The 115,343-nt window shown below is 49.2% G+C and carries 114 protein-coding genes, 3 tRNA genes and 2 pseudogenes (1 of these 119 cut by a window edge); 35 read left to right on the forward strand and 84 right to left on the reverse strand.

Translation table 11 applies throughout. The features are described 5' to 3' along the window. The first annotated feature begins 190 nt into the window (after window positions 1-190). The 3 genes from yecR (at window position 191) to tyrP (ending at window position 2,636) form a co-directional block, all read left to right on the forward strand. Window positions 191-529, forward strand: coding sequence for a YecR family lipoprotein (gene yecR / locus FY206_RS14955; protein WP_032641373.1), 339 nt, complete (start codon window positions 191-193; stop codon window positions 527-529). A 204-nt stretch (window positions 530-733) separates the two neighbouring features. Next, the gene (gene ftnA, locus FY206_RS14960) at window positions 734-1,231 is read left to right on the forward strand and encodes a non-heme ferritin (protein WP_014884366.1); all 498 of its coding nucleotides are present in this window, start codon (window positions 734-736) and stop codon (window positions 1,229-1,231) included. A gap of 193 nt (window positions 1,232-1,424) precedes the next feature. Further along, window positions 1,425-2,636, forward strand: a complete 1,212-nt coding sequence (tyrP, locus tag FY206_RS14965; RefSeq protein WP_032641376.1) for a tyrosine transporter TyrP — start codon at window positions 1,425-1,427, stop codon at window positions 2,634-2,636. 32 nt (window positions 2,637-2,668) lie between these two features. Here tyrP and FY206_RS14970 read toward each other — a convergent pair whose 3' ends face one another. Continuing rightward, window positions 2,669-3,337, reverse strand: a complete 669-nt coding sequence (locus tag FY206_RS14970; protein ID WP_032641378.1) for a YecA/YgfB family protein — start codon at window positions 3,335-3,337, stop codon at window positions 2,669-2,671. Between the two features lie 413 nt (window positions 3,338-3,750). On the opposite strand from FY206_RS14970, the gene FY206_RS14975 reads away from it, so the two are divergent. The 5 genes from FY206_RS14975 (at window position 3,751) to FY206_RS14995 (ending at window position 8,757) form a co-directional block, all read left to right on the forward strand. Further along, on the forward strand, window positions 3,751-4,872 hold the full coding sequence (locus tag FY206_RS14975; protein ID WP_032641380.1) for a branched-chain amino acid ABC transporter substrate-binding protein: 1,122 nt from the start codon (window positions 3,751-3,753) through the stop codon (window positions 4,870-4,872). 99 nt (window positions 4,873-4,971) lie between these two features. Continuing rightward, a complete protein-coding gene (locus FY206_RS14980) occupies window positions 4,972-5,886 on the forward strand; it encodes an ABC transporter permease subunit (RefSeq protein ID WP_032641382.1) in 915 nt (304 codons plus the stop codon). Window positions 5,887-5,897: 11 nt separating this feature from the next. Then, the gene (livM, locus tag FY206_RS14985; RefSeq protein WP_032641384.1) at window positions 5,898-7,172 is read left to right on the forward strand and encodes a high-affinity branched-chain amino acid ABC transporter permease LivM; all 1,275 of its coding nucleotides are present in this window, start codon (window positions 5,898-5,900) and stop codon (window positions 7,170-7,172) included. Beyond that, window positions 7,169-8,044 carry an ATP-binding cassette domain-containing protein gene (locus FY206_RS14990; RefSeq protein ID WP_032641386.1) on the forward strand — a complete coding sequence of 292 codons (876 nt, stop codon included), beginning with the start codon at window positions 7,169-7,171 and terminating at the stop codon, window positions 8,042-8,044. Before livM ends, FY206_RS14990 begins: the two co-directional genes overlap by 4 nt. Further along, on the forward strand, window positions 8,041-8,757 hold the full coding sequence (locus tag FY206_RS14995; RefSeq protein ID WP_032641388.1) for an ABC transporter ATP-binding protein: 717 nt from the start codon (window positions 8,041-8,043) through the stop codon (window positions 8,755-8,757). The genes FY206_RS14990 and FY206_RS14995 overlap by 4 nt, the downstream gene beginning before the upstream one ends. A 343-nt stretch (window positions 8,758-9,100) precedes the next feature. Here the strand turns inward: FY206_RS14995 and FY206_RS15000 are convergent, their stop codons facing one another. Continuing rightward, on the reverse strand, window positions 9,101-9,403 hold the full coding sequence (locus FY206_RS15000; protein WP_125371976.1) for a hypothetical protein: 303 nt from the start codon (window positions 9,401-9,403) through the stop codon (window positions 9,101-9,103). 336 nt (window positions 9,404-9,739) lie between these two features. Here FY206_RS15000 and FY206_RS15005 point away from each other — a divergent pair, with 336 nt between their 5' ends. Further along, the gene (locus FY206_RS15005) at window positions 9,740-10,846 is read left to right on the forward strand and encodes a glycosyltransferase family 4 protein (protein WP_050488827.1); all 1,107 of its coding nucleotides are present in this window, start codon (window positions 9,740-9,742) and stop codon (window positions 10,844-10,846) included. 2,113 nt (window positions 10,847-12,959) lie between these two features. Here the strand turns inward: FY206_RS15005 and FY206_RS15015 are convergent. From FY206_RS15015 to FY206_RS15155, 27 genes are all read right to left on the reverse strand, one after another. Next, entirely contained in the window at window positions 12,960-13,280 is a 321-nt protein-coding gene (locus FY206_RS15015) for a hypothetical protein (protein WP_077064177.1), read from the reverse strand. Continuing rightward, a complete protein-coding gene (locus FY206_RS15020; RefSeq protein ID WP_077064196.1) occupies window positions 13,280-13,519 on the reverse strand; it encodes a hypothetical protein in 240 nt (79 codons plus the stop codon). The genes FY206_RS15015 and FY206_RS15020 overlap by 1 nt, the downstream gene beginning before the upstream one ends. Window positions 13,520-13,843: 324 nt before the next feature. After that, complete coding sequence (locus FY206_RS15030; protein WP_077064176.1) at window positions 13,844-14,440, reverse strand: tail fiber assembly protein; 597 nt, start codon at window positions 14,438-14,440, stop codon at window positions 13,844-13,846. Next, window positions 14,440-15,432, reverse strand: a complete 993-nt coding sequence (locus tag FY206_RS15035; protein ID WP_077064175.1) for a tail fiber protein — start codon at window positions 15,430-15,432, stop codon at window positions 14,440-14,442. Before FY206_RS15035 ends, FY206_RS15030 begins: the two co-directional genes overlap by 1 nt. Window positions 15,433-15,490: 58 nt before the next feature. Continuing rightward, a complete protein-coding gene (gene cor, locus FY206_RS15040; RefSeq protein ID WP_077064174.1) occupies window positions 15,491-15,724 on the reverse strand; it encodes a phage exclusion lipoprotein Cor in 234 nt (77 codons plus the stop codon). A 111-nt stretch (window positions 15,725-15,835) separates the two neighbouring features. Then, window positions 15,836-16,510, reverse strand: a complete 675-nt coding sequence (locus tag FY206_RS15045) for a hypothetical protein (RefSeq protein ID WP_077064173.1) — start codon at window positions 16,508-16,510, stop codon at window positions 15,836-15,838. Beyond that, window positions 16,510-16,812, reverse strand: a complete 303-nt coding sequence (locus FY206_RS15050; protein WP_077064172.1) for a hypothetical protein — start codon at window positions 16,810-16,812, stop codon at window positions 16,510-16,512. Before FY206_RS15050 ends, FY206_RS15045 begins: the two co-directional genes overlap by 1 nt. Continuing rightward, a complete protein-coding gene (locus tag FY206_RS15055; protein ID WP_077064171.1) occupies window positions 16,812-20,609 on the reverse strand; it encodes a TipJ family phage tail tip protein in 3,798 nt (1,265 codons plus the stop codon). The genes FY206_RS15050 and FY206_RS15055 overlap by 1 nt, the downstream gene beginning before the upstream one ends. Before the next feature lie 53 nt (window positions 20,610-20,662). After that, entirely contained in the window at window positions 20,663-21,253 is a 591-nt protein-coding gene (locus FY206_RS15060) for a tail assembly protein (RefSeq protein WP_080500333.1), read from the reverse strand. Between the two features lie 58 nt (window positions 21,254-21,311). Beyond that, window positions 21,312-21,725 (reverse strand): lipoprotein, encoded by a 414-nt coding sequence (locus FY206_RS15065; protein WP_047174732.1) that lies wholly within the window; start codon window positions 21,723-21,725, stop codon window positions 21,312-21,314. Window positions 21,726-21,754: 29 nt separating this feature from the next. Beyond that, window positions 21,755-22,465: a C40 family peptidase gene (locus FY206_RS15070; RefSeq protein WP_077064170.1), complete on the reverse strand. Its 711-nt coding sequence runs from the start codon at window positions 22,463-22,465 to the stop codon at window positions 21,755-21,757. A 1-nt stretch (window position 22,466) separates the two neighbouring features. Next, the gene (locus FY206_RS15075; RefSeq protein WP_077064169.1) at window positions 22,467-23,225 is read right to left on the reverse strand and encodes a phage minor tail protein L; all 759 of its coding nucleotides are present in this window, start codon (window positions 23,223-23,225) and stop codon (window positions 22,467-22,469) included. After that, window positions 23,222-23,560: a phage tail protein gene (locus tag FY206_RS15080; RefSeq protein WP_048959837.1), complete on the reverse strand. Its 339-nt coding sequence runs from the start codon at window positions 23,558-23,560 to the stop codon at window positions 23,222-23,224. The genes FY206_RS15075 and FY206_RS15080 overlap by 4 nt, the downstream gene beginning before the upstream one ends. Continuing rightward, window positions 23,560-26,886, reverse strand: a complete 3,327-nt coding sequence (locus FY206_RS15085; RefSeq protein WP_077064168.1) for a phage tail tape measure protein — start codon at window positions 26,884-26,886, stop codon at window positions 23,560-23,562. Before FY206_RS15085 ends, FY206_RS15080 begins: the two co-directional genes overlap by 1 nt. Window positions 26,887-27,124: 238 nt before the next feature. Then, window positions 27,125-27,487: a phage tail protein gene (locus FY206_RS15095; RefSeq protein ID WP_048959839.1), complete on the reverse strand. Its 363-nt coding sequence runs from the start codon at window positions 27,485-27,487 to the stop codon at window positions 27,125-27,127. A gap of 64 nt (window positions 27,488-27,551) precedes the next feature. Further along, the gene (locus FY206_RS15100; protein ID WP_048959840.1) at window positions 27,552-28,004 is read right to left on the reverse strand and encodes a major tail shaft subunit; all 453 of its coding nucleotides are present in this window, start codon (window positions 28,002-28,004) and stop codon (window positions 27,552-27,554) included. 32 nt (window positions 28,005-28,036) lie between these two features. Then, the gene (locus FY206_RS15105) at window positions 28,037-28,441 is read right to left on the reverse strand and encodes an HK97-gp10 family putative phage morphogenesis protein (protein ID WP_063923370.1); all 405 of its coding nucleotides are present in this window, start codon (window positions 28,439-28,441) and stop codon (window positions 28,037-28,039) included. Beyond that, window positions 28,438-28,827, reverse strand: a complete 390-nt coding sequence (locus FY206_RS15110) for a hypothetical protein (protein WP_063666303.1) — start codon at window positions 28,825-28,827, stop codon at window positions 28,438-28,440. The genes FY206_RS15105 and FY206_RS15110 overlap by 4 nt, the downstream gene beginning before the upstream one ends. Next, a complete protein-coding gene (locus FY206_RS15115; RefSeq protein ID WP_077064167.1) occupies window positions 28,808-29,152 on the reverse strand; it encodes a phage head closure protein in 345 nt (114 codons plus the stop codon). Before FY206_RS15115 ends, FY206_RS15110 begins: the two co-directional genes overlap by 20 nt. Further along, a complete protein-coding gene (locus FY206_RS15120; protein WP_077064166.1) occupies window positions 29,149-29,475 on the reverse strand; it encodes a head-tail connector protein in 327 nt (108 codons plus the stop codon). The genes FY206_RS15115 and FY206_RS15120 overlap by 4 nt, the downstream gene beginning before the upstream one ends. Then, a complete protein-coding gene (locus FY206_RS25325) occupies window positions 29,475-29,744 on the reverse strand; it encodes a DUF7210 family protein (protein WP_167513839.1) in 270 nt (89 codons plus the stop codon). The genes FY206_RS15120 and FY206_RS25325 overlap by 1 nt, the downstream gene beginning before the upstream one ends. A 41-nt stretch (window positions 29,745-29,785) precedes the next feature. After that, on the reverse strand, window positions 29,786-30,997 hold the full coding sequence (locus FY206_RS15130) for a phage major capsid protein (RefSeq protein ID WP_077064165.1): 1,212 nt from the start codon (window positions 30,995-30,997) through the stop codon (window positions 29,786-29,788). 9 nt (window positions 30,998-31,006) lie between these two features. Continuing rightward, window positions 31,007-31,855 carry a head maturation protease, ClpP-related gene (locus FY206_RS15135; protein ID WP_077064164.1) on the reverse strand — a complete coding sequence of 283 codons (849 nt, stop codon included), beginning with the start codon at window positions 31,853-31,855 and terminating at the stop codon, window positions 31,007-31,009. Window positions 31,856-31,868: 13 nt separating this feature from the next. Further along, window positions 31,869-33,173, reverse strand: a complete 1,305-nt coding sequence (locus FY206_RS15140) for a phage portal protein (protein WP_077064163.1) — start codon at window positions 33,171-33,173, stop codon at window positions 31,869-31,871. Beyond that, a complete protein-coding gene (locus FY206_RS15145; protein WP_077064162.1) occupies window positions 33,173-34,909 on the reverse strand; it encodes a terminase large subunit in 1,737 nt (578 codons plus the stop codon). Before FY206_RS15145 ends, FY206_RS15140 begins: the two co-directional genes overlap by 1 nt. Then, complete coding sequence (locus FY206_RS15150) at window positions 34,909-35,382, reverse strand: phage terminase small subunit P27 family (RefSeq protein WP_077064161.1); 474 nt, start codon at window positions 35,380-35,382, stop codon at window positions 34,909-34,911. Before FY206_RS15150 ends, FY206_RS15145 begins: the two co-directional genes overlap by 1 nt. A gap of 156 nt (window positions 35,383-35,538) precedes the next feature. Beyond that, on the reverse strand, window positions 35,539-35,889 hold the full coding sequence (locus tag FY206_RS15155) for an HNH endonuclease (protein WP_077064160.1): 351 nt from the start codon (window positions 35,887-35,889) through the stop codon (window positions 35,539-35,541). A gap of 101 nt (window positions 35,890-35,990) precedes the next feature. Here FY206_RS15155 and FY206_RS25595 point away from each other — a divergent pair, with 101 nt between their 5' ends. Then, on the forward strand, window positions 35,991-36,170 hold the full coding sequence (locus FY206_RS25595) for a hypothetical protein (RefSeq protein ID WP_077064159.1): 180 nt from the start codon (window positions 35,991-35,993) through the stop codon (window positions 36,168-36,170). A 31-nt stretch (window positions 36,171-36,201) separates the two neighbouring features. Here the strand turns inward: FY206_RS25595 and FY206_RS15165 are convergent, their stop codons facing one another. Further along, a complete protein-coding gene (locus tag FY206_RS15165) occupies window positions 36,202-36,792 on the reverse strand; it encodes a hypothetical protein (RefSeq protein WP_077064158.1) in 591 nt (196 codons plus the stop codon). Between the two features lie 81 nt (window positions 36,793-36,873). Next, a protein-coding gene (locus FY206_RS15170; RefSeq protein ID WP_085950818.1) for an IS3-like element ISSen4 family transposase occupies window positions 36,874-37,994 on the reverse strand; the annotation gives its coding sequence in 2 pieces (ribosomal slippage) (window positions 36,874-37,736 and window positions 37,736-37,994; 1,122 coding nt in all). A 188-nt stretch (window positions 37,995-38,182) separates the two neighbouring features. Here FY206_RS15170 and FY206_RS15175 point away from each other — a divergent pair. Then, entirely contained in the window at window positions 38,183-38,401 is a 219-nt protein-coding gene (locus FY206_RS15175) for a hypothetical protein (protein ID WP_131825688.1), read from the forward strand. On the opposite strand, the gene FY206_RS25330 is transcribed toward FY206_RS15175, so the two are convergent. Both FY206_RS25330 and FY206_RS15180 read right to left on the reverse strand, forming a co-directional pair. Continuing rightward, the gene (locus FY206_RS25330; RefSeq protein ID WP_167513850.1) at window positions 38,378-38,536 is read right to left on the reverse strand and encodes a hypothetical protein; all 159 of its coding nucleotides are present in this window, start codon (window positions 38,534-38,536) and stop codon (window positions 38,378-38,380) included. The two genes, FY206_RS15175 and FY206_RS25330, sit on opposite strands and share 24 nt — an antisense overlap. Window positions 38,537-38,548: 12 nt before the next feature. Then, window positions 38,549-40,006, reverse strand: coding sequence for a glycosyltransferase family 2 protein (locus FY206_RS15180; protein ID WP_077064566.1), 1,458 nt, complete (start codon window positions 40,004-40,006; stop codon window positions 38,549-38,551). 132 nt (window positions 40,007-40,138) lie between these two features. On the opposite strand from FY206_RS15180, the gene FY206_RS15185 reads away from it, so the two are divergent. The 3 genes from FY206_RS15185 (at window position 40,139) to FY206_RS25600 (ending at window position 41,545) form a co-directional block, all read left to right on the forward strand. Then, window positions 40,139-40,489: a hypothetical protein gene (locus FY206_RS15185; protein ID WP_077064565.1), complete on the forward strand. Its 351-nt coding sequence runs from the start codon at window positions 40,139-40,141 to the stop codon at window positions 40,487-40,489. A gap of 481 nt (window positions 40,490-40,970) precedes the next feature. After that, complete coding sequence (locus FY206_RS25725) at window positions 40,971-41,105, forward strand: hypothetical protein (protein WP_279238154.1); 135 nt, start codon at window positions 40,971-40,973, stop codon at window positions 41,103-41,105. 125 nt (window positions 41,106-41,230) lie between these two features. Further along, window positions 41,231-41,545, forward strand: a complete 315-nt coding sequence (locus FY206_RS25600) for a hypothetical protein (protein ID WP_243144138.1) — start codon at window positions 41,231-41,233, stop codon at window positions 41,543-41,545. A 27-nt stretch (window positions 41,546-41,572) separates the two neighbouring features. Here FY206_RS25600 and FY206_RS25850 read toward each other — a convergent pair whose 3' ends face one another. The 13 genes from FY206_RS25850 to FY206_RS15260 form a co-directional block, all read right to left on the reverse strand. Next, the gene (locus FY206_RS25850; protein WP_077064562.1) at window positions 41,573-42,043 is read right to left on the reverse strand and encodes a lysis protein; all 471 of its coding nucleotides are present in this window, start codon (window positions 42,041-42,043) and stop codon (window positions 41,573-41,575) included. Then, window positions 42,040-42,480 (reverse strand): lysozyme, encoded by a 441-nt coding sequence (locus FY206_RS15200; protein WP_077064561.1) that lies wholly within the window; start codon window positions 42,478-42,480, stop codon window positions 42,040-42,042. Before FY206_RS15200 ends, FY206_RS25850 begins: the two co-directional genes overlap by 4 nt. A gap of 96 nt (window positions 42,481-42,576) precedes the next feature. Continuing rightward, window positions 42,577-42,858, reverse strand: a complete 282-nt coding sequence (locus FY206_RS15210; RefSeq protein WP_077064560.1) for a phage holin family protein — start codon at window positions 42,856-42,858, stop codon at window positions 42,577-42,579. Then, window positions 42,845-43,240 carry a phage holin family protein gene (locus FY206_RS15215; protein WP_077064559.1) on the reverse strand — a complete coding sequence of 132 codons (396 nt, stop codon included), beginning with the start codon at window positions 43,238-43,240 and terminating at the stop codon, window positions 42,845-42,847. The genes FY206_RS15210 and FY206_RS15215 overlap by 14 nt, the downstream gene beginning before the upstream one ends. Window positions 43,241-43,753: 513 nt before the next feature. Next, window positions 43,754-44,533 carry a hypothetical protein gene (locus FY206_RS15220; protein WP_077064558.1) on the reverse strand — a complete coding sequence of 260 codons (780 nt, stop codon included), beginning with the start codon at window positions 44,531-44,533 and terminating at the stop codon, window positions 43,754-43,756. A 151-nt stretch (window positions 44,534-44,684) separates the two neighbouring features. Further along, window positions 44,685-45,263, reverse strand: coding sequence for a DUF1133 family protein (locus tag FY206_RS15225; RefSeq protein ID WP_077064557.1), 579 nt, complete (start codon window positions 45,261-45,263; stop codon window positions 44,685-44,687). A gap of 13 nt (window positions 45,264-45,276) precedes the next feature. Continuing rightward, window positions 45,277-46,266, reverse strand: a complete 990-nt coding sequence (locus FY206_RS15230) for a DUF968 domain-containing protein (RefSeq protein WP_077064556.1) — start codon at window positions 46,264-46,266, stop codon at window positions 45,277-45,279. Further along, window positions 46,263-46,652 (reverse strand): RusA family crossover junction endodeoxyribonuclease, encoded by a 390-nt coding sequence (locus tag FY206_RS15235; RefSeq protein WP_077064555.1) that lies wholly within the window; start codon window positions 46,650-46,652, stop codon window positions 46,263-46,265. Before FY206_RS15235 ends, FY206_RS15230 begins: the two co-directional genes overlap by 4 nt. Then, entirely contained in the window at window positions 46,649-46,969 is a 321-nt protein-coding gene (locus FY206_RS15240) for a LexA family protein (protein ID WP_077064554.1), read from the reverse strand. The genes FY206_RS15235 and FY206_RS15240 overlap by 4 nt, the downstream gene beginning before the upstream one ends. After that, window positions 46,966-47,892, reverse strand: a complete 927-nt coding sequence (locus tag FY206_RS15245) for a conserved phage C-terminal domain-containing protein (protein WP_077064553.1) — start codon at window positions 47,890-47,892, stop codon at window positions 46,966-46,968. The genes FY206_RS15240 and FY206_RS15245 overlap by 4 nt, the downstream gene beginning before the upstream one ends. Further along, window positions 47,849-48,061: a DUF4222 domain-containing protein gene (locus FY206_RS15250; protein WP_077064552.1), complete on the reverse strand. Its 213-nt coding sequence runs from the start codon at window positions 48,059-48,061 to the stop codon at window positions 47,849-47,851. Before FY206_RS15250 ends, FY206_RS15245 begins: the two co-directional genes overlap by 44 nt. Window positions 48,062-48,301: 240 nt before the next feature. Then, on the reverse strand, window positions 48,302-48,772 hold the full coding sequence (locus FY206_RS15255) for a YmfL family putative regulatory protein (RefSeq protein ID WP_077064551.1): 471 nt from the start codon (window positions 48,770-48,772) through the stop codon (window positions 48,302-48,304). A gap of 25 nt (window positions 48,773-48,797) precedes the next feature. Next, window positions 48,798-49,022 carry a helix-turn-helix transcriptional regulator gene (locus tag FY206_RS15260; RefSeq protein WP_074169863.1) on the reverse strand — a complete coding sequence of 75 codons (225 nt, stop codon included), beginning with the start codon at window positions 49,020-49,022 and terminating at the stop codon, window positions 48,798-48,800. Between the two features lie 107 nt (window positions 49,023-49,129). On the opposite strand from FY206_RS15260, the gene FY206_RS15265 reads away from it, so the two are divergent. Continuing rightward, complete coding sequence (locus FY206_RS15265; RefSeq protein ID WP_077064550.1) at window positions 49,130-49,789, forward strand: LexA family protein; 660 nt, start codon at window positions 49,130-49,132, stop codon at window positions 49,787-49,789. A gap of 387 nt (window positions 49,790-50,176) precedes the next feature. Here FY206_RS15265 and FY206_RS15275 read toward each other — a convergent pair whose 3' ends face one another. Continuing rightward, entirely contained in the window at window positions 50,177-50,410 is a 234-nt protein-coding gene (locus tag FY206_RS15275) for a hypothetical protein (RefSeq protein ID WP_131825687.1), read from the reverse strand. Window positions 50,411-50,812: 402 nt separating this feature from the next. Here FY206_RS15275 and FY206_RS15280 point away from each other — a divergent pair, with 402 nt between their 5' ends. The 10 genes and pseudogenes from FY206_RS15280 to FY206_RS15335 all read left to right on the forward strand — a co-directional run bounded on the left by FY206_RS15280 (window position 50,813) and on the right by FY206_RS15335 (window position 57,917). Beyond that, window positions 50,813-51,133, forward strand: coding sequence for a hypothetical protein (locus FY206_RS15280; RefSeq protein ID WP_207708322.1), 321 nt, complete (start codon window positions 50,813-50,815; stop codon window positions 51,131-51,133). Window positions 51,134-51,235: 102 nt separating this feature from the next. Beyond that, the gene (locus FY206_RS15285; RefSeq protein ID WP_243144139.1) at window positions 51,236-51,595 is read left to right on the forward strand and encodes a hypothetical protein; all 360 of its coding nucleotides are present in this window, start codon (window positions 51,236-51,238) and stop codon (window positions 51,593-51,595) included. Further along, entirely contained in the window at window positions 51,595-52,629 is a 1,035-nt protein-coding gene (locus tag FY206_RS15290; RefSeq protein WP_077064547.1) for a chromosome partitioning protein ParB, read from the forward strand. The genes FY206_RS15285 and FY206_RS15290 overlap by 1 nt, the downstream gene beginning before the upstream one ends. Next, the gene (locus tag FY206_RS15295) at window positions 52,616-53,164 is read left to right on the forward strand and encodes a hypothetical protein (protein WP_077064546.1); all 549 of its coding nucleotides are present in this window, start codon (window positions 52,616-52,618) and stop codon (window positions 53,162-53,164) included. The genes FY206_RS15290 and FY206_RS15295 overlap by 14 nt, the downstream gene beginning before the upstream one ends. Further along, window positions 53,151-53,525 (forward strand): annotated as a pseudogene (locus tag FY206_RS15300) (ead/Ea22-like family protein); the annotation flags it as partial. The gene FY206_RS15295 and the pseudogene FY206_RS15300, both read left to right, overlap by 14 nt. Continuing rightward, window positions 53,522-54,415, forward strand: coding sequence for a Lar family restriction alleviation protein (locus FY206_RS15305; protein ID WP_080500351.1), 894 nt, complete (start codon window positions 53,522-53,524; stop codon window positions 54,413-54,415). The pseudogene FY206_RS15300 and the gene FY206_RS15305, both read left to right, overlap by 4 nt. Continuing rightward, entirely contained in the window at window positions 54,408-54,710 is a 303-nt protein-coding gene (locus FY206_RS15310; protein ID WP_077064545.1) for an RNA-binding protein, read from the forward strand. Before FY206_RS15305 ends, FY206_RS15310 begins: the two co-directional genes overlap by 8 nt. Window positions 54,711-55,079: 369 nt before the next feature. Further along, on the forward strand, window positions 55,080-55,307 hold the full coding sequence (locus FY206_RS15320; protein WP_016063584.1) for a DUF4224 domain-containing protein: 228 nt from the start codon (window positions 55,080-55,082) through the stop codon (window positions 55,305-55,307). Then, the gene (locus FY206_RS15325) at window positions 55,307-56,317 is read left to right on the forward strand and encodes a tyrosine-type recombinase/integrase (RefSeq protein WP_077064543.1); all 1,011 of its coding nucleotides are present in this window, start codon (window positions 55,307-55,309) and stop codon (window positions 56,315-56,317) included. The genes FY206_RS15320 and FY206_RS15325 overlap by 1 nt, the downstream gene beginning before the upstream one ends. Before the next feature lie 464 nt (window positions 56,318-56,781). Next, window positions 56,782-57,917 (forward strand): IS3 family transposase gene (locus tag FY206_RS15335; protein WP_207708323.1). Its coding sequence is split into 2 segments (ribosomal slippage): window positions 56,782-57,028 and window positions 57,028-57,917, totalling 1,137 coding nucleotides; the frame shifts between segments, so codons are not numbered across the junction. Window positions 57,918-58,137: 220 nt separating this feature from the next. On the opposite strand, the gene hhe is transcribed toward FY206_RS15335, so the two are convergent. From hhe to FY206_RS15410, 14 genes and pseudogenes are all read right to left on the reverse strand, one after another. Further along, window positions 58,138-63,873 carry a DUF4011 domain-containing anti-phage protein Hhe gene (hhe, locus tag FY206_RS15340; protein WP_077064541.1) on the reverse strand — a complete coding sequence of 1,912 codons (5,736 nt, stop codon included), beginning with the start codon at window positions 63,871-63,873 and terminating at the stop codon, window positions 58,138-58,140. 186 nt (window positions 63,874-64,059) lie between these two features. After that, window positions 64,060-66,102 carry a DUF262 domain-containing protein gene (locus FY206_RS15345; RefSeq protein ID WP_047653977.1) on the reverse strand — a complete coding sequence of 681 codons (2,043 nt, stop codon included), beginning with the start codon at window positions 66,100-66,102 and terminating at the stop codon, window positions 64,060-64,062. After that, the gene (locus FY206_RS15350) at window positions 66,095-67,546 is read right to left on the reverse strand and encodes a DUF262 domain-containing protein (protein ID WP_080316470.1); all 1,452 of its coding nucleotides are present in this window, start codon (window positions 67,544-67,546) and stop codon (window positions 66,095-66,097) included. The genes FY206_RS15345 and FY206_RS15350 overlap by 8 nt, the downstream gene beginning before the upstream one ends. A 24-nt stretch (window positions 67,547-67,570) precedes the next feature. Further along, window positions 67,571-68,739 (reverse strand): IS3-like element ISEc52 family transposase gene (locus tag FY206_RS15355; protein ID WP_120783684.1). Its coding sequence is split into 2 segments (ribosomal slippage): window positions 67,571-68,490 and window positions 68,490-68,739, totalling 1,170 coding nucleotides; the frame shifts between segments, so codons are not numbered across the junction. A gap of 65 nt (window positions 68,740-68,804) precedes the next feature. Then, window positions 68,805-68,993: pseudogene (locus FY206_RS15360) on the reverse strand (transposase); the annotation flags it as partial. 60 nt (window positions 68,994-69,053) lie between these two features. Then, window positions 69,054-69,539: a hypothetical protein gene (locus tag FY206_RS15365; protein WP_047653993.1), complete on the reverse strand. Its 486-nt coding sequence runs from the start codon at window positions 69,537-69,539 to the stop codon at window positions 69,054-69,056. Beyond that, complete coding sequence (locus FY206_RS15370) at window positions 69,536-74,212, reverse strand: RecQ family ATP-dependent DNA helicase (RefSeq protein WP_077064594.1); 4,677 nt, start codon at window positions 74,210-74,212, stop codon at window positions 69,536-69,538. The genes FY206_RS15365 and FY206_RS15370 overlap by 4 nt, the downstream gene beginning before the upstream one ends. Next, on the reverse strand, window positions 74,209-75,138 hold the full coding sequence (locus tag FY206_RS15375) for a DNA-processing protein DprA (RefSeq protein WP_045896958.1): 930 nt from the start codon (window positions 75,136-75,138) through the stop codon (window positions 74,209-74,211). The genes FY206_RS15370 and FY206_RS15375 overlap by 4 nt, the downstream gene beginning before the upstream one ends. A gap of 243 nt (window positions 75,139-75,381) precedes the next feature. Then, a protein-coding gene (locus FY206_RS15385) for an IS1 family transposase (RefSeq protein WP_223861942.1) occupies window positions 75,382-76,079 on the reverse strand; the annotation gives its coding sequence in 2 pieces (ribosomal slippage) (window positions 75,382-75,830 and window positions 75,830-76,079; 699 coding nt in all). An 86-nt stretch (window positions 76,080-76,165) separates the two neighbouring features. Then, window positions 76,166-76,921: a M48 family metallopeptidase gene (locus FY206_RS15390; RefSeq protein ID WP_047653990.1), complete on the reverse strand. Its 756-nt coding sequence runs from the start codon at window positions 76,919-76,921 to the stop codon at window positions 76,166-76,168. Further along, complete coding sequence (locus FY206_RS15395; protein ID WP_047653989.1) at window positions 76,918-80,202, reverse strand: type I restriction endonuclease subunit R; 3,285 nt, start codon at window positions 80,200-80,202, stop codon at window positions 76,918-76,920. The genes FY206_RS15390 and FY206_RS15395 overlap by 4 nt, the downstream gene beginning before the upstream one ends. 52 nt (window positions 80,203-80,254) lie before the next feature. After that, on the reverse strand, window positions 80,255-80,938 hold the full coding sequence (locus FY206_RS15400) for a YecA/YgfB family protein (RefSeq protein WP_047653988.1): 684 nt from the start codon (window positions 80,936-80,938) through the stop codon (window positions 80,255-80,257). Then, entirely contained in the window at window positions 80,935-82,194 is a 1,260-nt protein-coding gene (locus FY206_RS15405; protein WP_077064139.1) for a restriction endonuclease subunit S, read from the reverse strand. Before FY206_RS15405 ends, FY206_RS15400 begins: the two co-directional genes overlap by 4 nt. After that, the gene (locus FY206_RS15410; protein ID WP_047653986.1) at window positions 82,184-83,707 is read right to left on the reverse strand and encodes a type I restriction-modification system subunit M; all 1,524 of its coding nucleotides are present in this window, start codon (window positions 83,705-83,707) and stop codon (window positions 82,184-82,186) included. Before FY206_RS15410 ends, FY206_RS15405 begins: the two co-directional genes overlap by 11 nt. Window positions 83,708-84,013: 306 nt before the next feature. Between FY206_RS15410 and FY206_RS15415 the strand changes: the two genes are divergently transcribed. The 6 genes from FY206_RS15415 to FY206_RS15440 all read left to right on the forward strand — a co-directional run bounded on the left by FY206_RS15415 (window position 84,014) and on the right by FY206_RS15440 (window position 91,781). Further along, entirely contained in the window at window positions 84,014-85,246 is a 1,233-nt protein-coding gene (locus tag FY206_RS15415; RefSeq protein ID WP_077064138.1) for a hypothetical protein, read from the forward strand. Between the two features lie 506 nt (window positions 85,247-85,752). Beyond that, window positions 85,753-86,883 carry a hypothetical protein gene (locus tag FY206_RS15420; RefSeq protein WP_077064137.1) on the forward strand — a complete coding sequence of 377 codons (1,131 nt, stop codon included), beginning with the start codon at window positions 85,753-85,755 and terminating at the stop codon, window positions 86,881-86,883. A 143-nt stretch (window positions 86,884-87,026) separates the two neighbouring features. Further along, window positions 87,027-88,163, forward strand: a complete 1,137-nt coding sequence (locus tag FY206_RS15425) for a tyrosine-type recombinase/integrase (protein ID WP_077064136.1) — start codon at window positions 87,027-87,029, stop codon at window positions 88,161-88,163. Window positions 88,164-88,305: 142 nt separating this feature from the next. Beyond that, complete coding sequence (locus FY206_RS15430) at window positions 88,306-88,506, forward strand: helix-turn-helix transcriptional regulator (RefSeq protein WP_000281555.1); 201 nt, start codon at window positions 88,306-88,308, stop codon at window positions 88,504-88,506. Beyond that, complete coding sequence (locus FY206_RS15435) at window positions 88,496-89,134, forward strand: hypothetical protein (RefSeq protein WP_077064135.1); 639 nt, start codon at window positions 88,496-88,498, stop codon at window positions 89,132-89,134. Before FY206_RS15430 ends, FY206_RS15435 begins: the two co-directional genes overlap by 11 nt. A gap of 46 nt (window positions 89,135-89,180) precedes the next feature. After that, window positions 89,181-91,781: a DNA polymerase type-B family protein gene (locus FY206_RS15440; RefSeq protein ID WP_047653982.1), complete on the forward strand. Its 2,601-nt coding sequence runs from the start codon at window positions 89,181-89,183 to the stop codon at window positions 91,779-91,781. A 48-nt stretch (window positions 91,782-91,829) separates the two neighbouring features. Here FY206_RS15440 and FY206_RS25335 read toward each other — a convergent pair whose 3' ends face one another. Then, window positions 91,830-92,156: a hypothetical protein gene (locus FY206_RS25335; RefSeq protein WP_000280683.1), complete on the reverse strand. Its 327-nt coding sequence runs from the start codon at window positions 92,154-92,156 to the stop codon at window positions 91,830-91,832. A 379-nt stretch (window positions 92,157-92,535) separates the two neighbouring features. On the opposite strand from FY206_RS25335, the gene FY206_RS15445 reads away from it, so the two are divergent. Beyond that, on the forward strand, window positions 92,536-93,438 hold the full coding sequence (locus tag FY206_RS15445; RefSeq protein WP_000515818.1) for a helix-turn-helix transcriptional regulator: 903 nt from the start codon (window positions 92,536-92,538) through the stop codon (window positions 93,436-93,438). Between the two features lie 61 nt (window positions 93,439-93,499). Beyond that, a complete protein-coding gene (locus FY206_RS15450; protein ID WP_073528419.1) occupies window positions 93,500-94,318 on the forward strand; it encodes a DUF726 domain-containing protein in 819 nt (272 codons plus the stop codon). A gap of 737 nt (window positions 94,319-95,055) precedes the next feature. On the opposite strand, the gene FY206_RS15460 is transcribed toward FY206_RS15450, so the two are convergent. The 4 genes from FY206_RS15460 to FY206_RS15480 all read right to left on the reverse strand — a co-directional run bounded on the left by FY206_RS15460 (window position 95,056) and on the right by FY206_RS15480 (window position 98,069). Beyond that, window positions 95,056-95,490, reverse strand: a complete 435-nt coding sequence (locus FY206_RS15460; protein ID WP_077064134.1) for a DUF2787 family protein — start codon at window positions 95,488-95,490, stop codon at window positions 95,056-95,058. 93 nt (window positions 95,491-95,583) lie between these two features. After that, window positions 95,584-96,093, reverse strand: coding sequence for a hypothetical protein (locus tag FY206_RS15465; protein ID WP_047653980.1), 510 nt, complete (start codon window positions 96,091-96,093; stop codon window positions 95,584-95,586). Between the two features lie 25 nt (window positions 96,094-96,118). Further along, window positions 96,119-96,490 carry a hypothetical protein gene (locus FY206_RS15470; RefSeq protein WP_232967238.1) on the reverse strand — a complete coding sequence of 124 codons (372 nt, stop codon included), beginning with the start codon at window positions 96,488-96,490 and terminating at the stop codon, window positions 96,119-96,121. A gap of 376 nt (window positions 96,491-96,866) precedes the next feature. After that, complete coding sequence (locus tag FY206_RS15480) at window positions 96,867-98,069, reverse strand: site-specific integrase (protein ID WP_077064133.1); 1,203 nt, start codon at window positions 98,067-98,069, stop codon at window positions 96,867-96,869. Between the two features lie 80 nt (window positions 98,070-98,149). Between FY206_RS15480 and FY206_RS15485 the strand changes: the two genes are divergently transcribed. After that, entirely contained in the window at window positions 98,150-98,890 is a 741-nt protein-coding gene (locus FY206_RS15485) for a hypothetical protein (protein ID WP_047653979.1), read from the forward strand. A gap of 240 nt (window positions 98,891-99,130) precedes the next feature. On the opposite strand, the gene FY206_RS15490 is transcribed toward FY206_RS15485, so the two are convergent. From FY206_RS15490 to uvrY, 6 genes are all read right to left on the reverse strand, one after another. Further along, window positions 99,131-99,217: transfer RNA gene (locus FY206_RS15490), tRNA-Leu, on the reverse strand. A gap of 11 nt (window positions 99,218-99,228) precedes the next feature. Continuing rightward, window positions 99,229-99,302, reverse strand: a tRNA-Cys gene (locus FY206_RS15495). Window positions 99,303-99,348: 46 nt separating this feature from the next. Beyond that, a tRNA-Gly gene (locus tag FY206_RS15500) sits at window positions 99,349-99,424 on the reverse strand. A 152-nt stretch (window positions 99,425-99,576) separates the two neighbouring features. Next, complete coding sequence (gene pgsA, locus FY206_RS15505) at window positions 99,577-100,125, reverse strand: CDP-diacylglycerol--glycerol-3-phosphate 3-phosphatidyltransferase (RefSeq protein ID WP_032641392.1); 549 nt, start codon at window positions 100,123-100,125, stop codon at window positions 99,577-99,579. A 56-nt stretch (window positions 100,126-100,181) separates the two neighbouring features. Continuing rightward, a complete protein-coding gene (gene uvrC / locus FY206_RS15510) occupies window positions 100,182-102,014 on the reverse strand; it encodes an excinuclease ABC subunit UvrC (RefSeq protein ID WP_077064132.1) in 1,833 nt (610 codons plus the stop codon). Beyond that, on the reverse strand, window positions 102,011-102,667 hold the full coding sequence (uvrY, locus tag FY206_RS15515; protein ID WP_013096026.1) for a UvrY/SirA/GacA family response regulator transcription factor: 657 nt from the start codon (window positions 102,665-102,667) through the stop codon (window positions 102,011-102,013). The genes uvrC and uvrY overlap by 4 nt, the downstream gene beginning before the upstream one ends. A gap of 467 nt (window positions 102,668-103,134) precedes the next feature. Here uvrY and FY206_RS15520 point away from each other — a divergent pair, with 467 nt between their 5' ends. Further along, window positions 103,135-103,359 carry a DUF2594 family protein gene (locus tag FY206_RS15520; protein WP_008500345.1) on the forward strand — a complete coding sequence of 75 codons (225 nt, stop codon included), beginning with the start codon at window positions 103,135-103,137 and terminating at the stop codon, window positions 103,357-103,359. A gap of 66 nt (window positions 103,360-103,425) precedes the next feature. Here the strand turns inward: FY206_RS15520 and sdiA are convergent, their stop codons facing one another. From sdiA to FY206_RS15580, 12 genes are all read right to left on the reverse strand, one after another. Continuing rightward, window positions 103,426-104,148 carry a quorum-sensing transcriptional regulator SdiA gene (gene sdiA / locus FY206_RS15525; protein WP_032641394.1) on the reverse strand — a complete coding sequence of 241 codons (723 nt, stop codon included), beginning with the start codon at window positions 104,146-104,148 and terminating at the stop codon, window positions 103,426-103,428. A gap of 221 nt (window positions 104,149-104,369) precedes the next feature. After that, complete coding sequence (gene tcyN / locus FY206_RS15530) at window positions 104,370-105,122, reverse strand: L-cystine ABC transporter ATP-binding protein TcyN (protein WP_023336161.1); 753 nt, start codon at window positions 105,120-105,122, stop codon at window positions 104,370-104,372. After that, on the reverse strand, window positions 105,119-105,787 hold the full coding sequence (gene tcyL, locus FY206_RS15535) for a cystine ABC transporter permease (protein ID WP_014884380.1): 669 nt from the start codon (window positions 105,785-105,787) through the stop codon (window positions 105,119-105,121). Before tcyL ends, tcyN begins: the two co-directional genes overlap by 4 nt. 21 nt (window positions 105,788-105,808) lie before the next feature. After that, the gene (gene dcyD, locus FY206_RS15540) at window positions 105,809-106,795 is read right to left on the reverse strand and encodes a D-cysteine desulfhydrase (RefSeq protein ID WP_032641396.1); all 987 of its coding nucleotides are present in this window, start codon (window positions 106,793-106,795) and stop codon (window positions 105,809-105,811) included. Window positions 106,796-106,902: 107 nt separating this feature from the next. After that, window positions 106,903-107,703, reverse strand: coding sequence for a cystine ABC transporter substrate-binding protein (tcyJ, locus tag FY206_RS15545; protein ID WP_032641397.1), 801 nt, complete (start codon window positions 107,701-107,703; stop codon window positions 106,903-106,905). A gap of 86 nt (window positions 107,704-107,789) precedes the next feature. Beyond that, entirely contained in the window at window positions 107,790-108,341 is a 552-nt protein-coding gene (gene fliZ, locus FY206_RS15550) for a flagella biosynthesis regulatory protein FliZ (RefSeq protein ID WP_032641400.1), read from the reverse strand. Window positions 108,342-108,395: 54 nt separating this feature from the next. Then, the gene (locus tag FY206_RS15555; protein WP_014170714.1) at window positions 108,396-109,115 is read right to left on the reverse strand and encodes an RNA polymerase sigma factor FliA; all 720 of its coding nucleotides are present in this window, start codon (window positions 109,113-109,115) and stop codon (window positions 108,396-108,398) included. 131 nt (window positions 109,116-109,246) lie between these two features. Continuing rightward, window positions 109,247-109,696: a GNAT family N-acetyltransferase gene (locus tag FY206_RS15560; RefSeq protein ID WP_032641402.1), complete on the reverse strand. Its 450-nt coding sequence runs from the start codon at window positions 109,694-109,696 to the stop codon at window positions 109,247-109,249. Between the two features lie 10 nt (window positions 109,697-109,706). After that, the gene (locus FY206_RS15565; RefSeq protein ID WP_032641404.1) at window positions 109,707-110,408 is read right to left on the reverse strand and encodes a WbqC family protein; all 702 of its coding nucleotides are present in this window, start codon (window positions 110,406-110,408) and stop codon (window positions 109,707-109,709) included. Window positions 110,409-110,424: 16 nt separating this feature from the next. Then, a complete protein-coding gene (locus FY206_RS15570; protein ID WP_032641405.1) occupies window positions 110,425-111,579 on the reverse strand; it encodes a DegT/DnrJ/EryC1/StrS family aminotransferase in 1,155 nt (384 codons plus the stop codon). A gap of 143 nt (window positions 111,580-111,722) precedes the next feature. Then, window positions 111,723-115,121, reverse strand: a complete 3,399-nt coding sequence (locus FY206_RS15575) for a glycosyltransferase family 2 protein (protein ID WP_120286688.1) — start codon at window positions 115,119-115,121, stop codon at window positions 111,723-111,725. Beyond that, window positions 115,118-115,343, reverse strand: the 3' end of a protein-coding gene (locus tag FY206_RS15580) for a glycosyltransferase (RefSeq protein WP_032641408.1). The gene runs 3,413 nt beyond the window's last position; only the last 226 of its 3,639 coding nucleotides appear in the window; its start codon lies off the right edge, out of view — the gene reads right to left on this strand; the stop codon is at window positions 115,118-115,120. The genes FY206_RS15575 and FY206_RS15580 overlap by 4 nt, the downstream gene beginning before the upstream one ends.

The following is a 115,343-nucleotide window of genomic DNA, read 5'->3' on the forward strand; positions in this document are numbered from 1 at the left end:
TACAACTTTATAATCAACGTGCTTATAATATGACCATCATCACAAAAATCAATCCTTTTGTGATATGCATCACAAATTTTCCCGGACGTGACCCGTTGCAAAGAGTGAGGGCAGATTGTCCGGCTATTCCAGCCATTGCGGCGGGCATCTGCGGGTACGATAGCGTATTTCCATCCACTCAGAGCGAACCATGAAAAGAGTCATTGTAGCCGGCACACTCCTGCTGCTCGCGGGGTGCAGCATTAACCGCCAGGCTGAAATCAGCAGTCTCGATGCGCCGAACGGCATCGTCCGCCTCGACTACGGCCAGGCAGCGCTGCAAAATGCGCATTCCGATGAGTATGTGAATAACGGCACGGCGGCAAAAGCGTGTCAGAGCATGGGGTATGCCACTGCCTCAGCCTATGGCCAGCCCATTAAAACCTGCACCCTGACGAGCGGCTCGCTGTGCCTGAACGAGAGCGTAACTATCCAGTATAAATGTATGGGTTACGCCGTTAATCCTAAGTCAAATAATCCGTGGTATTAATTCATTCTGCCGGCATGGGCTGGCAGTTTATTTGATTACGAACAGAAACAATTCTCATTAGTAATTTATAAAAATCGCCAATGCGTTTTATTCCCATTCGTATTTTAAATTAATAAAATAAAAATTTTACGTTTTGCAAATAATTAAATAACAAATTATAGTGTCGCTCATTGTGAATCAGAAATAATAACCCGGAGCGTCACCATGCTGAAAACCGAAATGATCGACAAGCTCAACGCGCAAATGAATCTTGAGCTTTTTTCATCCCTGCTCTACCAGCAGATGAGCGCCTGGTGCAGCTACCACAGCTTTGAAGGTGCGGCCGCGTTCCTGCGTCGCCATGCGCAGGAAGAGATGACCCACATGCAGCGCCTGTTTGACTATCTGACGGATACCGGCAGCCTGCCGCGCATTGAAACCGTTGCCTCGCCTTTTGCCGAGTATAATTCTCTCGATGAGCTGTTCCGCGCGACCTACGAGCACGAGCAGCTAATCACCCAGAAAATTAACGAACTGGTTCATGCAGCAATGACCAGCCAGGATTATCCAACCTTTAATTTCCTGCAGTGGTACGTGGCAGAACAGCACGAAGAAGAGAAGCTGTTTAAATCCGTGCTGGATAAATTATCTCTGGTGGGTAAATCCGGCGAGGGCCTCTACTTTATTGATAAAGAACTTTCCACTCTGGATACGCAGAATTAATATTAACGCGGTGCCGGATTCCGGCACCGCGTTTATTTACCTATATCCCCTCATCAACTCCCCCCGCTTTTTAACAGCGTGACACGTAAACTTTTCATTACACCACTTGTAACGGTGATTTGACGAGTTACGGCTTTTCCCTTACTCTGCGCCGCAGATTTTGTCGCGGTTAAGCATTGTTGTAGAGGAAAGCGTGAAAAACAGAACCCTGGGAAGTATTTTTATCGTTGCCGGAACGACGATTGGCGCAGGAATGCTGGCCATGCCTCTGGCCGCCGCGGGCGTAGGATTTGGGACGACCCTGCTGCTGCTGGGCACGCTCTGGGCGCTGATGTGTTACACCGCCCTGCTGTTGCTTGAGGTTTACCAGCACGTGCCCGCCGACACCGGTCTGGGTTCCCTTGCGGCGCGCTACCTCGGACGCTACGGCCAGTGGATAACCGGCTTCAGCATGATGTTCCTGATGTACGCCCTGACCGCCGCCTATATCAGCGGCGCCGGGGAGCTCATCGCCTCCAGCGTCAACGACTGGTTTGGATCTGACATTACCCCGGCGACGGGGGCTATCTTCTTTGCGCTCATCGGCGGCGGCGTGGTCTGCGCGGGGACATCGCTGGTCGATCTGTTCAATCGTTTTCTCTTTAGCGCCAAAATCCTCTTCCTGATTGTCATGCTGGTCCTGCTGGCGCCGCACGTGCACAAGGTGAACCTGCTGACGCTGCCGCTGGAACAAGGGCTGGCGCTTTCCGCGATCCCGGTTATTTTCACCTCGTTTGGCTTTCACGGCAGCGTGCCGAGCATCGTTAGCTATATGAACGGCGATATTCGCAAGTTGCGCCGCGTCTTTGTTATCGGCAGCGCGATCCCGCTGATCGCCTATATTTTCTGGCAGCTGGTGACGCTGGGCAGCATAGATTCATCAACCTTTATGGGACTGATGGCGCAGCACGCTGGCCTGAACGGTTTTCTGCTGGCACTGCGCGAGGTTGTCACCTCGCCGCACGTGGAGCTGGCGGTGCACCTGTTTGCCGACCTGGCGCTGGCGACCTCGTTCCTGGGCGTGGCGCTTGGCCTGTTTGATTACCTAGCTGACCTGTTCCAGCGTCGCAATACCGCGGCTGGCCGCCTGCAGACGGGCGCGCTCACTTTCCTGCCGCCGCTGGCCTTTGCGCTGTTTTACCCACGCGGGTTTGTGATGGCGCTGGGCTATGCGGGTGTGGCGCTGTCGATCCTTGCCCTCCTCCTCCCTTCCCTGCTGGCATGGAAGAGCCGCCAGCAGCACCCCCAGCAGGGATACCGCGTAGCGGGCGGAAAACCGCTGCTGTGCGTTGTGTTTGCCTGTGGCGTCGTGATTATTCTGGTGCAGGTGCTGATTGCAGCCGGAATGCTGCCGGAAGTGGGTTAACAAAAAAGGGGCTGTCATCAGCCCCTATTTTATCAGTGCAAACAGCAGCTCTTAAACTTCTTCCCGCTGCCGCAAGGACACGGATCGTTACGCCCGACCTTCGTGCCGTTCACAATCGGCTTCTTCGCTTCCGGCTGCTGCGGATTATTAACCCAGTATTGATAGAGACGCAGCGCCGCTGGCTGGATGCTCTCGATGCTGGCGATATACTCTTCTTCGGACAGTTCATCCAGCTTTTCGCTGTTCTCCTCCGTCCCGTGCAGCGCAATCACCTCAAGATCGCCCTGCAGCGCTTCAGGCAACGTTGACCAGTCCGTCAGCGCCACGCCGCGCATATAGCCATAGCACCACTCTTCGACCACGGTATAGCTCTCACCGTCAACGTCGTTATAACCGAACATCGGTTCAAACTGATCCGGGTACTCGCTCAGGCGCTCGGCAATATCATTCATGTGCTTAAAGCAGAGATCGATAAAACGGTTCATCTCGCGATCGTTCTTCCAGCGCGGAATGTACTTCTCGCCACCCCACACCGCCACCAGCCAGGCATCTGGCTCAACGACAACAGGACCGGAAAGCACTGCGGTAAGCATGCCGTCCAGTTCGGACACGTCAATCACGGACGCGTCATCATGACCGTAAGACATTAACGTCTCTTCAAGCCACGCCATTTCGCTTTCATTCAATGGGCCTTCAGTCATCGCTGACACTCCTGCAAAAAAGGAAAAGATCCTATCACATATCTGACGCCTCTCCGGGCTGAAGTTTAGGTCTTTATTGCTGCAAAAGTGTGCAAATCGTGAGTCTTGCACAACTTGTGGGCTTTGTTGTTAACGATATGTGATCTCCGCTGTAATTTCTTCTCCTGCCGCAGGGCGGTATAGCGCGGCGCTCTATACTCAAACATGTCATAACCCCGTCAAGGGGTTACCGTTCTGGCAACGTTTTTGCTTGCTGTTCTTCGCGCGACGCTGCGCATGGAAACCTCGCCGTATCATGCAGGATGCCGTTCGTTTAGTGCATTTTGTTCTTGCTCGTGTTTCGGATTGGCTGCGCCGTCGGGCGTTCGGGTTTACGCCGTGGTGCAAAAACCTCTTTGCTAAGGAACATAATAATGTCGCTGAAATTTATCAGAACTCCTCTTTCTCTTGTGTTGGCCGGTTGCCTGGTGACGGCGTTTTCCGCCCGGGCAGATATCGTGATTGGCGTGGCCGGGCCGTTCACCGGCCCGAATGCCACCTATGGCGATCAGTACTGGCACGGCGCAACGCAGGCTGCTGATGACATCAATGCCGCTGGCGGCATTAACGGTGAGAAAATCAAGCTGGTTCAGGGGGATGACGCCTGCGAGCCTAAGCAGGCCGTCGCCGTCGCCAACCGTTTAGTTGACCAGGATAAAGTTAACGCCGTGGTCGGCCATTTCTGCTCCTCTTCCACCATGCCCGCCTCCGAGGTGTATAGCGACGCGGGCATCATTGCGATCACCCCCGGATCAACTAACCCGCAGATCACCGAACGCGGCATGAGCGATATGTTCCGCATGTGCGGACGCGACGACCAGCAGGGGCAGGTTGCCAGCGACTTCATCATCGACAAGCTGAAAGCCAAACGCGTGGTCATCATTCACGATAAAGACACCTATGGGCAGGGGCTGGCAGACGCCACCAAAGCGGCGCTGGCGAAGCGCGGGGTTCAGGATGTGATGTATGAGGGGTTATCCCGTGGTGAAAAAGACTTTAACGCGCTGGTGACGAAAATCGGCGCGCAAAAACCGGACGTCGTGTTCTTCGGCGGCTGTCATCCGGAAGCCGGTCCGCTGGTACGCCAGATGCGTGAACAGGGCGTTCAGGCCAAATTCTTCTCCGGCGACTGTATCGTTAACGAGGAGATGGTGACCGCCGCGGGCGGTCCGCAATACACCAACGGCATTTACATGACCTTCGGTAAAGATCCGCGCCTGATCCCGGACGGAAAAGCGGTTATCGAGAAATTCCGCGCCGGTAAATTCGAGCCGGAAGGCTACACCCTCTACTCCTATGCCTCCGTACAGGCGATTGCTGCGGCCTTCAAGGCCACCGGCGGCAAGGATTCAGCCAAGGCCAGCGAGTGGCTGAAAGCCAATTCCGTCGACACCGTGATGGGCAAAAAAGCCTGGGACAACAAGGGCGACCTGAAGGTGTCTGATTACGTGGTGTACCAGTGGGACGACAAAGGAAAATATAAGGAAGTACAGTAACGGGACGGAGTCACGCTCAACGTCGGCGGGCCTGCCCGTCGTCGCGTAATAAACATCAGGCTGCGCGGGCCGCGCAGCCTATAAAACGAGCGCGCTAAAATGAGTACATTTTTCCTGCAACAGTTAATCAACGGCTTAACGCTGGGCTCCGTCTACGGCCTCATCGCCATCGGCTACACCATGGTGTACGGCATTATCGGGATGATTAATTTCGCCCACGGCGAAGTGTATATGATTTCCGCCTATCTCTGCGCCATCGGCCTGGCGCTGCTCTCTTTCTTCGGCCTGCAGTCGTTCCCGCTGCTGATCCTCGGGACGCTGGCGTTCACCATTGTGGTTACCGGAGTGTACGGCTGGACCATCGAGCGGATCGCCTACAGGCCGCTGCGCAACTCCACGCGCCTGGCGCCGCTGATCTCCGCCATCGGGATGTCGCTTATCCTTCAAAACTACGCCCAGCTGAGCCAGGGTCCGCGTCAGCAGGGGGTGCCGACCATGCTGGACGGCGTGCTGCGCCTGCACCTGGGCGATGGGTTCGTGCAGATAACCTTTACCAAAGTGTTTATCCTGGTCGCCTCGTTTGCCGGCATGCTGGTGCTCACCTGGATAATCAACCGCACCCGGCTGGGGCGGATGTGCCGCGCGGTCCAGCAGGATCGTAAGATGGCCTCCATTCTGGGCATTAACACCGACCGGATTATTTCGCTGGTCTTTGTCATCGGCGCGGCGATGGCCGGGCTGGCGGGTGTGCTCATCACCATGAACTATGGCACCTTTGATTTCTACGTCGGGTTTGTGATCGGCATTAAAGCCTTTACGGCGGCGGTGCTCGGCGGCATCGGCTCCCTGCCCGGCGCCATGCTCGGTGGCCTTATTCTGGGCGTGGCCGAAGCCCAGTTCTCGGGCATGGTGAACTCGGACTATAAAGACGTCTTCTCGTTCGGCCTGCTGGTCATGATCCTGATTTTCCGCCCCCAGGGACTGCTCGGGCGCCCGACTGTGGCCAAGGTGTGAGGGAGAGAATGATGACATCACACGGTTTTTCGCTGAAGCGCTGCATGCTGGACGCCATCTTCTCCGGCCTGATTGCGCTGATTATCTTCGGCCCGATTGCGGGCGTGGTGCTGGACGGATACAGCTTTACCTTCGCCGGACGGCGCCTCGCCTGGATCGTCGGCATCGTCATGCTCGGCCGTTTTCTGCTGAGCGCCTTTTTAGGTACCGCCGCGGGCGCCCGTTTCCAGGCACGCTTCGAAGCCGATAGCGCAGGCGTCTACGTCCGGCCAGCGGATTACAAAAGCCGCATGCGCTGGATTATTCCTCTGGTGATTGCTCTTGCGATTTGCTTCCCGTTTGTCGCCACTAAGTATGTGCTGACCGTCGCCATTCTCGGGCTGATCTACGTGCTTCTCGGTCTGGGGCTAAATATCGTCGTGGGGCTGGCCGGTCTGCTGGACCTGGGGTATGTCGCGTTCTATGCGATCGGGGCATACGGTCTGGCGCTGGGATACCAGTATCTCGGCTTAGGCTTCTGGAGCATGCTGCCGCTGGCGGCAATCATGGCCGCCGCAGCTGGCGCCCTGCTGGGCTTTCCGGTGCTGCGCATGCACGGCGACTATCTGGCCATCGTCACCCTCGGATTCGGGGAGATTATTCGTCTGATACTGAACAACTGGCTGACCTTCACCGGCGGCCCCAACGGCGTGTCGGCCCCTCCCCCCACCTTTTTCGGGCTGGAATTTGGGCGACGGGCAAAAGAAGGCGGCGTGCCCTTCCACGAATTTTTCCACCTGACCTACAACCCGAACATGAAGTTTATCTTCATCTACGCAGTGCTGTTCCTGGTGGTGATGCTGGTGCTCTACATCAAGCACCGCCTTACGCGAATGCCGATTGGCCGGGCGTGGGAAGCCCTGCGTGAAGACGAAATTGCCTGCCGCTCGATGGGGTTGAACCACGTGCTGGTTAAGCTTTCCGCCTTTACGCTGGGCGCCTCGACCGCGGGCATTGCGGGAGTGTTCTTCGCCACCTATCAGGGGTTCGTGAATCCAACCTCCTTTACCTTCTTTGAATCGGCCCTGATCCTGGCCATTGTGGTGCTGGGCGGTATGGGTTCGACGCTGGGCGTGGTGCTGGCAGCCTTTGTGCTGACGGTCACGCCGGAACTGCTGCGCAGTTTTGCCGAATATCGCGTCCTGCTGTTTGGCGTGCTGATGGTGGTGATGATGATCTGGCGTCCACGCGGTTTGATCCGCATTAACCGCAGCGGGTTTGCCGTGCGTAAGGGCGTCGCGCCATGAACGGAACCATATTACGCGTTGAACATCTGATGATGCACTTCGGCGGGATTAAGGCGCTAAACGACGTCAACCTGGACGTGCTGCGCGGCTCCATTACCGCCCTGATTGGGCCAAACGGCGCGGGAAAAACCACCGTGTTTAACTGCCTGACGGGCTTCTACAGAGCCTCCGGCGGCAATATTTTATTTAATACCCGCCATAAAACGACCAACGTTATTCAGGTCCTCGGGCAAAAATTTCAGCCGGGCGACTGGATTAACCCCGCGCAGTTCGGGCAGCGTCTGTTCTACAAAATGTTTGGTGGAACGCATCTGGTGAACCGCGCCGGGCTGGCGCGCACGTTTCAGAATATCCGTCTTTTTCGCGAGATGTCGGTGGTGGAAAACCTGCTGGTCGCGCAGCATATGCGCGTTAACCGCAATCTGCTCGCCGGGATACTGAATACGCCATCCTACCGGCGAGCGGAAAGTGACGCCCTGGACAGAGCCTTCTACTGGCTGGAAGTGGTGGATCTGGTGGAGTGCGCCAATCGCCTGGCGGGCGAGATGTCGTACGGCCAGCAGCGGCGTCTGGAAATTGCGCGAGCAATGTGCACCGGGCCAGAAATGATCTGTCTGGATGAACCCGCCGCCGGGCTAAACCCGGTTGAAACGCATAAGTTGAGCGGCATCATTCGTTTTCTGCGGGACCATCATGACATCACGGTATTACTGATTGAGCATGACATGGGGATGGTGATGGAGATTTCGGACGACATTATCGTGCTCGACCACGGCGATGTGATTGCCAGAGGAAAACCCGAAGAGATCCAGCATGATGAAAAGGTCATTGCCGCCTACCTGGGCACGGATGAAAGCGAGGTCACCCTATGAACGAACCGCTGCTGGCATTTCGCGAGGTGGATGTGTTTTACGGCGTGATTCAGGCGCTGAAGCAGGTTTCCCTCGAGGTCAATAAGGGTGAAACCGTAGCGCTGATTGGCGCAAACGGCGCGGGTAAATCGACGTTGCTGATGTCCATCTTTGGCCAGCCGCGGATTCGCAACGGGCAGATCCTTTTCGGTGGTGAAGACATCAGCCATCGGTCCACCCATTACGTCGCGTCCGGCGGCATTGCGCAGGCCCCGGAAGGCAGACGCATCTTCCCGGATATGACCGTTGAAGAGAACCTGCTGATGGGGACCATCCCGATTGGCAATCAGTTTGCGACCGAAGATATGCAAACGATGTTCGACCTGTTCCCTCGCCTCAAGGAGCGACGCAAGCAGCGCGCCATGACCCTGTCCGGCGGAGAACAGCAGATGCTGGCGATAGCCCGGGCGCTGATGAGCCGTCCGAAGCTGCTCCTGCTGGATGAACCGAGTCTGGGCTTAGCGCCGATAGTGGTGAAGCAGATCTTCCAGACGCTGCGCGAGCTGGCCCGCAACGGCATGACTATCTTTCTGGTGGAGCAGAATGCGCATCACGCGCTGAAGCTTTCCGATCGCGGTTACGTGATGGTGAACGGGCAGATCCGACTGAGCGGCAGCGGCGAGGAGCTGCTGGGGAATCAGGAGGTGAGGAAGGCGTATTTGGGCGGGGTGTGACTGGCGAAGTTTCAGGCACAAAAAACTATTCGGCGAAAATTGATTTTCACCCATCTATTCCTCAGCACCACTGAGTTTTATTGCGTTCAATTGCGTTGACCCGATCGCATTTCGCTTGCGTCAACTTCATGCCCTACACCACCGACTAACATCAACCGTTGTGGCCCCACGGCAAAACATCCAGATTCCAACACCATCTTTCTTCGCCGTCGTTTGGTTCCCTTCCTTCTTGTCCAGGTGCTGGCCAAAGATCACAGAGACAGACGCACTAGCCAATATTAGTCCCAAAACAGCAGAATTTGATTTCGCTCTGTTATTCACGATTGGATGTCCGTTTCCTCCATCACACGCAGCCCCCTGCAACAACCTCGTCGGCCCGAACGATGTTATAGGTCTCTGAACGGCTGAGATTTTCAATCGCTGCCCGTGTTCGTTGGCGATCTAACACCAAATGCTCTGCAGAAGCATGGCGATCTGCCTTAACCTTCGCCCAACGGTCTAGCCAACCTAAAACCGCTAACAGAAATCCTAATTTGGCAGGAACCAGGCAGGTTAAATTCAACGTTGTATTTCCGAGATAATCAGCAATTGCTGTGATGGCGATACAAAACCATGACAACCAGATGGTTTGTGGATTTAGCCTCACGCCTTACCCCTGTGGAGCCTACTGTAGATAACAGTGAGGGTACTGCCGTCATACGGTCGGAATCCTAATCCTATAGAGAGGGTCGCTTCAAAAACTTACAAATGTTAAACTCTTGCGAATCTGAAACAACCCAACTACTCATATGCTTAAGCTGACAACGACTCTCTCTCTCTGCTGTTTGACCTTCTGGTGGCGTGGTAGTACGCAACAATGTGGTAAGTGCACGTTACGGCGCTCTTTCACATGTTGCAGTTGATTAATTAATATTCGAACAACTGGATGAGCTATGTTACAAACCACCATTTTCTGCCAATGTACGATATAGGAAAAGGCATCATGAAGACGGAAGGCAAAATTAAAATTGCACATGTCGTTGTAGCATCGGAACTTGCTGGAGCGCAACAGATAATACTGGATATACTAAGTAATATAAACAATGATAACATAGAGAAATATGTTATTTGTGGTGAACTTCACGATGGTAGCAAAGATTTTATTATGTCTTTTGAAAATGCAAACGTTTCAATAATATCAGTTCCAGAACTGAAAAGAAATATAGGAAGATCTGATATAAATGCATTTTCAAAATTGTATAAAATATTTAAAGAGCATAAATTTGACATAGTTCATACTAACTCAACAAAGCCTGCGATAGTAGCAAGAACAGCTGCTAAATTAGCGGGTGTAAAAAATGTTATACATACTGTCCATGGTATTGCCTTCCACAAAAAGGTCCCATTCCCGTTGCGTGTAATATATTGGGCTATCGAGTATTTTTCAGCTTTTTTCGGAAATTACAACGTTTCAGTCAATAAATTTTACAAGCGTTTCTACCCTTTTATTAACACACCTGTAATTCATAATGGAATTAACTTTAACAAGTTCAATTTCAATAAAAATCAACATGACTTCATAAATCTAGCTTTTATGGCAAGGTTAGATGAACAAAAAAACCCATTAGAATTTTTGAATGCTGCCAAGTTAGTAAAACAAAAATATGGTGGAAGCAGAAAAATTAAGTTTACGTTAGCTGGTGATGGTCCTTTAATGAAGGATTGCGTTCAATTTATAAATTCAAATGATATGAAAGACTACGTTTATGTCAAGGGATGGGTAAGAGACAAGAGTGATTTTTATAATAGTGTCGATATCCTTTGCCAGCCATCTAATTGGGAAGCATTTGGCCTTGTTTTTGTAGAGGCTGCGTACTTTGAAATACCATCTATAGGTAAGGCTGTTGAGGGTGTTCCTGAGGTTATAGAGTCATCGATAACTGGTTATACTTATAACGGAGGCGCTGAAGAGCTGAGCAACATAATGATTAAATACATTGAATCTCCTCAACTCATTAAAGATCATGGGGTTGCGGCAAGGAAGAACGCATTAAAAAAGTTTTCTCTAGACATTATGGTTGATAAATACAAAAAACTTTATGGCCTCTAGTTTATATACTTGAATTTATGAAGCGCCCATTCATAGTAGAGTGGGCGTTGAATTACACAGTCAATGTTCTAAACGATACTGCTCAGATCCTAATGGACCGGATGTTCTCTTAATCATTCTGTTATCTCCCTACTCTCCAGCATTTATGTGATTACCGCCCAAAGCAGGATTTGCAACAATTGCAACGGTCGACTCAGATAGCAATTGCCTATGAGTCAACACAGTCTTTATTGAATTTGATCCCCCGGGAATTGTGAGTATGCCCTCTAGCCCCTCTGCGAGAGTCGGACTGTTGATATTTAATTTTTTCCCCGGAAGCAATAAACGCACCACCAGTAATTGAGCAACCTTCAAGAGATGCAGAACTACTCCCTGACAGATTGTTTAGACACACTCGTGATGGTCTTAACTCGCAGCTCAGGATCTGTCAATTGATTTCCCCTTCAACGATCTGAAAGCAAAAGGCATTTCAGATCTTGAAGGTAAACAGGCAATTTCCGGCCATAAGAATTTGCGACAAACGGCAATTTATTGCCGGAAAGTAAAAATGGTACCCGTTGTGTGAGGACAGAAAAACTGATTGGATAGGGGCTCGCGTGAAATCCTCTTAGAATGCATCTTCGTAAAGGAAAATTGCAGGTAATGAAAAACCACCTTCGATGGTTTATACGACGCTGCTTATCATTTATTTTTACTCTACTTTTCCCATAGTAGCAGGAGTGAGACTTGTGCCCACACAGCGCAAAAGCCGGAGGCTCTCTTACAGGGTAATCACTGATAAAGGTTTCACTCCTGCCGTGACTATTCAGTCTTTTTAAGAACAATGCCAGCCATCTTAGAGACTGGCATTAACCGCAAGACCACTTACTATATCCAGCGTTAACGTCGTTAAATAAAACTGTCGTCATCATTGCTGTAATCGTCATCAACATCATCGCTCAGCCAGCCGTCATTATTATTACCGAGCGGATCGTTCTGGTTGAGAAAACGGGTGTCGGAGACATGATTTACGTCACCGTATTTATTACCGACAAATGGCTCACCACCGACGGGCATTGTCGGTTCTTCGATGATATTCACGATCTCTTCCGGCCGCGACTGATGGAACATATTGGTCAGCATCTCGGCTAGCGCGATGCCACCGGCCACGCCAGCGGCGGTCTGGAGCGCGCCAGCCATAAAACCGCCGCCGCGAGGAGCCGGCGCTGGCGCCCGCGAGTAATCCGGCGCCGGAGGCTGTTGCGGCTGGGCATTCCAGCTGCTGTTTGGCTGCGGGTTGCTTTTCCCGCCACCAAACAGGCCGCCGAGGAAACTGCCGCCCGTAGAGGGTTTGCTTTTTTCCGCGGCTAATTCGCTTTCAAGCTCCTGAACCCGGGCCTGCAGGCGTTTCAGCGCCGCTTCCTGAATCAAGATCGATTGCGCCATATAGTAGGGGGCCGCAGGCTGCTGTCTGACAAATTCAGCGATCTGACGCTCTGCATCTGCATCCCGCTGGCTGTTTTGTTGTCCGGCCTGTTTCAGACGTTCAAAAAGGCCGTTGATAAGCTGCTGTTCTTCATATTGCACGACAATAACCTTCCGATCTTCAGGGTGGATATCATCTAGTTTATCAGCGGCGATAACCTGTGTCTGGCGAGTGAAATGTTTGTTTAAGAATGGTTGCAAGTTAGCGGAAACTCGCTCTGCTTTCGGGGCGAAAAAACTCAAATTGAAGGCACAAAAAAACCACCTTTCGGTGGTTTCACGACACTGCTTATTGCTTTGATTATTCTTTGTTTCCCATGGTAGCCGGAGTGGGACTTGAACCCACACAGCGCGAACGCCGAGGGATTTTAAATCACGCGTGTTATCTATTATAATCATGCACATACGTTTATTTTTCGCCATTAATTCATAATTTTTAAATCAGATGAATCAACGGCTTACCGTTATCAAAAAGTCACAATGGCGAAACTTTTTTCTGGCCGCGCACCGACATGGGGTGTCGGGGGGCGGAGGTTAAAATCCTCTCGTCCCGACCAAAAATACATTGAAAACCAGCCTCTTACGGCTGGTTTTTTATATCTTCAATTACGCATGGCGAAAGTCTGGTGAAATGGTGGTGAAATACAGCCTAAATTGCCGGGCAATCATCATCTTCTGCTCTGTTGATAAAGAACGTTACTCTACCCAGAACTTCCACTTCTTCGAGGGCATTACCTTCTATCGCCTCGCCATCATCTGTAATGAGTGAAATTCCCATCAGCTTGGCAAACTGCGTGCGCCCGTCGCATAGGATAAGCAATACATCACCTTGTATTTTTTTCGTGGCAGGTTCAATGACCGCGAATCCAACATCAGTTTCAAGTACCCGGCTATCTACAGAAATATTGCAAAGAACGACTGGAGAAAGCTGGCGCTCAACGTAATCCATTGCCGGTGAAGGAAAGCCCATTAGAATACCCTCCCCATGTTACGCAGGATCCAGTAACGGTTGTCGCTGCCGTCGGTGGTCTTATCTACAAATCCAGTCTGGTTACGTTCTATCCATGAGTTTGCATCCGCATAGCTGAAATGCCAGTTCCTCTCCCTCAGTTCAGCGATGAATTTGTCTGTATGCAAGCAAAGATAGCCCTTCGGGTTTTGTTGTATGGCCGCTATAAAAGCAGCACGTACATCCGATAAACGAGGCATGAACGCCCCCTCCATTCCAAATTTACTGTATGCATATACAGTAGTATTTTTGCTTTCATAGATCAAGTTCGCAAGGAGGTATAGTGATGTTAGTTGAACTGGTTTATGACAAGCGCAATGTTCAGGGGGTTCAGGGGGTTCAGGGGGTTCAGGGGGTTCAGGGGGTTCAGGGGGTTCAGGGGGTTCAGGGGGTTCAGGGGGTTCAGGGGGTTCAGGGGGTTCAGGGGCCAGACAGATCATCCTGGCTGAGATGACGAAGCGGGTGCACCAGGTTGGTTTGTGTGTGCATAAGGCTGCCGGAATATTCCCGACAGCCTTTTTGGCTTATGCGTCACCTGCAGGTGGTATCGGCCAGGTGATATCCGGCGCTTTCGGCGTGTCTATAGCTTGAACTGCTTTTATGTAGTTCATCCAGGCGATCAGGCTCGCTTTATCTTCATCGCTGATGATGCCTAACTGTAACTCCGTCTGCCAGAGACTGATCATTGCTTTCGCCTCAAGAAGCAGCGCAGCTTTCTGTTGCTCCGCCGATTCAACATCAGCAGCGTGCTGAGCTGCAGTATCCGTTACCCATTTTTTACCATTCCATTTCTGATAAGGTCCAGAAGGTGAAATGCCGGTAAAACCTGCATGGATAGGGCCGATGTAATCGACAGTAGAAGATTTGGCGTCAGTGATTGAATAAACAGTCTCACCCCGATGATCTTCCTCCTGAGTCCACTCTCCATCTGTAAATACAGCAACCCTGCCGCTCACTTCATCACCCGGATCTTTGTCAGTCGAATATCCTGGCATACTTACGCCGAGATTAATGTATTCATCAGACCAGCCCGAATATTCCCCCGTCTCGGGGTTGTAATAAAAACAACGAATGTTGCCCGGTTCTGTTGCCAGGCCGTCTTTATCAAAAACAGGTTTCATCATTTAGCCCTTACGAGTAAATTAAATGCGATGTTGCGTGGACGGTTTTCTGCGGCAGTTCTGACCACTTTTGATGTATCGAAATAAACATTTTTCTGGTTAAAACTACCTGATTGCCCAGTGCTAAGACCCGACTGGGCCAGTTGTGTCATTTGAAATACCCCTGCTGCAGATGCGTTAGCGCCCATTGTTGCATCAAGAAACTGACCTGTTATTGCCTGCTGAGCATCGCTCTGAGCGCTTAACAGTGCTCTACCACTGTCAATACCACGTCCGTCATCCCAGACTCGAATAAATTCGCCACGCACATCGGGGAGTATCAGGCTGGGGTTTACCAGAGCAAGTTTGGGATAAGTTGATGCAGAGAAAGATGAGCCATTATATTTGAGGAACACCATATCGGACCATTCAGGCATGACGGTGTTAGGCATCGCCGATGAAGGCCAGAAGAAAGGCATACCGATCGCCGGTGCTCCGGCTCCAAGACCAAGATTATTCACAGCCCCAGCAGCAGTCTTATCACCAGTCCCCCCCTGTGAAATACTTAGCGGCTTTGTAAGGGCATTAAGACCTGTGATGTCGTTATTATCACCTTTTTTCGCCAGTGACTTCTGACCCGGAACTTTTAGAGACGTACCATTAATCACGATGACGACATCGCTGGTCCCGTTCATCACATCAGCGAACCCGCTCATGTAACGTTGGTACATGGTAAAGGTTTCAGCGATATCTTGCGCAAGGCCATCTACGCTCAGACTGTCGCTCAGCAAAATTGAATACTTCGTTCCCACAGGGATTGCAGGATTTGCCGCTGGTGTCACGGTGAGGCTAGTTGCTCCGCCGATGGCGGTAATCTGGAATACCTGCGGCGGGCTGGTCAGTGCTATGACGGTACACCCGTTACGAATTAACGAGCCAGCTGCAGTAAAGTTTGTTCCCGTACCTGTTAGGGTATTTCCGCTGATGGCAATAGTGCCAGTGGTATAAATCATATTTTCTCCAGGCAATAAAAAACCCCGCCGGAGCGAGGTTTTATTCGAATGAGATGGGTTATTTACAGGTAGTGCCAGTGAATGTATTTGCACTTACCCAACGCCAGTTAAAGGGATAACCGGCTCGATACTGCGTCTGGTTATTTTGTTTACGAACACCGTAAATCTGAACGGTATTTGTTTGACCGCCTACAATGGCCGTGCCGCTGCAAATTGGTTCCTGCTTCTCCAGTACGCCTGCGCACCCAGACAGCATCAACCCGCCCGCCATGCATATAATTAGCTTGTTCATTTTGATAGTTTCCAGAGATATTCAGTAGCTTAGACGATAACAATACAAACTTGGCGGGTATAATTGATTTGATAGATCAATTTTTAGTTATTGATCGCTAAAAACGATCTGTTAATCATATGCTGCAGTATTAATAGCCGTGAGCGCTATTCCTGTTGTTGTTCCGCCAGCAGGTGTGCCACCAGCAATCTGGTTTCCAACAGGCCAGATCCTTGTCGTGCTTCCGTTGAAATAGCACCCCGTGTATGCCGTTACAGTGATAATCACAGGCTGCCCACCCTGTGACGTTTGCCATAACGACGAGCCGAGGATTCCAGGGGCCACGGCATAGGAACCGTTCAGAGTAACGTCGAGATTAATGCCTCCTGCACCTGGTGTTCCCACGGTAATCAAGTCCGTCAATACCCGACTTTCATTAGTGAGAACCACGCGCCCACTTGCGTCCCAGATTGCCATTCCCCATTGTGGAAGAGACTGAGGAAACACAGCGAAAACATACACAGTCAAGATGAATGATTTTGAACCTGTGTAGCCTGTGGGAGTTGATGCTGAGGCGCTAATTACGTTTCCGTTTCTGCGAACCGCAACATATACAGCCTGAGACGCCCCTGACACGCGACAAAAAGCTATAGCCGGATATGATGGGTCGACAGGAATCTCAACTGACGCACTGCCGTTTGTGTTGGAGGCAACTTCCGACCGTTTGTAGAGGCAAAAAGGAGTTGAGTATGGCGTCACAAAAGGGTTGCCATTGTCCATTAAGAGATAAGCACCATAATCAGCCATTATGCTGGCTCCATAAAAACGACGAGTTCACAGGCGGAAGAAGGGTAATTACCAATGCCAGATGAATTAGCTGGAGTCACGTTAATAGTATTGCCGGTTGCCTCTATATGTCGACCAACAGAGGTAGTGCCCTGGTCGAGCGAAACAACAAAGCCAACTTTGTAGCCAGGCGGAACAGTAAAACTCCAGGAACCTGTATTTTGTGTATAAGCGAGCTGAATTCGCCCGACAACAGATACAGGCTTAATCCCGTAGTTATTGGGTCTACCTAAACCGTCCCAAGTCTGAACTCCATAAGCCATCAGAATACCCCCGTTAATCTACCTATCTGCACGCGCAGGACGTTGCTTGCGTCCTTGACACTGATCGTCTGGTTGGTAACTTTCATAGACCCTTCCCCCGCAGTAGAGCCGTAATTTTCGAACGTACCGGCTTTATCAAGCTTCCAGCCTGCAGTGCCAGCAACATAATTGTTGGACTGGATGTAATCGCCGATCATCGCGTTCTGAATCCACCCCGTACCGATGAATGCCTGGTTGATAAAGGTCTGCCCATTCTGGATCACAAAAGGCAGCGTAACTGTACCACCAGCCTGAGTAGTGACGGCAAAACGGTCGGCCAGGAAGATTACCTGAGACTGCATCCCTGATGGCGTATTCTCCACCCCGATCCCCATACCTGCGGCGTAATACTGCCCATTACTCGTTACCCCGACCTTGATGTTGTACATCGCGCTGAGCTGGCCGTTTACGTTCGCAATTGCCTCAGCATTCGTGGTTATCGCAGACGTATGCCCGTTTACGGTCGCCGTGATGGCATTTATCTGCGTGGCCGTGGCCTGCTGATAATTCGAAACCGCCTGGCTCAGGCTATTGATGGATGCCCTGTTATTGTTGACGTCAGTTTTGACATTCAACAGGGCTTGCGCCGTTGCCTCCCTGTCGTTTGCCATGACGTTATCAATACGACCTATAGCGGCCTTGTTATCTCCGTACTGCGCGCTGAGTGTGATTTGCTGATTAACCTGCGCGAGCGTACTGGTGATCAGCGCAATAGCATTGTTCTGAATACCGCCGCTGGCCGTATCAGTTTGTGCACCCAGTTCTTCCAGACGTGATGCCATTGAGGAATCGAGGTCTGTGACAACCTGGCTAAGGTCAGTGATTGATGCTGTATTCTGAGCACCTACTGCAGCAGCTGAATCAGCTTTATCAGAGGCGCTCTGCGTGGCAGCAGTCAATTGGCTTACCGCAGAAGCGTGCGCTTCAGTTTCCGTCGCTAATGCCTGACGAACATCAGTAATACCGGCTTCATTCTGCGCAGTTTTTGCCTCAAGACGGGTAACATCAGTAACCCGTGCCTCCGTCTCAGTGGCAATCACCTCCCGAAGCTGTTCGAATGTGGCAGTGTTGGCTCCCTGCTGTGCCGTCTGACGGACAACGACATCAGCAATGGCCAGCGCGTTGCCGATAATGGCTTCCGCTGTCTGCTTATTCGAGCCAACCGCAGCCGCCAGACCATCAGCATTCTCCTTAATCGCATCAGACAGTTCAGCCAGTTTGTCACTGCTGGCCACGGCATTCTCAATCAAATCCTTAAATACGTCGGAATCTTTAATCTCCTCCAGAATCACGTCTGTGATGTCGGAAACATCGATGCTGGCCTGTCCCCGCACCCATTCTGTGTAACCTGATTCGTTGCCGCTGCGGTCCACCAGCTGCGCGCGGTACCAGAAAATCTGCCCAGCCTTAAGGCCCATCTGCTGATATTTGCGCTGCGGGTAAGGCACATCGGCCAGCAGAATCGCATCGTCTTCGGTCCCGGTGAGGCTGTACTGAATTTCAGTCTTCAGCGTGTCGTCGGTATTCGCCGGGAATCCCCAATTCAGCTCAATACCGAATACCACGTTTTCAGAAGCGATGAAGCCAACCGGCTTCGGTGGATTACCCACTTTACCCGTCAGCGTTTTCTCTTCTGAATAGCCCCATCCAGATGAAATTTCTGCGGCATTGATTGCGCGCACGCGCACCAGGTAGCGACCCGCATAAATCCCCGGGACGTCGAATGATGTGGTGGAGCTGCGCGGCACGTTAACCCAGTTCCCGTCGTTGCGGCGCCACTGCGCTTCATAAGCGATAGCGTTCTGCGCCTGGTCCCAGCTCACACGCATCGTTTCGACGCTGATATTTTGCTGCACCACGGAAAACGAGCTGATCACGATGTTAGCAGGCGGCGACTGGTTACCCGGAGGGATCACACTCACTGGCCGCTGGTCGATGATGGCTCCGGTATCGATGCGGGCATATTTATCCGGGTCATGCCATGCGCCAGTAATCGAGAAAGTGCCATCATCTTTTTCGGAAACGCTGACAACACGATACTGCTGCGCGTAGAGCTCGTCAGATTCAACCACCCAAACAGCTTCGACCTGTGGCGTCTCACTGTATGCCGTGGTGACTGTTACTGATTCCCCGTTTACGGCCTGAATGGTCCTGCTCTGCGACACTCCGGATGGTAAGTTGAGAATAAGGCGATCACCTGCTGCTGCATCTGCCACGCGGTCAAGTTTGATAACCCGACCGTTAACGGCGCTGATGCGGCCGCCCATAACCTTTCCGGAAAGCAGCTCGTCTGCCACGGCTATGATGTACCCCGGCTGCGGAATGTTTCCGTCCAGCCCGACATCAAACGAAACAACGCGATCCTTGTTGTTGGTGAGGATACCCCAGCGCCCCTTTCGGTTCGCCTCTGACTGCCTAGTGCAGCCGATGGCTGTCATTTCCAGCTGATTGAAGCCGTACCGCGCCACCAACGCCTGCTCAAATACCGGCTCCATCGCGTCGGCATAGGCGTTACCGGGATCTGACCATGAAACCAACGCCGTGGTGTAGCGGCTTTTCGTGGTGCTGCTCGAATAGGTGAAGCGACCGCCAATAACGTTAGCGCGCGTGTAGCTGTAATCAACATCGCGCGGCATGTCAGCCAGGGCCACAATCTGATCCCCGCCCCAGTAGGTCATGCCACGGAAGATAGCAGCAAAATCACGCAGGACTGTGTAGGCGTCGTTCCGGTCCTGAATATACACGTTGCAGGTATAACGTGGTTCGGTACCGTTGCCCCCTTTGCCGTCTGGTACCAGCTGATCACAATACTGGGCCACTGGGTAAAGAGTCCATTTATCGATATTAGCCGCCGTCAGGCGATCACCTAGGCCGAAGCGGTCGGACACCACCAGGTCGTAGAAAATCCACGCAGGGTTGTCCGTCCATGCCCATTTAAAGGCCCCAAGCCAAGTACCGCTGTAAGTGCGGGTTTCAGGGTCGTAGGTATCAGGCACGCGGATAACGCGGCCGCGGGGCTCGCATGAGATCTGCGGGATAGAGCCGTTAAACTGGCTGGAATCGAATTCGATATAAAGCAGCGCTGTGTTCGGGTAACGTAGTTTGGCGTCAATTACCTCGGTGAAGCTCTGCAGCGTCATCGTGTCGCCGATCTTCGCGCTGTTGGCATCAGAGGTAATCTTACGCAGTCGTATTGTCCAGGTACTGCCAGCCTGCGGTAAATCGATACGGTGGCTGCGCTCATATCCTGATGTCGTTTTCCCGGTCACGCTGGTATTGAGTACCGTCTGCCATGTGCCGCCGTCCGTCTGCAGGTCAATCGCATAATTGACCGAGTAACCCACCAGATCGCCGTCGTCCTCCTGTTTGAAAAGCGAGGGCCATTTCAGACGCAGGCGAACCGCTGAAAGCTGCGTATTGGTAAAGGTGCGCGTCCATGCTGTAGCGCTTGATACCTCAGTTCCTACGCTGATTTCGTTTTCGGTACCGGGAATACCCTGAATATATTTTTGCGCCTGCGTTCCCGCGCGAAACTCCCACGTTACACCGCTGAAGTTTTGGGAGCCGTCAGCATTCTCCAGGGCCGTTCCGTCCAGATAGATATCTTTTCCGGTTAGCTGCCCTGCAAATTCCCCTTCCCCAAGCGCAACGAGGATTTTGGCCTTCGCTACAGATTGCAGATCATCAGGCTGTTCGGTAGGGGTTCGGGAACTGGAACTGCCGCCCTTGCGGCCCTTCAACACTTTTTCTGTAGCCATATTGCGCCCATAAAAAAAGCCACCCCAAGGTGGCCTGAAAAAAGGATTGTTATCTACTGCTGATCTTCGACATAAATTCCGGCTGAGATAATTGCTCCTCCGATTCTCCGGCGACCATAAAGAAGCGGTACCGGGTAGCCCTGAGCAGCGGTGTTTGTCACGCTACCGAATGCGTAGGATGCGCGGTTATCTGCACTTTGTTTGCTGGCTAATCCGGTTGGCTGAGGAGATAGCATCTGGACAACACCACCCGCAATCATAGCTCCACCAGCCATCATTACATTTACACCCCAAGCCTGGGCAAAACCAAATGTAGCAATGGCACCTACTGCAACAATAACAGCACCCAATAATGTCTGAAGTACACCAGCCTTTTTGCTTCCGATGATAACCGGTACAATCCTTACCACTTCACCAGTTACCGGAAACCCTAGGTCATCAACTCCTATGTTTTTCTTTCCTTTAAAAATGGCAAAGGTTAGCCCGCGACGCTTGCTGTTTACCATATAACTTTCAAACCCGGAGATTGTTTTTGCGAGTGCTACACCTGCTTCAGAAACTTTACTGATAAGTCGCCAATGAGTTTTACCAAATATTTTCCCGGGTTCGCCGCCGAGTTCAATTCGAGTCATTATTTCAGACATATAAACCTCTTAAAAATAAAAAACCCCGCCTGAGCGAGGTTATATATAATTGTTGTATTCAAAATGCTGTAGGGTAGATACCAAAATCACCGTTGGTTCCGTAACCAACTCTAAACATCAATACTCCAGTATCTGTCACCTTACCCGACTGTTCGCTCATGCCTCCGCCACACATACCTTTGGGCCAAGCGCTAAAGATATGATCTCCAATTTTGGGATAGACCGTTACCTTTTGAGCTGTGTCTAAGTCTGCGATCTCCTTGCCATCAACATAAACTCGGGTCATGCAGGCGCTGCCCATAAAACCAGAGTCGCGTTTGATTATTACCTTGCCAGTCCCTTCTTTTTTAACTAACAGTGTATTGTTGATAACCTGTTTTGCAGGAACATCCTGTGCTTGTTCATTTGTCACCGGCTTAGTTGCACAACCAGCAACCATTAAGATGGAGGTAAAAACTAAAATTCTTTTCATATCCCTATCCCCTTTGGTTTTGCAAAAGGTTAGCACAGAGATTTGTAACGTAGAATCTTCATCGTCCTTTCTTGCCAGTAGCCACCATACGGCACGCGCTGGCTCAGATGTCCGTACAGGTGGTGCAGCAGCATATTACCCTCCAGCAGGATTCCCGCATGGTTCCACTTATCAGCCTGGACCTGCATGATCACCATATCGCCGGGTTTCGGTGGCCCGTCAAATTCACGGAAACCGCACTCGTACCAGCAATCCTGATAGAAGTTGTCCGGATAGTCGTTTTCCCACCAAGGATAATCCACACGGTAATCGTTGAGCTCGATACCATGCGTTTGCCGGAAATAGCTCATTACCAGCCCCCAGCAGTCGAAGTGGCCAAGCACAAACGGACGCTCCAGCAGCGGCAATTCTCCGCGAGGCTGAATGGTGCGTAAATCTCCCTCCGGCCAGCTTACGATGTGCCAGGTTAAAAGCGTTGCATCGCATTGCGCTTTATCCAGTTCGCTCGGTTGCGTCGTGGCATCAGGGTGACTGTGAGCGATGGCGATTACCGTTCCCCAGTCCTCAGCGGTTGCATAGTCCTCGGGGCAAAGGACAAAATTTTCCTCCGGCGCCGCGGCAAGATTCCGGCACGGGAAGTAACGTTCAACTCGGCTTTTCTGCGCCACCACGCCGCAACACTCACGAGGATATTCTGCTGCAGCATGCGCCATAATCGCATCGATGGTTTTCTGACGCATATCAGCTCCTGATCAAAGATGTTCCGGGGAAACCACCATGCGAAAGCTCATTATCTTCGCCGAAACGCAGTTTGCAGGCCGTCAGCGTGCCGTTGCATTCATCAAGTGATGGATCGCTAACCGGGTTGTTGTTTTTATCGAAATATCGGGTTCCGGCATAATCGCAGCCGTCGCCGGTGCGATATTTATTCCGGATGCACCAGGTACACAGGGAATGAAGCTGGCGCGTCGGGATCATTTGCCCCTGCAGGTCCATCGGGCTGGACAGAACAAACTCAACGGTTTCACCAGCAAGCTCGCCCGTTTTCCCGTCGATATACCAGACCTGCAACTTTTCCTGAGTTGGGTCTGCTGTAGGGTTACCGGCTGTGAAATTTCTGGCATCGAGATATTTTTCTTTTGTGTCGTGAATAGTGACTTTAGCCTGCAGCAGATCGTCATACGCAAGACACAGGGCAGAAATGGAGCTTTCGATGTTCGCAACCGTCAGGGAAGGCGTTGCATTGCTCCCACTGGTTGATTTCTCCAGACCTTCCAGCTGATACGGCCAGGCGGCGTATTCATTTCCCTGCCACCAGATTGGTTTCGCCGGAAGCTTGGACTCATCACCACCAGCGGCGATGATTTCCGCTTCTGTGTGGGGAATGTTGTAATTGTGAAAGCGGAGAACGTCCGTTAGCCCAAAGGAAGAACCGTCCACTTCAATCAGACGAACATCGTTTCCGGATTCCAGCTTCTGATAATCTGCGTTTAAGCTCATGGTTTAAATGCCTGGATGAATGTAGCAGTCAGTGACCAGTTGCCTCCCCCCATTGGGGAGGGCTTGTACTGTTTGCATCGATAAAGCCCCAAATCCTCAAGCGGCGGCTTCCATGCAAACGCCCTTGTTCCCTCATGGCGATCAAGAAAGTCTTTAATAGACTTGATATAGGGTTCCAGACCTACGAAGGTCAGATCCCAACTTTGCGAGCGTGGGTTAAGTCCGTCGCCGGATGTCTGGGTATAACCATCTCCGAACTGCGCCTCACGCGTACGCATGGTGACATCCTGAGAGGGATTTACCCGAGGGCTCCAGTTGAAAGTTTCCAGCGCCATTACCGCCTCCCGTTTGTACTGTTCCAGATTGCCCCTCCGGGACGAAGATCAGCCTGTATCAGCTTTCGGTATTCATCTCTGACAAAATTGCCTACGCTTTTGCCGAATTTCTCCAGCCCACCAGATGATTGCGATGCCGTACTGCCATCGCTATTGATAGTGATGAATACCTGAGGAGCAGCACCTTCAGAGCTACCCCCTGACACTGCGCGAACCCCAAGTGAACCATCAGCTGCCCGAGTCAATGGCATGATCGCTTCTGGTCCCGCCTCCCCCATTACTCCCGCCCCTTTCGCGAATGCGAAAAAAGTAGGGTTATCGACAACCTGACCGCTGTAGGCACTTAAGTCTGAGGAGGAATAAACGCCGCCTTTAGCATTGAACTGAAAATTGCTTCCGTAATCGGCAATTGCTGTCCCTGAGCTGCCTGCCGTACTTCCACTTACACCGCCAAGCACACTCGAACCAACACCCATAATCGAACTCAGGATTGTATTAGTTACCAGCGCCTGCGATGCCATATCGACGAGGTTTTGAATTATCGACTGGGTAAGCGTGGAGAAGAGGTTGATCATGCCCTCTTTAAAGGTCTGCGTGTTAGTCAGCAGCCCCGTCATGACATTAGTGGTACGCTCGCGGGTAGCCTCAACCAAGCCGATCGCCAGATTATTGAAGTCACTCTGTGAGCGATATAATTCCAGCGCGGTCTGATACTGTGCATCAGCAGAATCTTTACTGCTCTTCTGCATAAGCATTTCGTATTGCTGCTTGCTTACAGCGCCATTGCGATAGTAGGTCTCGATCAGGCTTTGCTGCTGTACGAGTTGATTCCTTTGCTGGGCAAGTGGATCAACGTCCCCGGCAAGCTCAAGACGTGGTGCTGAAATAGCATTAGCCTGTGCCTGTAGGATTTGTCGCGATGTCTCCTGTGAAAGGGTGACACGCGCAGCCATATACTCCTTTTCAGTAAGCAGACGGGCATCAAGAAGCGACTTCAGCTCCTGACTTGCTTCCTTTTCCTGATTGATTGCCGAGCGCGCGGGTGAGTACTGCTCGACAAGTTCTGTGCGTTGCTTCTGGTAGTTCTCGGTATTCATCAGCAGCGCGCGCTGCAGGTCCTGCTCACTTGCCCCATTTTTTCGAGCTGCGGCAATAAGTTTTTCCCGGCTGGCCCTTTCCTGCAGGTCGATTCTGCCAAGGCTGGTTGCGTGAGCTTCTTCGATTTCCCTGCGCAACTGAAGGTACTGATTAACCGTTTCCTTTTTGGCTTTCTCAGTATCTTCTCCAGTCCACGGCGTGGTAACACCTTCACCGGCTTTCGCTGTCTGAGCCGTAATGGTTTTGATGTCATTAGCGAGCGATTTAGCTTGATCTGCAATCCCTGTCTGGACTAAAAATCGCGCCTTGCTGACGTTCTCAAGATTAGACTGTGTTGTTTCTAACCCCTTATTCACAGATTCGAGATCAGCTTCAGCGCGTTTTTTGCTGTCCTCTACGCCTTTTTTCTGTCGGAATGGGTCAAAACCACCGAGGCTATCAAGCCTGCTGTCTGCGTCCTGAATCTCCTTGATCAGCTGGTTACGCTGGGTGATCTGATTTTCATACTGGTCCTGCAGGTCAATCTGCTTAACTGCCAGCTGTTTATCAGACATCTGCATCAGTGCAGCAGTAGTCTCAATTACAGCATCCTTGAGGTTAATTGCTGACTGCCGGGCATCCTTCGCCTGCTGATGAAAATACAGGAGCGCCGAACCTGCCAGCATTGCAGCGCCGAACGGTCCACCAACCAGTGCTAATGCCCCGCGGGCAAGCCCAACTGCAACCGAGGCAGCCCGCGCAGATACTGAGACCTGGCGATTTGCTGCAGCCAGTTGCATTTTCGCCCGGGTTGCCAGATTCGTTTGCTCGGTCTCTTCTCGAATTAACCGGTTAAACTCGCCCTGGTAATTAACGTTCAGGCCTTGTTGCCTGGCGGTCTTTTCCATCTGGCGGTAGTACCCAAACTCGGCATCATTTCGCTTAAGTGTGGCGGCAGTTGCTTCAAGCGTTTTGCGTGCACCGTCAGCCTGGGCAGCAGCCGCAGCTTTTACGGCTGCCTGATTTTGTTGCCAGGCGCTTACGTTTTCGCGAAGACCTGCAGTTAGTTTTGTCGAGAGAACGGGGATCAATGTGTACAAGGCTACGCTTGCAACAGCATTGAAATTATCGGTGAGCAGGTTTATTCCATCGGTTACTGACTGAATACCTGAACGCAGTGGGCCGGTACTGCTTTGGCCTATCTTAATGATCATGCCTTCAAACGCACTGGTCAGCCCCATGATGTCGCCATTCAGGTTATTCACGCGAATAGCGGCCTGTTCATGAGCAGTCTGGGTTCCGGTGAGGGCCTGTGTTAATGCATCAAGTTTGCTGCGATTGTCCACCAGCACGGAGGCCGCATTGATATTCTCAACACCGAAAAGTTTTACAGCCTGTGCGGTAGAAAGATTTTTCTTCGACAAGTTCTCCAGTGCGCCACTGAGACCTACGACTGAAGGTTTCAGTGTTTTGTCAGTGCCTTTCTCAAGGGACAGGATCACGTTTCTCAACGCAGTACCTGCCTCACCTCCTTTAATTTCACGCTCTGCAAGAACCTGAATCGCTGCGTTCAGCGTTTCAAAACCGACTCCTGCCTGTGCAGCGGCCACACCGCCATTTTTGATGGCTGCGGCTGTATCTGCAATTTCAGATGCCCCGAACTTGGCACCAGCTGCCAGCACGTTGATATAACGGTCAGCTTCCTGAGCACCTGCTCCGAACTGATTAAGTGAAAGAGCCAGAGTACGGGTTGCATCAGGCAATGTTGAACCTGCAGCCTGAGCAAGTGTAAGCGCGCTTTTTGTCGCAGCCGTAAGCCCATCTGCTGTCTGAAGAAGTTCAGGCTTAGCTGATGCCATCAACTTCAGGGCTTCAACCGCCTGGCTCGCACTATATTCTGTGCTTCGCCCCATTTCCTGAGCTGCTTCATCAAGCGTCTTTAACTGGGCTCCCGTCGCACCAGTGATGGCAGAAAGATCGGACAGGGCCTGCCCGTATTCACGCGTGGTAGTAATGATGGCACCAAGTGATAAACCGGCACCGGCAAATCCTGCCAGGCGGCCAGCAACACCTGCAATGGTTTTACCCATCCGGGAATAAGCTTCATCTGTCTTTTTAGCATCTTCCTGTGCGTTACGGTTGAAGCGCTTTGATGAGTTCTCAGCATCACCGTAGGCACCCATCAACTGAGATTTAAAATTGGCTGCGTTGAGATGCAGCCCGACGGCAAGGGAGGCAACGTCAGCCATTACATTAACGCTCTCATTACGGCCGCACACTGATCGTCAACTTTACTGACAACAGCGGGAGGCGGGGTTTCAGGAAGTGGCCCACTCTCCTCGCCAGGACGGCTGATAGCACCGGAACGAAGGAAATACGCGCGCCAGTGGTAGAGAGTGTCTACCGGGAGTGAAGCTATCTTTGACGGATCGGGCTCGCCCCAGCGGTCGGCCAGCCAGAAAATAAGCTCAAGCCAGGGCGAGCTGGTTAGTTTTTTTCCGCATCCTCAAGCTTGCCCAGGGCATGTTTTTTGACGGTTGCAATAGCGTCCAGCAGGGCCACGTTGTCATGCGCCTGCAGCAGTTCTGCTGCGGTGGGCTTGTCTTCCGTTGCGATTGAGCTGCCGTCAGGCTGAACCAGGCAGTCGACAATCAGCTGCACGCTAAGCTCTGAGGCTTTACGGGCATCTTCGGCAATCTGGCTGTCACGCAGCGCTTCTTCATGATCAATGAGTTCGCCTGCAGTCATGCGGCGAAGATAAACGGTTGTTCCAAAAATTTCGGCAGTAACAATTGCGTTTTTAGGTTTCAGCAGAGCTGATTTCAGAGCAGAGACGTCGATGGTAGACATAATTTTTCCTGAATATGAAAAAGTTAAAGGCCGCCAGAAAGCGGCCAATGAAGAATGTTATGGATCAGCTGCCTGCAGCCGTACCCCAGACGATGTTGTTCTGTTTACCCTGAACGGTGATCTGAATGACTTCACTTGCCGGAGCGGTGATTTCATTCATCTGCCAGCCAGACAGGGCCAGGATCATGTTTGCCGTTCGCCCGTTCGGCAGCTCAACGTAAAACTGTACGGTTTCACGGTTCTCTGCGGCGTTGAGGAAATCGGCAAAGTCCTGGTTGGCCGGATCGTCGATGAAGCCCAGTGATTTTTCCGGGCCTTCAGGCAGGTCGGAAATAAACTGTTTGCTGGTATCAATCAGGGTGGTGCAGTCCACAAAACTGCCAGTCTGACCTGTAGCGCCCAGCGCTTTACAGTTGATGAGCGGTTTCATTGTTGCTACGTCGCTGCCCGCAGCACCCCACATAACAACGGTGCCAGCAGGCAGCATCGCGTACTCTGGCGAAGTTTTATCAGCCATAATCTCTCTCTCTTTGAAGGTGGCAGCGAGCGCTACCGGTGGTTTTCAATGCGGTCGCGTATTTCTATCGCAAGGATGCGCAGAACTTTTGCTTTCTGATAATCGAGCGCCGGACGAATGAAGGGACTGGCGACCTGCTTCACGGTGCCCATCTCCTGTGCCAGCGCTTTGATGAAGTGTTTTTTGCTCGGGCCAACGCGGAGATAAACAACCGCATTTCCTTTAGCTTTCGAAGAAGAGGAGCGGATTTTTATAGAATCGCGCATGTGCTCATCTTTTGCCGATTCGTCATATCCAGCATGCGCTTTCATATCCTCCAGAACAGGCTCAAGAGCAGCTTTCCCGGCATCCCGCAAAACCTGAGTACCAACCTTTTCACCTAGGGCGAGCAGCTGACGTTCAAGTTCCTGAAGTCCTTTTACTTCCATGCGGATCATGATGATTCCTCATAAAAATAAAGCACGAAGTCTCTGGTAAGCCTGTACTGGACCTTATTGCTGGTAAGAGTTGTTTTGTCCTGAAGTATATTTCCACGCTGAATGTACTGAACCGGATAACCTTCAAGCTCTCCGTGGACAATACCTTTCCAGTGAGACCAGATAGCCTTATCCAGTTTTACCAGCCCGGTATAGTCATCCACTTTGTACAGAGATATTTGAAAACGGCCAGCAATAAGTCCTGTTCGCACCATTCCGGTTTCAATTTCCGGGTCTGATATCCGTTGGAAAGTAATACCGCTTTGCTCGCTGTCTGGCAGCAGAAGAGGATAAACAGCCATCCCGGTAAGACGCTCAAGCGAAATTTTAATTGCCTGTTCTATCATGTCGTATATCCCGTTCAGCCGTTATTACACATCGATCCGACTTGCTACGGTCAACGGCGCGAACGGTATAGACATCCTCATTCCACGCTATTTTCCAGTCAGTCTGGACGTCTGAACGCACCCTGATAGTGAACAACCAGGTTTCAACAACCTGTTGTTGATCCAATGTGCGGATTTTTCTGTTAGAAACATTCTCAGCCTTGGCCCAAACAGTAGCAACCACAGCTGGCTCCCCGGGAAGCGGCTCACCCAGTTGCCCTCGCTGACTTTCGAGTTTTTGAAGTACAATGCGTTTATCAAGCTCGCCAGCACGCAATGAACTCATAGGCCATATATCCTGTAAGGCTGAAGAAGAGATTCCACAGCTAAAGGAACCTGAGCCACAGTCTCACCGATAACGACAGATTCACGATTCGCGTACCAGTGTCCGATCAGCAGTAACATGGCCGCCTTCACATCGTCATTAAGAAGAATCGGGTCCGGGTCGTCTGCGTAGCCAGGGGAACTTTGATTTTCATAGAGCGTTCGCCTTGTCCATGTCTGGACGTAACGCGCCGCCGCACCGGTGTATAAAGTCAGCAGGGCATCGTCTCCGGAAAAATCGGTATCAATGCGGCAGTGCTGTTTCACCACATCAAGATCGAGCATTATTTTTTCGCCTTTTTATCTACTTTTGGCTCAGGCTGCTCAGGCTGCTCAGGCTGCTCAGGCTGCTCAGGCTGCTCAGGCTGCTCAGGCTGCTCAGGCTGCTCAGGCTGCTCAGGCTGCTCAGGCTGCTCAGGATTATCGGTTTCGTCGATCTTCGCGTAACCTTTTTTAATGAGTTCGCGACCATGTTGTTCCTGCGTTTCCAGTCGATTACCTTCAATTAATACAGTACCAGCGAAGTAAATCGGTTTTAGGGCGATTAATTTCATAATTCCACCTGTAAAAAGCGGCCCGGAGGCCGCAGTGTTTGTCAGCTGCCTGCGCCAGTGCTGAACGAACCATACACGAACGCTTCAGGACGTTTGACGGCAAGCGCCAGACGCTCTTCACAACGAATGGTGATCATGTTTTTCTCGAAGTCATCGGCGTTCTCTGTCGAAATAACGACATTCGTTTCTTCGCGGTCGAAGATTTGCGCGCCAGCACTGAAAGCACCGGTCAGGAATTTACCCTGGAAGGCTGCCGCTTCTGTGGCAACTACCGGTAGCCCCCACAGTGTCGGTCCAGTCAGCCCCGCCGGGTTAGCCAGGATGTAACGACCCAGACTGTCCTTTGTCAGCTCAATCCGCGCCCAATCGATGAAGTGAAGCACGTGACCGGATGCTGGGAAACGCGCCAGCTGCGCCTGCAACATTGCCAGACGCAGATCGTCAATCCCGTTCTGCTGTTCAACGGTGAATGCAGGGCTGAACGCTGAAGCCTGAGGAATGATGCCTTCAAGATGCGCGCCAGTGCCATCGCCAAACAAAATCTCCTGCTCTTCTACATATTTCAGGCCGAAGCGCATCTCTGCATCTACCTGCGACTGCAACTGAGCAAAATCATCAAGAATCTGTTTAGATGCTTTAAACAGGTGTGCGATTGTGCGTACTGGTGTGATTTTTTCTGCAAACTCAATATCGCTGTACGGTTTGGTAGTGTTTTCCGCCACCGCTTTGGCATTGTTTGTGAAGCCTGTCTGCTGGACCCAGTAGATGGTGTTTGATGCAGTAGTGCCTGGCGCAATCAAATCACGAATGAAAAGGCGCTGTTTTGGTGAAACATCAATGCCAGGCAAACGGTCTGGTGCGACGATATTGCCTGGAACATCTGTGGAAATCATTGCGGCTTTTACCGGAACGCTGACACGTTTATTTCCTTCAACACTTGCAGCGAATGTTTTCAGTGCTTCAGCGGAGATCACCTGCTGACCGATGGATTCAACAACCTGCTTCGCGTTTGCCAGCGGCATCTGGGCGACATGTTGCTCCAGTTCGCCCATTGCTGCCTTCAGCGTTTTTTCTGCTTCGCGAAGGGCGTTGAACTCAGAAGCCATTTTATCAACGGCTGCCTTTGTTTCTTCTGACAGCTTGCCGGATTTCTGCGCCTCCTGAAGCGCGTCTTCTGCTTTCGCGTTGAACTTGCCGGTTGCCTCTTCAATGCTGGCAGTGACTTTTTTCAGAATATCGTTTACTTCAGACATAAAGGGTCCTTATTTGACTAGCGCCGCCAGGGCGTTTTCAAGTGAATTGATGGTTTCGGGTTTGATGTCTTCGGCAGCGCCCGGCGTACCGTCGTGAGTGGTGACAGCGCCAGGCATGCCACCGGATAAGGCTTTAATGAGTTTTCTGCGCTCAGAGCGCGGTGTGTTGGTCTTGGCCAGCAATGCATCAAGTTTGCGAAGCGCGGCAGCAGGCGATTCGTCGCCGTCGCTGACCGCATCAGCAGAAAGCAGGCTGTCTGCCAGTCCCTTCGCCACAGCATCACTGCCACCGATATAGCTTTCCGCGTCCATCAGCTTCTGTACAGCGGCCATATCAAGGCCGGAGCGTGCCGCGTAGATATCAGCCATTGCGGTATCGAATGGCTCCAGTGACTGTGCCAGTTCAGCAAAGTCATGGCGGTTTCCCATCGCGTATACCCAGCAGTTGTGGATCATCAAAAAGGCACCGCGGCCAATCTGAATATCATCCCCGGCCATCGCAATTATCGAGGCTGCGCTGGCGGCAATGCCCAGCACCTTCACCGTTACACGGCCTTCGTATTCGCGGAGCAGGTTATAAATAGCCAGACCTTCGAACATGTCTCCGCCCGGTGAGTTGATGTTCACCGTGACGTCGGCGCCGTTCATCGCCCTAAGCGCACCGGCAATACGTTTAGCTGTTACCCCTTCGCCCCAGTAGTCCTGCCCGATAACATCAAAAACAGAAATGCTGTTATCGTCGGTGCCTGCCGCTTTGATCCCACCGTCCCAGCGGTCCAGTGCAGACGGTAATGTTTCACAGGTAACGCGCGCGCAGGGGCGACCCGCCGGTGCTACCGGAAGTTGTTTTTTGCTCATCAGGAAAGTGCTCCTAAGCGGCCTGTTTCAGCGGAGATTGTTCAAAGGAAATGTCGGGGAATACGTGGTTATGCAGCTCTCGCAGGGCAAGGGCCTGAACTGCAGGGTTGCTGCTTTCGAGATTTTTCAGTTGCGTCAGGTTGAGCTGAACGGTGTAAATGTCGCCCCCTTCAATCGGCGGCATGTTCTCAAGACGACGAACGTCATTACGGGACATCCAGCCATTTTGAAGCGCGCTGGTATAGTATGCCGCGCGACCGGCACTATCCGCTCGCAGTAGACCTTCAACAGAGAATTCTGCAAACACTTCATCGTCACTGTCGAGTAAGCACCGGCCAATTTCCTGCTCAATATTCACCAGCAGTGGTCGAAGTGTATGAGTCAGGAACTGCAGGTTCATGCCTTCCAGGCTTGATGCCCAACTGCTTTGTTTTGTGGTGTGTCCAACCATGAAAGGCGGCACGCGAAACCAGCGACAGATTTCTTCAATACTGAAAGAGCGGCTTTCCAGCATCTGGGCGTCTTCAGGATTCATGGTAACGCCCTGGTACTTTAGCCCTCCCTCCAGCACCATTATTTTTCCGGCGTTCTTTGAACCGGTGAACTTTGCCATGTACTCCCGGAGCCTTTCCCTCTGCTCATCATTTAATGCTTGTTCCGCTGTCAGGAAGCCAGAGCTTTGTAACCCTTGCTCGAATATTTTTGCCGCAGACTCTTCTACCGCCATTGCAGACCCGATCACATCGCGGCCTGTTTTCATTGGCATCATGCCGCAAACACCATCCAGACCGAATCCACGAATGTGCATGATATTTTTGACGGAAATGACGCGTTCGCTACCGTTTTCGGTGTATTTGTATTCCAGCGACCCGGTAGTGAGACGTTTAACCACCATGTTCTGCGGCAGCAAAGGCACCAGCGATACAAGGCGATTTGCGATGAATTTCTTCTCAATGAAGGCGTTCCCGCGCAGACAAATACTGGCGACCACCATCAACATAAAGCGTGATGGTGTCATTTCTGAATTGGGTCGGCGACAAAGTATCGAATAGGCCGGATGATTGGTTGCCACTTTACGCGAACCGTCAGGCTGTCGAACGTATATTTTCAGCGGAAGGGTTGAAATGGACTCGCTTAACAGTCTTACGCATGCCCACACGGCCGATAGCTGGATGGCTTTATCGGCCGTTACCACCTTTCCGCTGCTGCTGGTACCAAACCATTCCTCCCAGAACGTGCCGGTAGTCAGGCTGATAGGCACACCGAGCCAGTTAAGCAGGGCACTTTTCACCCTGCCTGGCTGTTTGTTTTTTTTCATCAGAAACCTACCATGATTGGATTATTGAAGAATCCGGAGAGATCCTGCTGGTCGTTGCCACCGTTAACCAGAACGCGGCTCATTGCAGTAAACAATGCCGCTGGGCCATCAATCTTGGCCTCTGGTGTGGACTTGTTCGGAAAAATGTTTTCGTTCCTGTCGGGTTTGACGGTTACGTTAGACATCATCCAGTTCATTACCGGGTGATCGCTGTGATGGAAACGGCCACCGTATACCAGCGCCTCGACCTCTTTCATGGCCTCAGAGAAATTGCGAACCGTCTGCGGTACTTCCACCAGCGGCAGCCCTTCCTCTGCGAGAGCGAGGCTGAACTGCGTCGCACTCCACGGATCGAAGCCAATTTCTTTCAGACTCTCGCCAGCAACCCACACCTGTAGCTCTTCCTTAATCTGAGCATGGTCGATTACATCCCCATCGGTAAGGATCAGCTTATCCATCTCGGCCCATTTACGATAAAGCTCTGCCATCTGGCGTGAACATTTCTCAAGGCGTCCTTCCGGTAGCCAGAATTTAAAATCCGCATGAACATGTCCATCCGGTGCGCGCCAGACTTTAGCGGCCGCACAGATATCAATTTTGTTTGACAGGTCAACGCCCACCCAGGAGGGATAGGTTTTAAGCTCGTGCAGCGGGGCGATAAACTCGCATTTATCCCATTTCATCATGTCCATCCAGGCCGACTCAGCGGTAACCCAGATATTCATGTGCTTGGTGAAAAAGTTAATCCTGGCCGAAACCTGCTCTTTCGCTTTTTTAGCCAGGCGGCGCAGGTCATCCCAGCGCTTACAGATACCCAGCCCCGGATTCGCCTTCTGCCAGACTTTTTCATCAAAGGGATCGTCACCTTCATCTAAGGTGTAGATGATGGCAAAAAACGTATCGTCTTTTACCAGACCACGCAGCACCTTGATGGCGTAATCACGCAATTCGTAGCAGATGCCCTCTTTGTTGAAACCGGCGGTGGTGATACCGAAAAGCAGCGATTGCAGACGCGCGCCGGTTGCCGTCTCCAGAACGTCCCAGACGTCACGGGTTTTGTGAGCATGCAGCTCGTCGACGATGGCGCAGTGGATGTTCAGACCATCGAGGTTGTTCGCATCTGATGATAATGGCTCGAACTTGGAGGCAGTTTGCTCCTGGTAGATAGCGAGCTTGTTGAATTCGAAGATCCGCCCAAGAGTGGCTTTCGCCTTCTTGACCATATTCTTCGCGTCTTCAAAAACAATTCGCGCCTGGTCACGGGTAGTTGCAGCGGAATAAACCTCCGCACCGCCCTCGCCGTCGGCACCAGCCATATAAAGCCCCACGCCGGAGCAAAGAGTTGATTTGGCATTTTTACGGGCCACCTCAACATCTGCTGTACGGAAGCGACGAACCATTACTGGACGACCGCTGCCGTCGTTACGCAGGACGGTTTCTCCCGTTTCTTCGTTAACCAGCGGGATAACGAAACCAAAAATATTAATCAGGATGAAAACGTGCCAGTCCATCAGCTCAATAGGCTGCCCTGCCAGCGCGCCTTTTACGTGAGGCACAAAATTATAGAAATTCAGAATGTGCTGCGCGCGCGGCTCACTGAAGAAAATACCGCGCTCTTCGCCGTTTGCCAGATCGTCAAGAAAACGCTGACAGGCAAGGCGCACATACTCACAGGCAATAATTTCCCCCGCCACCACCCTTTCGGCGTAGCGGATGCCTTCTGCAACCTTAGCCATTAATCCCTCGCTTTCATAAACTCGGTCAGCGGATCAACCGCATCAGGACCGTTGGCATTCACCTTAGAACGGCTGGCTGGCGTCATGCCAAACTCACCGAGCATGGCGCGCAGACGTTTCCAGGCATCAGCTTTCATGATGGCGGCGGGGTGAGCCTTGATCAGCACATCCCCGCTCTGCGTTTCGGTCCGGTAGGTGTAGCCCTCAACTTCAAGCGTGTCGCAGTGATGCCTGTATTCGGTATAAGCCTCAACCAGCAGCTCAAGGGCTCTGGCGTCCAGCTGAGACATCACACCGATAGCATCAAGCTCGTCGGCCATCCGTTTAAACCAGTATTTCCCCTGCTTGTCGAAATGCTTCGGCGTTGGGGGTACCCCTGAAGGGGGTTTTGGTTCGTTCTCATTGATAGGGCGTTTAGATGGGTTACCCCTCACCAAACGTAGATGGGTCGGGGTTTTCGGTGGTCCAGACATAATCGAAAACTCCTATTAATCATCGAATGGGGGACCCCATAAAAAGATTTCTAACCTGCGGCGATGTGAAAAGAGGTTAGGCGGCGGTCCTTTGGCGCGTCGTTCCTGAACTTTCAACCCGCCCTCCCCCTCGGTCGATTCAAATGATAATGGATGTCATTTGAGTCTTTCGACCGCTGTTTTCGCCCTGTGGCAGGGCTTGCAGAGGCTTTCGAGGTTGGACAGGTCATCGGTCCCCCCATTTGCTTTGGCGGTGATGTGGTCCACCGCCTCAGCGGGTGTATACTTTCCATTTCGCAGGCATTCCTGACAAAGGTATTTATCTCTGTCGAGAACGATTGGGCGCAGCCTGTCCCACTTGCAGCCATAACCTCGCTGATGCCTGCTCTGTCCTCGCTGATGCTGCTGCCAGCCTTCGTTAAGGTGTCTGGGACAATAGCCTGAGCGGTCTGTGGTTGTGCCAGGGCAGCCACGCTTGCGGCATGCTCGCGGTATTTGTGATGGCATTAACACTCCTAAAAAATTGAGTCATCGCCACGTTGAAAACGTAAATTCTTACTGCAAAGTGTATTTGCCACGCTTTTGTGGTTAATTTCGTGGAGGTATTTATGGGTTTGAAACCTGGCCAGTCTAGTGGACGTGATGGCGGTGTATATCGTGAACGCGGTCCGCGTGGCGGCCAAACCGATAATTACACAACCATTCCTGATAACCATAGGGCACCACCAACTTCAAAACCTGGTGCAACATGGGAGCCAGTAAAACGGACTCCAGACAGCAAAAGATAAAACTAATTAAACCGGCCAATAGGCCGGTTTTTCAGGCTGTTCGCCAAGCTCGACGGCGTTCTGTACGTGGTACTGAGTCAGGATGACGTTCAACCGGTTCACCATCTGCATGATCCACCAGCGAATAACACGGATAGACCACTGAACCGCCCCAAGCATCACCCACTGCATAATCAGCGGGCTTACTGTTATCCCATCGAGACAGCACGCGGTTGATATGTTGCGGAGGTACGCTATAGCACACCCCGTGTATCAGTCGCGGCAGAGTGATGTAGTCAGCCTGAGTCTTATCAGCAATAATCAGCCGTTCGGCTATCTGCATCTGGTACTGCGGCGGGCGGCCAGTACCGAGATAAAGGCTCAGCATGTCGTCAGGGAAGCGGGTCAGCCAGTCGACCACCAGCTCTGCAAACCAAGGAACGGGCATCGCATCGTCTTCCAGCACAACCACCCGGCAAGGTTGCTCATCAGCCCATTCAAGCGCGCGTCGGTGATTCCAGTTCGCACCGTGGTCACCGTCATCAATAAGCAGATGAGCATTCAGCAACGCGGCAAGACGTTGCGCTTGTCCTAAGCGGGTGTGATGGCCGACCACCACAAACTTTATGTCTTCAGCCACCAGCGAATCTCCAATTAAAAAGCCGCACGAAGGCGGCTACTGTCTTTATATCAGGTGACCTGCCCCCACGATTAGATACAACACTCAGTTAGTAACGTCGGAATCTTCATTCTCAGAATGACCCTTTCTCCAGCCCGCTGCAAATTCAGACGGTGTCTGATAATTCAGCGTGGAGTGCGGGCGGCATTCGTTATAATCCTGCCGCCAGTCATTAATAATTTTCCTGGCATGAACGATATCGCTGAACCAGTGCTCATTCAAACATTCATCGCGAAATCGTCCGTTAAAGCTCTCAATAAATCCGTTCTGCGTTGGCTTGCCCGGCTGGATTAAGCGCAACTCAACACCATGCTCAAAGGCCCATTGATCCAGTGCACGGCAAGTGAACTCCGGCCCCTGGTCAGTTCTTATCGTCGCCGGATAGCCTCGAAACAGTGCAATGCTGTCCAGAATACGCGTGACCTGAACGCCTGAAATCCCAAAGGCAACAGTGACCGTCAGGCATTCCTTTGTGAAATCATCGACGCAGGTAAGACACTTGATCCTGCGACCGGTGGAAAGTGCGTCCATGACGAAATCCATCGACCAGGTCAGATTGGGCGCCGCCGGACGGAGCAGCGGCAGACGTTCTGTTGCCAGCCCTTTACGACGTCTTCTGCGTTTTACGCCCAGGCCACTGAGGTGATAAAGCCGGTACACGCGCTTATGATTAACATGAAGCCCTTCACGGCGCAGCAACTGCCAAATACGACGGTAGCCAAAACGCCTGCGCTCCAGTGCCAGCTCAGTGATGCGCCCTGATAAATGCGCATCAGCAGCCGGACGGTGAGCCTCATAGCGGCAGGTCGACAGGGATAAACCTGTAAGCCTGCAGGCACGACGTTGCGACAGACCGGTCGCATCACACATCAACATCACGGCTTCCCGCTTCTGGTCTGTCGTCAGTACTTTCGCCCAAGAGCCACCTGAAGCGCCTCTTTATCCAGCATGGCTTCGGCAAGCAGCTTCTTGAGTCTGGTGTTCTCTTCCTCAAGCGACTTCAGGCGCTTAACTTCAGGCACCTCCATACCGCCATACTTCTTACGCCAGGTGTAAAACGTGGCATCGGAAATGGCATGCTTGCGGCAGAGTTCACGGGCGGGTACCCCAGCTTCGGCTTCGCGGAGAATACTGATGATCTGTTCGTCGGAAAAACGCTTCTTCATGGGGATGTCCTCATGTGGCTTATGAAGACATTACTAACATCGGGGTGTACTAATCAACGGGGAGCAGGTCACAGGATGTTACTTTGCTTTAGCCTTGTTTATTGTGTACGTTCAACCCATCAGTGGTTGGACACTGATGCACTTAAAAAAAGAGGGATGGTTGATTACCTCTGAAAAGGACAATGCTTGTGTCACAAAATGAAATAGACAAAATCAAAGAAGATATTCAGGTACTTCAATATCGTATGGGAGGTGCAGAGTATTTGATTAAAATACTAGTACAGAAAATGCACCCTAACGAAATTGCTGCAATAGAGAGCGAAATCAATAACAACATCCAAAAATTTGGACAAAACAGCGCTGTTGCAGATGTTCTTAATGAATCACTTCGGCTGCTCAATAAGTAAATCCTCTATACCTTTTTTTGCGGCCTGTGAAATGGCCGCTTTTACTCGAGCGATTTCTTCATCCTCCAAGGCGTGTCGGGCCTCAATAGCTTTCATCTTCTGTTCCAGTTGTTCAATGCGATACTCTAAAGTCATAGAAACCTCTCATCATTTATGACGCCACCACGCGTTTTCTTTTCCAATACCATCAGTTTTGAACACTGTATGAACCAATGGCCCAGTGACCAACCTTTCAGCGAATGACTGCGCAACAATGCCGAACGCCAGCATGTCACCCACCGCGGCGCCAGCCTGTTCTTTCTTCCAAAAACGATAGCTCTCGATCCGGTAGTAAAGACGGATGATGCTGTGAGCGAACGCCATTACATCAGCGCGGGTGCCACCCAGCAGACCAGCATTAAGCATCACATTATTGCGGTGCGCTTCAATGAATTCCTGATAGATGCGCTCAGGATGATTCTGTTTCGCCCAGGTGTCGGCGTAGGTCTTCGGTTCAGAACCGACATATACCTTTCCGGGCTCCATTTCTTCCCACGGCGCTCGAAGCATTTCTACATCGGTACCATCAGTACACCAGACGAACCGGTATTCAGGGTGTTCGCGTAGATGCTGCCAGATGTGAAGCCAGCGCCGGAAGTAGACATTCATCTTCACGTCAGGAACGCGATACAGCTCAACGTCTGCCGGTGCCGTCTGTAGTTCATCCACCAGTGCGATACGGCCACAATTTCGAAGCGAGGCAGCCCACCTGGTCAGCATGTCAGGTGCGGCCGCCATTTTCTTACCGCGCTGCGGGTCTGGCTGGCTGGTCAGTAACGTAGTGATAACCACATCGCGCTGACGCCGATATTCAACGTAACCGGTAAAGCCGGTATCACGTCGTTCGTTGTGGATCTTAACATTACGTTCCACCAGCGCCTGGCGGTCGGGCCTCGGTACTGAACGTTCCACCGCTTCATGTTCATCGAGAGAATGGATCAGCTTTTCGGAGCCTTTCACATCGGCATAAGCCCACGTAGTCAATCCAGCGTTATGAATGCGCAGGGCAAGGTCGCTGTGTTCGTACATGCCGCGACCGTATACCGGATCAAATCCACCCACCTTCTCGATGGCGCTACGGTGGTAATACAACATCACGCCGCGCTGCCCGGTGTACGCCACATGCTGATCGTCACGGTAAAGCACCGAAAGGTCATTGAGCTTATTCTGGCCAGCAAGATCAAGGAACTGGTAAGCCAGGTGTGGCTCGGGTGATTCGATGTAGGGAAGATGCCAGTTATCGGCGATGGGCCAGGCATCATCATCCCACAGAAAAAGATGCTCGCACCCGGCATCCATCAGGGCTGACAGGCTGGCGTTCTTCGAAGCTACAATCCCGAGTGATGTTTCATGGCGAAGCAGCTGAACGCCGTCGGGCACTACCGCCGCAGGTTTTGAACCATCATCAATAACAACCACCAGCGCGCCGGTAGGTAAAAATTGCAAATGTTGAATTAGTGCGCGGCTCAGGGCGTTAGCGCGATTATGCGTGGTTATGGCTATACCAATACGAGCATAAGAATTATAGACGGGAGCATACTGGACACCGTTAATTGTGACATTCATCGCAACTCCAGCGATTTATCATTTATGCAAAAATCCAGAAAGGATCTTGCATTGCGGATAGGGTAGAATTTTTAATCTCAGTAATAAATTATTACTGAAACCCCACACAGCATTAACTAAGAGATAATCGATATGGTCAAAGCTAGACTTTTTGGTAATGTTTTTATTGATAATGGTGTTGGAATTAAAGCTTCAGGTGATGTAGACATCGAATCACATGGCTCCATTTTTCAAGGCAATGGCAAAGCGATGGAGCTTGATTCAGGTGTGCCTGAAGAAGTTTTAGCTTTCTTTAAGCAGGGTGTTAACATTCAAAAATTACGTCTTTTGATTGAAGAAACCCAAAAAAAAGAAGACCCGAAACCTGAAACCTTAGCCCGAAAGCTCAAGAAATCAGGTTTAAGCGCCTGGATAGCTAACGGAGCAAACACCGTTACTGTTGCCACCGCGATTATTGAGTGCATTAAATTTATCTCACGATAAAAAACATATCCCCTTAAGAGGATTAATTACTATCTTCACGAGGGGATATATTTATTTCACTCTGGCAGTTAGCCTGCCACGCTTTGTTATGCGCCAGGATGTCTTTCTTCGTCTGGCGGTCCATAACGTCGATATCGTGATCGGTCAGGTAGATTGGCTTTACCCTGTCGCCCCATTCCCTCTATCGTTACTGCACCGAGCATAACGAAACCGTCTAACAACTCAGTCTGAGGTTGAGACATTTTTGCCCTTGAAGGTTTCGCCTGTTTGGATTGTTAGCGTAATTTGGCAGATATCGGACATTGAGAGCCTCTTTATCCGCTTGTGGGGATATCAGAAGGAATATCCGCTGCTGGGGATAGTATTTAACTATCACTTTGTGATGGTCTCTTCTGTCTAACAGCGTTGGATATCCAACGAATGCCTTTAGAGACCACTATGGAAGCAGGAATTCCCCTGCCTCGTTTCTACAGGAGGTAACATGTTTTCAGAATTAGATATTTCTTTTGCCATTGCCATCGCGCCATCAATTAACCAGATCGTTAAAACATTTTGTCTGGCAATCACATTGGCGCTTTTGAAACGCTACGGCATTATCAAGCCCACCCGCAGATAGGCTTTGTAATGGCTAACACTTAGTGTCACTTAGGCCAGCTGATAAAAAACATAAAGCCGATGAATGCGAAAAACAGCCCAGCGGCTGCCGCAACAACGATTAGAGTCCAAACAAGAATTGTTCCGATGGTTGCGATCACTTGGACCTCGCTAATTTTGGTTTCTGGCAGTTCGCCTGCCACGCTTTGTTATGCGCCAACTTGCTTTTGCTGGCTTGTAGATGGATATTGCTGGGATGAAACACATGGAGATAACCAAATGAAGCAGATTCTTTTTGCGTGGTTTGTTTTAACAAATACCTTTGCCTGCATCACCGTCAGCATTAACGTGAACAACTCGCTAATGCTTGATTCAGCTGTGCCATGGATTGTTGGGATTTCTCTTGCAGCAATCACTAATTACTTATTGGCTAAAAAACTGAAGAAAAGCGGTTTTCTTTAGCACATCCTTAAGGCATTGGTGTATTCACTATTTCAGGCACTGCGTGCGAATGTATTCCTGCAGATAGCCGACCTGCTTCGTCACTGTGACGATTCGCTCTCTGAGGTTGAAATAATCCCGTTCAGCGGAGTCAGTAAGTCGGGGGCCGGTAGCATCGCCCAGGCCGCCGGTGCTGGTCGTTCCGTTCGCGGGACAGTTTGCGTTGAGCTGCATCCGACGCTTGCCAGAAGCAACATCGCGCTTAAGCTGATCGATAGTAGCTTTGGCATCAGCCAGTTCTCCGGTGTATTTGGCATCCAGCGCAGCAACATCTCGCTGGCGCACCTGCATATCTTTGATCGTGGAGTTAGCCAGGTTGAGAGCTTTGGTGGCTTTATCGCGCTGGTCTTTGTAGGTGATAGCATTGTCTCGGTATCGGTTGACGAAGAACGTCAACACACCAATTAGGACCACTACCAGCAATTGCATCCAGTAACGCTTAACCAGCGCGCTAATCATGAAAGGAACAGAGCGCGCTCCGCCTCGCGCCGACGGGCCAGTCCATTCAGGACTTTACCACCAGCTTTATTCCAGCGCAGGAACTCATCAGCTGCGCCAGCGTAATCACTGGCGTTGAGTTTTCGCAGGAGCGTAGCTGTTGACAAAGACCGGGCACCGAGATTGTAAGTGAAAGACACCAGAGCATCGAATTGCCCCTGAGTCAGATCGACTTTAACCAGGCGGGACACGTCACTTTCGTAGCTGACTAGTCCTGTCTTCAGCAGGCGTTCTGCCGTTTCCTGCTTAATCGTCATCCCGGCGCGGATCGGTTTGCCGTCGACAGGCTGAGTCCACCCATAGCCAATCGTCCACACTCCGACGCTGTCCCGGTACGCGGTGAGCTTGCAGCCTTCGAACTGCTTGATTAGGGCAAGGCCTTTATCACTAATTTGCATTCTTAATCCCCGTCAGGCATTCCCAGAAGTAAGTCAGTGCCACGAAGCCCATCACTCTGCTGATACTTACCGCCTTTTGAAATTGTGATTGGTTCATTAGTGCCTCAGTGCATCAATCAGGCGCGCCACGTTTCCCCGAGCCCAGAGAACGGCAGCACAGATCAGGACATTGACCATCACCACAAACCAGTGGGATTCATGGTACAGGCCGAACAGATAACGGAAAGGGACGCTGGCGTATACCAGCACCGTGAAATAAGCCATCAGCGATATCAGCGGGCGATGTCTCGCCCCGCCGCGCTGGTAGAACATCAGTGCAATAACGATAACAGCAGAGATAATTGCGTTTGCCATCGCACTTGGATCACTTGTTACCATTGCTGGCCCCTCCACTACGTAAACGCGAGAGAATTCCAAACAGGCTTCCCAAATCCTGACTGTTGACGAACGTCAGCAGCTTAATAGCAATAGCGGCTACGATTACCGCGCCGAGCGCATCGAGTGGCCTGTCGCTATACCCCGTCCATTTGGAGAAGTAAGAGCCAAGCAGTGGAGCGCCGATAACGCCGAAGATGAATGAGGTGATGAAGTAGCCCACCAGCTTAAGGCGGCTGATATTAACCGCCGTAGCGACGTAGAATACCGCACCAGCGAATGCGCCAAACACCACACCGTAATCTATGCCGGTTGCCAGGCCGAACATGCTGGCCCCCATCAGACCACCAGCCGCTACCGTAGTGCCAGATACAGGATCGGACATCTAGTCCCCCTCTTATTGCCGTGAATCCTCTCAGTTATGAGGGGAATAAAAAAAGCCCGCTTTTTATAGCGGGCTAATGAGTTGACTATTTGTAAGGTAGGTGTGAGTAGGACCTATGCTCAGAAGTGAAGCTGTATCGGCTGATTCACTATTGGCTAAGGAGAACCGAAGAGCACTCAGTTACTTCCCACAACTCAAAGCGTAGCAGCAGTTTGCAAAACCATAAAAAAAAGCCTGCGGTTTATGGCAGGCTCTCAAGGAATTTGAATATCTTATTGTTGTTGTCATGGTGCCGGGTGCCTCCCGGTGACTCTACCCCAGTCAGCAAAGACGCGCGCATACCTGCAGATAGCAGTTGACTGGAACGCCCTCTCGCTTAGAAAGGATTCACCACAAGAATAAGTTACGGCAAATTCATTCACATAGTCAATGAATCATCGCCGAGAGTCATCTCGGAACGAGGGGAAACAAAAGGCCGCCCGTAGGCAGCCTCGCAGATTCTATCTATGAATTTTACCTTGGGAGGTGATGTCTGAAGCCAACCCATTCAAAAGCATCAAACACATTTTGTATTATTGATTGCACTTTTAACAACGAATCGAGAGAAACATCGACTACTCCATAGTACCCATTTGCCTTAGTGCAGCCATATTTTGACCCATGTAGATTATCCAAAATCAAATCCCCCTGAGAACCAACGATAAAATCGGCATTAACCGGTTTTAATTTTAGGGGTTGTGGTACCTTTTGAGCGTCAAGGCCACGAGCTCTATCTTCCATATGATGGGAAGTGTTTCTCACACCTGTTAAATCAGGGAAGTCACTCTTCAGTTGTAAATGAAGTTCCGCTATTCGCTGTGGTGCTCCATCTGAATTGGCAAGAACCTTCAGAAACTTATCAATATTATCTAGTGCATAAAGAAAGCTTCTTGCATGTAAGAACTTTATTCGATGTTGATGGCTTTTAGGAAGTTCACCATTTTTCCACTTTTCTGTTTTGAAACGCCGATCAACTTCGAACCGTATTTTGTCATAGTTTGCATGTGTCTGATCGCCCAACTCTTGGCAAACTTGGTGGTGTATTATTTTACGTTCTTCTAATTCCTGGCGATATTGCTCAGATGTAATTTTGGATGGGCCATTTGAAAACTCTAAAAGAAAAAAATTTAATGCAATATTGGCATCACAGAACGCCGATTCGAGGTGCCCTAACAAATTTTCAAGTTTTGCTGCTAAGTCCCTGTCTTGATAACCAAGACAATCTCCAGGCTGGATTAGCTCAAGAATGTACATTCGCTCGCTCCTGAGTATTTTTACCAAGCGATTGTAGTACTTGTTGGCGAAAGCATTCAATCAACGCGCTCACAAAAAAACCCGCACTGCTGGCGGGTTTATGTTTTGCTTTATTGCTCAGTACGCTTTACTGTCCCGAGCCTACCACAATTTAAGCACTTTCTTGCTCACCCTGCAACTTAAATCTGTCGGTATTTGTGCCAAACGCGTCACAAAGTGGAGCGTACAGTATCGATTCTGCCAAACTTACCCAAGTGTCTATGCGGCGGCGGCATGTGATCAAGGTCCAGTCAGGGTGTTTTGCATTGAGCTCGTTCGCCATCTGGAGCTTGCTCTTGCGTAGCCGGTGACGGTCAACGATGACACCATAGAGGGATCGGTAGTCGTCATTCATGAGGACTGAAGCAATAACACCATCCACCTTCAACCCTTCTTCATCAGAGCAGAACGCCAGGCCACTTTTGTTTTTGCTGTCGAGGATTTCGCGCAGGTACGCTTCCAGCTCAGGTTTAGTGATGCCGGATTTCTTCATTCTGCGCAGCGCATCGTTGATTGCGGTCTTGGTGATTTTTCCGGATGCAAGCAACTGGTTGAACATGTTCCCGCCTGAACCACCACCGATGTACGACCAGCGACCCCACATGCGGAGCTTGCCCTGTACCCAGATGCTTTCGAGAGTGCGAAGGCGAACCATCTCGCCGGATTTGCCAACTTCTGAAGGATTGATCATGTTGCGTCTCCACTTACGCCAGTACGCCGATTTCCAGCGCACGATCTAAAAACCGAAACAACAGCACCAACTGGTCGCCGTGCTTCGCTTCAAATGCCACAGGATCAGCGTGCAACTCATCGTGATGCGCTCTGCACAGCGGTATCACAAACAGGTCATGCGCTTTGGTACCCATTCCACCCTGCCCGTGGCCTATCAGGTGGTGGGGGTCGTCTGCCGGGTTATTGCAGCAACTGCACTTCTGCGACTTAACCCAGCGGGTGTACTTATCGTTCTCCCAGCGGCGGCGCTTTGGCCTCAGCATGAAAGATTCGGGTGATTCAGGATCGACCTTCACCGAGACTATCTTCTTAACTTTCTCCTGGAGGATTTCAGTCGCCGGTAATGACGGAACAATCTCACTTTCCCGCATCACTGAGCTATGCGATTCAGGCTTAATCCTGAGGGCTTTATTGGCCACTGATTCAGGAATAAGGTCGGCCAGATCGTTACGTACCATCCACCAGCAGAACTCCGGCAGCGTCAGGGTATGGTCTGCATTAAAGCCCAGCATAATATTCACCCTTTCGAGCAGCCATTTTACCAGGTTCTGCATGGCAATTCCTGCCAGTCTTTCAGTGGTTTGTTCACGCAACTGGTTATCACAGCCCCAGCAAAGGCGAATGCTTCCGGGTGCATGCCGCATTACCGTAAAGTCCTTAGAGTGCCATTCATTATGGGGCCACTGACATTCGAATTTACGTTCAAGCCAGGTATCAAGACTACTCAGTCCACCAGCACGCTGAATGACTCTCTCGTTCAGGAAAAGCTCCTCCATACTGACATCATCTGTCAGTGGCTGATGTGCTTCTGGAATAAGCCCTGATGGCAAATGCTGGATTGCTTCGGATGGTGTTTCAATTACCACCCGTCCACGACGAAAAAGCCACAGCAACTCGTTTCCAGGGCGGAACAGTACCACCCCTGACATTGGTGCAACTTCAGGTGTCAGTATGGCTCTCACCCTATTACTCCTACCGCTGGTTGATGTTTAGTGATCGCTATTTCAACCCTGCCACCCGGAACTTTAGGGCCCCACTCCACCAGCATTCGCTGCACCTGACTGTCATCCTCCCAGATGCCAGCGTGACTAAGTGCGTCAAACAGAGCCTTGTTGTAATTGTCGATATCGCGGCGGCGTGCATCTGGCGGAAAGAGAAGTATCTCCACCGCAGCTGGTGACGATGATGGTTTTGGAAGGCAACGCAGTTGCTCAATTATCGCTGCGCATGCCGCACTCTGATATGCCCTGCCTTTCTCACTGATAAGATGGCGGCCTTTTAACGGCCCCTTGTTCGGGGCTCGCCAGTAGGTGTTTACGCTCGGAGGGAACGGGAGCACCAGTTTCATAAACTCACTCCCTGTTTTTTCAGCCATTCAACAGCGTTATCTCTGGCCATGTCTCCACCGGATAGCAGGCCTTTAATGATCGCTACCGGATCAGCATCCAATTCTGTTTTGACGACGGTAATGCCCCTGGCAGCGCCAGGAGCAATGGAGAGGTAACCTTTTTTCTTTAGCGCCTTCACATGCTCAGCAGCAGCGTTCGGTGATGCACAGCCAATTAATTCAGCAAGCTCCAGAATAGTCGGCGGGAAACCGGTTAGGTCCTTGTAAAGCACGATGGCATCCAGAACATCATTCTGACGCGGCGTTAATTTCATCATGAATTTGCTCCTCTGAAACCTGCCGGGACTTTGCTGTAGTCAGTGTTCTGGAAACTGGAGCGGAAAACCCCATCTTCTCGTGCCCACTCTCCGTTGATACGAGGTGGACGCCCAGCTTTGGCCCAGCTGTTGGCTGACTTCAGGTAGCCAGGAAACTTTGTTGGCTGGAAAAGAGTCTGTGGGCGAAGGTAAGCCGACATAGTGAGATCTTCGCTCCACTTCGCGTTGCAGTAATCCACCACCAGCGATAACTCTTCAACGGTGTAACCTTCCCCGATTCGGGCACGAATGTTTTGCAGGGAGGTTGTTGAAACCTGATAACGCGAACTGGTCACCTGGTTCAGATGGTTTAAAACCTGTTTAGCCTGATCGGTGATCAACACATCACCGTCTGGTTGCGGCGCAACCGGACAAATAGGTTTTTTAATATCTGTAGTATTCTCTGTTGTATTCTCTGTAAGAACATCAGTGCATTTTGACCTGATGAGAGCGGTTCGTTTTGACCCGTTGGAGCGTTTCACTTTGACCTCTTCCATCGGTTCATTTTGACCTGATGGAATAGTGCATTTTGAACTCTTCGATTTGGTCACTTTGACCTCATCTAAAAGCTCGCTTTCGTAGTTGATCGTGTAGTAGTTCGTCATGTCGCGCTGAGACTTGTTCAGTTGCTCAACTTTGAGAACTCCGAGGTTCTTCAGGCGAGTGAATGTGCGCTTCAGCGTAGACTCTGACCAGAACGGAAACTGCTCCAGCCACTGCTCGGTGGTGTTGTAAATCCAGCGCACGCCGTCACGCTCCAGTCCGGAGGTGGTTTCTTTAAGCCAGTAGTTAACCTGCTGCAACGCAATAGCCTCGTTAAGGCCAATGCTGTATGCAAGGTCAGGGTTTATCACTATCGGCCGGGATGGCATCAACAGGCTCATGGTCGTCCTTTAACTCTGTAAATTTACGCTGGAATTGCTCAAGAGGGCTGAAGCACTCATGATCGTACCCTTCGCGAAGGTATATAACGCGTCGAGTCTGTGGCTCCCATCTGATGACATGGACCGGGACGCCGTAGTGGTCCTTGAACCGCCGGTTAACTTCAGCCATTCCTCACGCCCCTTCTCGTTCATCAGAACAAAAGCCTCTACCATCGCGTTCTCAGGCTGGTAGTTGTTCGTGTCAGCCTGCTCGTTTAATCTCTCCACATAGCCGAACGGGGAATCTTTTCCCACCAGTGGAAGGCATCTGAATTGCTTCGCTGGTCTCAATCGGTTTAAACTGTTCATGCGTTAGTTTCTCCACTGAATACGACACGCCAAGACGCCCGGAGCTGCACACTCGCGGGCGTCACTTTTTTTGGCTTTGCTTACGGCTAAACAGCGCGACAATCGCGCGGATTTCTTCTTCACGTGCTGCCAAGTGACGGCGGTGATACTCATTAATTTCGTCCGCTTCATGGGGTTCTATCACTCCGTCTTCCAGTGCTTTCTGAATAACGGTATCGACGCGTCCGCGAGCAGCTGATGTACGCAAAGCACGATCAAACAAGTCGACACGGTCCAGGTCTTTCAGGTGTGGTACATCCACCAGCAGTGCTCCGCGACGACGAGCGAAGTAATCCGCTAGGAGAGACGTATTTGAAATGTCTTCCATTGCTTCCAGCTCGTTAACTTCGAAGAAGCGACAGCCGTTCTTCTCGTACAGGTTGTTGTTGAATTGCGTTACTGACATGCCAAGAGCACCGGCCATTGCCTCACGGCCACCGGGAAACGCTTTGCACATCGCTTTCACTACTTCTTTCAGGCTTGGCTCTACCATGTTGTTTTTCCTTTGGTAGTTATGTTTATGCAGCCGTTTCACTAGACTGCAGAGGTGGGAAAACATCATCAATACTGACTTCTGCGCCGAAATCATTGAGCGCAGAAACGATTGCACGGCACTGATCGATGTTCATTTTCCTTTTGCTGTTTTCGTAGTGACAAACAGCCCCTTTTGTTACGCCAAGTGCACTTGCTAAGTGCCCTTGTGTAATACCCAGCTTTGTTCTTATTGCTCGAAGATTATTCATTACGTTCTCCCGTTAACAATATGAATATACATTTTGTATCTTAAATTCACAAGTGAGATATACATTTTGTGACTCGATTAAAAGTATACGGGTTGTATTATTTTGGTATGACGATGAAATGGTACGACCTAGCTAAATCCCTGATGAAATCACAGGGAATTACTCAAGAGCAGATGGCAGAACATCTTGGCATAACCAAAGGTGCAGTAAGCCATTGGTTGAATGCTCGGCGTCAGCCTAGCCTGGAGGAGATCGCACGAATCCTAGAGTTTTTAGGGAAAAAAAATTTTTCTGTTGGTGCGGGTGGTTTAATAGTTGATGAGACCCTCAAAGGGGATGTTGAGTACGTTGGCAGGTACAAGCCAGGTAAAAAGTATCCGGTATTAAGTAGCGTCAAAGCTGGGGCTTGGGGGGAAGCTGTAGAAGCTTATACCCTGAAAGATATCGATCTATGGCTTGAGTCTGATGCTCATATCCAGGGAGAGGCATTCTGGCTAGAAGTTGAAGGTGATTCTATGACAGCACCAGTTGGCCTGAGTATTCCTGAGGGTACCTTTGTCTTGTTCGATACAGGAAGAGATCCTATAAACGGTAGCTTGGTGATTGCAAAACTATCAGATACAAATGAAGCCACTTTCAAAAAATTGATCATTGATGGGGGCCAAAAATATTTAAAAGGACTAAATCCGCAATGGCCCCTTGTTCCAATTAATGGTAACTGTCGAATCATTGGTGTTGCCGTTGAAACTAAGCTACGACTTCTCTAAAAATCATACGATGCCCAGCGACCCGCTGGGTTCTATGAATCATACTTCGCTCCACGTCTAAATAATCTAACACTCAACTATCAACAACAATTCTTTCGTTAATAAACAAATACATAATGTTAATCATGATTTTTGTATACAAATCGTATTGACCAAAATGAATACGTTTTGTATATTCAAATCATCGACAGTGAACATTATGGGTGTCAGGAATGAAGATAGAGTTGGTAGTTGACGGAAAAATTACTGCCGAGTGCAGTGATGAGTCGCAGTTTCTGGCGTTCAATGCGGCAGTTTTTAGCGCTCTTTCAGACATGCAAATTACCCTTCATGCCGAACGAAGGGCTCGAGCAAAATCAAAAATGGCGGCCTTCAACGAGAAATTTTTTAAAACGGATCCCACGGGTCGCAATTGAGCGAATCCAGAAGCTTGATGGTCTGATAGGTAATGGCTTCTTGTTTTACAGTGCTTTCTGGGCTTGAAAGTTGATCGCGCAATAATTGTATCTGGTTATGCAGGTCATCTGATAGTGGACCCTCGTTAGCACAGATTGCAGCTGAAATTGTCTTAATCGCAGCTTCAATAGCAGTGAGTCTTAACTCAGTAATATCGTTATTCATAGGGTTAACTTCTTGGCTGTGTGAGAACTCCAAGAATACCACTGAGCCTGACGTGGTGAAAAGACAGGCAAAGTTTTCATTGCTGTGTGTAGTCTTGGCGGTCGGCAGTTGTGAATGTCCTTAATGTCGACCGCCCCTTTTACACAATTGAAAGCGCGTTCAGCCGGTTCCTTGAGAGGCCTCAGTCGTTAAATCAACCTCAGGAGAACGCGCTCCCAATTGTGGAGAAATAACGTGTCGACATTGCAGTGTCGATTATGGCTGCCAGCCTCAAGCATCCTCCGGGTGTTTGGTGATGGTAATAACGCCATCTCAACCAACAGGAGACGATGTGCCTGTTCTGGTTGGATTGGAAAAATGTTCTTAGCCCGCTTCGCGGCGGGCACTTTTTCTGGAGGCAGCATGTCTGCGAATGATTTGGCTGTTAAGTATGGTACTTATCAGCCCGAAAATTTACTGGTCATTCTTCCACTTGAAGAAGCGTCAGACATTATACGTGAAAGTCTCCGCACCGAGGTTCGCAACGAGCTGGAATATGAATACGATGACCGTATTTCTTCTGCTGAAGAAGAGGCATCTGATTGGGAATCACGGGCAGATAGTTACGAATGCGATGCGATTAGTTTTGCTAGGGCGATAGAGAAAGCCTTGCTTGCACCAACTCAGGAGGAAGCAAAGATTATTCTCGAGCGCGTTCGTTCTGATAATCGCGAATATTTTTAATTCCTAATGAATAGATACGAATTTGGCAGCATTCAAGTGCCGGGATTCGTGCAACCAAAATTCAGCACTGTGCAGAGCGCTTATAACACGGAGAAACTATCCATGACGAACACACAGAACGTCACCGAGTTACAACCACGCATGACCAGAAAGCAGCTTATTGACGCAGCTCGAAAGGCCGCCCCTCTCCTTCCAGCTGCTTACGGCTGGATGGTTAACGAACTGGCTACACGCCTTGATGTTACCAGCGTTGCGCTGTGTGAAGCGTTGGCACATCGTAAGGAACTGGCTGAGCAGAACGCTACCCTGCGTGAGGATGTCACCAGCTGGGCAAAAGAGTGTGACCGTATAGAAGAGCGCCACACCAAAACGCCTACCAACATGCACATGCTGGAAGCTCAGCGAGAACTGCGTGAGCTCACTCCTGTCGTCCTTTGCCTGAAGAGCGAGGTTGCTCTCTAATGGCTAATTCATTCAAGCAAATGACCAAGGCCGGTGTAATTAAGCGCTCCGATACCGGGATGTTTATCGCTCTTTCCGATATCCACGTTCGTGAAGGTTTCAACAAGCGTGAAGATGATGAACGCACCCGCCAGGCTGATGATGACCTGTTCAACTACCTGATGAGCGGCGGATCAGTTCCACCGCTGGAAGTTATCGCTCGTGATGAAGGTGGAGTGTGGGTTGTTGAAGGTCACCGCCGTCGCCGCTGCTACGCACGCTGCGCTGAAGCTGGCAAGCCAGTAGACCGAATCCATATCATGCCGTTCAACGGTAACGATGTGCAGCGCCTGGCGCGCATCATGACCAGCAACAACCAACTCCCGCTCTCCGATATGGAACAGGCAGCTGTTATTCAGGAGCTACATAACGCCTTCAACCAGACCACCAGCGAGATAGCAAAGCTGGTTAATAAGTCTTTGGCCACCGTAGAGAAGTTATTACTCCTCAGCACAGCAAACCATGATGTGCAGCGGGAAGTTAAATCCGGTGCCGTATCTGTTGACGTTGCTGTGGACCGCGTTCGCGAGTATGGCGAACAGGCGGGTGAGGTTCTCCAGCATGACAAAGCAGTCGCTGCTGCCCAAGGGAAATCGAAAGTTACCCGCAGTTCTATCGCCCCAGAACTAAGCATCAAGAACGCGCGCCGTTTCGTTGAGCTTATGGCTCAGGCTGCAATCAGTGATGAAGGTGTTTTCACTCTTGAAGGTGTGGCGCTAGCTGAAGCGCTGGCAATTATCGACGAGCACAAAGCCATTGCTGAAGCGCGTGAAACGTATCGCTTGTCTCAGCCAGTCCCGACCACTGAAATTCGCGGACGAACTCTGTATGTGATGCTCGATGGTAAAGACATTGGTCGGGCCTCACTGTACCGCGGAAAAACAGTTTGGCTGGACATGGGTGACAAAACCATTGCCGCCAGCCAGTCAAAGGCTGTGGCCCACTTCGTTAAGCAACACAAACTGAAGCAGGAAAATAATCATGACAGCCAATAAACCAATGACCGGCGAACAACTGGATGAACTGATGACTATTGCAGTCAATATGCAGCGCGATAGTGAGAAATCGGGTGACCGTCCCACCGCTATGTTCGCCTATGCAGTTCAGGTTGCCGTTATGGAACTGCGTAAGGTTCGTGATGATGCTGCTGCGCTGGCAGCGGAGAATGCGGGACTGAAGTCAGTTGACGTGTGGATGAACGCTGATGAAGTTGGCGGCTCTGCCGCTGATAAGGCAATTGAGAATGGCGCCACTCCAGAGGAAGCTACGCGAGCAGGTGTGCAAGCTGTTATTGACTCATTCAAAACCCCTACAACTAACACTTTCCTGGCTGAAGTGCGGGCGCAGGCGAGAAATGAGCTGGTTGATGAGCTAGAAGCTCGGTTCACCGAATTATCCCAGACCAGCACAACACCAGAGTTGCGAATTGGTGCTGCTGGCGCCGCTGGTTTTGTCTCTACTTTTCGCACACGGACAGAGGGGTCACCCGATGAGCAACATCGACAAACGTGCGACAGAGCTGCTGATTGAAAACGGTGTACTTGTTGCCGACACGCTGAGGCATTTGGCTGATAACGAAATTGACTCAGACTACTTTGCTATTTGCCACTCCAACGAAAACGGCACTGAGGTTGAATGCGAGCTGGCAATCACGGATTACGCGCGCCAAGCAGCCGGAACCGTAGATGAGTTGGTCAAGGCGCTGGAAGCCGCAGAGAAGCGGATTGCTGAGCTTGAGGCGCGGAAGGTGACATTACCCGAGCGCTATGAAGTTGAAATGTGTCCAACGCCTTCCCCGGATGGGGATTGGTATTCACGCGAGGATGTGTTGGCGGCGCTAGCAACTGCTGGCCTAAAGGTCGCCGCAGCCGGTAAAGGAGAGGCATCATGAAAACGTTCACTATCGGCTGGCTCAACAAATGCCGTTGCGGAAATAAATCACACACAGTCAAAACAGCTCGTGGAAACGAAAGTGGCTTGTGGGATGACGATGCCGTTAAGTGCAACTCCTGCGGTCGTGGGGGTGTGATTCAAGTCTGTGAGGGTCAGGCGCGCGTTTTATGGGAAACCGATGAAGAGATGGCTGAAGGAAAGCCCATGAGCACTATTACCAAAGAGCAGGCGCAGAAAATCATTGATGCAGCCGATGCGGTTATTACCACGCTGGCCGGAACTAACGAGGATGTTCACCCTGAGAGCGACAACATGCTCCATCTGTGGGATGCCCTGAATGACCGTTACGCGCCGCCGGAAGTTGTGCGTGAGCTGGCGCGTATCGCGCTGGCATCGCTCGAAGCGGAGGCTGTGGCATGGATGGTTAAAGATGCTGATACAGGCGAAAAAATCATTCGCTCTGACAGGTCGTGTTTTGAAGGTTCTTGTCAGCCGTTATACACCGCCCCGCCAGCGCCGGTATCTGTGCCTGATGAAAACGGCCTTCTTCCATGCCCATGCTGCGGCGGCCGTGCTGAGTTTGATTATGATGACGATAACCTCAACTGGATATCTTGCAACGCTTGTGGAATATCAACCGACACCGCATATCACACAGACGAGGACGCAAGAGATAAGTTGCGTGAGATATGGAATCGCCGCGCCGCTATGCTTCATGGTGCCGATGGCAACTCTCCGGTGATTCCGGATGGTTGGGTACTGGTGCCGGTTGAGCCGACCTATCAGATGTGCGAGGCGATGGGTCTGCCATGGGAGAGTCCGCGATTCCCAGATCGCTATAAGGCGATGATTGCAGCAGCACCTCAGAAGGAGGTGAAGAATGGCTAACCTGCAACTGGCTGTTAACGGTGAATACTTCGACCAGATGAAAGCCGGCGAGAAGGTCGAAGAGTATCGCCTGGTCAATACGTACTGGTGCCGCAGGCTCTCACATGGTCATAACCAGCAGTTACCGCGCCGCTTTGACCGCCTGATTATTACCCGCGGCTATCCAAGAAAAGACGATGCTGACCGTCGTATAGACATCCCGTACGCTGGCTACGAAGTGAAGACGATAACACACCCGCACTTCGGACCTGACCCGGTGAAGGTGTTCGCGATAAAGGTGAACACCCATGCCTAACCCATTCGACGCAGTAATATTCGTGCTGCTGGTCATAGGCGCACTTCAGGAAATGGGGTGGCTTCCATGGTGAGCAAACTCAAACAGCGGCGCTTGCGCCGCCTTAAAGCGGATGTAGCTTGGTGGCGAGAGGAGGCAGAGGATTGTCGCTACCGTCTACTGGAGTTGGCCGGTGAAATCGACAGACTCAAAAAGCTGGTTATCCACGTGCCGATGCCGGTTCTCATGCCGAAGGAGATGGTCCACCAGCTTTATCACACTGAAACAAAAAGATGTCGTACCTGCAATGATGGGCTCCGTGGCGGTTGCTCATCTTGCATTTTCTATAAGAGATAGCCGGGTGCAGCCGGTTAAGTGGAGAGCTTTACGATGAGCGGACAAAGCCAACGTTTTCTTACCCCTGATGACCTGTATCAGCTTACTGGTTATCGCCGCCCCTCCCTTCAGTGCAGAGCGCTGAAAGAAAGCGGTGTATTTTTTGTACCACGAAAAGACGGCAGGCCGGGAACTACATGGGATCATGTAACTAATCCTGCTGGACTGAAGCTGGTAGTGAACAATCCAGAGGAAGAAGAACCAAACTTTAAGGACATGTAATGCCCAGAATCCGCAAAAACCCAGAAGACAACTGGATGCCGCCCCGCGTGCGTCGCGGCAAATCTGCTTATGAGTTCAGAACGCCAGACGGGAGAACTGTGAGATTGTGCAACCTCGATCTCACAAAGTCTCAGGTCTGGGCATCCTATGAAAACTTCATCAACGATATAAAGGTTGGTTCCAACTTCCATGCTCTATGCGAAGAGTTTTTTAACTCTGGTGACTTCCATGAGCTGGCAACAGAAACCAGAAAGGATTACCGGAAATATGGTTCAAAGGTAAATGTCGTTTTCGGCAAAATGAAACCAGAAAACATCAAGCCGGAGCATATCAGAAAGTATATGGATAAGAGGGGGATAAAGAGCAGAGTTCAGGCGAACCGAGAAAAAGCGTTTATGTCGAGGGTATTCAGGTGGGCATATGAGCGTGGCAAAGTGAAGATGAATCCATGCCAGGGTGTGAAGCAGTTTAAAGAGCAGGCCCGCACAAGATACGTGACGGATAAGGAATATGATGCACTATTAAGTGTTTCGTCGGTCCCGGTGAAAATTGCTATGGAGTTGGCTTATTTATGCTGCGCGCGCCAGGGAGACATTCTGGATCTTAAAAAGAGTCAGATACTTGATGAAGGCATTCTGATTCAGCAAAGCAAGACAGCAGTGAGTCAAATCAAGGCGTGGACAGTACGCCTGTCAAATGCGGTCAAGCTGGCTGATTCTCTACCTTTAAATAGTGGAATGGTGAGTCTTTACGTGATCCACCAGCAGTCTGGCTCTCGTTATACGCGTGATGCCTTTAATGCTCAGTGGATGAAGGCGAAAAAATTAGCCGCTGAAAAATTTCCTGAACTCGAATTTAACTTCACGTTCCATGATCTGAAAGCTAAAGGGATATCTGATCTGGAAGGAACGCTGCATGAGAAACAGGAAATATCAGGCCATAAAAATGCTTCTCAGACTGCAAGATATAACCGCAAAATATCTGTAGTGCCGGTGGTTGGGGGGCAGTAATGCCCTCTTTCTGTGGCGAAGTCGAATGGCGAAACAATGGCGAATGGCGAAAAACATGCAATAAAAAACCACCTTTCGGTGGTTTATACGACACTGCTTATCATTGATTTTATTCTAGTTTTCCCATGGTAGCCGGAGTGGGACTTGAACCCACACAGCGCGAACGCCGAGGGATTTTAAATTCTACGTAGGATCAATGAGTTACATAGCAGTGCATTGCGAAACTTTGCTGACGTTGAATGGTCGTCTTTGCAACCACTGGCAGAAAATGGATAGCCGTAGATTGCGTTGAGCACAGAAACAGCACAGGGTAATCGTCTACCTGGTCCTGTAAAGGAGGTTGTTGCCACACAAGCTAAAGCGCTTGACCTGCCCCCAGTATTCGGTACAACTGTCAGTTAGTAATGGACTGACCCCACCCCGGTAGACGATCCTGCCCTATAGTTTGAGTATAGGGGGAGCATATGGGCACACCACGATTTACACCTGAATTTAAGGAAGAAGCCGTCCGACAGATAACGGAACGCGGTTATTCCGTTGCCGAAGTATCTGACCGTCTGGGCGTTTCTGCCCACAGCCTCTACAAGTGGCTACGGGCTATCAAACCGGATAACAGCGAGCAGCATGCCCGGGATTTACTGGAAGCCAAAAGCGAGATCCTGAAACTACGGGCGCAGCTAAAACGTACCGAAGAAGAACGGGATATCCTGAAAAAGGCCGCGCGGTACTTTGGAAGGGAGCCCGACTGAAGTACCGCTTTATCAATGAGCACCGCACTGTATGGGGTGTGATGACAATGTGTCGGGTACTGGATGTCGCCCGGGCCGGGTTCTACGCGTGGCTGCATAACCCGGTCTCGGCACGTGATAAAGATAATCAGCGTCTGCTGACGCTTATCCGTGACTCCTATTCACTGAGCGGAGGCGTATACGGTTACCGGCGGGTTCATGGCGACCTGAACGAAATCGGGGAAACCTGCGGTAAAAACCGGGTGGGCCGTATTATGCAACTGAACCGGATTAAAGCCGTGCGCGGCTATAAAGCGCCGCGTCGTATCGCTGGCAGACCTTCAGTGGTTGCCCCTAATCGCGTGCAGCGGCAGTTTACTGTTGTCCGGGCCAATCAGGTCTGGGTCACCGACATTACTTATATCCGCACCTGGCAGGGCTGGCTGTATCTGGCGGTGGTTATCGATCTCTTCGCCCGTAACGTGGTGGGCTGGTCGATGAAGCCCACTCTCTCACGCGAACTGGCGCTGGATGCACTGATGATGGCGGTCTGGCGACGTAAACCCGACGGCGAGGTCATCGTGCACTCAGACCAGGGAAGCCAGTACGGCAGTGACGACTGGCAGCGCTTCTGCCGGGCTAATAACCTGGTCCCGAGCATGAGCCGGCGTGGCAACTGCTGGGATAATGCGGTGGCCGAATCGTTCTTCAGTTCACTGAAAAAAGAGCGCATCAGGAAGAGAATATACAAAACCCGGGATCTAGCCCGGGCGGATATCTTCGATTACATTGAAGTGTTCTACAACCGGGCCCGGCGCCACAGTCACCTCGGCGGCGTCAGTCCGGAGGCCTTCGAACAGGCCTCGTCGTGAGGACAGAATTTGTCTACGGGCGTGGGGTCAGTCCACAACACCACGGTCAATCAACCAATGACTGAGCAAATCAGGCTCAACATTACGGTTGTTAGGACGCGTGTGCCAATCGCCTAGATAACGATAGCCCAATTCCTCAATAAAAAACCTGGCTACGCGCTGTTGAGTTGCGCGTTCACGTTGTCCGACAGTTGTCACTGTTCTTATTACCTTTAACTAATTATGCCAATTCAGACTCAAACGCTGCATCATTCGCTTCAGCCTCTGCGCCATCAATTAATGCCAAGACTCGGTCAAGAAAGCGTTGCGCTTCGTATACATCTGTTGCTTGCCGCAGATAATGAGGTATTCGTTCAACAAACTCGGAACGTGATAAAGGCTGATGTTCCAGCAAAGCCTCAAGCATTGCGGGCCGCAACAAACGACGATCAGCATCAACATTAGGAAGCTCAACCTCAATGACATGTGTGGCAAAATACTTAAGTTGCTCCTTAAGCCCCAAATTGGGCATAAGAGAATCAATTGAGTCAGACGCCACTTCAGCGCTTGACTCAATCGTTTCTACATATTCATAGGAAGGTACAACAACGTCTGGAGCCAATGTTTTAAGCTCATGGAGTTTACGGATAATCGGAGATAGAACCTCATCAGGATTACTGAACCAATCAGTGGACCAAATGCGGCTAATTCTCCAACCCAAACGCTCCAGAACCTCTTGACGCAAACGGTCACGATCACGAGCAGATTTAGCTGAGTGATAAGCCGCACCATCACACTCTATGCCCATTAAGTAACGGCCAGGACAACCTGGATCTTTCACAGCTAGATCAATAAAGAATCCTGCAACCCCTACCTGAGGTTCACACTCAAACCCAGCGTGATTGAGTGCTTCCATTACAGCAACCTCAAAGTCACTATCTGGAGCCCTGCCGGTATGCGTTGTGAGGGAATCTAGTTTGCCACTTTCGGCAAACTGTAAAAAACCTTTCAACGAAATAACACCAAGTTTACTGGTTTCACTCGTCAATACATCTTCAGAACGCATTGAACTAAACACATGCATCCGTTTTTTTGATCGAGTGAAAAGCACATTCAAGCGACGCCAGCCAACATCGGAATTGATAGGTCCAAAGCGTTGATAAACCTTTCCACCATGCTCAGAAGGTCCATAGGTAAAGGAAATAAAGATTACATCACGCTCATCCCCTTGAACGTTCTCAAGGTTTTTCACAAAAAGTGGCTCTTCCATGGCATATAAGCCATCGATTGCATCGTTAAATTCAGGGCGATTTCGGCGCAATTCATCGATAGCGCGCTCAATTTGATCGCGTTGCTTGGAACTCATGGCCACTACCCCGAGTGACTCACCCGGCCGGTGTTGCGCATGATGAAGTACGGCCTCAGCAACTGCTTGGGCTTCTTCAATATTGTGTTGATTGGAGAACCGACCTTTTGACACATAGGTAAATTTAATCCCATACTCTGGAGACTCAGCATTTGGGGAAGGGAATATCACCAAATCACTGTTATAAAAATGGCGGTTAGAGTATGCAATCAACTTTTCATGTCGTGAACGATAGTGCCAACGCAAACGTCTCATAGGAAACAGTGGCAAAGCAGCATCCAAAATGCTGTCAGTATCACTTAAAGCCGCGGCATCATCGTCATCTTCTCCGTCGGCACTTCGATCAAAGAAACTGGTTGGTGGTAGCTGTTTCGGGTCACCAACGACCACTAGTTGCTTGCCCCTCGCGATGACACCCAATGCATCCTCTGGCTTCACCTGAGACGCTTCGTCCATCACCACCAGATCAAATTCCATTCGTCCAGGTTCTAGGTAATGAGCTGCTGACATTGGCCCCATCATGAAACAAGGTTTAATTGCAACCAGCGCATTACATGCACGGTTAACCAATTGCCTAATTGGAATATGTCTGGTTTTTTTACCCAACTCATTTTTGATCAAAGCTAGTTCTGTATATTCACTTTTCTTACCACCAGAATTCCCTTCTGGTATATTTCGGCAAGCAATTTTTGCTGCAATCCGCTGACGTTGTAATTCAATCAGTTTTTTGTCGTAATCTTTAAATGACTTCTGCAAAGCATTGCGCTGTGAGCCGGAAACTCTCATCAATTCAGGGTGGATGTGAATAACCTCCCGCGCCAGCTGGTCATGAATTGCTAATGCTAAACCCAATTCAACTTTTTCAATCGGGAGCGAGCCCGCAAGTACAGCACTCCAGATTCGCTGCAATCCATTTTCATGCATCTGCTCGTAACAACGAATAAAGTTAACCCACCCGTTCAACCAACGGGGTTGCTGTATTGCTCTTTCGTTGCGCTCGATTAATGTATTAAGAGAACCATCAGTCGACTTGAGCCACTGACTCCGCTCTAACTTTGTTTCTAGCGCATATAACTCAGCATTTTTAATCTGTTCATTCCATTTCGAAACTATTTCCCCACCATCACGACATAGTAAATCGTAATCACTACCACTAGCCAAATGTCTGATCTGGGTAGCCAAGGATACGCAATTTATCTTATCAACCAGTTGCTCGGCAAAATTCAGCGTGTCGTTAATAGTGTCTAACGTCAGTTGATTATTTTTATACGCACCGCAAGCCAATGGGGTTAATTGTAAAAACGCCCCTAACTGTAACGAGTCATTTTCAAGGGATATCTGAAGATCGTTTATGTTTTGCAAAATCTCGGAGGAATGAGTCATCTGCTCTAATGATATATCTGGATTGATAAACCATCCCTGCAAGGCAATGAGAGTATTCCGCACCTGTCGGTAAGATTGCATCAATACACCTTGCTCACCTAACCAAGATGCATGTTCTTCCAACAAGCTAGAAATACGCGGTAATAACTTAGCCTCGTGCTCGACCCGTTTAACCAAAGTCATTAATCTTGAGCTAATCTGCGATTTCTCGATTAAATGCACACCTTTGATAATCTCACCATCTAGGTTAAATAATCCAGAGCCTATCGCAACTCGCTTTCCAAAACCTATCCCGTAACAAGCTCGGACCTTCTTGTACCAATCACGCAATAACATGAGTTGTTCACAGTCGGTGTCCAACCCTCGGAATGCATTACCAAGTTGATTACCAAAGTCACTTTGTTCAAACCGTTGTAACAGCTCCGAATACTTGAGCAAATCAGCTGAGCAGCGTTTTAACTCAGCAAACTTAGTGTCAGGCTTACGAGATTGCGCCATGAGCAGTGCCTTGGCACTACGCCAATCACTCTTAAACCATGCAAATAATCCCCCTTGCTGGATAACAGCAACGGCATGCGCGAGCATCTCTTGGGAAGGCAACTGGTCCAATTGATACAAAGTAGATAGACCATCTCTTAAAGGACGCAATGTTTCGATTTGACACATTAAGTCGCGCAATACTGCATCGATATCATCATCATCAAAAAGAGGATCTCGAACTCTAATAAGCTCAGTCGGTAAAGCACCCAGAATCGACAACAACTCAGAGCAGAATAGCAATCCAGCTTGCGAATCATCGATATACGAAGCAATACCATCTGGCAAAGCATTTTTGAAATCGTTTAATTGCGCATAAATAGATGATAACTCATCATGAATTGATTGGATGGATTCAAGCCACCTGACCAAATCACGTAAAGTGAAATCCTCTGCTGCACCATATTTTTCCAGCTCTTCACGAGGAAAGTCACACGATTGTCCTTGTTCTAAAAGTCGTAGCTTTTGAGGCTCGATAACCTGGCTCAAGGCCACATAATGACCTTGTAGCAACTCGAACCTATCTAAATAGTGACGCACCCGTGCAATGGCATCGGGTGAATCTAGCTCACTAAGTGCTGGGAAATGCTCTGAACCACACAACACTGGAAGATTCGACTGATCTTCTACCAATTGCTCAATATATTGAAGCGTATTAAGGCTTTCGCCTTCTAACGCCCACTTATCTACATATTCTTGATAGCTATGTTGAAAGTCGATAATTGATGTCTGCCAAGTTTGTAGCAAATCGACTATACGAGCGCTGTCAAACAATTGAATTTGTGTGTTATTCACACCGCTCCAAGGGTGCTCATATATTTCTGCATTAGCCCCCACCTGCTCACGAACCTCTTTGTAGATGCGGCTAAACTCTACTATTTGGTCACGCAGCCGTAATTGGGTCACTTTATCCAACTGCTTCCCGGAAAGGTTTTCGATATGAAGTGCTGTTGCATCAATATCTAATTTGTGACGATAACGGGTTGCACCACTCAAAATCTGATGGATCGTTTTGCCTGTTTGCGCCCATTGGTTATTGATCAATGCGGCATATTCATTGAGCTGCTGCTTAAGATCTTCATAACGCAAAATCTGAGCATCAATCTCTTCCATAGTAGGCATGGTCGCCTGACTCACCAAGCGAGCATTAATATCATCCAGCACCTTGCGCTTATGAGTTTTATGACTGTGCAACTCTAAGCAAAATTGACCTAGCCCCGCACGATCCAAGCGACGTTTGACGACCTCCAGTGCAGCCATCTTCTCTGCCACAAACAGGACTTTCTTACCGTTGAGCAGAGCTGCTGCAATCAAGTTGGTGATCGTTTGTGATTTGCCACTACCAGGAGGGCCCTCAATGACTAAGTTTTGACCACGGATAGCATCGATCAACGCACTGTGCTGCGAGCTATCCGCATCATCGATTAGTGGAACCTTGTCATGAATATCAGGGTAACTATCGATGCAGTACTCATGCTGACCGAAGCCACCAGGTAAGCCGGAATTCTCTTGACCACAGCTCTGACTGGTGAAAAAGCGACGAATTACTTCATGAGACAATATATTGCGCTTGTCACAAGGCCAGCGGGCAGGATCGAGGTCAAGATACATCATCATCTTGCCAAAATTGAGCAAGCTAAGTGCACCATAACGTTTCACAGACCATTTAGGTTTGTGCTGCTCTACAACCTTCTTCACCGAAGCAAAATAAGACTCTGGAGTTTCCTCTTCATTGAACAAAGGAAGAGCGAGTCCAAAGTCAGCCTGAAGTTTTTCCTTCAAAGAGAGATTGGGCAAAATATCTTCACCCGTGTAATAAAGTTGAAACTTGTAAAGACCATCCTTCGGATCTAATTTTCCTCGTTCACATCTCACCGGAATTGTAAATAACGGTGCATAACGTGCCTTTTCAGAGGAATCGCTTTCATACCACTCAAGGAACCCTAACGCCAAATACAAGATGTTGGCGCCACTCTCCTCCAAAGCAGTTTGAGCCTTACCATAGATGGCGCGCAAACAAGCTTCCAGTTCATTTGGATAAAGCAGAGCCTGTATCCGATTATCGTCATGAGAGGGATTGGAAGAAGATATACTAATCTCATTCCCAGCCTTTGCCTGTCGTTCAAAATCCTCAAGCCCTTCATAGCCTGCTAAGCAGCACGCCTCCTTCAACGCTGACAAAGCTATACCTTGATTAACGTATTCAGAACGAATCCCTGTTAATTTTCCATTCTGGCCTTGGGCATATTGCAAGATAAACTGATGGGCTTTTTCCAGCAACTCTCTATCTGAATCAGAAACAACCGTTTTATGGCTATTTGGTAAATCAAAATCTGTACGGATTCCTAAGACGTGCGCCCAATCCTTAGCGCTAGGATGAGCTCTTAACTGTATATCTTTACCATCTGGCCCAACTTTGAGATAGCCATGCTCTAACAGCTGCGCTCTAGTTGGATCGGGCACAGGAGCAAATTCCATCGGGATTTCCGAGCAAAGGGTTTCATAAAGCTGTTCTGATAATTCATCAACAATACGTAGTGAAGACCCTTTTTGAGTGATAGGGAAATTCAAAAGTCGATTTCGAGACGTAAGGTCCAATAACTTCTTACGCATAGCCTCGAGGGAAGTCAGAATAAAATCTGAGCCTCCTTGATTGAGTTCCTCTGCTGTAGAGGTATCTACAGTCGACATAATGTTCTCCATTTCTTAGGGTCCACAAGTAAAACGTTTTATGCTGATGCATCACAAAAAGACCGCAGTAAACTGCTGCAAAGAAGAGGAGATTTTTAGTCTCCCCTTCTTTATCAATCAGATCATACAATCAACTTAACGCCCATTAGTTGATAGCAGCCAAATTTCATAAACAGATTCAATCCGTTATTGCTGAATTTGATTGGATAGTAAGACCTGCAACATATCTTGTTGATGCACAGCTATCTCATCTTCCAGCCAACGACCTTTATCTTTCATCAGCCGAATCATAGCAAGCAATTTAAGACTATCAGTCTGGTTATTGGCAAGGCTTGCTTCAAAGTGCTCCTGCTTCTGTTGCGGCTGGAAGTTACTCAAGCGCGAGTTCTTGCTGTGGCTGATAAGGCAAAGGTTGCCAAACGAATGGAGTGCACTCTGCTCAACCGGTTTATAGCCATCCATCGGATGCTGGGGTGAGAAGTGCTCCACCGAGCTGCGGAAAGTGAACTCAAAGGGGCCAGCAACTTTGTCACTATTCCGATCTCGTACCCACAGCAGATAGTCGAGGAAGTTGAAGACAAAGTTGTTCTCGATATGACCGAAGCGAAGTTTGGATGTAATCACCTTGTGCCAACTCTCATCCACATTGATGGCGGGCAACAGGGCGTTATCAAGGTAGAGCATCTGGTAATAGGAAGCCCCTTCACCAGGCGCCAAAAAGCGCTGGAAGACAAAGCGGCGAGCCTGACTCTCCAGATAGGACAGATAAGCCCCGGCATCCACCGGTTGATCAGGGTGACAATTGTCGAACAGATATCTCAGTGCACCATTCAGCCAATGTTTGTAAACCAGGGTCGGGGTCGACACATGAAACGCCGACAGCAACATCAGGACCCGCCGGTTAACACCAGAGAAACCATTCTCATTTTCATCCTTGTCAAAGGTATTGATGTAACTGACGCTCTTTTCCGAATACCAGTGCAGCCGCTTCAGACTCCAACTATCCTTGCCATCGGCAAACTCGCGCTTGATGATGAACTGATCAAACAGATACTTGCTCTTTAACAGGCCATAGATAAAACGCTGAACTGCCGCTACTGGATCCGGTTGCCTTATCACTCGCAGCTCAAACTGATCGACCAGTTGTTTATCATCAAGCGGCACCCCCTCCGTATCACCCGGGTCGCGGCTCACGAGTCGCAGCACATGGAGCAAGAAGTTGGAGAAGTTGATGACGCTGTTAAAGCGCTCGGAGCCTGCGCTCTCCTCCTCCACCGTCTGCTCACCATCAAGCTTGTCATCCTGCAAAATGGCCAACAAGGTGCGCCCTTGGCTACCGGCAGCTGCACGGCTTTTATCGGCAGCGTCGGCCGTGTTTGGGGATCCTAGCAGATCAAGCAGATGGGCAAAATCACGGGGCACAAACTGACCCCAGTCGCTCTCACCAAACAGACGGTGGCGCTCTTGCGGGGTAAAGCCGTACTGGATATAGCGCTCCATATTGGCGCAGGCATCCCATACCCGGGTCAGTATATGAATACTTTGGCGACGATGCTCTTCCTCGGGTATCTGGTTCAGCGTCTCCATCAGCCGCGCCTTGATCACTTCATGCTTTTCCAACTGCTCGCCGCGATTGTTCATCGCCTCGAAGAAGTGATTGAGATCGGTATCCTTGGGTACTTCGATACGAGAGATCTGCACATGCTTGAAGAGGTAGTCGCAAAAGGCCGTCAGTTTAGCCCCTACCAAACCAAGATCCGCCATTGCCTTGCCAATCAGCTCAAAACCGTTCACCAAACCTTCATTGAAGGTACTCCCCCGCAAATCGTAGGGGGCAACACCCTGCCATAAGCGCTCGAAGGTATGGCTCGATATCGGGCGACTCTCAAAAGCGAGGTTGATGGTCTGATACCAGCTCATATCCACCGAATCTATCGCGTGATGTTTGAGCCAATTGGCCAGCAGAGAGAGGGTAGTAAAGCGCTGCTGGCCATCGATTACCTCGAAACTGCCATCGTCCCGGGCAAACACCACCAGGGTGCCGATATAGTAGGTTTGCGGCCCCTTACCACTGACCAATTTTTGATGATAATCCAGCACATCCTGCAGCAGCTGGGTGATCTCTCCCTCACCCCAGGCATAGTTGCGCTGGTACATGGGCACCAGATAGCGGGCGCGATCTTCAAGCAGTGCACGAATGGAAAAGGGGCGAACGCCTGCATCATTCATAATATTTCATCTCCCGAAACAGCCCGACCAGCTCATCTTCGGCACCATTGCGATTGTTCTTGTTCTCTCGACTGCTCATGCTAGGCAAAGGGAAGCCGTGCAGATCTCCCGGCAGACGAGCATCACGAATGGCACGGATCAGATTGTGCTCCAGCACATAGTTATCCATGGTTGCCAACTGCACTACCTGCTGGCGGATGCGGCAGCGATAGGCCCAGATAAAGCACTTCTCGATGGCCAGTGACAGCCCTTGGCTGCCGAACTTGTCGATATAGAAGATCAGGGCGCAGTCGAACATGGCCCGCACATAACGATCCCCGGTGCGGTGGCGACGCTCGTAGCTGCCCAGGGTCGATAGCACCTTGCTGGCCATCGGTGTCAGCGTTTCGCCGAGCAGGGTGGCAGATTGCGCCTTGCCGGAATCAGACTCCTCGGCCACGATGGCGGCCACCCGCGTCTGGTAGTACTCGGCCATCTCGAAAAAGCGCCGACCATTGATGATCATCTGGTCGAGATGAAAGGGAAACGTCATGTACTGGCCGTCAATCTTGCGCTGGTACTGGCTGTTGTACTCATCGACAAAGTGGTGGGCGATGCGCAGCGACTCCACGTAAGGATAATGCCCTACCCGATCTAGGTTGACCCCCTTGAAGAGATCCACCTCCCCCTTGCCAAAGTAGCGGGCCGACTTGCCCTCGGCCCACTGGCGTACCCGATAGAGATAGAGGGCGAACATATTGGCCAGCTCGTCGCTTGGCAGGCGCTCCCAATGGGCGACCGCCTCGGCCTTGAGATTGGCCTCATGACCGGCAAACTCGCGCAGGTGAAATGCCTTGAGCAGATCGTGAGGAGCCAGATCGCGCCCCCGGGCATTTTGCGAATCGAAGAACTGGAACGCCTCCGAGATATCCTGCAGTACAAAGCAGACCACCTGACAGCGGTTGAGCAGAAAGTCAATTTGCTGCTCGTCAAACTCAGGGCGGGCCACCAGCCGACGCAACTCCAGATAGTTGCGTCTGAGGTTGAACTCCGAATCCCGGCTGGGGAAGCGCTGGCGCTGCATAAACGCATCGATAGGTCCACGCAAGACCTGCAATTGCTCACGCAGATCCTGACGTTGAAACCGGATACTCTTCTCTTTGCCACTGCGATTTTCGTTATCCAGCACCTCGATCAGCGCCTTGACGGTCAACATCAGGGTCAGGGTGCGTTGCTGACCATCGACGATATCAAGCATCTCGCCCTGCTCACTATCGGTGTGCTGATGAAACACCACCGAGCCCAGCCGGTAGGCGCTCTTGTCCTGATGGGTTGCCAAATCGGTAAAGAGATTCGAGATATTCTTGGAGCCCCAGCGGTAAGGTCGCTGATAGCTTGGGATGGCCAGTTGGGGAATGGCCAGCAACTGGCGTACCGACTGCACTTGATTATTAATGCTCTCCATCATGCCTCCTGCGGTATGAAGTGGTCAACAAAAACTGGCCACCGCGTTAGAGTTTTTCCAGTATCGGTTTTCTGATTCGTTTGGCGGTAACCCACCATTATATTCGTGCGGTCTTAGTGCGCTGTAATATCCAACGATATAGTCCGTTATTGCGTGAGCTGCATCGCTGAAGCTTACATAGCCCGTCGCCGGCACCCATTCGTTCTTCAGACTCCTGAAGAAGCGCTCCATTGGGCTGTTATCCCAGCAGTTTCCACGCCGACTCATACTCTGCCTGATCCGGTATCGCCACAGTAACTGCCGGAACTGCCTGCTCGTATAATGGCTACCTTGATCGCTGTGGAACATCACCCCGACGGGCTTACCACGGGTTTCCCATGCCATTTCCAGTGCTTTCATGGTGAGCCTGCTGTCCGGCGAGAACGACATGGCCCAGCCCACTGGTTTTCTTGCGAACAGGTCGAGAACAACGGCGAGGTACGCCCAGCGCTTACCCGTCCAGATATAGGTCACATCACCGCACCACACCTGATTTGGTTCCGTTACGGCGAACTGTCGCTCAAGATGATTCGGGATAGCAACGTGCTCATGACCGCCACGCTTATACCGGTGAGTCGGCTGCTGGCAACTGACCAGCCCCAGCTCTTTCATGAGTCTGCCAGCAAGCCAGCGCCCCATCTGGTAGTCTCTCTGGGTTGCCATTGTGGCGATGCTTCTTGCTCCGGCAGAGCCGTGGCTGATGCCATGAAGTTCAAGTACCTGACTGCGTAATACAGCCCGTCTGCCGTCTGGCTTTTCAGGACGGTTTTTCCAGTATTTGCAGCTGCTGCGATGAACCCCGAACACATGGCAGAGAGTGGCCACAGGATAACGCGCCCTGAGTTTCCCGATTATCGAGAACTGTTCAGGGAGTCTGACATCAAGAGCGCGGTAGCCTTTTTTAATATTTCATTTTCCATTTCAATACGTTGTAGCTTTTTCCTGAGCTCACGGATTTCAATTTGTTCCGGGGTAATGGGGGAGGCTTTTGGTGTTTTGCCCTGCCGTTCATCACGTAATTGTTTCACCCATCGCGTCATTGTGGAAAGGCCGACATCCATAGCGCTGGCTGCATTTGCCACGGTGTAGTTCTGGTCAACGACCAGTTGAGCGGATTCGCGTTTAAACTCTGCGCTGAAATTTCTTTTTTTCATTATGACACCTGTGTTGTTCTGAGGTGAGCATATCACCTCTGTTCAGGTGGCCAAATTCAGTAAACCACTTCAGCCTGAGCATCTGACTGTTCTTTATTAGTGGAAGAATCCGGACCGTACTTCTTTATCCAGGCATAAAGGCTGTGGGTGGTGATATCGAGACGTGTTGCAACGCTGGCAACAGAATAACCGCGATCAACAACCTGTTTGACTGCTTCAGTTTTAAACTCTTCGGGATAACGCTTACCGCTCATGGGCACCTCTCTTTAAGCCATCTTAAATGACTCTGAGGTGTCTGTTAAACCCGTGGCGATTCAAACCATATTCATAGCCAAGAATCCGACACCTCCAGCCAACACCAAGATACCTAAAACAACTATGGTTCGTAGCCCGCTTATCGATCTTTGCTGAGACTCCACCGCTGCCTCTAACTTGCTTTTCAATTCCGCTAATTGTTTAGCAATGCGGCTATCAATTGCTGTGCAGCCTTGTTCAAACTGATCAGGTGTTACAAACTTCAAGGCTGCAACCTCACGCCTTAGTTTCAACTGTTCATCTTTGATCTGGCCTAGAAGATCATTCAGTGACGTAAGGCGACCGTCAAACTCTTCAAATTTATTCGAGTTCTTCGTAACCAATTCAGCTTGTTCATAAGCTAGACTTGCGAGCGTTGATTTCGCTGCCTCTATCTCAGTTCTTGCATCGTTGACGGCGCTCAACAGGCCATTAAACTCTGCCACTTGCGTCGATTGCTCTTCGAGTGAATCGATTACCCGGTGTAGTTTCTGTATGTCATTCACCAATTAATCCCCTTGTATAGGCTGGTAAGTTTTTCAAGTCTAATTGCTAGTGGAGCTAACAAAGTGTGATAGGAGAACGGATCTCCTAGCTCTTCATTTACCTCCTCAAGAAAATCCAAATCATCAAATTTCTCATGGACCAAACGAGCAAAGCGGCTTCGCGCATTTTCAGAGAACATTGGCTTTAGCTGCATAGTTTTTCGGACCAGCTCTAGTGCTTCATCCCTATTATCACTGATCAACCGATCAAATGACGATGCCATTCTTCGCTCTCCATCTGCATCATCAAACTCATCGGAAGCTAGTCGCAGCACACCACTCAAGTAGTTCAAGAATGCATTATCTTTGTATGACTCTAGGAATCGAGAAATCTGACCTCGTAGGATCGTCATCTTCTCGCTGCCTACTAGATGTTCCGTGCCCTCTTCTTCATCAGTTTCAAAAAAAACTGATGGCCATAACTTCGCCGATGCAGAATTCTCAGCCATATAGAGCAAAAGTTGGCTCGACTTGTCGTGTCTGAAATAACCCTCCAACTTCTCCTTAAATTCTTTGCCATCCATCCTGCCTTCAGCAAATGAACTACAGTGTTCATAAACGTTCTTCTGTGACTGGCGGCGGTTGTAGACAAAATGGTCATAGGACCAAAGTAAAAGAACAAGAAAAATAAATTGCGATTTATCGATAGACCCTTTTCTCAGCTTGTCGCAGAGAATTTTGTAGTACTGGTTATCACTACTGAACACATCAGCGAGCTTAAACTCAGGATCATACTTTCTGACGGTATGCTCAATTTTCTTTTCCAGGCCTTCTTCCGATAGGCACTGGAACTCGACATAGAGCGTTCCATTAAAAAAGTCTTCGATTACCCAGTCAGAGACAATACCTAATTGAGAAAGACGGTAGATAGCCTTTTCCAATTTAAACTTTTCCGTACCAAACTGCCTGGCAGTAATGATCACCGTGTTGTGTTCCTGATTGTACTTAAAGAATTCGTATACATTTGCCATCAACTTGAACTCATCATTGATTGTGTCCAAGCCGTTTGTCATCAGGAATAGATTTGTGTTCAGGTCGCTATCGCGACTCAATGACTTCACGTACTCCTTCAGATCTTTGACGTTCGTGATAGCGTCCCAAATCTTGTCGAGAATAGCTGAATTGGGCTCTTTTGTGAGAAGCACATAGCAATCTGCGGGTACTTCCTTGAATAGTTTTTTATCTCGCCCGGCCCTGCCTGCTTCCTGATACAAGGCCTCCATCGACCCAGGTATTCCGAAGTGAATCGTATAGGCAATATTCCCCTTATTCACGCCCATTCCGAATGCCTTAGTGGCAGTAAGTAGGCGGTATTTATTTTCTTTAAATTCGTCTTGAACTTGGCGCTTATACCTATCGAAAGCCTCTCCCTGCAATCCACCCATTTTCGGAGCCGACCCCGAAAAATATCTAACATCCATCTTCAAGAGTGTTGAAATTCGGCCCGCTAAGCTATGACAACCCTTAGCTCCGTTGACGGTAGGTGTGAATATGATCCCCGCCTTATTGCCGTCTTCCCGATCGGAATTCCATTTACCCTCCATTTCAGAAACAAGCTTGACGACTGCATCACCTTTAAGGCCTTTATCGTCGATAACGTGGAATGAGAGTTCCTCGCGAGTGAAGTCCATTGGGGTACGGACAAAATCATCGGGGATATCAAACTCTGTTTGAATATCCTTTAAGACGTTAACTGATGCTGTTGCCGTTAGGCCTATATAACTTGCACTAGGAGCAAACCGTTCGATTGTATTTGCCAGGTTCAGATAAGAAGTCCTGAAATCATGTCCCCACTCAGACAAACAGTGAGCTTCATCGATCACCGCGTAGGCAAATGAGAGATCTAGTCCGATAGCCAACATCTCTTTTCTAAACGCATGGGTTTGGAATCGCTCAGGCGATATGAAAACGAAGAAGTACTTACCACGTCCGAAATCTCTCTGAACTTTGGCCTTCTCTCCTGCCTTCAAATCACTTGTAATAAAATTGCTTCGAGTGAAGCCGATGCTATCCAAATCTGCTTTCTGGTCATACATCAAACTTTTTATCGGGCACACGACAAAGCTAACGGCTGGTTGCAGGACCGCAGACAGCTGGTAACAAATCGACTTACCCGAACCTGTAGGCAGCAATCCTATTGTGCCGTTTTTCGAAAGTGCAGATCCTATGATACCAACCTGCCCTTCCCTGAAATCTACATCCTCTAGGTATGGTAGAAACAGGTTGCTGAGGAAGTATCTCAGCGACTCTCGCTGCTCGCTGCCTGGGCTAAGATCTAGCTTGTAGGTAATGGGGTTACTACATGAAAGCTCGAAAAAGTCATAGTCAATCAATTGACTGGTTTCTATTGAAACAGCATTAGAATCTTCGAAGTTTCGATAGAAATCGAAGTAATCCGTACGTGAATATATGACGTCTTGGTTAACTTGAAAGGAATCGTCATAACGCTCCAGTAAGCTGAAGTCGATGAATATATTTTCACCAGACCGTTCGCTCGGAAGCTCATCTGATTCGATCAGCGCAACCTCAATTCGCTTTTCTTCAATGCCGATGAGACGAAAGATATTCGATAACAAATCGTTCAGGTCGTCCAGTGCCGCTTCAGCAAAATCAGTTCCATCACGATTGACTATGAATAGTTTTTTCAACTCCCCTAGTCTGATCTGACCTCGTTCAAGAAGCTCTAATAACAGTATCTGGAAACGCAACGCCGAGGTCAGCCTCAATCGCGAGTCAGTAACATCGACTCCATTTTCATAAGCCTCTTGGTAATTCAATAAAGAAATACCATTAGGAGGCGTTAGGACACCATTTCGCTCTAGACTATCAACGATCTGAATTTGAGAAATAATCGAATTTATCTTACTGATAAATGACTGATTCTCAGATGCCACTTCTTGAACAGTGAAACGAACTGTCTTCAGTCCCAAGGTTTCAGTAAACGCATCCCTCATCTCATCTAAATGCTGAGAATTTTGGTGCTGTTGACCATCTATCTCAATAATTAAACCAACTTGAGGAATGTAAAAATCTACCTGTCGGTTCTGGAATTGTTCAACGTAGACCTGAGTCATATCGTAAATCTGAACTTCAGGGAGCATTAGTTGTTTTACAAAAATGTACTCACCGAAATACTTTGGAATCAGCTCATCAAAAAACCTTTTCGCTGGGTAGTACCCAGAATGCTTGTTGCCTCGAATCAATCTATTCCAAAAAACTGGCTTATCTGACACAAGAGCCTGAGCTGATGTATTAAGACCGCTCTTCTCCAGTTCAATGCCAAATGCCTTCCTCAGTTTCCGCGAGGCTATTGTTGGCTTCCCTCTCTGAAGCATATTCTTAAGAACTTGAATTGCTGCAAATAGCTGTCCAGACGCCGTTTCAGACGAGATAGAATACTGGAGAAGATTGTGGAAAATGAAGTTATGGTTGGTTCTCGCGTAGTTAGCAGAAAACTTCTTGCTTACAAGCCTGCTACTAGACTTCGACCTGACATGTCTAGATAGTTCACTTTCGTCCGCCAGCGAGTCGATGATTGGGTTGTACAAATCTGAAAACAGTTGGTTATTGTGTTGTTGTTCTTGGCTGTCAGTGCCTAGCTCCAATCTATAGAGAGTTTTAACCAACGTAAAAATGTAAATACTTGAATTCGGAAAAGCTTGAGATAGACAGCGTGTTATCTCATCAATTGTAGCCCCCGAAGTTAATACGTCGTCAACGATCAGAAATGTCGGATTTGAATTAGCTTCTATTGAATCAAAATCGGCTTTATAGGCACCTCTGACCTGGTGGAGTCTTTGTGCTGCAGTGCAATTAGTCGATTTATCTAATACGTGATCTTTCTCTAATATCTTAGGTTGGTAAGAAGCCCCTAAAGCAACAGCCAGCGATTTGCCCAAGGTATCTAATGCTTTATCGCCATCTTCAGCCCTAAGCTCAGCGTGACCTAACGCTCGAACAACTATATCTATGGCTGGGAATGAAGGAGCTAGCTCAACAGTCTTGTTAACCCAGCGGCGAACAGAAGTATTCTTGTTATCTTTGAAAGACCAAACTTCCTGTTTGATACCATCTAAATAGAATCCCAGATGAAGTTTATTCCCAGATTGTATTAACTCAGAACGTCCAGTTCTTGCGGAGCTCCGCGTCGAGTTTTTTCCAATAAGCTCGGTGAGACCGCTTATTCCCTTATGTGAGGAATCGATCTCCGAGGCAGAACCCCAATCTACTGAGAAAAACTCAACTCCTGCATTGGAAGCAGCGTCTCGATCTAGGTTACTATCTCCTAAATAAATTGACTCGTCGGCGCTAACACCGAAGTACTCGAGAATACGAGTAACGCCCTCAGGGCTCGGCTTATGCTGCGTTACATCATGGTAGGCTACTACATAATCAACAGTGATACTGAAGTGTTTGAGTAGCCCCTGAACGTAGTTCGAAGGCGCATTCGAGAAGATAGCAACCTTGATTCCAACCGACCGAGCCGTTGTAACAAGGCCGACAACGTCCTGATAGATGACACAACCATTAAAGTACCTGGGTATGTCTCTCCATCGGCCAGCTGACCGAAGTGGTTCGAGGCTTGATGTATCAATAAGCGTGTCATCAAGATCGAGGACGATGACCTTTATCACAGCAGGCCACCTTTTGCTTTCAACGACCTAAATGAACTCGCGATATCTTCTAATTGAAGACGAATATCTTCATAAGATTCGCTCGTGTAGGGTATCGCCCTCCCTTCGTTAACTAGCTGTTGAGTTCCTGAAATTGCCTTGATAGTAAGATCTGGATACTTAGCTTTATGTGCGTCAGGAACGAAGACAGGACGCATCATAGAGATAGCAGATTTGACTGCGTGCATCGTCCCACCATCTATCGAAGTTTCAATAGCAAAGACGGCAGTAGATAAACCTGCTTGTATCCTGTCTCGCTTAGCAAAGAACGCAGGTATTGCTTTGGTTCCTGGTGCATTCTCTGCAACTAGAAGTCCGCCCTCGTCCAATATTTCCTTAGCGAGTTCCCGATTACTTGCGGGAGAAATAGACTCCACATCGACAAGAACAGAAATCGTTGGTGTTTTGGCGTCTAATGCCGCGCGATGAGCAATTGTATCGATACCCAGTGCAAGTCCACTGACTATCGTGAAGCCATAAGTCGCAAACTTTTGAATAGTTTTAATCGTTATGGTTTCCCCCTTGGGGGTGTTTTCACGAGTGCCTACAACCGCTAATGAAAGCCTATTATCTAAGAGGTTCAGATTGCCTTTGCAGTATAGAAAAGGAGGAGGTTTCGGGAGACCGTATAACGCAATTGGATAGGTTTTCGTACCGAAGAGAACAATCTCAACACCTTTATTTTTGAACGAATCAATCTCAGCTTGTACTTCGACCCTGAGAGCTTGGAAGTTCGCAGTATCTAAGAAGCTTTCGAGAGTTGCTCGAGATTTACCGTTTGATATTTTTAGATTGGAGGAGTGGTGTGCCAGTTCTTCGAGTGTTGCCACTCCGCTATACGCTGAAAACTTTAAGATGGACAGAACAGTTTCATCACCAACGTTCATTAGCCTCTTGACAACAAGAGCATCTACTATGTTCACATCCACTCCAAAAACACAACAAATTCTAGTCCATTAACCACAAATTTACTTGTATTCGACCGAAAACACAATAAAGTCAATCTCTATAAGCAGATATACGCCACGGCAAGTGTTGTGGTCAACTAAAACTGGCCACCGCGTTAGAGTTTTTCCAGTATTGGTTTTCTGATTCGTTTGGTGGTAACCCACCATGGTAATGACTCCAACTTATTGATAGTGTTTTATGTTCAGATAATGCCCGATGACCTTGTCATGCAGCTCCACCGATTTTGAGAACGACAGTGACTTCCGTCCCAGCCGTGCCAGGTGCTGCCTCAGATTCAGGTTATGCCGCTCAATTCGCTGCGTATATCGCTTGCTGATTACGTGCAGCTTTCCCTTCAGGCGGGATTCATACAGCGGCCAGCCATCCGTCATCCATACCACGACCTCAAAGGCCGACAGCAGGCTCAGTAGACGCTCCAGCGTGGCCAACGTGCGTTCACCGAATACTTGCGCCACAACCGTCCTCCGTATCCTGTCATACGCGTAAAACAACCAGCGCTGGCGTGATTTAGCGCCGACGTAACCCCACTGTTCGTCCATTTCCGCGCAAACAATGACGTCACTGCCCGGTTGTATGCGTGAGTTTACCGACTGCGGCCTGAGTTTTTTAAGTGTCGTAAAATCGTGTTGAGGCCAACGCCCATAATGCGTGCACTGGCGCGACATCCGACGCCATTCATGGCCATATCAATGATTTTCTGGTGCGTACCGGGTTGAGAAGCGGTGTAAGTGAACTGCAGTTGCCATGTTTTACGGCAGTGAGAGCAGAGATAGCGCTGATGTCCGGCGGTGCTTTTGCCGTTACGCACCACCCCGTCAGTAGCTGAACAGGAGGGACAGCTGATAGAAACAGAAGCCACTGGAGCACCTCAAAAACACCATCATACACTAAATCAGTAAGTTGGCAGCATCACCGACAAATGAGCCCATTGGAATAAGTTAGAAACTACATATCTGCCAACAACATCCCAGCCATACCATCCAGTCGCTTCTTGACCTTTTCCCACCCCGGCATAACCTGCCCCATCAAGCGGTAAAACTCCTCACTATGGTTGTGCTCAGCAACATGACATAACTCATGTAGCAAGACATAATCGATACATTCTGAGGATGCCTTAACCAGCCATGGATTCAGGGTCAGACAGCCTTTTGCTGAACAGTTGCCCCATTGCGTTTGCATCGCCCGCAGACGTATCGGAGGACGCTCACTGACCCAAAGGGTCTGCGGAATCAGTAAATCAAGCCTGCGCTGAAAAACATCTCTGGCACGTTCCCGATACCATTCAGCCAGCAAGGCTTTAATCTTTTCTGCCGATTTGTGTCTGACAGTCACTTCCAGACGCCCACGCAACATTTTCACTCGTTGCGGTACAGTAGCGTCTTCTGTCACTTTCAACTGATATTGCTTACCGAGATAATAATGGCTTTCTCCGCTGACATACTGACGCGGAACAATGTGTGTCTGTTGCTCCCTGAAATCACGCAGTTGCTGGTATATCCAGCCCCCTCGTTTTTTCAGCGCAGACAATACCTCGTGCTCCGGTGTTTCAGGCGGTACAGAGGCCACAACCCGGCAGTCCGGATAAACCTTGATGAGCACCCTGCCCTTTACGACCTGACGCGGAACACACTGTACGGTGATGACCTCATCACCATAAACAATGCGTAACGCTTTCATTGCTGGCGATTCTTTTTCACTCATGATTTCATCAAACCAACGCGCAGTATCTGGATGATGGTTTCCACAATACGGTTAACCTGATTCATTCCGGCACCAATTTCCCGGCAGGCCGTAAACAGCAGTGGTAGCAGACTTGTCTTAACGACTTTCTCAATGTCCTGGGGGTTCAGGGAGTTTTCTGCCACCGCTTTGACGATAATGTTGTCCACTTCAAAAGCCAGCTTCGTCCACTTATCCTGCACCTGAACGTCGTTTACCGCAAAAACCTCAGGTAGCTCTTTTTTAAATACACCGTAATACGCCTGAGCATGCTTGTTTACCGCCAGTGCATCCGGGATATCGCTGAGCTTACGGGCTTCAACCTGTTCTTCAAATTCACGGAACAAAAGGTACTGTTTCAGCGGATGGTCAAACAGTTTTTCAGCCTCTTCGATAGCCATACGCAGGAGTTTTGAAAATGCCTCCTGAGCATACGGGTCATCACGCAGCTCCTGCTCAATCATCTTTGTCACACGGGTTTTAATGATGTCGGTTTCATTGCGGGTTTTATTGTTGTCCCACTCTTCGGGCTTTTCGCTCTTGCCCATTTTACCGACTTCATACACGCCATCCGGTTCACGAACCTCAACGCCGGTGACATGCTTATCCAGCAGTTTTTTCACCTGCTCAGCGTAGTCGTCATAATTGACCTGCTCTCCACTTACCTGCATCGCCCACTGGCGCAGGCTGGACATCTGTTTTACGGTTTCTTTATAGAGATTTCGGTCTTGTTCCGTAAAGCTCTTGTCGGTGAAGAAGGTAGCGGACTGCAGTGCCACTTTCAGGCATCCGGCAAAGGCCGTTAACGCCTCGAAGAAATCATCACGGGTTTTCTGATGGATATCGACCATCTCTCCGTCACGTTCTTCCATTTTAGGCACCAGTACCGCACGTAACTGCTCAGTATCATTTTTGTTTTTGACACCAGCAAATATGGCCCACAGCTGGTTATACAGATGCGGCAGGCGCTTGTATTCAGAGCTCATGGCGCTGTACAGCCCGTCAATATCTTTGATGTCGTATCCGCCCTGAGTTCGGGAGGCGAGGTCCTGATATTTGCCGATAGTCGTGTCCAGCTCAGCCAGAATACCGCGATAATCAATCAGCAGACCGAACTTTTTCAGTGGATGCAGTCGGTTCACCCGCGCAATCGCCTGGATAAGGTTGTGGGACTTAAGCGGCTTGTCGATATACAGCACGGTATTCTTCGGCTCATCAAACCCGGTGAGCAGTTTATCAACGACTATCAGCAATTTGAGCTTCTCATCGGTATCGAAACGACTGATGACATTACGGGTATACACAGACTCATCCTGCGTGCCGACATTATCCTTCCACCATTTCGTCACTTCCGGCAGTTTGCTTTCATCCACTTCGGTATTCCCTTCCCGGGTATCCGGCGGGCTGATAACTACTGCTGACTCAAACAACCCGGCTTCATCAAGATACTTTTTATATTTGATGGCGGAAATCTTGCTGTCGCAGGCAAGCTGGCCTTTCAGTCCCTCATCAATATTCTTCGAGAAGTGCGTGGCGATATCGAGTGCGATCAGACGGATGCGATCATCTGCACTATAAACCTCACCTTTACGGGCATATTTACGCTTAAGGTCGGCTTTTTGCGCTTCGCTTAACCCATCGGTAATACGATCAAACCAGGCATCTATTGCCCGATCGTTAACCTCAAGGTCGGGAATACGTTCTTCATACAGCAAAGGTGTAACGGCTTTATCTTCTACCGCTCGCTGCATGGTATAAGCGTGGACAATCGGTCCGAATTTATTGGTGGTCTTATCTTCTTTTAGCAATGGCGTACCAGTAAATGCTACAAAGGCGGCGTTCGGCAGTGCCAGTTTCATTCGCACATGGTTCTCACCACCCTGGCTACGGTGTCCTTCATCAATCAGAACGATGATATCGGGGCTGGTATTGACGCATTCAGGAAGTTTTGTCGCTGAATTAAATTTCTGGATTAGGGTGAAAATGATGCGTTCTTTACCGGAGCCAATCTGTTTCGCCAGCATCTGCCCGGATGTCGCCATTGCATTGGCTTTGTCTTTTTTCCCGGCCAACTCGCCGCCGGATGCAAAGGTATTGCTGAGCTGTTCTTCAAGATCGATACGGTCCGTCACCACCACGATACGACACCGCTTCAGGCTGTCATGAAGAATCAGCGCCTTGCTGAGGAACACCATGGTGTAAGATTTACCTGACCCCGTGGTATGCCAGATCACCCCACCTTCCCTGCCCCCGTCTGGTCTGCGGGTACTGATGCGTTCCAGCAGTCTTTTTATCCCGAACACCTGCTGATAGCGGGCAACAATTTTTCCGGTTTTTTTATCAAACAGGGTGAAGAAGCGGGTCATCTCCAGCAGACGTTCCGGTGAAAGCAGACTGATGAGCAGCTTATCCTGCCCGCTGACTGCCAGTTCCCCCCCATCGATTAACTGTTGATACCATTTGAGATCGACTGAAGGACGATGATCAAACAACGCATGAATTTGTTCAGTAGATAACTTATGGTTGCGCAGCGCATACATCTGCGCGTAAGTAATATCTTCTTCGCGCCATGCCGCCCAGAATTTCATTGGTGTATGACAGGTACCGTAGCGCCCGTCATGCCCGTTAATCGACAGTAATATCTGGCTGTAAGCAAACAGCTGCGGGATTTCGTCGTTGAGCTGATTGCGGATACTCTGGGATATCCCTTCGTCAATGGTTGGCCCTTTCTTGCCGTGACCCGCCGGGCTTTTCGCTTCAATGACGGCCAGCGGGATACCATTCACAAAACACACAATATCCGGCCTGCGGGTTTCGACACCGCCTGACCGCAATACCGTAAATTCTTCGGTAAAATGGAACTGGTTATTTTCCGGATGTTCCCAGTCGATCAGCGCAATGGTGGGGTTCACCTTCTTGCCATCGACAAACTCCGTGACGGCGATACCGTAGAGCAGATGGTTATACATCCGTTCATTGGCTTTGAGCAGCCCTTCATTGAGCGCCGGAGAACAGACCTGTGATATCAGGTTATCCAGTGCTTTTTCCGATAACTGGCAGGTTTTGCCACCCGCCATAAAGGAACGCTTCGACAGCTCTTCACGCAGAACCGGACGCAGCACCACCTCATCCTGTTTATAGCCCCGGTAATCCATAATCTGTTTCGGAGATAAAAACGTCCAGCCGAGGCTGGTCAGTAACGTCAGTGCCGGAATTTTGGCGCTGTATTCTTCCTGGAATTTTGGCGTGTACGTCTGGTTCATCATTAATCCTTTTCTTTCTGGCGCTACTCGCTACTGGTCACATGAAGATTCATCAATGCAGACAGCACTTCTTAAATTTTTTACCGCTGCCACACGGACACGGGTCATTTCGCCCGGGCATGTTTTCTGCCCCCTTCACTGGAACAGGCCGGGATGATGCCTCTGACATTCTCACTGACAACCAGTACTGATAAAGTGCCAGTGCAGCAGGCTGAATAAGGGAAATACTTTTCTCAAACTGCTCTCCGGTCATTTTCTCAAGTACAGGAAAATTCTTCTCCACGCCATGAAGAGCGATCACTTCCAGAGAAGGCCGTAACTCACCGGGAAGACCAGACCAGTCATCCAGTGACTTTCCTTTCATATAACCAAAACACCACTCTTCCACAATGGTATATTTTTCCCCCTTTACCTCACGCTCATTGAAAATCGGCTCAAACAGTTCAGGGGCGTTATAAAGGCAACCAGCGATATCGTTCATATGCTGAAAACACAGACTGACAAAACGCTCCATCTCTCTCTCAGATGACCATTTCGGATGATAATCGCCTCCTCCCCAAATAGCACTCAGCCAGATATTGGGTGAAACCATATTTGGACCTGATAAAATCGCCGTCAGCAATCCATCCAGCTCAGAGAAACAGAGTACAGAATCATCCATTCCATACTTCATTAATATTTCTTCCAGCCAGTCGATTTCCCGGTCAGTCAGTGGACCGCTTTTCGTCAGTTTCATACGGCAACCGCCTCATCGACCTTAACACGACGTTTGCCAGTCAGTAGCTGTTGCATCAGGGCTTTTTTCTCGTCTTTCAGGCAGGCGAGTTTATCCTGAAGAACACGTATCGTCCTGCTGGAGTTATATAACATATCAGCGATGCTTTCCTGCTCTTCAAAACATGGAACAGGGACTTTTGTTTGCATAAACTCTGTCGGTTTGATATTTAATAAACCATTATTTCGGACCCCAGTATTAACTAACGCCCCTAACTGTGGCTTGAGATAATCAGCCTCAAATAAATATTTAAAATAACGGTGACTGAGCCCATTTTTTAATCTAAAGCAAACATAGACATGGGGTACCAGTCCTGCTTCATATGCTTCAAGGTCAAAAATACATCCGAACTCGTATGTTTTTGAGTTTCCTTTGTTATATGCAAACTCACCTTTTTTAAGCAGGATATAATTTTTCACACTTTCTCCCGCCATATAACGACTATAACGCTCATCCTGCCGGACAAATCCAGACAAAGATGATATTGTTAAAATAGGATGTTCGGCAGCATCATTTTTACGTTGAACTCGCGTTGCTATTTCACTTATTCTTTTAAACTCCCACTCCGTGCTAAACCTCACCCCATTCTCATCCAGCAAGCGTTTCTTCCCAGTAAGCAATTGCTGCATCAGGGCTTTTTTCTGCTGCTGACTGTTGGTGAGAAGCTTTTCCGTCACCGAAATCGCCTTATCCCAGGTTGACAGGATTTGGGCGATTTTCTTTTGTTCGTCAAAAGGAGGAACAGCTATTCTTAATTTCTTAAAATATGGAAGACCAATTGTTTTAATTGTAGAGCCAACAGCTTGCCTTTCGAACTCTTCTTTATTTAACTGCAACCAATTATAAAGATACCAACTATGAAGCTTTTCTTTATTATCACATTTCCAGGCAATAAAGTGCTGACTCACAGCCATTGGCGTAGCCATAACACCACTCTTGCCAACACCTGCGTCGCGCGATAATACAACCGTTTCCGCCGGATGTACTTCAGCTGAACTATTTTTGATGCCCTCTAGAGATATTTCTTTATCAGTTTCATAAACGTACCCTTTATCAAGGCGACATGAATCAGCGAGGGAAATCCATTTAATGCCACCATTCCAATATTCCGGGAATGATTTACTCGGTGTATGGCCACTGCATCTTTCAGCAATATTATCCAATAAATTGTAGCTCCACCCTACAGGCAGCTTTTGCAATATTATTTCACGAGCCATAACCAAGCTCCTTCAGATAACCCGCCATCTCCGTTTCCAGTTTCGCCAGCTCCACCTTTAGTTGCTCACGTTCCTTACGCACCACCAGCAAATCGATCTCGTCTTCTTCCTCAAAGGTATCGACATAGCGCGGAATATTGAGGTTGTAATCGTTGTCCTGAATTTCCTTCAGGCTGGCAAGATAGGCGTATTTCTCGACGTTATCGCCATCACGGTAGGTCTTGACGATTTTCTTAATGTTTTCTTCGCTAAGCTGGTTCTGGTTTTTACCTGCCTTGAATTCACGGCTGGCATCGATAAACAGCACCTTATCATCAACTTTCTGCTTTTTGAAAATCAGAATCGCAGCCGGAATCCCCGTACCGTAGAACAATTTCTCTGGTAGACCAATCACCGCATCCAGCAGATTTTCATCAATCAGTTTCTGCCTAATTTTGCCTTCGCTGGAGCCACGGAACAGCACACCGTGTGGCACCACTACGCCCATACGACCAGTCCCCGGTTTTAGGGTTTCTATCATGTGTGAGATAAAGGCGTAATCTCCTTTAGTCTTCGGCGGTACACCGCGACGGAAACGACCAAACTTATCATTCTCGGCCTCGTCATGACCCCACTTATCCAGGCTGAAGGGTGGGTTTGCGGTCACGATATCAAACAGCATCAGGTCGCCATTTTTATCGAGCAGCTTCGGGTTACGAATGGTATCGCCCCACTCGATTTTATGGTTGTCTTCGCCGTGCAGGAACATGTTCATTTTCGCCAGCGACCACGTGGAGCCAATCGCTTCCTGACCAAACAACGCATAATTACGGCTGTTATGTCCGGAGACAATTTTACGTCCGCACTTCATCAATAACGAACCAGAGCCGCAGGCCGGATCGCAGATGGTATCACCCGGTTGCGGATCAAGCAGTTCAGCAATCAGGTCTGAAACTTCTGGTGGGGTATAGAATTCCCCGGCTTTCTGCCCACCGCTGGCGGCAAAGTTTTTGATCAGATATTCGTAGGCATTACCGATAACGTCCAGCGTACCTACACGGCTTGGCTTCAGGTTGAGATCTTCACCGGCGAAGTCTTCCAGCAACTGACGCAGGATGGTGTTCTTCTGTTTTTCTTCACCCAAGCGGTCAGTGTTAAACGAAATATCCTGGAACACGCTTTTCCCGGCATCTTTCAGTTTGGTTCCGTTGGCTTCTTCGATTGCATGCAGAGCCTGATCGATACGCTCACCGTTACCCGGCTCATGGCGGCGTTCGTACAGCGCATAAAAGCTGGCACTTTTTGGCAGTACAAAACGCTCGTTGGCCATCATCGCTTCAATCAGTTCCGGCGCATCGCCATACTGTTCTTTGTATTCGTCATAGTGATCCTGCCAGACATCTGAAATGTACTTGAGGAACAGCATGGTAAGGATAAAGTCTTTATAGGTATCAGCACTGATGGTGCCACGGAACGTATCACACGCGGCCCACAGGGCTTTGTTGATCGTGTCCTGACTGATTTTGTCGTTCATGAATCATCCTGGTCTGAAGAAAAAGCTAGCGATGCAGGGCTTTGCATCTTAAAAATTGCGGTAAATGATACCGTAAGATGCCTCCCCTGACACGCCAATATCGCAGCATTCAGGTTTGCATCATCCCCGTAATATCGACATGAGACAGACTGACACAACCTGGCTCGTCACTCGCTAAAAACCAATTATCTTAGTAAGATAGCATCCATATTAGCCATGGTGTAAAACTGCCGTTGGGGTAATGATGATCCATATATCACCCGTTCTGGTGTGTGAAGCTGACATCATCCATAATCGGCAACGTTGATGCCCTTTGATAGTAATGATGACCGTCAATGTGATTCCCCTGCTGACTGGAGGTCTCCGGATAGAATGAGTATTGCCAACTGCGCTATCGGCCCACTTTATGATGAGCAAATAAAAAAAACACTTATGTATGCTGACCATAAATTCAAGCGGCTAATGAATACACGAATGTCGTTACTCGAACATTTATCACCCCACTATGACTTATCTTCCATGTTCAGCTATGAGTTGGAGGGAAGAGTTTTTCGGATTAAATTGATCAAACCTGAGATTAAATTATCTCGCCAGCAGTTGATCTTCTCCTCACTCTTTTTAGAGCAAGATTTTCTAAAAGAATATAAAAAACACATCTCAAATACTCTACAAAAAACAATCAAACAGTGCATTAAAAAATACAAACAAAAAATCAAAGTCGAGCATTCCATTTTAGATTACATATCAGCATCGTCACGCAATACTTCGAGTTATGTATTACATGAGATAGTTTCTCAATGTGAACATTGCGATGAAATTCGCAATATTAAAAATGATATATTGCTTGATGAACTAACGTTGAATGGCCGGATCACTAACATTTCAAAATACATTAAAAATAGTCAAGATAAAATCGTCGAACATATAGAGTTCTGCACTCATAAACTTGTCAATATAAGTCGTAAGAATCGTCACATTTTCAACAGCACCACAATCTCCGGCAGAAAACCCAACATCACTGGTGTTTTACTTTGCCTTTCAGAATTGATAAGCAACCTGCATATTTATCCAACTACAATTAATAATATAAGTAACGCCATAATTTTAAGCATTGCATACTCTGTACTTCAACATCTTCAATCCGGAAGAGAAACAGAAAAAACCAAAACCTCTCCAGCACTGGATTTTATCCCCACCATCATCGCACCTCATGTTTTCTACCTGGCGAAACGTGAAAAATCCTCTCAATATAAATACATTGAAAAAGAATATCTTCTCGGCCAGTTACTTATATTTTTGATGTATAAAACAGTTTACTACTCGATTCATAACATCAGGGTAAGCCATAAGCACTTCTATAACGATATAAAACCAAAATTAATGGCATTAAAAAAAGAAAGCTTATTAAGCACCAATTTCATGAAAAATCGAAGTGAGATTAGAGGTGAAGTCTTTGGTGATGTTGGTAGTATTGAGGCTGATTTGAGGGAAATCAGCACACTGATTCATCGGCGGAAGGCATTATTTATTTCCTTTTAACTTTAAAACGATAAAAACAAATGAGAGACTGAATAAATATCAGCCTCTCACATAGTTAATAAGTTTCAACTTTAATATCTGAGAAATCATTCTATCTGGGCCTTGTGGACATTAATCCTCCTGGCAACATACGACTCAAAGTTTCAGCCTTGTATAGCCATCATAAATAGTACAGGATTGGGTGCTGCTCGCATGTGTCATTCTGGTATTGATACTGATTATCAGGCCTTGGTTTTATGTAATTTAAACACCACCATCTCTGAAACCTCATAGTGCTCATATTTTAACCATAAAAACTAACCGATTTACACCCGCCACACACCGTCATAACTTATTGTATTTAAATAGCTATAAGCCTCTAACTCACTGATTACACCATTAAATTCAAGCCATATCCTTACGCAGATTCAAGCTTGCCCCTGCTGCCATTCATGTTTTAGGATTACCTCGCTAACACGACATGCTACTTTTTAAATCAGTGTATTAATTCAAACGAGGATAAAATTATGTTCGAGAAAATGAAAAACAATGTAACCCGTGTACCGGGGAATTTAAAAAAACTTAACCAATACCAAAAAGACATTGATCACCTGTCTAAACTATTTTCTGAACAGCAATTACTGGAACTAATGACGACTACCGAATCCGATCAAATATTGCAAATGAAGCCTGCTGTAGATATTCTTCATGTACTATCTCCATCAGCATCTACTGCTAAGCATATCAATTTTTTTCAGCACGTCCCAGTGCTCGAACAATGGTTAAAAAAGGAGTGCACTGCCTTTAATTTACTGGCAGTATATTTCTATTCACAGCAATCCCGTAAAAATGTAATTCCGAAAGAAATCTGTATGCTACTGGATGCATTTATTAAAACTGAACTTTCATCTGCGGTTAATGGTAATAATAATGCCGAACTCCTTTCTTGTTTTCAAAACACGCTGGATAAAATGTGCAATACACTAACATTTATAGACCACACAGTTACGGAACAATCAGGTCAAGTAGCAATGCTTGATTTCAGCGCAAAAATGCATGAATATACTGTTGAAATCAGGACCTTTTTGAAGTCTGAATACTGGCTAAACAAACTACCTAAGGATATTAACATTCCAGCCATTGACCTATCCTGGGTTGTGTTTTGTTACTTTTGCTCTGAATATCTTTTTGTATTTATTCAAACAACGCTCAATACAATGAAGGCAGGAAAAATCATTCGTGATAACTACCTTTATCATCCTAAAATGATTGCATTGATCATTTTATCTATGCTGCCTTATGAAGTCATTCATAACGATGGATCACTGAATAAGTTTAAAACGCCTTTAACCAGCCCTGATGAGTTCATAATCAAATCTATTTGCATTAAAGGTAAGCAAAACACTACAGGGCATAAAAAAGATATCGAACAATTGCTTCGTAAGACATATATCTATATTGCATTACTCTTAAACCCTGAGTGGGCACCATCTTCCAAGGAGTTGATTTCCTTTTTATCAGGAAAATCCACAGTGATAAGTGGTTCACTCAACTTCCAGTCAACCTCCAGTGGTCTGGGTGTTCAAACAAACAATATAACTCTTCTTAAGAATGAGGTTTACTTCGAAAAAATAGCGAACAAGATCATGAAACTGTAGTTTCTTAATATAATGGCGACATGGAATTGTGTTGCCATTATATCTGAATCTGCGTTTTTTCACCTGATGAACTGTGAAAGCTGTAACTGGCAGACTATAACCTCACATCGTATTTTTCCAGTGTCATTTACAGGAGAAATACGATGCCTATTCTGGATCTGCGTTTCAGCAACAAATCAATTCACCAACTTCCACATCCCCTCACGGGTTGTCAGGAATACCGTGATATTCACTGCCAAAACCTGCGTGCTCTGGTGTATCCCAATCGGATCACGCTGGCCTTCCGTGCCACTATAAACAATCAGCGTATATATGAAACCCTGGGTCAGTTCCCTCAGCTCTGTGTTGAGGATGCCCGTCAGCATGTGATGAAACTGCTTGCTGATAAAAATCGTCTTGCGGTTCAGTCCCGTCGATTCACTGTGGAACAGGCCATCAATGACCTGTGGCTACCGGATTTGCAGTTGTATAAAAAGAGTCCTCAGTCAGAGTTGTCAAAACTCAACCTCTACGTTCGCCCGTTCTGGGGCAAGCGGCAACTTCGCGACATCACGGCAGGAGAACTAGAACAATATGCTGCTGGCTTACGGGAAAAATTACGTCCGTCAACAGTAAACCGTATCCTCGCAATATTGTCCAAAATATGCTCTCTGGCAGTACGTGCTGGATGGATCACACATTCCCCGATGTCACATGTCCGCTATCTGAAAGAAAATAACATTCGCTATCGCACACTATCAGCGACAGAAATCCCGCGCTTTATTGACGCGGCAACAGCGCTGCAAACACCGGCAGCTGATTCTATATTGCTTGCTCTTTATACGGGGATGCGTATTGGTGAGGTATGTACCCTGAAATGGGAGTACTGGCACCCGGATATGCATCAACTCATACTGCCTGATACAAAGTCCGGACACCCTTTCACCTGCCCACTTGCACCTCCAGCCATTGCAGTTGTCCAGTGCCAGCAGGACCTGATGCTCAGCAAAACTTACATTTTTCCACAACTAACCGACAATGCCTGCCCTCTGGCATATCCGCGTGCAACCTTTGCCCGTATTTGTCGGGATGCCAACATTGATAACCTGCGGATGCATGACCTGCGCCGTACCTTTGCCACCCGGATACTACAGGCGACCGGGGATATTGCAATCGCTTCCCATCTGCTAAATCACCATTCACTCACGGCGACCCGTCGCTACGCTTTTCACAATGCAGCGACATCACACGCAGTGGTTTCTCAGGTCATAGAAAGTTATGACACAAAAATGAACCTATGATCTGTGATTCGTGATTGATGCAACACTCGTTTAAGGACGGTATTGTCATTGCATGCTTCTGCAGGGCCCTGCATTAAGTCATCACAGAATGTGGATTGATATTAAATCCGCGTGGCTTCTTATTCTCTGAAACCGGAGGTTTATGTATTTAACCATTAAGCAGTTTGCAGAAAGATTTAATCTTTCCGCATCCACGGTTGCGTCAGATATATCGCGCAACCCAGGAAAACTCCCGCCCTTCATCAGAATTGGGCGGGCTATACGATTCTCTCTTGATGATATTGTTGAGTGGGAAAATGCACATCGTCAAAACAAACTTAAAGGTGATATAAATGGTTACTAAGAACACAGCAAATAATGCTAATAATGCACTGAACATTATTCCCGAATCAGCAAGCACAGCTGTAGACAACGATGAAAAATATCTGTCCTTTGCATTAGTTCTCGCTATCACGATTATGGGTAACTTAGTAAAGCTCATCGGCACAGATGGCTTCGTACTTTATACCTACACCCTGCAGGACACGGCTACTGCTCGTGCTGTTTTTAATGAATTAGCCAGGCGTCTCAAAAATTTCAATCGTCAGGAGGAGGTCTACACCACCGATTACCTCACCTTTCGAATGAAATACATTTACGGTGTTACCTTGTTCGAACATGATGGTAAATCTATCCTCAGCCTTTTTGATAAGAAGGGCTATCCGGTATTGAGTGAATCAGGAGAACCCGGTTCTCTTGATGATATGTATCTTGACATTCAAGCCCGATTACATGGCGGCTACGCCTCAAAAAAGTTTCTTCATTTACATGAACATTGTCTGTTATCTGCACACGTTACCCCGTCTGTGGAAAAGACGCAACGTGGTATCCTGATTAAAGCAGGCAGGAACCTCGTTTCATTTATCCATGCAGATGATGAATCACGCAAAACCGATATTTTCAAATCTGTAGTAAATGTTATTAAATCTTGATTCTTTATGCCGGGACACAGCTCCCGGCATTTTTTCGGAGTTAACTATGAGCCATAATTTGCAGGATATCCTCGCTGCCGCCTCGGGGTATCAGTCCGTGACTTCAGAGCCAGCGCTCAATCTTAAAAGACCTAAAACGCTTGATGATTATCCTGTGATACCACCTGCATCAGAAAAAGTATCTGTTATTTCAAGTGACCTGACACTCCATATCGGTTTTGATACCGAATATGTTTTCAATCCTGAAACACAACAGAATGATATTCTGTCATATCAGAGTTATGTTGTCTTACCCGAAAATACAGGTATATCGAACATTATCTATCCACCTGACTCACAGAAAAAATCCCGGCTGTCTTTTAAGGAATTTCTCTGTCAAACGATTACACCGCTTCTTGAAACGGGTGTGATTACAAAATGGCCCGGTATTATTAATATATATGCGCATTTCATTCGTGCGGATATCGCCTCCTTTGCCAATTTCTGGTCAGACTACAAAATTCTTCTGAAAGGAATACGCGGTACTGTCAGCAGCTTCAAAAATCGTTACGGTATCGATTTTGATGAACAGCAGGAACGTCGCGTAAAGACTGAACAGATAATGTTTGACAAACGAACTTCCCCTCCGCGTTGCAGTAACGTAGCTTTCATCGATACACTGCTTATCACTCCCGGGGATATGGGTCTGGCTGAATGTGGTGAATTACTGGGTCTTCCCAAACTCACCATTCCTGCCCCTTATTCCATAACCAATATGCGTGAATATCTTCTGGGCGACAGAGCAGGGTTTGAAGCCTATGCTCTGCGGGATGCCGAGATTGCGGTTCGTTATGCTTTACAGGTTCGCAATTTTTGCGCCCGGGAGCTGATGATTGATCGTGTCCCCGCCACCATCGGGGCGATGGCAGTTTCACGGTTCACCAAAACACTTAAAGAAAACAATATATCTCCTGAAGTCTGCCTTGGGACACACATTAAAACCCGTGAACTCTGGCTCACGGAGAAACAGGCATTCCGGACGATTAAAAACCCCGCCAGTGTTCCTTCAAGAGAGTTGTTTGAAACGTTCCCGATCAACTGTTACCACGGCGGACGCAATGAGTGTTTTATGATGGGGGTTACACCGTCTGATCACTGGTATGACTACGATCTGGCTGGAGCGTATACCACCGGGCTATTAGATATCCTCACACCCGATTACGGAAACATCCGCCTCAGTAAAAATCCGGACGATTACTGTGGGCATGTGATGGGATTTGCGCTTGTCACATTTCGGTTCCCGGAATCAGTTCCCTATCCCAGCCTGCCGGTTCGGACCGATCAATATGGGTTATTCTTTCCATTAAGTGGCGAATCATGGGCAACGGCACCTGAAATCGAACTTGCTCTGTCGCTCGGGGCAGAGATGACGATCCATAATGGGATCATCGTCCCCTGGATCTGTGACACCTCCCCACATAACAGCGAATCAACATCGGTGTTTCTTCCCTTTGTTCAACAGGTCCGTGAGAACCGTAATCGCCATATTAAAGGTTCTCTGGAGGAGAAATTCTGGAAAGAAATTGGCAACTCGCTTTATGGCAAACTTGCTCAGGGCCTTCGCGCCAAAACCGCCTTTGATACTGCCCGTGGATTAAACAGATCCCTCCCACCATCATCGGTTACTCAGCCATTCTTTGCTGCGCATGTGACGGGATTTATCCGCGCCGTTGTCGGGGAACTCATGAATGCTTTGCCTTCTGATTCATCGGTTGTCAGCGTCACAACCGATGGCTTTTTGACAAATTGCCCACTTAACAAGATAAACATGAGCGGTCCACTGTCTTCCCGCTTCCAGTCGCTGTGCGATATTGTTGATCCGGGTTCATCAATGTTGACATGTAAGCATGAGGTCAGCCAGCTTATCGCCATGAAAACCCGGGGGCAGTTAACCTATAGAGCTATTCAGGGAAAACCGGTTGTTCATGCCAGGGCTGGCGTTAAACCTCCTGCCGATATTCCACGCAGTGACTATAACGACTATATGGTAGATCTTTACCTTAATCGTTTACCCGGTCAGACGTTATCCCGAAGTACGTTGATATCAACGCGTGAGATGTGGCTGTCGGAAAGCGATCTGGTATCCCGGGAACAGGATATCCGTCTTAATCTGGAATTCGATTTCAAACGCCAGCCCGTACAGCCCGCCATGAATGAAGGGCATCTACTGATGTTTTCCCGCCCGTGGGATAATATGGAAGAGGCTATGCAGCAACGCTCCCTTTTCGACGACTGGCGGCAAACGCATACACTGAAGACCCTGGCTGACTGGGATGACTGGTGTGATTTTCTCTATTGCCGGACGGTGTTTTCTGATATGAAACTAAAAGTCGGAAGCAAACGTAGTGATGATATTTTAGTCAGACTATTTCTCCGGGCGCTGACTCAGTGCCAATGGGGGCTTATGCTGAAAGATAAAAAAAGTTATTCCTGTAAAGAGGTTGCTGAATGGCTGACGTCAGAAGGCTATTCAGTAACGGTGACTGATGTAAAAAATGCGGTAAGAGCAAAAATACCCCAAATGAAATTTAGTTCTGTAACACCGCGAATGAAGTCACTGATGGATATCATAGCCCGTAAATATCCGACATTCTGTCTTCCAGTCTGATAACCGTTAAATCTCCCCCAACTCCTTTAACAGAAGTTGGGGGCTTAATCACAGGCAATCGGCATCAAAACAGTGAAATAACTGCCGCGCGTCAGGATGGCCATTTACATGATAGATCCGCATGGCATGACAGGTGATACTCTGGAGATTAGCCGCCAGCCTTTTCCCCATATTCACCAGTATGCCGTGTGGTATTTTACTGCTTGTACTGTTTACTGTCAGAGTAAAACAATTTGTTTCAACGCTGACCTCAATAAAATCATTTCCAAATAATGTACCGACAACCTGCCTGATTGTTTCTTCATAATCTGTCAGATCAATGACATCACGCCATCTCGCATTTACGAGTTGATACTTTCTGATATGTAAATACATAGAACCACCTTTATGTTATTTCAACTAATATGATGTTCTCCGACATTATGAAAATATTAATCATCATTGTAATTGCTGATAACCTCTCTAACCTTCGGATCTTACGTTCCCCCCTGCCTCTCCGACTTGATGGCAAAAGTGCATGGTCAAATATGCAGCAAAAACATGTCATGTACAGGTCAGGATAATAATTATCACCCTGAACGTAAAAATACACATGGACAGGATGAGTCCATATTTTATTCGATGATTCCAGCAATGTTTTAATATATTGATAATTAATGAGTTAATTTTTTTCTCCGTCACAGTAAAAGTGGACTCATACTGTCCGTTACTTTGCTGACAATATCCTCTTCGCTGGCATTAACCGGATAAACGAATGGGTAAGCACGATAAACTTGGATATCGACTCGGATTGATATTAACTCGCCTGAACAATGGTGAGTCACTAGCCGTCCGGGAGTTATCTGAGGAATTTAACGTTTGCGAAAAAACTATCCGTCGTGATCTTACTCAGCGCCTGTCCTATCTTAATCTGATTCGACAAAATGGTCGCTATCGCCTGTCTGACGGTGTTCTCGGTCAACGCAGCAATGCTGATTTACGTCATTTCACGCGCATCCTGGGTATTGAAGGGCTGTTCCCTCGCTGGGATGACAGACTACTGAGTATTTTGTTAGGTAACACGAAAAACAACCCGTTTCTGATAAAACAACGTCCATACGAAAACTGCGGATCATTCATGTCAATTCTGAATGTATTATCCGATGCCATCCTGTCACAGAAGAAAGTAAATTTTAATTACAAAGATAAAGAGTTTCGGGCTGTTGAGCCATACAGACTGGTTAATGACAACGGATTGTGGTATCTCGCTGCCGCCCATGACAGTACATTAAAAAGCTTTGTTATCTCATCTGTCAAAGACGTTTGCATGAGTAATATCTCTTTCAGGATAATCCCCGAAATTAATGAAAAAATAGAAAAGACAGATGGTATCTGGTATAGCGAAGACCTTATCGAAGTTCTTATTTCAGTTTCCGCACATGTTGCTCCGTGGTTTACCCACCGTCATCTATTGCCAGGACAGGAAATAATTCATACTTCCCGGTCTGGCGATTTACTGGTGATATCACGTGTAACACACACAGATCAGATAATGCCTTTAATGAAATACTGGATACCGGATGTCGAAGTAATACAACCGGCCTCAATCCGTCAACAACTTGCTGAAGATATACAATCCGCACTGAAACGTTACACCCAGCCAAGTAACGCCCCGTAATGACACGAATAATATAATTTTCATTGAGTGCTATTTTTGTAAGCTAAAAAATGGAGTTACCATGAAAAAATGCCCGGTTCTACTTGTTGTATCAGGGTTTCTGACCGAAAATGATATATCATGGTTTAACCGAATTAAAGCAGGGTGTGGCCTTGATGTCAGATACTATAAATGGGAATCGGCAAATCTACTATCCATATTAAGTTCTGACATAGCGAACAAGTGGGGGTTATATACTCTCTTCCCCCTGAGAACATCTCCTTTATTGTCATCAATCTCCATCCCATTTAAAGCGCGTCAGGCCTGGTATAATGCAACGAAAGCAGCAGTTAATAACAGAGAAAAATTAGCACGCGTAATAAACGAGATATACGTTAAAGAAAAGCGTAATGTGATCATAATGGGTCATTCTTTAGGGACTCGATTAATAAACAATACATTACCCTATATTAAAAATGATAATATTCTCTTAACAATCTCTATGGCCGGAGCCACCCCAATAACAAGTTATACAGAGAACATAATGAAAATGGCTTACGGTTCAAAAATGGGGCATTTAAATATCTACAGTGAACATGATAAAGTACTTAACACGATATACCCTCTCGTTGAGTCAGTAACACCAATTGGGGTTCGGGAGGTGAGATTCAGACCTGCTCGGATAATCAACTGGAAGTGGAATGTTGGTCACACTGAATATATTACTTCAAACAGGATTGATTCATTAACACACTGGTTAAATGTTACCTGTGCCGATTTAGCTGATCCAGCCGTAGAAATCACTGACGACGACATGAAATCATTTCATGATATTATTAATCTTGCAAATTCAACACATCATAAAAACACTGTCGCACCTAAATTAATATCATTTGAGTAGTTAAAAAAAGGTTACATTATAACGGGAGTGTATATTTACTCCCGTTAAGTTTCATATTTTATAGTATTGATATGGATTCGATTAAAAATTTCGTCTAACTCGTTCCCTTATCAAATTTGCCAGCCTTACCCTTCCAGGTGAAATAGTTTCCGTTACAATTTCAACTCTCAACAAATCACGCTGTCCGGTTCGGCGACTGACCGCGAAACGCTGACATATATCATTAACCGATACCGTATTACCGGTATACAGTTGTAGTAATATCCAGCACAGCCTTTCTGCGATCCTTTCACCGCGAGTTTTATACATCTGTAAAACCTTCAGTTATCGTCAACGATGACATAGTCCACCTCAAAACCCACATAACTGACTGTATTCATGAATATTTATTACCGGTGTAATACTGTCGTTGGGGTAATGGATTAACCGTTATCACCCTGCTACTGGAGAATGCACCATAGGGGGCAAAAATCACGAGGGATCTGAGATCCCCCGTGTCTGCACATGTTTATGCGAACGGTCCGGTACAACCAGTATCATCATCATGCTGCGATGTACTGCGCATGAAGAGGATTACAAAGATGCCCGTTTTCTTCCTGTTCATAACAGGTCAACAACTTTCCACAGTTACCGTTACCCGGTAAATCCCCATAGACAGGTAATCCATAAAATTACCCTCCCATAAGGACCAGAGTTCATTCCTCTCTGCCGCCCGCTTTCTTCCTGTTCATAACGGGTCAACAACTTTCCACAGTTACCGTTACCCGGTAAATCCCCATAGAGAGATATTCCATAAAATTACTCTCCCACAGGGACCAGAGTTCATTCTTCTCAGATACCAATGAAATATCTCCAAACAGATAATGGAAGACGTAATGACCCGACCAGCAAAAATCTATTTCCTTTTCCAGTTCCGGGTAGACTCGTCCCATGTAACTAAAGTCTGTGACATAATCGAAATACCATTCGTTATCCTGACGGATGAACCGCATTTCAACCGGATGAAATCCGCCGGATTCTGCACTGTAGTCCGGGTCACGAAAATTAATGACTACTGCCCTGACCGATGTTTGCTGAGATTGTTCTGCCAGAAGCGTAACGATGTGCTGCTGAAATAATTTAGTGACAGGCAGCGTTAATCCTGCCTGTTTTAAGACATACTGGGTTTGCATAATAGATTTTCCTGTAAAAGGTGAGTAGAGGTGTGTAGTAGTTTCTGGTTGTATAACAGTTCTGGTAAAGAATTAATTCTTCGCAATCCTTTCTCAATCGCCAACCTTACCGAGTGTTTTAAGGCGCGCCCGCCAGTCAGCATATAAAACATGCGTAAACAACTTCTCAGGGTGCGCCTCAAGCAGACATATATCCGGTGAGCGTAAAACAGCGGCCAGGAAACCGGCATTATTGGCACTTGCTCCTTTAAATAATGATCTGAATACGCCTGATGTGAAGCCCGTTGTCGGTTGAACTTCGAGTACACTTTCAATCTTAGAAAGTGGGACCCAGTCTTTAGAGAACAATCCACCGCTGCCATTTGCCATGAGACGCAGGTAAAGTTCATTATCCGTTTCAGACATAGCCAGTTGCCATGTCAGAATACCGCTGGCTTTAGGGCTGATTTTTTCCGCCTGACCTGATTCAATTAGCAGCTTATAACTCTCTTCAGGTAATATTTGGCCATCTTCAGTGATACCTTTTTCAATATCACTTAAATCATTATTTAACCCCAGCTTCTCGTGTTCATTATTATTTTTCTCTAACTTTGATTTTCTCATTTTCATCTCCTGGTTTTAATCTGATTTACAGACGGGATTCCGCCATAGACATTAATGTGTCAATCCCCTTCAAAGGGCATTCCGGATGAAATAGCAGATAAATACCATTTCCATTATCTTCTGTAATTGATAGCATCAAGTAATATTCATCTGTCAGATGGACCACGAACTCAGGGTTTGCAATTAAATGATGAATTACATCCAGTACGTGTCGTTTAATATCTTCGGGAACATCACCGGGTTCAATGTACATTAATGTTACACCCACCTCGCACCAAAAATTCATTGCGGAAAGTTCATCATCAAATGGAAGTATCAGTTCTTTTCTCAAGACAGTCATAACTGAATCGGGAAGAAGGAGCGACGGCAGGTCTTGCCAGTTCGAGATAAATTTCATTGAATAATCCTCATAAACAAAAAACCCGATACGTTTTAAGTATCGGGGTTACATAGACAGGGTAAAGAATCTGGAATTGCCTTCAGGCGTCATCTAAATTCTTTCATAATATCCACAATCCTTGCAGATAAGCACTGGCGCATTATTCCTTTCACGCTGTTTAAGGAATCCAAATAGACGCTGTATCGCCCTGATGATTTCTTTAAGCAATTCTGGTAATTGCTCCGGGCTAATATAACCGGATGTCGATGTCAGAAACCGGTCATCGCGAGTCACCTTTGCTATATTTCCGGCAGTTTCTGTGACTGTATTCCGACTACCGCACTTAGGGCACTTTAACGGCATAATCATTCTCCACGTTTAAGAGATGCAAAAATCACTGTTCTTTACTGGTAGCTACGGGGGGTAAAAGAAGGTCGGTAACACCCTGCCCGGTCTGACGCATTCGCTCTGGTGTCAGTTTTGCGTAGCGCTCCGTACTCTGAATACTGGCATGCGCAAGCTGGGCTTTAACGTCATACAGACTGTACTGTCCGCTGGAGACAAGTAATGATGCGACGGAATGGCGCGTAGTGTGGAAACAGACTTCACTTTTATCTATCCCGCACTCTGCCAGTATTTTTTCATAGGCCCACCGGGGTTCTGATATTGGTTTTCCATTATCTTTTACGGCAAACAGATAGGGGTTGCTGCCAGCCCGTGGGATCGAATCAATAATAGATAATGCAACATCACTGAGATACACAGTTCTGCTGCGACCATTCTTAGTATAAGGAATGAATAACGACCTGTTATCCCGATCAATATGTTTGTGCATGACATTCAGCATTTCTGATTTGCGTGTACCGGTTAACAGCAGCATGGCTATCAGTCCCCCGGCTGCCTTATTGGGGTATCGTGCCGCAGCGTCGAGGATCCTTCTGATCTCATCGGCGTCAAAAAAGCGCGTCCGCTGATTATTCTCCTTCAGCAAAGGGATCTTATCGGCTTCATTCTTCTCCAGGACATCCTGTCGTAGCGCAAAACGCCCCATAGTTTTCAGAATAGCCAGTGCCCTGTTACAGGTAGACGGTGCATACTGCTGGCCGTGAATACGACCCTCAAGCATGTCGAAAAGCACCTGCTGGATTTCCCGGGCCCGAAGGTCACAGTAACGTATCTTCCCCAGACAAGGTTCAATGTATTGCGTGAAACGCTGAACATCCTTATCCCAGGACTTTTTATGGCGTTTGATGAACGGAACATAGGTCTGGTGAAAAAACTCACTAAGCGTTGGCATAGCACGATAATTATCGCGTTCTGCCTTAGGGTCATTTCCCAGTGCAATCGCCTCCTTGTGACGGCGGGCTATCTGACGGGCTGTCCCCACATCAATTTCAGGGAATCTGCCAATACTGATACTTTTTTTGGTACCGTGGAATGTGTATCGCAGGAGGAAACGTTTGTTACCCGTTCGACCTGAGAGACATTTGAGGCCGATAACTTCGGTATCAGATACCTCAAGCTCTGTAGATCTGGTATCTGTGTTTGCCGGAAGGGCTTTGATGGATGAATTGGTGAATCGGAAGGATTTTTGCATATTTATCCTCATGTATCTGATTGATATCATGAAAATAATATATATTTGAAGGTGTTTTTATTACGGGGCAGGATTGAAGAATGGAAAAGCTATTAGACGCGTACAAACGGATATTGCAGGAAGTTAACGCCCAGTCATTTAACCTGAATGAGGATAAATACTCAGGCGTATTTTTACCCGTACCCTTTGAAGAATACTGGCATTCACCGATAAAAATCATGCTGGTTGGACGTGAAACCGCAGACTGGAATACGCTGAATGGTAAGAATACGATATCACGGGTGTTGGGACTTATACCTGACGTCACCATCGGTCAAGTGGTTGAAGAAGCTGTAGATCGTTACAGGAAACATCTTCCGGTACAAAATTATGGCACCACCAACCTCAAATCACGTAGCCGCTTCACGCAGTATCATTTCCGGCTGGCCTGGGAGCTTAATATTCCTCCTCAGGCTATCGTGTATGCCAATCTACTGGCGTGGGATTACGATGGGCTGACACCTCTCACCCGTCCTGTAAATGAAGTGCAGGAAGTCATATTAGCCTCACTGAAACTGCTGGCGGTACAAATTAAACACCTTGAACCAAATTTCATCATCTTTGCATCCGGAGCCCGGAGAACAGACTACATCATAAAACAAGTGCTTACTGAGTTAGGCGGCTATGAGACTTCTTCAGTCATACCGGGGAAGCTGTGGGAGTTCAAAACAGGTAATGCAATCTGTTTCAGAATTGCCCATCCAAGGGCTATGCGCGGACACCAGAAGTACAGAGATGAGGTGATTGCACGAATTAAGCAACTTTGTACTCAGGGTGGCTAGAGCATTACAGCTTGCTCAGCAGGGCCCCCTTCCCGGAAGAGTACCGGAAAACAGGCAAAACGACCTGGTTCTCTATGCTGGAGGCGACACGTTCGATTCGGCATTACCACGCTGGAGATTGCAGCTCATTGCACCCCGTGAGCACAGGATATGCACAGGGCGTGAATTTCAGGCACAAAAAAACCACCTTTCGGTGGTTTCACGACACTGCTTATTGCTTTGATTATTCTTTGTTTCCCATGGTAGCCGGAGTGGGACTTGAACCCACACAGCGCGAACGCCGAGGGATTTTAAATCCCTTGTGTCTACCGATTCCACCATCCGGCCAGGGAAGAAAGTGGAGGCGCGTTCCGGAGTCGAACCGGACTAGACGGATTTGCAATCCGCTACATAACCGCTTTGCTAACGCGCCGTAAAAATTTTCTAACTGACACCCGCTACTGCGCATGTCTTTAATCTGGAGCGGGAAACGAGACTCGAACTCGCGACCCCGACCTTGGCAAGGTCGTGCTCTACCAACTGAGCTATTCCCGCATGTCATCAAGTAAACGTCTAACCACTTGATTTCACTATCGTCCGGCTTGCTGTGCCGCCGTTCGATGCGTTGCATTCTACTGATATGACGTTATGAGTCAACGTTATTTTTTGCATCCCCGGATCGTTTGCTGAAAATTACGGCGAAACGATCACTGATCAAGCAAATCCCCACGCGCGGCGTTCAAATATTGCAGCATTGACCACAGCGTCAGCACTGCCGCCACCCACAGGAGGCCAATCCCCGCCCACTCAACCCAGGCGTTCGGACGCCAGAGCATCCAGACCAGCGCCGCCATCTGCGCCGTCGTTTTGACTTTACCAATCCACGAGACCGCCACGCTGCTGCGTTTGCCCAGTTCCGCCATCCACTCGCGCAGAGCAGAAATAATGATCTCACGGCCGATCATGGTGGCCGCAGGCAGCGTCACCCACCAGGTATGATAGTGCTCGGCCACCAGCACCATGGCGATAGCAACCATCACTTTATCCGCTACCGGATCGAGGAAGGCGCCGAAACGGGTGCTTTGATTCCAGCGACGGGCCAGATAGCCGTCAAACCAGTCGGTTACCGCGGCAACAAGGAAGATCAGTGCGCAGGCGAAAGGTGCCCAGACAACCGGCAGGTAAAACGCCAGCACAAAGAACGGTATAAGCACGACACGAAAGAGAGTGAGCAACGTAGGGATATTATATTGCATAGTGACGGTAACTATTTGTTGTCAGTAAAATTTCGCTCTATGTTGCTACAGAGCCCTCAATGTTTCAACGAGTAGTAGATCTTTTCTGCCAGCCCTTGCGAAATACCCGGCACTTTTGCAATTTCCTCCATGCTGGCGCTGAGTAATCCTTGCAATCCGCCCATATACTTCAGCAGCATCTGGCGACGTTTTGGCCCAACGCCTTCGATCGTCTCCAGGGCGCTGGTGTTTTTCACCTTCGCCCGTTTTTTGCGGTGGCCGCTGATGGCGTGATCGTGGGACTCATCGCGAATATGCTGGATAACGTGCAGCGCCGGAGAGTCCGGCGGCAGGCTGAAGCCCTCACCTTCCGGCTCGAAGAACAGCGTCTCCAGGCCAGCCTTACGATCGGCTCCTTTTGCCACCCCCAGCAGCAGCGGATGGTTTTTATCCCAGCTGACGTCAAGCGATTCAAATACCGCTTTCGCCTGGCCGAGCTGCCCTTTCCCACCGTCAATCAGGATCACATCCGGGATTTTGCTCTCTTCGATGGCTTTACCATAGCGGCGACGCAGCACCTGATTCATGGCCGCATAATCATCGCCCGGCGTGATTCCGGTGATGTTATAGCGGCGATACTCGGCGCGCAGCGGGCCGTTGGCATCAAACACCACGCAGGACGCCACCGTCTGTTCCCCCATCGTATGACTGATGTCGAAACACTCCATCCGCTTCACTTCCGGCAGCTTCAGCAGCGTCGCCAGGGCCGTTAAGCGCTGGTGTACCGTCGACTGCTGCGACAGCTTAGTGGTGAGTGCCGTTGCCGCGTTGGTTCGCGCCAGCTTCAGATAGCGCGCGCGATCGCCGCGCGGTTTGGTCTGTACATTGACCCGACGGCCCGCCAGTTCAGAGAGGGAATCGGCCAGCAGGGTTTTATCGTCAAGATTAAAATCAAGCAGGATCTCAGAAGGCAGCGTGCGCATTTGGCTCCCCTGCAGATAGAACTGCCCGACAAAGGTTTCCACCACTTCACCCAGTTCGGTTCCGCCCGGCACTTTCGGGAAATAGCTGCGGCTGCCGAGCACTTTGCCCTGGCGAATAAACAGCACGTGCACGCAGGCCATCCCGGCGTCAAAGGCGACGCCGATGACGTCGAGATCGTCACCGGTATTGGAGACAAACTGTTTCTCAGTGACTCTGCGCACCGCCTGAATTTGGTCGCGGATACGCGCAGCTTCTTCGAACTCGAGCGCGGCGCTGGCTTTTTCCATCCGCGCGATCAGCTGCGTTAAGACCTGATCGTCTTTTCCGGCTAAGAACAGGCGCACATAATCCACCTGCTGGGCATACTCTTCTTCACTCACCAGGCCGGCCACGCAGGGGCCCAGGCAGCGTCCAATCTGGTACTGCAGGCACGGGCGCGAGCGGTTACGGTAAACGCTGTTTTCGCACTGGCGGATCGGGAAGATTTTTTGCAGCAGCGCCAGCGTTTCACGCACGGCATAGCCGTTTGGGAAAGGGCCGAAATATTCGCCCTTCGCGTGTTTAGCACCGCGGTGCATGGCGAGGCGCGGATGGGTGTCGCCGCTCAGAAAAATAAACGGGTAGGATTTATCATCACGCAGCAGGACGTTATAGCGCGGCTGGTAGAGCTTAATGTAGTTGTGCTCAAGCAGCAGGGCTTCCGTCTCCGTGTGCGTGACGGTGACATCAATATTCTGAATGAGGGAAACCAGCGCTTCGGTCTTACGGGAGGCCAGGTTACTGCGAAAATAGCTGGAAAGGCGTTTTTTAAGGTCTTTGGCCTTCCCCACATAGATAACCGTACCGCCAGCGTCATACATGCGATAGACGCCAGGCTGGCTGGTTACGGTTTTCAGAAATGCCTTTGAATCGAACACATCACTCACTGACTTAACAACGTCTCCGCATTACACAAACCATGCCGGATGGCCAGATGCGTCAGTTCAACATCACCATGAATGTTCAGTTTACTGAACATCCGGTAACGATAGCTGTTCACCGTTTTAGGGCTGAGATTCAGCTGTTCCGAGATCTCATTCACCTTCTGGCCTTTGGTGATCATCAGCATAATCTGCAATTCACGCTCAGACAAACTCGCAAACGGTGATTCGGTTTTCTCGGGTTCAATCTGGCTTAGCGCCATCTGTTGGGCAATGTCGGAAGCAATGTAACGCTGCCCGGCAAACACGGAGCGGATAGCATTGACGACTTCCTGCGGCGCAGCGCCTTTACTCAGGTAACCCGCTGCACCCGCCTGCATCACTTTCGCGGGCAGCGGGTTTTCGGTATGCACGGTCAGCATGATGACTTTCGTATCAACAAAGGTGCGGGCGATTTTGCGGGTTGCTTCAAGACCACCGATACCGGGCATGTTCATATCCATCAGCACTACGTCGGCCGAGTTAGTGCGGCACCATTTTACCGCGTCTTCGCCACAGCACGCCTCACCGGCAACTTTAATACCTTTAATATCTTCAAGAATGCGTCGTATCCCTGCGCGCACCAGTTCGTGGTCATCAACAAGAAGGACGTTGATCAAAGGAAATGTCTCCAGAATAGGGATAACGCTACTGAGTGATAATTTGGTTTATACTAACGGTTTTCCTCACAAGATTAAAACGTTAAAAAACCGGCTATTCGATTTTGCTCTCGTTTTTGGAAATTAGGCTGTACAGTCCGTGGAAAGAGAGCCCGTGGATACAGGGCTTTTGCGGCTTTTTTTAAGCATCTGTATTCAAAAAGTTACAAAAAACGTGCAGCGTTTCCTTGCAAAAAGAACACTCCTCAAATTTTTGTAACAATAATTAACGACAAGCAAACCGGGTATAAACAATTAATAGCCTTTAACTGCGGTTCAGTTTACCGGCACGTCCTGTTTACGCAATTAAACATCTGCGTAAAAGTACGAAAAACAACCGCTGCATTTTTTGCTTTAGCTTGTGGTATACTCCGCCGCCTTGACTTTCGTCGTCGCGCTTTAGCGCCGTTTAATAATGAGGAAAATAAATGAGCACACCTGAATTTGCCACTGCGGAGAATAACCAGGAACTGGCACAGGAAGTAAACTGCCTGAAAGCGCTGCTAACGTTGATGCTGCAGGCGATGGGCCAGGCGGATGCTGGTCGTGTGATCATTAAAATGGAAAAACAAATCGCGGAGATGGAAGACCAGGCTGAATCTGCGGTATTTGCTAACACCGTTAAGCAAATCAAACAAGCCTACCGCCAGTAACAAAAAACGGCTGAATGCAGCGCATTCAGCCGTTCGCTCGTCTGTCACGCAGAACGTCTTCTCCCGTCAGATCAGCCCCGTTGCCGCCGCGTAGCACGCGATCTGGGTCTTGTTGGGTGCATTAAATTTCTTCTGCATATTCTTCTGATGGAAGTTAACGGTATTCTCGGAGATGGAGAGGATGATCGCTATTTCCGCAGACGTCTTTCCTTCCGCAGTCCATTTCAGAATTTCACGTTCACGTTTGCTGAATTTCATTTCGGGTGGCATGACCATCCCGTCTTCAAAACGCATCAGCGAAGTTAAGGCCATTTGCACCAGCATTTGCAGACGCAGTTCAATTTCCTCATGGGTATACGGCCCTTCCAGTACGCTAGTACGTGAAACTGACAGGAAGCCGAGCGCGTGATTAGGCAACATCAGGCACTGCGTTATTCCTGCGCGTAAACCGTGATCCTGCGCGCCATGCCATAATTCCTGCGCGTCAGCGAATAATGCGTCGGTCCAGGGTAAATGACCCTGCATGAAATTCTCCGGTTTTAAAACCGGATCAATCGCGAAATAGTTCGCGGACTGATATTGCGCCATCCACGGCTTTGGATACGTGGTTTGCAGCGATATCTTTGGCCGCGTAAATGGCACGGGATGACGCACGCAGAGCGCGTAATAATCGAACTCAAGCGCCTGCGTTTGTCGCTCTAGTTCCTGATATACCTCGTCGGCACAGGTCAATTCCTGAAACCGGAGGAAGCAATCCCGTCGCCAGGTGAAAAAGTCTGAATCCCTCATACTTACTAAATGAAGCCTCTGAAAAGATAATCATTATTATGGTGAATATAACCTAACACATAAAACTTTTTTCAAACGACAAAATATCGGCAATTGCACGATTAACTTTACTCTCGATAAGGTTTATCCGAGCGGGATGGAATAAAAAAACAAAGGATAGCGCACAGCGAGAGAATAATTTGCTCCAGGCTAAATTTCTGGAGCAAATTAGCGCAAAAATGCTACTGCATGAGGAATTTTTCAAGGAACTGACGGGTTCGCGGCTGCTGTGGGTTAGCAAACAGGCTTTTCGCTGGCCCCTGCTCCACAATCCGTCCCTGATCCATGAAGATGGCTCTGTCAGCAACGTCGCGTGCAAAGCTCATCTCGTGCGTCACGATCACCATCGTCCGTTTTTCCTGCGCCAGCTGGCGAATGGTGTTCAGCACTTCGCCTACCAGTTCCGGATCGAGCGCAGAGGTCGGTTCATCAAAAAGAATCACGTCCGGGCGCATCGCCAGCGCGCGCGCTATCGCCACGCGCTGCTGTTGCCCTCCCGACAGACGACGCGGATAGCTGGTCTCTTTCCCCGCCAGCCCGACCTTAGCGAGCAGCTCGCGCGCGCGCGCCGTTGCGTCCTCTTTCGATTCACCTTTTACAATCACCGGCCCTTCGATAATGTTCTCCAGCACCGTGCGGTGCGGGAAGAGGTTGAAGTTCTGGAAAACGAAGCCGACGTGCTGGCGCAGGCGGCGAATCAATCCTTTCTGCTGGCTGATAGACTTCCCGGTATCAATCGTTATCTCCCCAACCCGAATGGTGCCGCCTTCCGGCTGTTCAAGCAGGTTAATGCTGCGCAGCAGCGTCGTCTTTCCCGAACCGCTCGGCCCGATAATCGCCACCACTTCACCCTGCTCCACCTCCAGGTCGATCCCGTGGAGCACCGTTTGACCGTGGAATTTTTTCACCAGGTTTTTGACGTCGATAGCACTCATTTTGGATCACGCTCCTGGCGGTTAAGCTGGTTTTCGAAGTAGTTTTGCAGGGCAGACAGCACCGTCGCCATCACCCAGTAAATCAGGGAGGCGGCCAGATACATGGTAAAGACCTCAAGCGTGCGTGACGTAATCAGCTGCGCCTGACGGAACAGCTCCGGTACCTGGATCGTTGCCGCCAGGGAGGTATCTTTCACCAGGCTGATGAAGCTGTTGCTCAGCGGTGGAAGCGCTACGCGCGCCGCCTGCGGCAGAATGGCGCGACGCAGCGTCTGCCACGGCGTCATCCCGATACTGGCCGCCGCTTCCCACTGCCCTTTGTCGATGGAGGAGATGGCCGCTCGCAGCGTTTCAGAGGTGTACGCTGCGGTATTGAGCGACAGGCCAATCATCGCGGCGGGGATCGGATCCAGCTCGATACCAAACTGCGGTAAGCCGTAGTAGATCATAAAGAGCTGGGCGATAAGCGGCGTGCCGCGAAACACGGAGATATAGAAGCGCGCCAGCCAGCGTACCGGCAGGATGGGCGACATGCGCATTAATGCCAGCACAAATCCCAATACCAGCCCGAAGAACATCCCGCCGATACTGAGCTGTAACGTAAATACCGCACCTTTCAGCAGATACGGCAGAGAATCAATAACCAGTTGAATACTTTCTTGCATTATTATTTTTCGACCTGATTTTTAGACATGAGGATGGTAGGCAAACAGCGCAGGCGCTCCGCCGGTATGGACAAATAAGATCGGCCCTTCATCCTTGAAGCGTTTCTGCGCTATGCCATCAATCAGTCCGGCCATTGCTTTGCCGGTATAGACCGGATCGAGCAGGATGCCTTCGAGGCGCGCCAGCAGCTTAACCGCTTCCATGCCCTCTTCGTTCGGCGTGCCGTAGCCCGGCGCAAAATAGTCATCCCAAAGCAGGATATCGGCCTTTGCCTTAAGCGCCAGCTGCTCTGCGACCGCCTGCTGTAAAGTGACCACCTTTGGCTTTTGATCCGCGACGCTGCGGGATACCGTCACGCCAATCAGCTCGACGTCCGGCAGCAGTTGCTCCAGCCCCACCGCCAGCCCGGCATGCGTGCCCGCACTGCCGGACGCGACCACGACGGAGGAGAGGCTCACAGCCCCCTCGCACTGCTGCGCGATTTCCAGCGCGCTTTCCACGTACCCCAGCGCGCCCAGCGCGTTAGAACCGCCGACGGGGATAACGTACGGACGGAAACCCTGCGCTTCCAGACGCGTCGCCAGCTCATCAAGCTGGGCCGTCGGGTCGGTCAACGCATCCACCATTTCGACCTGCACGTTAAACAGATCCAGCAGGAGTCGGTTACCGTTAGTGAGATAGTTTTCTGCCCGCGTGCCAATCGGGTTTTCCAGCAGTGCCACGCAGTGGAGCCCGAGCTTCGCCGCCACGGCCGCCGTCTGGCGAACGTGGTTGGACTGGATAGCCCCGGCGGTAATGAGCGTATCAGCCCCCTCGCGCAGTGCGTCCGCCGCCAGAAACTCCAGCTTGCGCAGCTTGTTGCCCCCCATCGCCATCGGCGTCACGTCATCACGCTTAATAAAAATATCGCGCCCTAAATAATCAGAAAATCGCGGCAGGTACTCCAGCGGCGTAGGCGCCCCGATAAACTCCAGGCGGGGAAAGCGCGTTAAATTCTGTAGTGACATGGGTTCTCCGGTAACTCTGACAAAATGTGATATTTTTCATTATGCACGCAGACGCGTAAGAAATAAAAAAGGCGCTTTTAAAAGCGCCTTTTTTTCACGTCAAAGACTTATTTGGTGACGTCTGCCCCGAACCACTTCTCGGAGAGCGCCTTCAGGCTGCCGTCTTTTTGCATGTCAGCAATCGCGGAGTCAATCGCTTTGACCAGATCTTCGTTGCCTTTGCGAACGGCCACGCCCGATTCCTGACGGGAGAACGCATCACCCGCTACCGCGAGGGTGTTGTTGGTTTTCTTCACCAGATCCAGCGCCGCCAGGCGGTCAACCAGAATGGCGTCGATACGGCCCACGCGCAGATCCTGGTATTTCGTCGGGTCATCATCATAGGTGCGGATGTCCACGCCCTGCACGTTCTGGCGCAGCCACTCTTCGTAGTTAGTACCCAGACCCACGCCGACTTTCTTCCCTTTCAGATCCGCAGCCGTTTTGATGGTGCCTTCGTTGCCTTTTTTCACCAGCGCCTGAATACCGGACACGGTGTACGGCGTAGAGAAGTCATATTTCTTCTTGCGCTCGTCGGAGATGGTCACCTGGTTAATCACCACGTCAATACGTTTGGAATCCAGCGACGCCAGCATACCGTCCCATTTGGTCGGCTTCAGGGACGCTTTCACGCCGAGGTGCTTCGCCAGCTCTTCGGCAAACTCCACTTCAAAACCGGTCAGCTTACCGTCATCGCCCTGGAAGCTGAACGGAGGATAGGTTCCTTCCAGCCCAACCAGCAGCGTACCGCGCTCTTTCACTTTATTCAGCAGGTTTTCTGCGGCGAACGTTTTCACGCTCATGCCCGCAACCAGCGCAACGGCCATAACGCCCATCAGCGCCTGACGACCCAGAAGTGCAAATTTCATAAATACCCCGATATAGTGGAATTTTTACGTAGTGTAGAGAAATCGCCTGCAACGTCAAAGGCGACTGCGCTACATCTTATTCTTTTTTAATATATATCAGAAGTTGTTCCCACGTGGGCTTTCTGCTTTACCGCACCCGGCATTTGTACCTTATATTGTGCATACTTGCGCAGCGCAATTCGGTAGTTGTTGGTGCTGGTCGCAGGCAGCCACGGCTCCAGATTTTCGTCCAGATAGCCGGTCTTCAGCAGATCGCGAGAAATATTGTTGACGGTCAGATGTTGCCCGAGGCGGCGCAGGCGAACCACATACTCGCGAACGGTGCCGTGGCTCATCTCCGTTTGCTCAAACAGGAACTGCTTAAAGCCGATAATGTCGAAGAAGTCGCTTTGCTCTTTGCAGTGGAGATCGCCACAGAAACGGCAAAGCGCCACCCACTCTTTTTGCTCTTCGAGCCATGCTGCTTCGTCCATTAACGTGTCGAGACGCGAAATCGCAATCTTATTAACGATTTCGCCCCGGCGAACCAGCGTGATACGATCGAGTAACTTGTTACAGTGGGCGCAATGCGTCTGGCTGTGTTTAAAGTCTTTCAGGTAGCGGCTTAAAGGCCGTCTTTTAGATTGCTGCACCGTCATGATAACTCCTGGTTGTCAATACGTTGTGCGGCATTTTTCAGGTGAATCAATCACCTATAACTTACCCAGCTTGGTTCGTAAGCGTTTGATGGCCTGGCTGTGCAGCTGGCTAACCCGCGACTCTCCCACCTCCAGAACAGCGCCAATCTCTTTGAGGTTAAGCTCTTCCTGGTAATAAAGGGTTAATACCAGCTGTTCGCGTTCAGGCAGAGCTTCAATAGCCTCCATCACGCGCTGGCGTAAATTCCCTTCCATTAAGTGGTGTAACGGGTTTTCCTGCTGGTGCTCATCCGTCACCAGCTCGATGCTATCGCCATGCTCTTCGCGCCACTCGTCATAAGAGAAGAGTTGGCTATTATTGGTATCGAGCAACATCTGACGATACTCTTCAACAGCAATGCCAAGACGTTCCGCCACTTCGGTTTCCGTTGCGTTACGTCCCAGTTCCTGTTCCAGCTGCCCCATCGCATGCGCCACTTCGCGCGCGTTGCGGCGAACGCTGCGCGGTACCCAGTCACGGCTGCGCAGCTCGTCCAGCATCGCACCACGAATACGCTGAACTGCGTAAGTCGTAAATGCCGTTCCTTGCAGAGCGTCGTATCGGTCAACTGCATTCAATAACCCGATACCGCCCGCCTGTAGCAGATCGTCAAGTTCCACGCTCGCCGGCAAGCGCACCTGGAGGCGCAATGCTTCGTGACGCACCAGCGGGACATAACGCTGCCACAGCGAGTGTTTATCCATTACACCTTCAGCGGTATAGAGTGAATTCACGATAAACAGCCCTGCGTTAGTTGAGTTATCGGCATGATTATCCGATTCTGCAGGGGTTTTAATCGGGGGAATAGTGGGTGAAATGGGGGGTTATTTCTGCCTTACTCCTTCCCCGATCCAAATTAACGGGATTAGGACGGACCGGACACTCTACTTTTTCGCACCATCATGAGCGTATCCTGTTCAGAAGAAGAGATGATAAATCCATGTTTTGAATACAATCTAATAGCCTTTTCTCTGATGCTAAGCACTTCAAGGGCTATCTGTTCAACACCCGCCTCTTCAAGATAAAGAATACTATTGCGCAATAACTCATCCCCGATGCCACAAGATTGCCAACCAGGTAGTACAGAAACATTAGTAATAAATCCGGTCCGTTTTTCCTTATTCAGATATGCCGCAACAAGGCCAATTAACTGGTTATCGCTCCACGCTTCAAAGGTACAGCCATATTTTTTAATTTTAGCAGCATAACGTTCAATATTAACCTGCCGCATGAGATGCTCGACAAAATCGGATTCGCCAAGGTGAAGATGCCCTGCAATCTGCATGGCAGTGGCGGTGTTGACGCGTGATATCATCGCATGCTCCTTAACCACTCACAGTCCAGCCATGACGGCAAAGGTTGATTACCTCATTTTTACTATTAAACATCATGACATCGATAATTGAGAGCCAAGGGACAAACTCAGCACCAAACTGTGGATAACAAATATTCTTCGGTTGGATAAACTGTAAGTTGACACCTTGCTGCTGAAAGCTTTCGCTGTCATAAAGTGCGCGACCACCAGGAAGGTTGATATATGTATGAGCCTCCAGAACCGAGCAAATGGACAATATTTTGTCCTGAGCACGCAATTTATGATCAATGGCAATATCAGACGAGAGCATAATTTCACACTCCAGAGATAATACCTGACGCAATACCATCAATGAGTTACCAAGATAGTCTGACAAATTATCGCAAGAACAATTAACAATCTCTTCTACAAGCGGAAATACCGTATGAAAGTAAGGTGCGTGACGATAGGCATCAAGAAATTGATTGAGCAAATCCTCACGAATAAAATTATCTGACAAGTGACGACTGTTGATTGCAAGAAAGCGAGAATCCTTCGCTAATGGAACAGTAACAATGCCGGGTTGATTATGTTGCAAAATACGATTGCGATTGATCCAGCCCTGCCTGACGTACTGCACGTTGTCAAATAGAACAAAGCGGTCAACCGCAGACATCAGTTGAAAATAACCAATATAGGGTAGAAAGTAAGGTTGCATTACTGCAATTTTCACAACTGATAATCCTTATTTATAACTCACTAGTTGCGACGCACTGTGCATTTTTATGCGGAGAAAATGTCTTACTAATAATTTCCACGATCCGGATCTGATTTTCATACGTCAGGCCAGGATAAATAGGTAGGCAGAGAATACCTCGAGAAATCGACCACGCGACAGGAAGATGTTGGGCATCAGCTGTTGCAAATTGACGGTACATCTGAAACTCACTAATTAGAGGATAGAAATAGCGTCGTGCAAAAATCCCCTGCTGCCGTAAGGCACTGTAAACTTCATCGCGCGCGCTTAGAATGTTACCCTCAAAGAGAACGGGGAAATAGGCGAAATTCCATTCAATCGAGCAAGATGGTGTTATATAGCGAAGTTCCGGCAGCCATTCATCCAGCAGCTTTACATACCGCTCATAAATCGCTTTGCGTTCCGCCAGAGCCGCGTCAATATGCTGCAACTGAAGCAACCCCATTGCCGCCTGGACTTCATTCATTTTGCCATTAATACCTGGGGCCATGATGGTGACCTCATCAGCAAAACCAAAATTTTTCAGATAGTCAATTCGCTGTTTGGTTTTAATGTCATGACAAATAATCGCACCACCTTCAAAGGTATTAAATACTTTGGTGGCATGGAAACTCACGACCGAAAGATCGCCGTGGTTCAGGACACTGGTATTATTCTCTTTTACTCCAAAACAATGGGCAGCGTCGTAAATAACCTTTAGTCCATATGTATCGGCGATCTGTTGAATACGTACGGTATCACAAGGAATACCGTAACAATGCACCGGTAATATTGCTGACGTTTGCGGCGTGATGAGCGATTCAATTTTCTCAGGGTCAATATTAAACGTATCGGGATCAATATCCGCAAAGACCGGAGTGAGTCCATTCCAAAGCAAACTATGAGAGGTTGCAACAAAGGAATACGGGGTGGTGATCACCTCGCCACGGATCCGCAGCGTCTGCATAGCCGTCAGCAGGGCAAGCGTACCATTCGAGAATAAACTCACGTACTTTACGCCAAGATAACGCGCCAGATCCTGTTCAAGCTGTTGGTGAAACTCGCCGCCGTTTGTCAGGATCCGGTTTTGCCAAATTTTTTCCAGATAAGGAAGAAACTCCTCGAGGGGAGGCAAAAGCGGGCTGGTAACATAGACGTTATCACTCATATGAGAACCTGTGGACTAAGGGGTGGTGCCCCATCATAGCGATGAGGACACCGTTGCTATCGGTAAAACAAGACCCCTTTCAGGACTCAATTACCCAAACGGCCCAGCTTTCCGGGTAAAAAACGCCTCGAAAATGCCCTGTGTTACATAAATAACCTGCGGATAACCTCTGGGATGGACTCCCGATCGTAAATGAAGGCGTCAATCTCCTGCTGACTAACCGCGTAGCTGTCGGCATTAACGATTTCGTTCTGCCAGACCTGTGGGTCAGCTTTAAGGCGCCGGAAAGGGAGATCGTTGTGCAATGAAGGAACATCGCTAGAGACAATTGCTATCCCACAGGCTGCGAGCTGAACCGCCTGATAGTCATCTTTAAAACGGTTGTGGTCGCTGTTCAGCCTGAAAATAATGGCTATGTCGGCTCGCAGCTGATGCAGCTGCTCAGGTGACATCCATTCCCCGTGCCAGCGAACCGTTTCTGCGACCATAGGCAGCCACGCCGCGGGCCATGCCCCCAAAATGATCCAGTCCACCCTGGCGTGCGTGGCGGCGATAACCCGGCTAATGAATTCTCGCTCTTTTACGGATAACGCTTCCGGTATACACAATACGCGTCTGCGTTCGGACGAAGTCGGCCTCGCCTGCGACACCCATTCACGCCCCAGCAACACCGGCAGACGCGACACCGGCCTTTTTCGTTTGCTTAGCTGAGCTTCACGCTCTGCAGACCAGGTTAGCCACTGCGTCACCACACTTACCTGCTCCTGACCGTTATTGCCTGAACCGGCTGAATCCGCCAGCGCATAAATTCGCAAAGGGATAATCCGACTCACTGCCCTAAGACGTGCAGATAGCGACTTATCCGGGGCATGGCTAAGCACCACAATATTCGGTACGAGACGCAATATTTCTGGCACGGACAGATCGGAAGAATCACGTATCAGGCAGATCGCGTTATCTGTCGACAGATTCTGCAGCAGGTCGGCAATACGTTTCGAGTATTCGCAGTCCTCACCATTTTTAAGCAACAGAACCTTTGCGCGCGTCAAGGAGAGATCTTCAGGCCCGTTGGTCGTAAGAGGCCCATGGCGGAACAACGGACGTTGTAGACTGAGGTAGCGGTTATAGGCCGGATCGTCAGTGAAAATCTCTGGCATCTCGGCGAGTAATGTCTGACGTTGGGAATTCTCGCTGACGCACACCTTTTCAAGAAGCCGTGTATTGTCCGATACCACAACGCTGAATGGCGTCCAGACGGCAAGATAACCAGCACGCTTTAGCTTCAGAGGCAGAATAATATCAATCACGTGTGGGTCGTCGAATTCAGCCGACAACCCGCCGACACGCTGCCATGCTTCACGCTTGACCAGCAGGCAGTTGCTGCTCAGAATGGAATAGTTTTGTTCGCACTGGTAGCGTGACAGCTCGCCTTCTGTTTGCCAGTGTTCCCCTTGACCTACATGTCCGACCCAACCCTCACCCCCAGCGATCATACCCGCACTCAGCAACCGTTGGTCAGTGGTGATAAATTTTGGCCCTGCGCTTCCTACTTCAGGGCGAATCACATGGCTCAGCAATGTCGTCAGCCAGTTTTTCAGGACAAAAAGCGTATGGAGATCCAGAAGTAAAATAAAATCACCAGTCACATTTTGCGCCAGGCAGTTCATGCGACTTGCGTAGTTTTGCTCAGCGCCACAGACGATCGCCGTTAATGGCATCACCTCCTGCATCTGCTTGATGAGATCAATCATCTCTGCATTGGCGTTTTCAGCCACCGCCAGCAGAATCTCTTTGTTCTGCCACTCGGTATTCTTCATCAGACTCTCAACGCAGCGGATCAGTCGCGCCGGTTCATCACCCGCATCAAGCAGAATGCTGACTTTTTCACGTTCTGGCTGTGGGTAGCTAATACGCCACGTCAGATTTTTTTGCTGTACGGCGCTGGCCTGAGAAAATCCACGATGCTGCAGATAACGCTCGAGAATCTTTTCTTCTTCAAGCGCAGACGGGAAGTCAAAAACGGAGGCAGGCACCAGGGTAATAATATCCGTAATATGCCCGATACAGCCCGTACCCCATTGCAGCAGGTAATCGATCAACGCGTCAAATTCGAACGCCTGGCTGAATTCAGGGTTAAATTTACCTGCGGCAAGCCAGCTCTCGCGCCGGAACCAGACGCGTCGTAAATAACGGTGAGGCGAAGCGAGGAAAAGATCGAGATTAAAATCCGGTTTACGTATCGGAGTGATTTCACCACCACTGGCGCGTACCGCCTCATCCGTATAAATGGCCTGACATTCCCCGGCCTGCGAGAGCATATTACGCATTAACCCAATGCTTTCCGCAGTATATTCAACACCCGCATCGATGCAGTGCAGCCAGTCGAAGGCCTCTGTTTCCGCCAGCTGCCTGACAGCACTAACCCAGCTATCTACCGAAACCATGGGAATATCCATGGCCATCGCGCGATACCCTGGTTCTGGCGCAACAAGAAGAATCGTCCGTGAATCAACGCCCTGACGGGTAAGTGAGGCGACGGATGCGTCGATAGCGCTCACCTGCGCATTCAGGCACAGGATAACGTGCAGCAGACGGGTTTCTGCCGTGACCGTCGTCGGCAAAGTGCGGTGAGAAATCCAGTGGCCGAATGAGTTGCGCTCCTTTACGTCATCCTGCTGCTGCGCTTTCGCCTGGGTTAGAAACAGGAAGCGATCAAACTGGGTTTCCAGAAGTCGCCTTTTGGCCAGAACAACGTCGCGAACAATCGGTAGCCCTGCCCGAATGTGGTCCAGTGCTTCCGGTGAATCAGAGTAACCGAAACCGGCACCACCAATATCCTGTAACGACTGCTCGTTCAACGCATAATGTTCATATCCCGGAACCGACAACGAAACGACCGGGCAGCCACATAGCATGGCTAGCAGGCAGGTTCCTGATGACTCATAGGTGTAAAGCACCCGCCCGCGTTTCAGAAGCATCGCCAGCTCGCGTAATGACAAAGGATTGCGCATCGACAAAATAGTGATGTTTTCTGGCAACCCCGATAAATCAAGTGCGGATTCAGGGATCCTGTTCAGGTAGAGAAAGTCTTTATCTTTAACTGGCTGGTCATCCTGAAAGAGTGAGAGGTCATAACATTCAATCCCGAGAATATTCGGATCGGGTTCTTTGTCTGCAAACTCAGGGCGGTACCAGAAAAAGAGATCGTCAGCTCCGGCCTCAATGGCGTTTTGCATGATGACCCCTTCCCTGTTTAACATGTAGCGGACGGTTACCGGCGCAGAAAAAGGATTTCCCGTCGTTACCTCCGGGTAAACAGCAATCCAGGACCTGCCGCTGGAGATGACCTGCTCATAGGCTTCTTGCGTAAGCGCTGGCGCATTCCATTCGGGGTTGACGGTACAACCAACCATCCAGGCGCGACCACCACGCTCATTGATCATATGGCACAAGCGGTGAAGCACCTGAATACCCAACGACGACTCACGGTAGTCCGGTGCGGCAATCAGGTAGGGAGAATGAAGATCTATATGCATAGTCATTGTGCCAACCAACCTTGTTGCCAGTCATTAAGTCCATTTTCGCGCAGATACCAGTTGCGCTGTACGGCATTCCGTAGTTCATCCCCCTGGCGGATACGGTAATCCGCGTCATTGAGGTACGGCTGAATGGCTTTCATCCAGTCTTTATAACGGTTTTCAACCAGGGTGACCGGTAGCCCGCAACGGTACGGAGCAATATCCGTGGCAACGATCGGTACTCCA

It is taken from the genome of Enterobacter chengduensis (assembly GCF_001984825.2).
Lineage (GTDB): Bacteria > Pseudomonadota > Gammaproteobacteria > Enterobacterales > Enterobacteriaceae > Enterobacter > Enterobacter chengduensis.

Coding starts and splice junctions, on each gene's coding strand:
- FY206_RS25325 (WP_167513839.1), bottom strand. CDS start 29,744: ATGAAATTAATCGCCCTAAAACCGATTTACTTCGCTGGTACTGTATTA.
- FY206_RS15110 (WP_063666303.1), bottom strand. CDS start 28,827: ATGATAGAACAGGCAATTAAAATTTCGCTTGAGCGTCTTACCGGGATG.
- FY206_RS15440 (WP_047653982.1), top strand. CDS start 89,181: ATGAGCCATAATTTGCAGGATATCCTCGCTGCCGCCTCGGGGTATCAG.
- FY206_RS15095 (WP_048959839.1), bottom strand. CDS start 27,487: ATGTCTACCATCGACGTCTCTGCTCTGAAATCAGCTCTGCTGAAACCT.
- FY206_RS15210 (WP_077064560.1), bottom strand. CDS start 42,858: ATGGTAACAAGTGATCCAAGTGCGATGGCAAACGCAATTATCTCTGCT.
- FY206_RS15130 (WP_077064165.1), bottom strand. CDS start 30,997: ATGTCTGAAGTAAACGATATTCTGAAAAAAGTCACTGCCAGCATTGAA.
- FY206_RS15015 (WP_077064177.1), bottom strand. CDS start 13,280: ATGGGCTTTCCTTCACCGGCAATGGATTACGTTGAGCGCCAGCTTTCT.
- FY206_RS15320 (WP_016063584.1), top strand. CDS start 55,080: ATGAGCGGACAAAGCCAACGTTTTCTTACCCCTGATGACCTGTATCAG.
- sdiA (WP_032641394.1), bottom strand. CDS start 104,148: ATGAGGGATTCAGACTTTTTCACCTGGCGACGGGATTGCTTCCTCCGG.
- tcyN (WP_023336161.1), bottom strand. CDS start 105,122: ATGAGTGCTATCGACGTCAAAAACCTGGTGAAAAAATTCCACGGTCAA.
- FY206_RS15200 (WP_077064561.1), bottom strand. CDS start 42,480: ATGCAAATTAGTGATAAAGGCCTTGCCCTAATCAAGCAGTTCGAAGGC.
- FY206_RS15045 (WP_077064173.1), bottom strand. CDS start 16,510: ATGGCTGATTATGGTGCTTATCTCTTAATGGACAATGGCAACCCTTTT.
- FY206_RS15575 (WP_120286688.1), bottom strand. CDS start 115,121: ATGACTATGCATATAGATCTTCATTCTCCCTACCTGATTGCCGCACCG.
- FY206_RS15350 (WP_080316470.1), bottom strand. CDS start 67,546: ATGGAGAGCATTAATAATCAAGTGCAGTCGGTACGCCAGTTGCTGGCC.
- FY206_RS15290 (WP_077064547.1), top strand. CDS start 51,595: ATGGCTAATTCATTCAAGCAAATGACCAAGGCCGGTGTAATTAAGCGC.
- FY206_RS15100 (WP_048959840.1), bottom strand. CDS start 28,004: ATGGCTGATAAAACTTCGCCAGAGTACGCGATGCTGCCTGCTGGCACC.
- tcyL (WP_014884380.1), bottom strand. CDS start 105,787: ATGCAAGAAAGTATTCAACTGGTTATTGATTCTCTGCCGTATCTGCTG.
- FY206_RS15430 (WP_000281555.1), top strand. CDS start 88,306: ATGTATTTAACCATTAAGCAGTTTGCAGAAAGATTTAATCTTTCCGCA.
- FY206_RS15390 (WP_047653990.1), bottom strand. CDS start 76,921: ATGAGTGAAAAAGAATCGCCAGCAATGAAAGCGTTACGCATTGTTTAT.
- FY206_RS25600 (WP_243144138.1), top strand. CDS start 41,231: ATGGTTGCGATCACTTGGACCTCGCTAATTTTGGTTTCTGGCAGTTCG.
- FY206_RS15225 (WP_077064557.1), bottom strand. CDS start 45,263: ATGATCAATCCTTCAGAAGTTGGCAAATCCGGCGAGATGGTTCGCCTT.
- FY206_RS15245 (WP_077064553.1), bottom strand. CDS start 47,892: ATGAGCCTGTTGATGCCATCCCGGCCGATAGTGATAAACCCTGACCTT.
- FY206_RS15560 (WP_032641402.1), bottom strand. CDS start 109,696: ATGATATCACGCGTCAACACCGCCACTGCCATGCAGATTGCAGGGCAT.
- FY206_RS15035 (WP_077064175.1), bottom strand. CDS start 15,432: ATGATTTATACCACTGGCACTATTGCCATCAGCGGAAATACCCTAACA.
- cor (WP_077064174.1), bottom strand. CDS start 15,724: ATGAACAAGCTAATTATATGCATGGCGGGCGGGTTGATGCTGTCTGGG.
- FY206_RS15020 (WP_077064196.1), bottom strand. CDS start 13,519: ATGCCTCGTTTATCGGATGTACGTGCTGCTTTTATAGCGGCCATACAA.
- pgsA (WP_032641392.1), bottom strand. CDS start 100,125: ATGCAATATAATATCCCTACGTTGCTCACTCTCTTTCGTGTCGTGCTT.
- FY206_RS15075 (WP_077064169.1), bottom strand. CDS start 23,225: ATGAGCTTAAACGCAGATTATCAGAAGCTGGAATCCGGAAACGATGTT.
- FY206_RS15325 (WP_077064543.1), top strand. CDS start 55,307: ATGCCCAGAATCCGCAAAAACCCAGAAGACAACTGGATGCCGCCCCGC.
- hhe (WP_077064541.1), bottom strand. CDS start 63,873: ATGTCGACTGTAGATACCTCTACAGCAGAGGAACTCAATCAAGGAGGC.
- FY206_RS15215 (WP_077064559.1), bottom strand. CDS start 43,240: ATGTCCGATCCTGTATCTGGCACTACGGTAGCGGCTGGTGGTCTGATG.
- FY206_RS15140 (WP_077064163.1), bottom strand. CDS start 33,173: ATGAAAAAAAACAAACAGCCAGGCAGGGTGAAAAGTGCCCTGCTTAAC.
- FY206_RS15450 (WP_073528419.1), top strand. CDS start 93,500: ATGAAAAAATGCCCGGTTCTACTTGTTGTATCAGGGTTTCTGACCGAA.
- FY206_RS15460 (WP_077064134.1), bottom strand. CDS start 95,490: ATGCAAACCCAGTATGTCTTAAAACAGGCAGGATTAACGCTGCCTGTC.
- FY206_RS15420 (WP_077064137.1), top strand. CDS start 85,753: ATGTTCGAGAAAATGAAAAACAATGTAACCCGTGTACCGGGGAATTTA.
- FY206_RS15345 (WP_047653977.1), bottom strand. CDS start 66,102: ATGAATGATGCAGGCGTTCGCCCCTTTTCCATTCGTGCACTGCTTGAA.
- FY206_RS15080 (WP_048959837.1), bottom strand. CDS start 23,560: ATGGCGCTGGAAACTTTCAACTGGAGCCCTCGGGTAAATCCCTCTCAG.
- FY206_RS15425 (WP_077064136.1), top strand. CDS start 87,027: ATGCCTATTCTGGATCTGCGTTTCAGCAACAAATCAATTCACCAACTT.
- tcyJ (WP_032641397.1), bottom strand. CDS start 107,703: ATGAAATTTGCACTTCTGGGTCGTCAGGCGCTGATGGGCGTTATGGCC.
- FY206_RS25725 (WP_279238154.1), top strand. CDS start 40,971: ATGTTTTCAGAATTAGATATTTCTTTTGCCATTGCCATCGCGCCATCA.
- FY206_RS15485 (WP_047653979.1), top strand. CDS start 98,150: ATGGAAAAGCTATTAGACGCGTACAAACGGATATTGCAGGAAGTTAAC.
- FY206_RS15415 (WP_077064138.1), top strand. CDS start 84,014: ATGCCCTTTGATAGTAATGATGACCGTCAATGTGATTCCCCTGCTGAC.
- fliZ (WP_032641400.1), bottom strand. CDS start 108,341: ATGACGGTGCAGCAATCTAAAAGACGGCCTTTAAGCCGCTACCTGAAA.
- FY206_RS15405 (WP_077064139.1), bottom strand. CDS start 82,194: ATGGCTCGTGAAATAATATTGCAAAAGCTGCCTGTAGGGTGGAGCTAC.
- FY206_RS15400 (WP_047653988.1), bottom strand. CDS start 80,938: ATGAAACTGACGAAAAGCGGTCCACTGACTGACCGGGAAATCGACTGG.
- FY206_RS14980 (WP_032641382.1), top strand. CDS start 4,972: ATGAGTACATTTTTCCTGCAACAGTTAATCAACGGCTTAACGCTGGGC.
- FY206_RS15470 (WP_232967238.1), bottom strand. CDS start 96,490: ATGAAATTTATCTCGAACTGGCAAGACCTGCCGTCGCTCCTTCTTCCC.
- FY206_RS15295 (WP_077064546.1), top strand. CDS start 52,616: ATGACAGCCAATAAACCAATGACCGGCGAACAACTGGATGAACTGATG.
- FY206_RS15395 (WP_047653989.1), bottom strand. CDS start 80,202: ATGAACCAGACGTACACGCCAAAATTCCAGGAAGAATACAGCGCCAAA.
- FY206_RS15240 (WP_077064554.1), bottom strand. CDS start 46,969: ATGATGAAATTAACGCCGCGTCAGAATGATGTTCTGGATGCCATCGTG.
- FY206_RS15465 (WP_047653980.1), bottom strand. CDS start 96,093: ATGAGAAAATCAAAGTTAGAGAAAAATAATAATGAACACGAGAAGCTG.
- FY206_RS15155 (WP_077064160.1), bottom strand. CDS start 35,889: ATGCCATCACAAATACCGCGAGCATGCCGCAAGCGTGGCTGCCCTGGC.
- FY206_RS15115 (WP_077064167.1), bottom strand. CDS start 29,152: ATGAGTTCATTGCGTGCTGGCGAGCTTGATAAACGCATTGTACTTCAA.
- FY206_RS15265 (WP_077064550.1), top strand. CDS start 49,130: ATGACGATGAAATGGTACGACCTAGCTAAATCCCTGATGAAATCACAG.
- FY206_RS15310 (WP_077064545.1), top strand. CDS start 54,408: ATGGCTAACCTGCAACTGGCTGTTAACGGTGAATACTTCGACCAGATG.
- FY206_RS15235 (WP_077064555.1), bottom strand. CDS start 46,652: ATGAAACTGGTGCTCCCGTTCCCTCCGAGCGTAAACACCTACTGGCGA.
- FY206_RS25595 (WP_077064159.1), top strand. CDS start 35,991: ATGGGTTTGAAACCTGGCCAGTCTAGTGGACGTGATGGCGGTGTATAT.
- FY206_RS15260 (WP_074169863.1), bottom strand. CDS start 49,022: ATGAATAATCTTCGAGCAATAAGAACAAAGCTGGGTATTACACAAGGG.
- FY206_RS15120 (WP_077064166.1), bottom strand. CDS start 29,475: ATGCTCGATCTTGATGTGGTGAAACAGCACTGCCGCATTGATACCGAT.
- FY206_RS15060 (WP_080500333.1), bottom strand. CDS start 21,253: ATGTCTGAAATAATGACTCGAATTGAACTCGGCGGCGAACCCGGGAAA.
- FY206_RS15285 (WP_243144139.1), top strand. CDS start 51,236: ATGACGAACACACAGAACGTCACCGAGTTACAACCACGCATGACCAGA.
- FY206_RS15030 (WP_077064176.1), bottom strand. CDS start 14,440: ATGAAACCTGTTTTTGATAAAGACGGCCTGGCAACAGAACCGGGCAAC.
- FY206_RS15250 (WP_077064552.1), bottom strand. CDS start 48,061: ATGGCTGAAGTTAACCGGCGGTTCAAGGACCACTACGGCGTCCCGGTC.
- FY206_RS15445 (WP_000515818.1), top strand. CDS start 92,536: ATGGGTAAGCACGATAAACTTGGATATCGACTCGGATTGATATTAACT.
- FY206_RS25330 (WP_167513850.1), bottom strand. CDS start 38,536: ATGACTTTAGAGTATCGCATTGAACAACTGGAACAGAAGATGAAAGCT.
- FY206_RS15145 (WP_077064162.1), bottom strand. CDS start 34,909: ATGGCTAAGGTTGCAGAAGGCATCCGCTACGCCGAAAGGGTGGTGGCG.
- FY206_RS15255 (WP_077064551.1), bottom strand. CDS start 48,772: ATGGTAGAGCCAAGCCTGAAAGAAGTAGTGAAAGCGATGTGCAAAGCG.
- FY206_RS15055 (WP_077064171.1), bottom strand. CDS start 20,609: ATGGCTACAGAAAAAGTGTTGAAGGGCCGCAAGGGCGGCAGTTCCAGT.
- FY206_RS15220 (WP_077064558.1), bottom strand. CDS start 44,533: ATGTACATTCTTGAGCTAATCCAGCCTGGAGATTGTCTTGGTTATCAA.
- FY206_RS15135 (WP_077064164.1), bottom strand. CDS start 31,855: ATGAGCAAAAAACAACTTCCGGTAGCACCGGCGGGTCGCCCCTGCGCG.
- FY206_RS14975 (WP_032641380.1), top strand. CDS start 3,751: ATGTCGCTGAAATTTATCAGAACTCCTCTTTCTCTTGTGTTGGCCGGT.
- FY206_RS15050 (WP_077064172.1), bottom strand. CDS start 16,812: ATGGCTTATGGAGTTCAGACTTGGGACGGTTTAGGTAGACCCAATAAC.
- FY206_RS15480 (WP_077064133.1), bottom strand. CDS start 98,069: ATGCAAAAATCCTTCCGATTCACCAATTCATCCATCAAAGCCCTTCCG.
- FY206_RS15150 (WP_077064161.1), bottom strand. CDS start 35,382: ATGTCTGGACCACCGAAAACCCCGACCCATCTACGTTTGGTGAGGGGT.
- FY206_RS15435 (WP_077064135.1), top strand. CDS start 88,496: ATGGTTACTAAGAACACAGCAAATAATGCTAATAATGCACTGAACATT.
- FY206_RS15280 (WP_207708322.1), top strand. CDS start 50,813: ATGTCTGCGAATGATTTGGCTGTTAAGTATGGTACTTATCAGCCCGAA.
- ftnA (WP_014884366.1), top strand. CDS start 734: ATGCTGAAAACCGAAATGATCGACAAGCTCAACGCGCAAATGAATCTT.
- FY206_RS15570 (WP_032641405.1), bottom strand. CDS start 111,579: ATGAGTGATAACGTCTATGTTACCAGCCCGCTTTTGCCTCCCCTCGAG.
- FY206_RS15070 (WP_077064170.1), bottom strand. CDS start 22,465: ATGCGTCAGAAAACCATCGATGCGATTATGGCGCATGCTGCAGCAGAA.
- livM (WP_032641384.1), top strand. CDS start 5,898: ATGACATCACACGGTTTTTCGCTGAAGCGCTGCATGCTGGACGCCATC.
- FY206_RS14990 (WP_032641386.1), top strand. CDS start 7,169: ATGAACGGAACCATATTACGCGTTGAACATCTGATGATGCACTTCGGC.
- FY206_RS15085 (WP_077064168.1), bottom strand. CDS start 26,886: ATGGCTGACGTTGCCTCCCTTGCCGTCGGGCTGCATCTCAACGCAGCC.
- FY206_RS15305 (WP_080500351.1), top strand. CDS start 53,522: ATGAAAACGTTCACTATCGGCTGGCTCAACAAATGCCGTTGCGGAAAT.
- FY206_RS15375 (WP_045896958.1), bottom strand. CDS start 75,138: ATGAACGTTGGTGATGAAACTGTTCTGTCCATCTTAAAGTTTTCAGCG.
- yecR (WP_032641373.1), top strand. CDS start 191: ATGAAAAGAGTCATTGTAGCCGGCACACTCCTGCTGCTCGCGGGGTGC.
- FY206_RS14995 (WP_032641388.1), top strand. CDS start 8,041: ATGAACGAACCGCTGCTGGCATTTCGCGAGGTGGATGTGTTTTACGGC.
- FY206_RS15065 (WP_047174732.1), bottom strand. CDS start 21,725: ATGAAAAGAATTTTAGTTTTTACCTCCATCTTAATGGTTGCTGGTTGT.
- FY206_RS15410 (WP_047653986.1), bottom strand. CDS start 83,707: ATGAACGACAAAATCAGTCAGGACACGATCAACAAAGCCCTGTGGGCC.
- FY206_RS15005 (WP_050488827.1), top strand. CDS start 9,740: ATGAAGACGGAAGGCAAAATTAAAATTGCACATGTCGTTGTAGCATCG.
- FY206_RS25335 (WP_000280683.1), bottom strand. CDS start 92,156: ATGTATTTACATATCAGAAAGTATCAACTCGTAAATGCGAGATGGCGT.
- FY206_RS14970 (WP_032641378.1), bottom strand. CDS start 3,337: ATGACTGAAGGCCCATTGAATGAAAGCGAAATGGCGTGGCTTGAAGAG.
- dcyD (WP_032641396.1), bottom strand. CDS start 106,795: ATGTCACTACAGAATTTAACGCGCTTTCCCCGCCTGGAGTTTATCGGG.
- FY206_RS15520 (WP_008500345.1), top strand. CDS start 103,135: ATGAGCACACCTGAATTTGCCACTGCGGAGAATAACCAGGAACTGGCA.
- FY206_RS15105 (WP_063923370.1), bottom strand. CDS start 28,441: ATGATCCGCATGGAAGTAAAAGGACTTCAGGAACTTGAACGTCAGCTG.
- FY206_RS15275 (WP_131825687.1), bottom strand. CDS start 50,410: ATGAATAACGATATTACTGAGTTAAGACTCACTGCTATTGAAGCTGCG.
- FY206_RS15180 (WP_077064566.1), bottom strand. CDS start 40,006: ATGAATGTCACAATTAACGGTGTCCAGTATGCTCCCGTCTATAATTCT.
- FY206_RS25850 (WP_077064562.1), bottom strand. CDS start 42,043: ATGATTAGCGCGCTGGTTAAGCGTTACTGGATGCAATTGCTGGTAGTG.
- FY206_RS15185 (WP_077064565.1), top strand. CDS start 40,139: ATGGTCAAAGCTAGACTTTTTGGTAATGTTTTTATTGATAATGGTGTT.